This is a genomic window from Chitinimonas taiwanensis DSM 18899, from assembly GCF_900119825.1.
Taxonomy (GTDB): domain Bacteria; phylum Pseudomonadota; class Gammaproteobacteria; order Burkholderiales; family Chitinimonadaceae; genus Chitinimonas; species Chitinimonas taiwanensis.
Window position 1 is genome coordinate 57411 of the sequence record NZ_FPKR01000012.1, and the last position, 112546, is coordinate 169956.

At 65.0% G+C, this 112546-nt stretch carries 108 protein-coding genes and 2 other RNA genes (2 of these 110 only partly in view); 65 read left to right on the forward strand and 45 right to left on the reverse strand.

The window, feature by feature from the left end:
- Window positions 1-770, reverse strand: the 5' portion of a protein-coding gene (locus tag BT173_RS14855; RefSeq protein WP_072429453.1) for an ATP-binding protein. 448 nt of this gene lie to the left of the window's left edge; only the first 770 of its 1218 coding nucleotides appear in the window; it begins with the start codon at window positions 768-770; the stop codon falls past the left edge of the window.
- 91 nt (window positions 771-861) lie between these two features.
- Here BT173_RS14855 and rnpB point away from each other — a divergent pair.
- Window positions 862-1344: RNase P RNA component class A (gene rnpB / locus BT173_RS14860), an RNA gene on the forward strand.
- Between the two features lie 64 nt (window positions 1345-1408).
- On the opposite strand, the gene msrP is transcribed toward rnpB, so the two are convergent.
- The 3 genes from msrP to BT173_RS14875 all read right to left on the reverse strand — a co-directional run bounded on the left by msrP (window position 1409) and on the right by BT173_RS14875 (window position 2960).
- Window positions 1409-2347, reverse strand: coding sequence for a protein-methionine-sulfoxide reductase catalytic subunit MsrP (gene msrP / locus BT173_RS14865; protein WP_072429454.1), 939 nt, complete (start codon window positions 2345-2347; stop codon window positions 1409-1411).
- Window positions 2348-2422: 75 nt separating this feature from the next.
- A complete protein-coding gene (locus tag BT173_RS14870; RefSeq protein ID WP_072429455.1) occupies window positions 2423-2602 on the reverse strand; it encodes a protein MIGRI in 180 nt (59 codons plus the stop codon).
- Between the two features lie 22 nt (window positions 2603-2624).
- The gene (locus BT173_RS14875) at window positions 2625-2960 is read right to left on the reverse strand and encodes a hypothetical protein (protein ID WP_072429456.1); all 336 of its coding nucleotides are present in this window, start codon (window positions 2958-2960) and stop codon (window positions 2625-2627) included.
- Between the two features lie 298 nt (window positions 2961-3258).
- Here BT173_RS14875 and mraZ point away from each other — a divergent pair, with 298 nt between their 5' ends.
- The 17 genes from mraZ (at window position 3259) to BT173_RS14960 (ending at window position 21577) form a co-directional block, all read left to right on the forward strand.
- Window positions 3259-3705, forward strand: coding sequence for a division/cell wall cluster transcriptional repressor MraZ (gene mraZ, locus BT173_RS14880; RefSeq protein ID WP_072429457.1), 447 nt, complete (start codon window positions 3259-3261; stop codon window positions 3703-3705).
- Window positions 3706-3713: 8 nt separating this feature from the next.
- Entirely contained in the window at window positions 3714-4655 is a 942-nt protein-coding gene (gene rsmH, locus BT173_RS14885) for a 16S rRNA (cytosine(1402)-N(4))-methyltransferase RsmH (RefSeq protein WP_175545611.1), read from the forward strand.
- A 6-nt stretch (window positions 4656-4661) separates the two neighbouring features.
- A complete protein-coding gene (ftsL, locus tag BT173_RS14890) occupies window positions 4662-4937 on the forward strand; it encodes a cell division protein FtsL (protein WP_072429459.1) in 276 nt (91 codons plus the stop codon).
- A 3-nt stretch (window positions 4938-4940) separates the two neighbouring features.
- Window positions 4941-6677: a peptidoglycan D,D-transpeptidase FtsI family protein gene (locus BT173_RS14895; RefSeq protein WP_072429460.1), complete on the forward strand. Its 1737-nt coding sequence runs from the start codon at window positions 4941-4943 to the stop codon at window positions 6675-6677.
- Window positions 6674-8170, forward strand: coding sequence for a UDP-N-acetylmuramoyl-L-alanyl-D-glutamate--2,6-diaminopimelate ligase (locus tag BT173_RS14900; RefSeq protein ID WP_072429461.1), 1497 nt, complete (start codon window positions 6674-6676; stop codon window positions 8168-8170). The genes BT173_RS14895 and BT173_RS14900 overlap by 4 nt, the downstream gene beginning before the upstream one ends.
- Window positions 8167-9552 carry a UDP-N-acetylmuramoyl-tripeptide--D-alanyl-D-alanine ligase gene (locus tag BT173_RS14905; protein ID WP_245794190.1) on the forward strand — a complete coding sequence of 462 codons (1386 nt, stop codon included), beginning with the start codon at window positions 8167-8169 and terminating at the stop codon, window positions 9550-9552. Before BT173_RS14900 ends, BT173_RS14905 begins: the two co-directional genes overlap by 4 nt.
- The gene (mraY, locus tag BT173_RS14910) at window positions 9553-10638 is read left to right on the forward strand and encodes a phospho-N-acetylmuramoyl-pentapeptide-transferase (protein ID WP_072429463.1); all 1086 of its coding nucleotides are present in this window, start codon (window positions 9553-9555) and stop codon (window positions 10636-10638) included.
- Window positions 10639-10650: 12 nt separating this feature from the next.
- On the forward strand, window positions 10651-12024 hold the full coding sequence (gene murD, locus BT173_RS14915) for a UDP-N-acetylmuramoyl-L-alanine--D-glutamate ligase (RefSeq protein ID WP_072429464.1): 1374 nt from the start codon (window positions 10651-10653) through the stop codon (window positions 12022-12024).
- Between the two features lie 9 nt (window positions 12025-12033).
- Window positions 12034-13194: a putative lipid II flippase FtsW gene (gene ftsW, locus BT173_RS14920; RefSeq protein ID WP_373279673.1), complete on the forward strand. Its 1161-nt coding sequence runs from the start codon at window positions 12034-12036 to the stop codon at window positions 13192-13194.
- 179 nt (window positions 13195-13373) lie between these two features.
- Window positions 13374-14417 carry an undecaprenyldiphospho-muramoylpentapeptide beta-N-acetylglucosaminyltransferase gene (gene murG, locus BT173_RS14925; RefSeq protein WP_373279674.1) on the forward strand — a complete coding sequence of 348 codons (1044 nt, stop codon included), beginning with the start codon at window positions 13374-13376 and terminating at the stop codon, window positions 14415-14417.
- Entirely contained in the window at window positions 14414-15808 is a 1395-nt protein-coding gene (gene murC / locus BT173_RS14930; protein WP_072429465.1) for a UDP-N-acetylmuramate--L-alanine ligase, read from the forward strand. The genes murG and murC overlap by 4 nt, the downstream gene beginning before the upstream one ends.
- Complete coding sequence (locus tag BT173_RS14935) at window positions 15805-16737, forward strand: D-alanine--D-alanine ligase (RefSeq protein ID WP_072429466.1); 933 nt, start codon at window positions 15805-15807, stop codon at window positions 16735-16737. The genes murC and BT173_RS14935 overlap by 4 nt, the downstream gene beginning before the upstream one ends.
- 164 nt (window positions 16738-16901) lie before the next feature.
- Window positions 16902-17633 carry a cell division protein FtsQ/DivIB gene (locus BT173_RS14940; RefSeq protein WP_072429467.1) on the forward strand — a complete coding sequence of 244 codons (732 nt, stop codon included), beginning with the start codon at window positions 16902-16904 and terminating at the stop codon, window positions 17631-17633.
- Between the two features lie 39 nt (window positions 17634-17672).
- Window positions 17673-18911 carry a cell division protein FtsA gene (gene ftsA, locus BT173_RS14945; RefSeq protein WP_072429577.1) on the forward strand — a complete coding sequence of 413 codons (1239 nt, stop codon included), beginning with the start codon at window positions 17673-17675 and terminating at the stop codon, window positions 18909-18911.
- 73 nt (window positions 18912-18984) lie between these two features.
- Entirely contained in the window at window positions 18985-20166 is a 1182-nt protein-coding gene (gene ftsZ, locus BT173_RS14950) for a cell division protein FtsZ (RefSeq protein ID WP_072429468.1), read from the forward strand.
- Window positions 20167-20480: 314 nt separating this feature from the next.
- Window positions 20481-21392 (forward strand): UDP-3-O-acyl-N-acetylglucosamine deacetylase, encoded by a 912-nt coding sequence (gene lpxC, locus BT173_RS14955; RefSeq protein WP_373279675.1) that lies wholly within the window; start codon window positions 20481-20483, stop codon window positions 21390-21392.
- A gap of 2 nt (window positions 21393-21394) precedes the next feature.
- On the forward strand, window positions 21395-21577 hold the full coding sequence (locus tag BT173_RS14960; protein WP_072429470.1) for a hypothetical protein: 183 nt from the start codon (window positions 21395-21397) through the stop codon (window positions 21575-21577).
- 64 nt (window positions 21578-21641) lie between these two features.
- Here the strand turns inward: BT173_RS14960 and yiaA are convergent, their stop codons facing one another.
- The 4 genes from yiaA to BT173_RS14975 all read right to left on the reverse strand — a co-directional run bounded on the left by yiaA (window position 21642) and on the right by BT173_RS14975 (window position 25312).
- On the reverse strand, window positions 21642-22073 hold the full coding sequence (yiaA, locus tag BT173_RS14965) for an inner membrane protein YiaA (protein ID WP_072429471.1): 432 nt from the start codon (window positions 22071-22073) through the stop codon (window positions 21642-21644).
- Between the two features lie 143 nt (window positions 22074-22216).
- On the reverse strand, window positions 22217-22750 hold the full coding sequence (locus BT173_RS19675; protein WP_175545612.1) for a hypothetical protein: 534 nt from the start codon (window positions 22748-22750) through the stop codon (window positions 22217-22219).
- A gap of 801 nt (window positions 22751-23551) precedes the next feature.
- The gene (locus BT173_RS19415; protein WP_139256180.1) at window positions 23552-24370 is read right to left on the reverse strand and encodes a hypothetical protein; all 819 of its coding nucleotides are present in this window, start codon (window positions 24368-24370) and stop codon (window positions 23552-23554) included.
- Between the two features lie 33 nt (window positions 24371-24403).
- Window positions 24404-25312, reverse strand: coding sequence for a LysR substrate-binding domain-containing protein (locus BT173_RS14975; RefSeq protein WP_072429473.1), 909 nt, complete (start codon window positions 25310-25312; stop codon window positions 24404-24406).
- A gap of 124 nt (window positions 25313-25436) precedes the next feature.
- On the opposite strand from BT173_RS14975, the gene BT173_RS14980 reads away from it, so the two are divergent.
- Window positions 25437-28337, forward strand: a complete 2901-nt coding sequence (locus BT173_RS14980; RefSeq protein ID WP_072429474.1) for a sensor domain-containing protein — start codon at window positions 25437-25439, stop codon at window positions 28335-28337.
- Between the two features lie 187 nt (window positions 28338-28524).
- Here the strand turns inward: BT173_RS14980 and recD are convergent, their stop codons facing one another.
- The 4 genes from recD to BT173_RS15000 all read right to left on the reverse strand — a co-directional run bounded on the left by recD (window position 28525) and on the right by BT173_RS15000 (window position 37784).
- A complete protein-coding gene (gene recD, locus BT173_RS14985; RefSeq protein ID WP_072429475.1) occupies window positions 28525-30297 on the reverse strand; it encodes an exodeoxyribonuclease V subunit alpha in 1773 nt (590 codons plus the stop codon).
- Entirely contained in the window at window positions 30294-33797 is a 3504-nt protein-coding gene (gene recB, locus BT173_RS14990; protein ID WP_072429476.1) for an exodeoxyribonuclease V subunit beta, read from the reverse strand. The genes recD and recB overlap by 4 nt, the downstream gene beginning before the upstream one ends.
- Window positions 33794-36928, reverse strand: a complete 3135-nt coding sequence (recC, locus tag BT173_RS14995; protein WP_072429578.1) for an exodeoxyribonuclease V subunit gamma — start codon at window positions 36926-36928, stop codon at window positions 33794-33796. The genes recB and recC overlap by 4 nt, the downstream gene beginning before the upstream one ends.
- Before the next feature lie 70 nt (window positions 36929-36998).
- Window positions 36999-37784, reverse strand: a complete 786-nt coding sequence (locus tag BT173_RS15000) for a substrate-binding periplasmic protein (protein WP_084658682.1) — start codon at window positions 37782-37784, stop codon at window positions 36999-37001.
- Between the two features lie 150 nt (window positions 37785-37934).
- Between BT173_RS15000 and glyQ the strand changes: the two genes are divergently transcribed.
- Genes glyQ through BT173_RS15030 form a run of 6 tightly spaced genes read left to right on the forward strand, consistent with a single transcriptional unit; the run spans window position 37935 to window position 43512 of the window.
- On the forward strand, window positions 37935-38825 hold the full coding sequence (gene glyQ / locus BT173_RS15005) for a glycine--tRNA ligase subunit alpha (protein ID WP_072429478.1): 891 nt from the start codon (window positions 37935-37937) through the stop codon (window positions 38823-38825).
- 3 nt (window positions 38826-38828) lie between these two features.
- Window positions 38829-39329 (forward strand): surface-adhesin E family protein, encoded by a 501-nt coding sequence (locus tag BT173_RS15010; protein WP_072429479.1) that lies wholly within the window; start codon window positions 38829-38831, stop codon window positions 39327-39329.
- Between the two features lie 44 nt (window positions 39330-39373).
- Window positions 39374-41461 (forward strand): glycine--tRNA ligase subunit beta, encoded by a 2088-nt coding sequence (gene glyS, locus BT173_RS15015; RefSeq protein ID WP_072429480.1) that lies wholly within the window; start codon window positions 39374-39376, stop codon window positions 41459-41461.
- Window positions 41462-41506: 45 nt separating this feature from the next.
- Window positions 41507-42052, forward strand: a complete 546-nt coding sequence (gene gmhB / locus BT173_RS15020; RefSeq protein ID WP_072429481.1) for a D-glycero-beta-D-manno-heptose 1,7-bisphosphate 7-phosphatase — start codon at window positions 41507-41509, stop codon at window positions 42050-42052.
- Window position 42053: 1 nt separating this feature from the next.
- Window positions 42054-42830 carry a lysophospholipid acyltransferase family protein gene (locus BT173_RS15025; RefSeq protein WP_217651484.1) on the forward strand — a complete coding sequence of 259 codons (777 nt, stop codon included), beginning with the start codon at window positions 42054-42056 and terminating at the stop codon, window positions 42828-42830.
- Window positions 42814-43512, forward strand: coding sequence for a M48 family metallopeptidase (locus BT173_RS15030; protein ID WP_072429482.1), 699 nt, complete (start codon window positions 42814-42816; stop codon window positions 43510-43512). The genes BT173_RS15025 and BT173_RS15030 overlap by 17 nt, the downstream gene beginning before the upstream one ends.
- On the opposite strand, the gene BT173_RS15035 is transcribed toward BT173_RS15030, so the two are convergent.
- The 4 genes from BT173_RS15035 to BT173_RS15050 all read right to left on the reverse strand — a co-directional run bounded on the left by BT173_RS15035 (window position 43497) and on the right by BT173_RS15050 (window position 46652).
- Window positions 43497-44423: a LysR substrate-binding domain-containing protein gene (locus BT173_RS15035; RefSeq protein WP_072429580.1), complete on the reverse strand. Its 927-nt coding sequence runs from the start codon at window positions 44421-44423 to the stop codon at window positions 43497-43499. The two genes, BT173_RS15030 and BT173_RS15035, sit on opposite strands and share 16 nt — an antisense overlap.
- Window positions 44424-44892: 469 nt before the next feature.
- Window positions 44893-45930 (reverse strand): dihydroorotase, encoded by a 1038-nt coding sequence (gene pyrC / locus BT173_RS15040; RefSeq protein WP_072429483.1) that lies wholly within the window; start codon window positions 45928-45930, stop codon window positions 44893-44895.
- Between the two features lie 30 nt (window positions 45931-45960).
- Window positions 45961-46413, reverse strand: a complete 453-nt coding sequence (locus BT173_RS15045; RefSeq protein ID WP_072429484.1) for a GNAT family N-acetyltransferase — start codon at window positions 46411-46413, stop codon at window positions 45961-45963.
- Between the two features lie 2 nt (window positions 46414-46415).
- Window positions 46416-46652, reverse strand: a complete 237-nt coding sequence (locus BT173_RS15050; protein ID WP_072429485.1) for a sulfurtransferase TusA family protein — start codon at window positions 46650-46652, stop codon at window positions 46416-46418.
- A 127-nt stretch (window positions 46653-46779) separates the two neighbouring features.
- Here BT173_RS15050 and pip point away from each other — a divergent pair, with 127 nt between their 5' ends.
- A complete protein-coding gene (pip, locus tag BT173_RS15055; RefSeq protein WP_072429486.1) occupies window positions 46780-47736 on the forward strand; it encodes a prolyl aminopeptidase in 957 nt (318 codons plus the stop codon).
- Between the two features lie 62 nt (window positions 47737-47798).
- On the opposite strand, the gene BT173_RS15060 is transcribed toward pip, so the two are convergent.
- Window positions 47799-49250, reverse strand: coding sequence for a DUF1501 domain-containing protein (locus BT173_RS15060; RefSeq protein WP_072429487.1), 1452 nt, complete (start codon window positions 49248-49250; stop codon window positions 47799-47801).
- A 10-nt stretch (window positions 49251-49260) separates the two neighbouring features.
- On the reverse strand, window positions 49261-50994 hold the full coding sequence (locus BT173_RS15065) for a DUF1800 domain-containing protein (RefSeq protein ID WP_072429581.1): 1734 nt from the start codon (window positions 50992-50994) through the stop codon (window positions 49261-49263).
- Between the two features lie 220 nt (window positions 50995-51214).
- Here BT173_RS15065 and BT173_RS15070 point away from each other — a divergent pair, with 220 nt between their 5' ends.
- Window positions 51215-52444 carry an MFS transporter gene (locus tag BT173_RS15070; RefSeq protein WP_072429488.1) on the forward strand — a complete coding sequence of 410 codons (1230 nt, stop codon included), beginning with the start codon at window positions 51215-51217 and terminating at the stop codon, window positions 52442-52444.
- A gap of 143 nt (window positions 52445-52587) precedes the next feature.
- Here BT173_RS15070 and murU read toward each other — a convergent pair whose 3' ends face one another.
- The 5 genes from murU to BT173_RS15095 form a co-directional block, all read right to left on the reverse strand.
- On the reverse strand, window positions 52588-53283 hold the full coding sequence (gene murU, locus BT173_RS15075) for an N-acetylmuramate alpha-1-phosphate uridylyltransferase MurU (RefSeq protein ID WP_072429489.1): 696 nt from the start codon (window positions 53281-53283) through the stop codon (window positions 52588-52590).
- A 17-nt stretch (window positions 53284-53300) separates the two neighbouring features.
- Complete coding sequence (locus BT173_RS15080; protein WP_072429490.1) at window positions 53301-54215, reverse strand: bestrophin family protein; 915 nt, start codon at window positions 54213-54215, stop codon at window positions 53301-53303.
- 100 nt (window positions 54216-54315) lie between these two features.
- A complete protein-coding gene (ltaE, locus tag BT173_RS15085; protein WP_308417586.1) occupies window positions 54316-55350 on the reverse strand; it encodes a low-specificity L-threonine aldolase in 1035 nt (344 codons plus the stop codon).
- A gap of 33 nt (window positions 55351-55383) precedes the next feature.
- Window positions 55384-56244, reverse strand: a complete 861-nt coding sequence (locus tag BT173_RS15090) for an EamA family transporter (RefSeq protein WP_072429491.1) — start codon at window positions 56242-56244, stop codon at window positions 55384-55386.
- Window positions 56245-56373: 129 nt separating this feature from the next.
- Window positions 56374-57456, reverse strand: a complete 1083-nt coding sequence (locus BT173_RS15095; RefSeq protein ID WP_072429492.1) for an aminoglycoside phosphotransferase family protein — start codon at window positions 57454-57456, stop codon at window positions 56374-56376.
- Window positions 57457-57527: 71 nt separating this feature from the next.
- Here BT173_RS15095 and BT173_RS15100 point away from each other — a divergent pair, with 71 nt between their 5' ends.
- From BT173_RS15100 to BT173_RS15140, 9 genes are all read left to right on the forward strand, one after another.
- Window positions 57528-59681 carry an LPS-assembly protein LptD gene (locus BT173_RS15100; RefSeq protein WP_072429493.1) on the forward strand — a complete coding sequence of 718 codons (2154 nt, stop codon included), beginning with the start codon at window positions 57528-57530 and terminating at the stop codon, window positions 59679-59681.
- Window positions 59682-59683: 2 nt separating this feature from the next.
- On the forward strand, window positions 59684-60976 hold the full coding sequence (locus BT173_RS15105; RefSeq protein ID WP_072429494.1) for a peptidylprolyl isomerase: 1293 nt from the start codon (window positions 59684-59686) through the stop codon (window positions 60974-60976).
- 53 nt (window positions 60977-61029) lie between these two features.
- A complete protein-coding gene (gene pdxA / locus BT173_RS15110) occupies window positions 61030-62034 on the forward strand; it encodes a 4-hydroxythreonine-4-phosphate dehydrogenase PdxA (RefSeq protein ID WP_072429495.1) in 1005 nt (334 codons plus the stop codon).
- Window positions 62035-62083: 49 nt separating this feature from the next.
- Window positions 62084-62896: a 16S rRNA (adenine(1518)-N(6)/adenine(1519)-N(6))-dimethyltransferase RsmA gene (rsmA, locus tag BT173_RS15115; protein WP_072429496.1), complete on the forward strand. Its 813-nt coding sequence runs from the start codon at window positions 62084-62086 to the stop codon at window positions 62894-62896.
- A 352-nt stretch (window positions 62897-63248) separates the two neighbouring features.
- On the forward strand, window positions 63249-64139 hold the full coding sequence (locus tag BT173_RS15120) for a transporter substrate-binding domain-containing protein (RefSeq protein ID WP_072429497.1): 891 nt from the start codon (window positions 63249-63251) through the stop codon (window positions 64137-64139).
- Between the two features lie 114 nt (window positions 64140-64253).
- Window positions 64254-65003 (forward strand): amino acid ABC transporter permease, encoded by a 750-nt coding sequence (locus tag BT173_RS15125; protein WP_072429498.1) that lies wholly within the window; start codon window positions 64254-64256, stop codon window positions 65001-65003.
- A complete protein-coding gene (locus tag BT173_RS15130) occupies window positions 65003-65662 on the forward strand; it encodes an amino acid ABC transporter permease (RefSeq protein ID WP_175545613.1) in 660 nt (219 codons plus the stop codon). The genes BT173_RS15125 and BT173_RS15130 overlap by 1 nt, the downstream gene beginning before the upstream one ends.
- Window positions 65663-65680: 18 nt before the next feature.
- Entirely contained in the window at window positions 65681-66409 is a 729-nt protein-coding gene (locus tag BT173_RS15135) for an amino acid ABC transporter ATP-binding protein (RefSeq protein ID WP_072429500.1), read from the forward strand.
- A gap of 150 nt (window positions 66410-66559) precedes the next feature.
- Window positions 66560-67261, forward strand: a complete 702-nt coding sequence (locus tag BT173_RS15140) for a glutathione S-transferase C-terminal domain-containing protein (protein ID WP_072429501.1) — start codon at window positions 66560-66562, stop codon at window positions 67259-67261.
- A gap of 69 nt (window positions 67262-67330) precedes the next feature.
- On the opposite strand, the gene BT173_RS15145 is transcribed toward BT173_RS15140, so the two are convergent.
- From BT173_RS15145 to BT173_RS15165, 5 genes are all read right to left on the reverse strand, one after another.
- Window positions 67331-68152 (reverse strand): crotonase/enoyl-CoA hydratase family protein, encoded by an 822-nt coding sequence (locus tag BT173_RS15145; RefSeq protein ID WP_072429502.1) that lies wholly within the window; start codon window positions 68150-68152, stop codon window positions 67331-67333.
- A gap of 63 nt (window positions 68153-68215) precedes the next feature.
- On the reverse strand, window positions 68216-68713 hold the full coding sequence (locus BT173_RS15150; protein WP_072429503.1) for a DUF4442 domain-containing protein: 498 nt from the start codon (window positions 68711-68713) through the stop codon (window positions 68216-68218).
- Window positions 68714-68786: 73 nt separating this feature from the next.
- A complete protein-coding gene (locus BT173_RS15155; RefSeq protein ID WP_072429504.1) occupies window positions 68787-69350 on the reverse strand; it encodes a TetR/AcrR family transcriptional regulator in 564 nt (187 codons plus the stop codon).
- Between the two features lie 198 nt (window positions 69351-69548).
- Entirely contained in the window at window positions 69549-69893 is a 345-nt protein-coding gene (locus BT173_RS15160; protein ID WP_072429505.1) for a hypothetical protein, read from the reverse strand.
- 58 nt (window positions 69894-69951) lie between these two features.
- The gene (locus BT173_RS15165; RefSeq protein WP_072429506.1) at window positions 69952-70872 is read right to left on the reverse strand and encodes a LysR family transcriptional regulator; all 921 of its coding nucleotides are present in this window, start codon (window positions 70870-70872) and stop codon (window positions 69952-69954) included.
- Between the two features lie 107 nt (window positions 70873-70979).
- Here BT173_RS15165 and metE point away from each other — a divergent pair, with 107 nt between their 5' ends.
- From metE to BT173_RS15220, 11 genes are all read left to right on the forward strand, one after another.
- Window positions 70980-73322 carry a 5-methyltetrahydropteroyltriglutamate--homocysteine S-methyltransferase gene (gene metE / locus BT173_RS15170; protein ID WP_072429507.1) on the forward strand — a complete coding sequence of 781 codons (2343 nt, stop codon included), beginning with the start codon at window positions 70980-70982 and terminating at the stop codon, window positions 73320-73322.
- 135 nt (window positions 73323-73457) lie between these two features.
- Window positions 73458-73874 carry a hypothetical protein gene (locus BT173_RS15175; RefSeq protein WP_072429508.1) on the forward strand — a complete coding sequence of 139 codons (417 nt, stop codon included), beginning with the start codon at window positions 73458-73460 and terminating at the stop codon, window positions 73872-73874.
- A gap of 99 nt (window positions 73875-73973) precedes the next feature.
- Window positions 73974-75137, forward strand: coding sequence for a glycosyltransferase family 4 protein (locus tag BT173_RS15180; RefSeq protein WP_245794191.1), 1164 nt, complete (start codon window positions 73974-73976; stop codon window positions 75135-75137).
- A 14-nt stretch (window positions 75138-75151) separates the two neighbouring features.
- Entirely contained in the window at window positions 75152-75682 is a 531-nt protein-coding gene (locus tag BT173_RS15185; protein ID WP_072429510.1) for a phosphatase PAP2 family protein, read from the forward strand.
- Window positions 75683-75746: 64 nt separating this feature from the next.
- A complete protein-coding gene (locus BT173_RS15190) occupies window positions 75747-76157 on the forward strand; it encodes a CoA-binding protein (RefSeq protein ID WP_072429511.1) in 411 nt (136 codons plus the stop codon).
- 76 nt (window positions 76158-76233) lie between these two features.
- The gene (dapF, locus tag BT173_RS15195; RefSeq protein WP_072429512.1) at window positions 76234-77067 is read left to right on the forward strand and encodes a diaminopimelate epimerase; all 834 of its coding nucleotides are present in this window, start codon (window positions 76234-76236) and stop codon (window positions 77065-77067) included.
- Window positions 77064-77795 carry a DUF484 family protein gene (locus tag BT173_RS15200; protein ID WP_217651485.1) on the forward strand — a complete coding sequence of 244 codons (732 nt, stop codon included), beginning with the start codon at window positions 77064-77066 and terminating at the stop codon, window positions 77793-77795. The genes dapF and BT173_RS15200 overlap by 4 nt, the downstream gene beginning before the upstream one ends.
- Before the next feature lie 4 nt (window positions 77796-77799).
- A complete protein-coding gene (locus BT173_RS15205; RefSeq protein ID WP_072429514.1) occupies window positions 77800-78675 on the forward strand; it encodes a tyrosine recombinase XerC in 876 nt (291 codons plus the stop codon).
- A gap of 30 nt (window positions 78676-78705) precedes the next feature.
- Entirely contained in the window at window positions 78706-79053 is a 348-nt protein-coding gene (locus BT173_RS15210; protein ID WP_072429515.1) for a RidA family protein, read from the forward strand.
- 115 nt (window positions 79054-79168) lie between these two features.
- Window positions 79169-79930: a transporter substrate-binding domain-containing protein gene (locus tag BT173_RS15215; RefSeq protein WP_072429516.1), complete on the forward strand. Its 762-nt coding sequence runs from the start codon at window positions 79169-79171 to the stop codon at window positions 79928-79930.
- 111 nt (window positions 79931-80041) lie between these two features.
- Window positions 80042-81946, forward strand: a complete 1905-nt coding sequence (locus BT173_RS15220; protein WP_072429517.1) for a diguanylate cyclase domain-containing protein — start codon at window positions 80042-80044, stop codon at window positions 81944-81946.
- 9 nt (window positions 81947-81955) lie between these two features.
- On the opposite strand, the gene BT173_RS15225 is transcribed toward BT173_RS15220, so the two are convergent.
- Window positions 81956-82546, reverse strand: a complete 591-nt coding sequence (locus BT173_RS15225; RefSeq protein ID WP_072429518.1) for an IMPACT family protein — start codon at window positions 82544-82546, stop codon at window positions 81956-81958.
- 13 nt (window positions 82547-82559) lie between these two features.
- Window positions 82560-82757, reverse strand: coding sequence for a hypothetical protein (locus BT173_RS15230; RefSeq protein ID WP_072429583.1), 198 nt, complete (start codon window positions 82755-82757; stop codon window positions 82560-82562).
- Window positions 82758-82939: 182 nt separating this feature from the next.
- On the opposite strand from BT173_RS15230, the gene BT173_RS15235 reads away from it, so the two are divergent.
- From BT173_RS15235 to BT173_RS15260, 6 genes are all read left to right on the forward strand, one after another.
- Window positions 82940-83338, forward strand: a complete 399-nt coding sequence (locus BT173_RS15235; RefSeq protein ID WP_072429519.1) for a YidB family protein — start codon at window positions 82940-82942, stop codon at window positions 83336-83338.
- A 107-nt stretch (window positions 83339-83445) separates the two neighbouring features.
- Complete coding sequence (locus BT173_RS15240; protein WP_072429520.1) at window positions 83446-84462, forward strand: class I SAM-dependent rRNA methyltransferase; 1017 nt, start codon at window positions 83446-83448, stop codon at window positions 84460-84462.
- A 27-nt stretch (window positions 84463-84489) separates the two neighbouring features.
- Window positions 84490-84960 (forward strand): nuclear transport factor 2 family protein, encoded by a 471-nt coding sequence (locus tag BT173_RS15245; RefSeq protein WP_072429521.1) that lies wholly within the window; start codon window positions 84490-84492, stop codon window positions 84958-84960.
- 90 nt (window positions 84961-85050) lie between these two features.
- A complete protein-coding gene (locus tag BT173_RS15250) occupies window positions 85051-85416 on the forward strand; it encodes a VOC family protein (protein WP_072429522.1) in 366 nt (121 codons plus the stop codon).
- A 72-nt stretch (window positions 85417-85488) separates the two neighbouring features.
- Window positions 85489-86172 (forward strand): helix-turn-helix transcriptional regulator, encoded by a 684-nt coding sequence (locus BT173_RS15255; RefSeq protein ID WP_072429523.1) that lies wholly within the window; start codon window positions 85489-85491, stop codon window positions 86170-86172.
- Entirely contained in the window at window positions 86159-87115 is a 957-nt protein-coding gene (locus BT173_RS15260; RefSeq protein ID WP_217651486.1) for a hypothetical protein, read from the forward strand. Before BT173_RS15255 ends, BT173_RS15260 begins: the two co-directional genes overlap by 14 nt.
- 60 nt (window positions 87116-87175) lie before the next feature.
- Here BT173_RS15260 and BT173_RS15265 read toward each other — a convergent pair whose 3' ends face one another.
- The 7 genes from BT173_RS15265 to BT173_RS15295 all read right to left on the reverse strand — a co-directional run bounded on the left by BT173_RS15265 (window position 87176) and on the right by BT173_RS15295 (window position 94530).
- Window positions 87176-87730, reverse strand: coding sequence for a flavin reductase family protein (locus tag BT173_RS15265; RefSeq protein WP_072429525.1), 555 nt, complete (start codon window positions 87728-87730; stop codon window positions 87176-87178).
- 47 nt (window positions 87731-87777) lie between these two features.
- Complete coding sequence (locus BT173_RS15270; RefSeq protein WP_072429526.1) at window positions 87778-89016, reverse strand: TIGR03862 family flavoprotein; 1239 nt, start codon at window positions 89014-89016, stop codon at window positions 87778-87780.
- A 54-nt stretch (window positions 89017-89070) separates the two neighbouring features.
- Window positions 89071-89481, reverse strand: a complete 411-nt coding sequence (locus tag BT173_RS15275) for a GFA family protein (RefSeq protein WP_072429527.1) — start codon at window positions 89479-89481, stop codon at window positions 89071-89073.
- Window positions 89482-89561: 80 nt separating this feature from the next.
- Window positions 89562-91037, reverse strand: a complete 1476-nt coding sequence (pap, locus tag BT173_RS15280) for a polyphosphate:AMP phosphotransferase (RefSeq protein ID WP_072429528.1) — start codon at window positions 91035-91037, stop codon at window positions 89562-89564.
- 74 nt (window positions 91038-91111) lie between these two features.
- Window positions 91112-91444, reverse strand: a complete 333-nt coding sequence (locus tag BT173_RS15285) for a nuclear transport factor 2 family protein (protein WP_072429529.1) — start codon at window positions 91442-91444, stop codon at window positions 91112-91114.
- Complete coding sequence (locus BT173_RS15290; protein WP_139256182.1) at window positions 91441-93489, reverse strand: M3 family metallopeptidase; 2049 nt, start codon at window positions 93487-93489, stop codon at window positions 91441-91443. The genes BT173_RS15285 and BT173_RS15290 overlap by 4 nt, the downstream gene beginning before the upstream one ends.
- Window positions 93490-93627: 138 nt before the next feature.
- A complete protein-coding gene (locus BT173_RS15295; protein ID WP_072429530.1) occupies window positions 93628-94530 on the reverse strand; it encodes a DUF1853 family protein in 903 nt (300 codons plus the stop codon).
- A 231-nt stretch (window positions 94531-94761) separates the two neighbouring features.
- Between BT173_RS15295 and BT173_RS15300 the strand changes: the two genes are divergently transcribed.
- Window positions 94762-95295, forward strand: a complete 534-nt coding sequence (locus BT173_RS15300; protein WP_139256183.1) for a nucleotidyltransferase family protein — start codon at window positions 94762-94764, stop codon at window positions 95293-95295.
- A gap of 63 nt (window positions 95296-95358) precedes the next feature.
- Here BT173_RS15300 and BT173_RS15305 read toward each other — a convergent pair whose 3' ends face one another.
- The 3 genes from BT173_RS15305 to BT173_RS15315 all read right to left on the reverse strand — a co-directional run bounded on the left by BT173_RS15305 (window position 95359) and on the right by BT173_RS15315 (window position 99179).
- Complete coding sequence (locus BT173_RS15305) at window positions 95359-96426, reverse strand: phospholipase A (RefSeq protein WP_139256184.1); 1068 nt, start codon at window positions 96424-96426, stop codon at window positions 95359-95361.
- Window positions 96426-97052, reverse strand: coding sequence for a YbhB/YbcL family Raf kinase inhibitor-like protein (locus BT173_RS15310; protein WP_072429532.1), 627 nt, complete (start codon window positions 97050-97052; stop codon window positions 96426-96428). The genes BT173_RS15305 and BT173_RS15310 overlap by 1 nt, the downstream gene beginning before the upstream one ends.
- Window positions 97053-97151: 99 nt before the next feature.
- Window positions 97152-99179: an NADPH-dependent 2,4-dienoyl-CoA reductase gene (locus BT173_RS15315; RefSeq protein ID WP_072429533.1), complete on the reverse strand. Its 2028-nt coding sequence runs from the start codon at window positions 99177-99179 to the stop codon at window positions 97152-97154.
- Between the two features lie 346 nt (window positions 99180-99525).
- On the opposite strand from BT173_RS15315, the gene BT173_RS15320 reads away from it, so the two are divergent.
- A complete protein-coding gene (locus BT173_RS15320) occupies window positions 99526-103038 on the forward strand; it encodes an indolepyruvate ferredoxin oxidoreductase family protein (RefSeq protein WP_072429534.1) in 3513 nt (1170 codons plus the stop codon).
- A gap of 70 nt (window positions 103039-103108) precedes the next feature.
- Here the strand turns inward: BT173_RS15320 and BT173_RS15325 are convergent, their stop codons facing one another.
- Both BT173_RS15325 and BT173_RS15330 read right to left on the reverse strand, forming a co-directional pair.
- Window positions 103109-103645 (reverse strand): DinB family protein, encoded by a 537-nt coding sequence (locus BT173_RS15325; protein ID WP_072429535.1) that lies wholly within the window; start codon window positions 103643-103645, stop codon window positions 103109-103111.
- 116 nt (window positions 103646-103761) lie between these two features.
- The gene (locus tag BT173_RS15330; RefSeq protein ID WP_072429536.1) at window positions 103762-104265 is read right to left on the reverse strand and encodes a TlpA family protein disulfide reductase; all 504 of its coding nucleotides are present in this window, start codon (window positions 104263-104265) and stop codon (window positions 103762-103764) included.
- 168 nt (window positions 104266-104433) lie between these two features.
- Between BT173_RS15330 and ylqF the strand changes: the two genes are divergently transcribed.
- The 9 genes from ylqF to BT173_RS15375 all read left to right on the forward strand — a co-directional run bounded on the left by ylqF (window position 104434) and on the right by BT173_RS15375 (window position 109856).
- Window positions 104434-105339 (forward strand): ribosome biogenesis GTPase YlqF, encoded by a 906-nt coding sequence (ylqF, locus tag BT173_RS15335; protein ID WP_072429537.1) that lies wholly within the window; start codon window positions 104434-104436, stop codon window positions 105337-105339.
- Between the two features lie 61 nt (window positions 105340-105400).
- On the forward strand, window positions 105401-105610 hold the full coding sequence (locus BT173_RS15340; RefSeq protein ID WP_072429538.1) for a hypothetical protein: 210 nt from the start codon (window positions 105401-105403) through the stop codon (window positions 105608-105610).
- Window positions 105607-105915: a cell division protein ZapA gene (locus tag BT173_RS15345; RefSeq protein ID WP_072429539.1), complete on the forward strand. Its 309-nt coding sequence runs from the start codon at window positions 105607-105609 to the stop codon at window positions 105913-105915. Before BT173_RS15340 ends, BT173_RS15345 begins: the two co-directional genes overlap by 4 nt.
- Before the next feature lie 34 nt (window positions 105916-105949).
- Window positions 105950-106130: non-coding RNA, 6S RNA (gene ssrS / locus BT173_RS15350), on the forward strand.
- Window positions 106131-106156: 26 nt separating this feature from the next.
- Window positions 106157-106741, forward strand: coding sequence for a 5-formyltetrahydrofolate cyclo-ligase (locus BT173_RS15355; protein ID WP_072429540.1), 585 nt, complete (start codon window positions 106157-106159; stop codon window positions 106739-106741).
- Between the two features lie 76 nt (window positions 106742-106817).
- Window positions 106818-107285 carry an EVE domain-containing protein gene (locus BT173_RS15360; RefSeq protein ID WP_072429541.1) on the forward strand — a complete coding sequence of 156 codons (468 nt, stop codon included), beginning with the start codon at window positions 106818-106820 and terminating at the stop codon, window positions 107283-107285.
- The gene (locus BT173_RS15365; RefSeq protein ID WP_175545614.1) at window positions 107282-108085 is read left to right on the forward strand and encodes a sulfite exporter TauE/SafE family protein; all 804 of its coding nucleotides are present in this window, start codon (window positions 107282-107284) and stop codon (window positions 108083-108085) included. The genes BT173_RS15360 and BT173_RS15365 overlap by 4 nt, the downstream gene beginning before the upstream one ends.
- Before the next feature lies 1 nt (window position 108086).
- Window positions 108087-108839, forward strand: a complete 753-nt coding sequence (locus tag BT173_RS15370) for an NRDE family protein (protein ID WP_072429542.1) — start codon at window positions 108087-108089, stop codon at window positions 108837-108839.
- Between the two features lie 27 nt (window positions 108840-108866).
- Window positions 108867-109856 (forward strand): cation diffusion facilitator family transporter, encoded by a 990-nt coding sequence (locus BT173_RS15375; RefSeq protein WP_072429543.1) that lies wholly within the window; start codon window positions 108867-108869, stop codon window positions 109854-109856.
- 85 nt (window positions 109857-109941) lie between these two features.
- On the opposite strand, the gene BT173_RS15380 is transcribed toward BT173_RS15375, so the two are convergent.
- From BT173_RS15380 to BT173_RS15390, 3 genes are read right to left on the reverse strand one after another with little or no spacing between them, the layout of a single operon-like run.
- Window positions 109942-110871: a DHH family phosphoesterase gene (locus BT173_RS15380; protein ID WP_072429544.1), complete on the reverse strand. Its 930-nt coding sequence runs from the start codon at window positions 110869-110871 to the stop codon at window positions 109942-109944.
- Between the two features lie 55 nt (window positions 110872-110926).
- Window positions 110927-111871: an SPFH domain-containing protein gene (locus BT173_RS15385; protein WP_072429545.1), complete on the reverse strand. Its 945-nt coding sequence runs from the start codon at window positions 111869-111871 to the stop codon at window positions 110927-110929.
- A gap of 50 nt (window positions 111872-111921) precedes the next feature.
- Window positions 111922-112338 carry an NfeD family protein gene (locus tag BT173_RS15390; RefSeq protein ID WP_072429546.1) on the reverse strand — a complete coding sequence of 139 codons (417 nt, stop codon included), beginning with the start codon at window positions 112336-112338 and terminating at the stop codon, window positions 111922-111924.
- Window positions 112339-112504: 166 nt separating this feature from the next.
- Here BT173_RS15390 and mnmG point away from each other — a divergent pair, with 166 nt between their 5' ends.
- Window positions 112505-112546: the beginning of a tRNA uridine-5-carboxymethylaminomethyl(34) synthesis enzyme MnmG gene (mnmG, locus tag BT173_RS15395; RefSeq protein WP_072429547.1), read on the forward strand. It continues 1869 nt past the right edge of the window; 42 of the gene's 1911 nt are visible here — the first part of the coding sequence; it begins with the start codon at window positions 112505-112507; its stop codon lies off the right edge, out of view.

A 112546-nucleotide genomic window follows, 5' to 3' on the forward strand; every position in this document is an offset into this window, starting at 1 on the left:
GTACGACAGGCCTGCAGCTGCAGCTGCAGCAGCTCCAGATCGGCCGCCAGCTGCGCATCGTCCTGCCGCTCGGCGCGCAGCTCATCGACCAGCACCGTCATGGTGGCCAGCGGCGTGCCCAGCCTATGCGCGGCACCGGCCGCCTGCAGGGCGAGGCCCAGCACCTGTTGCTGGCGTAGGCCGGCTTCGCGGCTTTCGGCCAGCGCGCGTTCCTGGCTGCGTAGCTGTTGGCCGATGCGCGTGACGAGGCCAGCCACGATCAGCGCCGCGGCCACAAAGGCCAGCCACATGCCCAGGGTATGCAGGAAGAAGGCCTGCGCGAGCGATTCCTCAGACAGCGGCAGCGGCAGATACCAGACCAGCAGCGCGCTATAGGTGGCCAGCGTGAGCGCGGTGAGCGGCCAGACGAAGCGGGCCGGCAGGGTGGCGGCGGCAATGACCAGCGGCAGCAGGAAGAGCGCGGTGAACGGGTTGCTGGCCCCGCCGATGAAGAACAGCCACAGGCCGTGGCCGAGGATGTCCATGGCCAGCTGGCGGGCGATTTCCCCCGCGGTGATCGCATAACCATGGCGACGCGCCAGACGCAGGCGCAAGAGGCTGAACAGGTTGTAGGCCATCAGCAGCAGGCAGACCAGGCCAAGCGAGAGCAGCGGCAAGCCCCATTCGAACACGAAGACTGCGAATAGGATGGCGGCCACATAGGCCGTGATGGTCAGGGCGCGCAGCAGCACCAGACGGTGCAGGATGGAGACAAGGGCATTGGGCGGCATGGCCGCATTGTAGCGGGGCGACGGCCCCCTGCCCTGCGGCGCTTGGTCGCAGCGCAAGGGGGGCTTGACCACGGTGGTAGACTAGCTGGGCGAAGTTGGCCGGACAGTCGCCGCCCGCGCAAGCGGGGGGAGGAAAGTCCGGGCTTCATAGGGCAGGATGCTGGCTAACGGCCAGGCGCCGCGAGGCGACGGAAAGTGGAACAGAGAGCTGAACCGCCGATGGCTGGACTTGGCGGCCCGCAAGGGACGCAAAGTCTTTATCAAATGGGGTAACCCGTTTGGTGCATCAAATGGGGCAACCCATTTGACAGCACAGGTAAGGGTGAAAAGGTGGCTGCGCAAGCAGCCGTTTGGTGCAAACCAAACGCGGTAAGAGCGCACCGCTTGGCTGGTGACAGTCCAAGGCAGGCTAAACCCCATCCGAAGCAAGACCAAATAGGCAAGCGTTGACGGGGCCCCCTGAGCTTGCGGGTAGGTTGCTTGAGGCGGCCAGTAATGGCCGTCCTAGAGGAATGACTGTCGGTGGCGGGTAACCGCCATGTCACAGGACCCGGCTTATAGGCCGACTTCGCCTCGTATTCCGCAAAAAAAGACGCAGCCTGGGCTGCGTCTTTTTTCTTGCCTGCGACCCATGCTGCCTAGAAGTTGCGGCGCAGGTCCATGCCCTTATAGAGGCTAGCCACCTCATCGGCATAACCGTTGAACATCAAGGTCTTGCGCTTGAGAAATTCGCCGATGCGCCGCTCGCTGGCCTGGCTCCAGCGCGGGTGGTCGACCTCGGGGTTCACATTCGAATAGAAGCCATATTCGGTCGGGTTCGCGCGCATCCAACTGCTGATCGGCTGCTTGTCGACGAGGCGAATCTTGACGATGGACTTGATGCTCTTGAAGCCGTACTTCCAAGGCACCACCAGCCGAATCGGCGCACCGTTCTGCTTGGGCAGCGGCTTGCCATACAGGCCCACGGCCAGGATGCTGAGCGGGTGCATGGCTTCGTCGATACGCAGGCCCTCTACATAGGGCCAGTCGAGCGAGCCGGTGCGCTGACCCGGCATCTGCTCGGGCGCCAGCAGGGTGGTGAACTCCACATACTTGCCGGCCGAAGTCGGCTGCACTTCCTTGAGCAGCGCCGCAAGCGGTAGACCCACCCAGGGAATCACCATCGACCAGCCCTCCACGCAGCGCAGCCGGTAGATGCGCTCTTCCAACGGCGCGAGTTTGAGCAGGCTGTCGATATCGAAGCGGCGCGGCTTGGCCACATGACCGCTGACCTCGACCACCCAGGGGCGGGTTTTCAAGGTATGCGCGTACTCGGCCGGGTCGCGCTTGTCGGTGCCGAACTCATAGAAATTGTTGTAGCTGGTGATCTCGGTTTCGCTGTTCTTCGCCTCGCTGGTGCTGTAGCGGCTCTTGTAGAAGGTGGGCAAGGCCGAGGGCGCGGCGGCGGCCTCCACCGTGGGCAGCGCGCTGGCCGCCGCAAGCAGGGCCGCGCCTTTCATCCACTCGCGCCGATTCAGGTACACCGCCTCCGGGGTGATTTCACTCGCAGGGATGAGGGGGGCTTGGTAGACAGGCATGGGGGTCTCCGGAACACGCAGGCAGTTTGGACAGCCCCTTGGTCGCGCGGTTTCCGCCCTGCTGACGGCCGCCGTTCAAAAACCGTAGCGCCACCCGTGCCACAGCGCCATCACGGCCGAGGATGCCAGCAGCGCATAAGCGAGCGTCTCCACATAGCTACGGAAACGCCGACGAGTTTCAGGCTTCAGAAAGGCATTCCAGATCAACAGCGCCACGGCGGCAAACAGCGCCAGGCGCGCAAGCTTGGCCAGCATCAGCGCGCCCCAGGCCGAGCCATCACAGGCATTCGACCACCCCTTCGGCGTACTGGCGTGCACCGAGCAGCGTGTTCTCAGTGCCCGCGCGGTATTCATGCAGCTTCCAGCCCTTGCAGCCCATCGATTCCGTGTATTGCTCGGCACGGCGGCGGAACAGCTGCTCGGCCTGGCCATTGAAAACCACGGTCGACCCCTGCACGCGGATCTTGTATTTGCGCCCGCCCAGATGGCGTTCGCTGCTGTCTTGCAGCACGCCATTGCCGTCTGCCACGGCACGGCCGGTTTGCTGCAGTTGCGAGCATCCCGGCAGGCCCCAGAACAGGGCAAATAAAACCAGACAAGCTCGATAAGACATGGTGTTTTTCGCTCAGAGTTAAAGTTTTGCTTTCAGGTTTTTTTATAAACCCTTATTTGCAAAGGATTATTACATCAAGCTATCGCTTTGCAAATTAGCGCTAAGTGATTGTAGCAAAAACAGAAATTCCCCTTTACGCGCTTGACCCGTGTCGAATTGTTGCCCTATAGTGGGGCGCAGTGGGAAAAAGTGGTGAAAAGTGTTTTGCCATCCCAAGATTCAGCGAAATCGACCTGCGTAAAGCGAGAGCGGCGCAAGCGGTTTCAATCCCCCTCCAGCGGGACTATTGGCGGTAAACATGTTCGGCGGCGTAGCCACTCTCAACCTCGACAGCAAAGGGCGTCTGGCCATCCCGGCCAAGCATCGCGACGCCCTGCTGCAAGGCTGCGGCGGCAAGCTGACCGTGACCGTGGACCCGAGCCAATGCCTGCTGATCTATCCCCAGCCCGCCTGGGAACCCGTGCGCGAAAAGCTCAACAACTTGCCAGCCTTCAATCCGCAAGCCCGCGCGCTGCAACGCCTGATCCTCGGCCACGCCGAAGAAGTCGAACTCGACTCGGCCGGCCGCATCCTCGTTTCTCCCACCCTGCGCAACTTCGCCGGGCTTGATCGCGCGGTTGCGCTGGTTGGCCTCGGCTCCAAGTTCGAGCTGTGGGACGAAGGCCGCTGGCAGGCACAAACCGCCGCCGCCCTGGCCATGTCGCCGGCCGACATCGCCGCCCAGCTGGAAGGTTTCGTGCTGTGAGCGCCGCCATGTTTACCCACCGCACGGTGTTGCTGACCGAGGCGGTGGATGGCCTGAACCTGCAGCCGGCTGGCATCTATGTGGATTGCACCTATGGGCGTGGCGGTCACTCGCGCCTGATCCTGTCGCGCCTCGGCCCCACGGGCCGCCTGATCGCCTTCGACCGCGATCCGCAGGCGGTGGCCGACGCCAAAACAATTGACGACCCGCGTTTCCAGATCGTGCACGAAGGCTTTTCCAGCTTCGACAGCGCGCTGGATGCGCTGGGCATTGCGCAGGTCGATGGCGTGCTGATGGACCTTGGGGTGTCCTCGCCGCAGATCGACGAGGCTGAACGCGGCTTCAGCTTCCGCTTCAACGCGCCGCTGGACATGCGCATGGATACGACCCGGGGCCAAACGGCCGCGGAATGGTTGGCGACGGCTCAAGAGGCCGATATCGCGGAGGTGATTAGAGACTATGGCGAAGAACGGTTTGCTAAACAGGTTGCAAGCGCGATTGTTGCGGCTCGGGCGCTCGAGCCTGTCCTCACAACAGGCCAACTTGCCAAGATCGTGGCAACGGCCGTCCGCACCCGCGAGCCGGGCCAGGACCCGGCGACGCGCACCTTCCAGGCTGTACGGATTTACATCAATCGCGAGCTTGAAGAGCTCGCGCTGACCCTGCCGCAGGCCTTCAAGCGCCTGCGCCGCGGCGGACGGCTGTCGGTGATTGCCTTCCACTCGCTGGAAGACCGCATCGTGAAACGCTTCATGGCCGACGCCGCCACCGCCGACAAGCTGCCCAGCCGCCTGCCGGTGCGCGCCGCCGATATCGGCGAGGCACCGCTCAAACTGGTGGGCAAGCCGGTACGGGCCAGCAAGACCGAAGTGGATGAAAACCCGCGCGCGCGCAGTGCCATCTTGCGCATTGCCGAACGCAGCGCCGCACCGATGCCGGTGCAGAAGTAAAAGCAAGTGACGCGGTTGAATTTGCTATTGCTCTTTGTCCTTATCGCCTGTGCGCTGGGAGTGGTCACCTCGCAGCACAAAGCACGGCGAGCCTATATCGAGTTGCAGAAGGCGCAGAACGAGGCGGCCCGGCTGGAAGTCGAGTGGGGCCAGTTGCAGCTGGAGCAGAGCACCTGGGCCATGCATTCGCGCATCGAAACCGAGGCAGCGAACCGGCTCAATATGCGTGTGCCGGACGGCAACCATACCCAGGTTGTACCGCTCAAACAGGCGGGGGGCTGAGGCATGGCTTACCGCACCAACGCGAATCTCTCGCTCAAGCTGCAGATGTGGCGCGCCTGGCTGGTGCTGGGCGGCCTGGTGCTGCTCTTCCTGATCCTGATCGGCCGCTCGGCCTATCTGATGGGTTTCAAGGAAGAGTTCCTGCGCGAGCAGGGCGAGGCACGCTACTTCCGCAAGCTGACCCTGGCCGCCAACCGCGGCATGATCACCGACCGCAATGGCGAGCCGTTGGCCATCTCCACCCCGGTGCAATCGGTGTGGGCCAGCCCGGCCGATATGCCCGAGCTCACGAGCCAGCAGCTGAATTCGCTGGCCAAGGCGCTGGGCATGAAGCCGGAGGAAGTGAAGAAGAAGCTGGCCAACAAGAAGCGCGACTTCGTCTTCCTCAAGCGCCAGATGAGCCCGGAAGCGGCCACTCGCGTGATCGGCCTCGCCATTCCCGGTGTGTCCAAGCAGACCGAGTACCGGCGCTACTACCCGGCCGGCGAGGTGATGGCGCACGTGATCGGCTTCACCGACATCGACAACAAGGGCCAGGAAGGCTTCGAGTTGACGCGCGAAAGCATGCTGGCCGGCAAACCGGGCAGCCGCCATGTGATCCGCGACCGGCGTGGTTACATCGTCGAGGACGTGACCAGCATCGAGAAGCCGCGCGATGGCCAGACCCTGACCCTGTCAATCGACCGCAAGATCCAGTACTTGGCCTTCCGCGAGCTGAAGAACGCCGTAGACACCCATAAGGCTAAAGGCGGCGGCATCGTGGTGCTGGACGCGCGCACCGGCGAGGTGCTGGCTCTGGCCAACTATCCGAGCTTCAACCCGAACAACCGCGGCCGCTACGACCCGGCCGCGCGCCGCAACCGCGCGATCACCGATCTGTACGAGCCCGGCTCGACCATGAAGCCGATCAGCATTGCGGCGGCCCTGGAAAGCGGCAAATTCAAGTCCAGCACGGTGATCTCGACCAATAACGGCACGCTGACCATCGGCCCGGCCACGATACGCGACACGCATAGCTACGGCCCGCTCACGCTGGGCGGCATCGTGCAGAAATCGTCGAACGTGGGCACGGCCAAGGTCGCCCTCGACCTGCCACGGGAATATCTGTGGAACTTCTACGACTCGGTAGGCATAGGCGAAGCGCCACGCAGCGGCTTCCCCGGCGAAGCCAGCGGCCGCCTGCGGCCCTGGAAGACCTGGCGGCCGATCGAGCAGGCCACCATGTCCTATGGCTATGGCCTGTCGGTCAGCCTGTTGCAGATGGCCAAGACGTATCAGGTATTTGCCACCGATGGCGAAATTCGCCCGGTGACCTTTCAGAAACAAGTGGCCCCGTTGCCGGGCACGCACGTGATGAGTGCAGAAACGGCGCAGGAGGTAAGAGCGATGCTGGAAACGGTGACCCAACCAGGCGGAACGGCCCTGCGCGCGCAGGTGGTCGGCTATCGCGTGGGCGGCAAGACCGGTACCGCGAAGAAGCTGCAAGGTGGCGCCTACACCGACAAGACCTATGTGGCGTCCTTTGTCGGCATCGCGCCGATCTCCAACCCACGCCTGATCGTGGCGGTGATGATCGACGAGCCAAATGCCGGCTCCTATTACGGCGGCACGGTGGCAGCCCCCGCCTTCAGCAATGTGGTGGCCGGCAGCCTGCGCATGCTGGGTGTGCCGCCCGATGCGCCCTTGAACAATATCCTGCTGCCCGATCCGAACGAGCCGGAAGTGAAGGAGGAAACATGAAGCCAGTGAGCTGGACCCTGCCTCCACTGGATTGGGCGGCGATCGATGCGATTGCCGCAGGTCGCCGCATCGTTGCCGATAGCCGCCGGGTCAGCCCCGGCGATGCCTTTTTGGCCTTCCGCGGCGAATACAGCGATGGCCGCGCCCATATCGGCAATGCGATTGCCGCCGGCGCCGGCTGCGTGCTGTGGGAAAGCGACGACTTCAGCTGGCAGCCGGCATGGCAGGTACCCAATCTGGGCATCCCTGCCCTGCGCGCCCAGGCCGGCATCGTCAGTGCCCATCTGCTCGGCAACCCGAGCCAGGATCTGTGGTGCGTGGGCATTACCGGCACCAATGGCAAGACCAGCTGCGCACACTGGCTGAGCCAGGCCTTCACCCTGCTCGGCCAGCGCCCGGTCATGCTTGGCACGTTAGGCTACGGTTTTCTCGATGCACTGGAAGAAGCCAGCCACACCACGCCCGATGCGGTACGCGTGCAGAACCTGCTCGCCCAGTACCGCGCGGCCGGCGCCAGCCACCTGAGCATGGAAGTCAGCTCGCACGGACTCGAGCAAGCACGCGCGCATGGCGTGGCCTTCGATGTGGCGGTGCTGACCAATCTGACCCGCGACCACCTCGACTACCACGGCGATATGGCCAGCTATGGCGCAGCCAAGCGCAAGCTGTTCGACTGGGAAGGCCTGTCGGCCGCGGTGATCAATGCCGATGACGCCTATGGCGCCGAGCTGCTCAGCCAGCTGCCAGCGGAACTGGCGCTCGGTTACGGGCTCGAAAACGGCGCGCTGCGCGCCACCAGCCTGATCAGCGATCTGTCGGGCATGCAGCTGCAGATCAGCTCGCCCTGGGGCGAGGCGACGCTGCGCAGCCCGCTGCTCGGTCGCTTCAATGCCTACAACCTGCTCGCCTGCCTGGGCGTGCTGCTGAAAAGCGGCGTGGCGCTCGATACTGCCTGCGCCGTGCTCGGCCAGATCGAGTCGGCCAAGGGGCGCATGCAACGCCTGGGCGGCGGCGCCAAGCCGCTGGTGGTGGTCGACTACGCCCACACGCCGGATGCGCTCGAGAAGGCACTGGCCACGCTGCGCGAAGTGATGCCCAGCCGGCGTCGCCTCTACTGCGTATTCGGCTGCGGCGGCGACCGCGACCGCGGCAAGCGCCCGCTGATGGGCCGTATTGCCTGCCAGCTGGCCAATACCGTGATCATCACCAACGACAACCCGCGCACCGAAGATCCGCGCCAGATCATCCGCGACATCCTCGATGGCGTGGATGGCGCGGCGGCCGAGCAGGGTCAGCACGGTGATTACAGCGTGCAGAGCGACCGCGCCGCGGCGATCCGCTCGGCCATCGAACTGGCCGAGCCGGGCGATGTGGTGCTGATCGCCGGCAAGGGTCATGAGGAATATCAGGACGCGAATGGTGTGAAGGCGCCGTTCAGCGATGTTGCAACTGCCGAGGCCGCCCTGGCCCACTGGAAAGCCCTAAAAGCATGAATCAAGCAATGCTGCCCCTGTCAGTCACCGCCAGCGCCGTCAACGGCCAGCTGCTGGGTGAGGCCGCGGCCAGCTTTCTGCGCGTGAGCACCGACAGCCGCGATATCCGCGCCGGTGATCTCTTCGTCGCCCTGAAAGGCGAGCGCTTCGATGGCCACGACTATGCCGAGCAGGCGCTCGCACAGGGCGCAGCCTGCGTGCTGGTGGAAGCCGGCCGCCTGCCCGCGCTGGCCGGCAACCGCATTGAAGTGGCCGACACCCTGGCCGCACTCGGCCAGCTGGCCGCCTTCTGGCGCCGCCAGTTCAGCGCCCCGGTGGTCGGTGTTACCGGCACCAATGGCAAGACCAGCGTGAAGGAAATGCTCGCCGCCATCTTGCGCAGCAAGGTCGGTGACGCCGCCGTGCTGGCCACGGCCGGCAATCTGAACAACCACATCGGCGTACCGCTGATGCTGCTGCGCCTGCGCGCCGAGCACCAGTTCGCGGTGCTGGAAATGGGCATGAACCATTTCGGCGAGATCCGCTACCTGACCAAGATGGCCAAGCCCGATGTGGCCGTGGTCAATAACGCCGGCGCCGGCCATCTGGAATTCCTCGGCTCGGTCGAGGGTGTGGCCCAGGCCAAGGGCGAGATCTTCGAAGGTCTGGCGGCCGATGGGCGCGCGGTAGTCAATGGCGATGACGCCTATGCCGCGCTGTGGCGCGGTCTGGCCGGCCACCGGGCCGTGCTGGCTTTTGGCTTGAACGGCGGCGATGCCCATGCCGAGCAGCTGCAGATCGAGGCGCTGCAAAGCCGCTTCACGCTCTGCCTGCCCAGCGGGCGCGCCGACGTGCTGCTCAAGGTGCCTGGTGAACACAATGTGCGTAATGCGCTGGCCGCCGCCGCCGCCGCCCATGCACTGGGCCTGGCGCCGGTCGAGATCGCCGCTGGCCTGGCCAGCTATGCCGGCACCAAGGGTCGCCTGCAGCAGAAGCAAGCTGCCAATGGCGCGCTGGTCATCGACGACAGCTACAACGCCAACCCGAATTCCATGCGTGCCGCCGTGGATGTGCTGGCTGCACAGGCTGCGCCGCGCGTGCTGGTGCTCGGCGATATGGGCGAGATCGGCAGCGATATTGCCGAACACCATCGCGCCATCGGTGCCTATGCGCAGGCCGCCGGCATCGAGCGCCTGTTCGCCACCGGCGAGCAAATGCAGCAGGCCGTGGCCGCCTTTGGCGCTGGTGCCAACTGGTTTGCCAACCACACCGCCCTGCTGCGTGCCCTGAATACCGAACTGACCCCGACCAGCACCGTGCTGGTGAAGGGATCGCGCTTCATGCAGATGGAGCGCGTGGTGAATGAATTGACCCAGCCGGCTGCCGGCAAGGGGGAAAACTAAATGCTGCTCTTACTGGCTAACTGGCTCGGCGACTCGGTCCGCGCCTTCAATGTGTTCAACTACATCACGCTGCGTGCGGTGCTGGCCACCATGACCGCGCTGTTCATCAGCTTCCTGCTCGGCCCCTGGGTGATCCGCAAGCTGACCGAGCTGAAGGTCGGCCAGGCAGTGCGCAATGACGGCCCGCAGACCCATCTGGTCAAGGCCGGTACGCCCACCATGGGCGGCACACTGATCCTGCTGTCGATTGGCCTGACCACGCTCCTGTGGGCCGATCTGTACAACAAATATGTGTGGGTGGTGCTGCTGGTCACCCTGGGCACCGGCGTGATCGGCTTTGTGGACGATTACAAGAAAGTGGCGCTGAAGAACCCCAAGGGCCTGACCAGCCGCCAGAAGCTGTTCTGGCAATCGCTGATCGCCATCGGCGCCGGGCTCTACCTCGCCAATAGCGCCACCCTGCCGGCCAATACCGAATTCATCGTGCCCTTCTTCAAGCACATCGCCTACCCGTTCGGCACGGTCGGCTTCCTGGTACTCACCTATCTGGTCATCGTCGGCACCTCGAATGCGGTGAACCTGACTGACGGCCTAGATGGCCTGGCCATCCTGCCCACCGTGATGGTGGCGATGGCCCTGGCCATCTTTGCCTATGTGGCCGGTCACGCCAAGTTCGCCGCCTACCTGCTGCTGCCGCATATCCCCGGCGCGGGCGAGCTGGCGGTGTTCTGTGCGGCCATGGCCGGCGCCGGTCTCGGCTTTCTGTGGTTCAACGCTTACCCGGCCGAAGTGTTCATGGGCGATGTGGGCGCGCTGGCCCTGGGCGCCGCACTCGGCACCGTGGCCGTCATCGTGCGCCAGGAAATCGTGCTGGCGGTAATGGGCGGCGTGTTCGTCGTGGAAGCACTGAGCGTGATGATCCAGGTGGCCAGCTTCAAGCTGACCGGCAAGCGGGTATTCCGCATGGCGCCCCTGCACCATCACTACGAATTGAAGGGCTGGAAGGAAACCCAGGTGGTGGTGCGTTTCTGGATCATCACCATGCTGCTGGTCCTGGCCGGCCTTGCCACCCTGAAACTGCGTTAAGGAAGCCGATTCATGCACCTCGCGGGCAAACACATCACCGTCGTCGGTCTGGGCATCACCGGTCTGTCGGCCGCCAAATGGCTGGCACGGCATGGTGCGGTCGTCACCGTGGCCGATAGCCGCAGCACGCCGCCAGGGCTCGATGAGCTGCGCGCGCTGCTGCCGCAGGTGCCGGTCAAGCTCGGCGCATTCACCGAATCGACCTTTGCCGGCGCCGAGCTGCTGGTGGTAAGCCCGGGCGTGCCGCTGGCCGAGCCGCATATCGCCGCCGCAGTCGAACGCGGTATCGAGGCGATCGGCGATATCGAGCTGTTCGCGCGCGCGCGCCTGGCCGTGGATGCGAAGTCCAAGGTGATCGCCATCACCGGCTCGAACGGCAAGTCCACCGTGACCAGCATGGTGGGTGCCATGTGCGAGGCGGCCGGTCTGAACACCATCGTGGCCGGCAATATCGGCACCCCGGTGCTGGATGTGGTCACCGAGATCGAAACCGAAGCCCGCCCCAAGCCCGATGTGTGGGTGCTGGAGCTGTCGAGCTTCCAGCTGGAAACCACCTTCAGCCTGGCGCCCGATGCGGCCGCCGTGCTGAATGTGAGCGAAGACCATCTCGATCGCTACGACTCGATGCTCCACTACGCGATGGCCAAGGCGCGCGTGTTCGAAGGCCTGGGCGCCATGGTGCTGAACCGCGAGGACGGCTACTGCCGCGGCATGGCCCGTGCCGGCCGCCAGGTGTTCTGGTTCGGCCTCGATACCCCGCGCTCGCCCACCGAGTACGGCCTGCGCAAGATCGGCACCGATTTCGAGCTGGTCTGCGGCGACTTCGCCCTGATGCTGGCATCCGAGCTGCCGCTGGCCGGCTTGCACAATGCGGCCAATGCGCTGTCGGCCCTGGCGCTGACCCGTGCGATTGGCCTGCCCACGCTGCCGCTGGTGTCGGCACTCAAGCGCTTCAAGGGCTTGCCGCACCGTGTGGAGTTCGTGGCCGAGGTGGCGGGCGTGCGTTACTACGACGACTCCAAGGGCACCAATGTGGGCGCTACCGAAGCGGCGCTGAAAGGCATGACTCAGCCGGTGGTGCTGATCGCCGGTGGCGATGGCAAGGGCCAGGACTTCAGCCCGCTGGCCGCGGCCTGCCAGGGCAAGGTGCGCGCCGCCGTGCTGATCGGCCGCGATGGCCCGCAGGTGCGCGCCGCGCTGGCTGCGACCACGGTCAAGCTGATCGACGCCAAGAGTATGGAGGAGGCGGTGCAACTGGCTGCGGCCGAGGCCCAGGTGGGCGATGCCGTGCTGATGTCCCCGGCCTGCGCCAGCCTCGATATGTTCAAGAACTACGCTCATCGCGCGGAAGTGTTTATCGCCGCGGTGAAGGCATTGGAGCACTAAGCAGTGAAGCTGTTCTATCAGGCCCTCAAGCGGCGCCCCAGCATGCACGGCTATGACCAGTCCCTGGTCTGGTCGGTGCTGCTGCTGCTCGCCGTCGGCCTGGTCATGGTCTATTCGGCCTCCATCGCCGCGGCCGATGTGGACCGTGATACCGGTTTCCGCTCCGGCTACTACCTGGTGCGCCACAGCATCTTCCTGGTGGTGGCATTCTCGGCCGCCTTTATCGCCTTCCAGATCCCGATCCGGGTCTGGCAGCAGTACGCGCCCTATCTATTCCTGATCGGCACCGCGCTGTTGATCATGGTGCTGATTCCCGGCGTGGGGCGTGAGGTTAATGGCTCGAAGCGCTGGCTGTCGCTGTTCGTGATCAATCTGCAGCCCTCCGAGCTGATGAAGTTCTTCGTGGTGCTGTACGCGGCCGACTACACGGTACGTAAGGCCGCCTATATGCACAGCCTGGTGAAGGGCTTCTTCCCCATGTTCGTGGTCATGCTGGTCACTGGCGTGCTGCTCCTGGCCGAGCCGGACTTCGGCGCGCTGACCGTGATCACCGCCATCGCCATGGGCATCCTCTTCCTTGGCGGTTTCGACTGGCGCCTGTTCGGCGGCCTGATGGTGGCCCTCTTGGTCGGCTTCGTGCTGTTCATCGTGATCGAGCCGTACCGGATGGCGCGCGTGGTCGGCTTCATGGACCCGTGGAAAGACCCATACGGCAAGGGCTATCAGCTCTCGCATTCGCTGATCGCCTTCGGGCGCGGCGAATGGTTCGGCGTCGGCCTTGGCGGCTCGGTCGAGAAGCTCAGCTATCTGCCCGAGGCGCATACCGACTTCCTGATGGCCATCATCGCCGAGGAATTCGGCTTTGTCGGGGTCACGCTGGTGGTGCTGCTGTTCGCCTGGCTGGTGTTCCGCGCCTTCGCCATCGGCATCCAGGCCGCCAAGCTCGAACGCTATTACTCGGCCCTGGTCGCCCAGGGCATCGGCATCTGGCTCGGTGTGCAGTCGGTGATCAATATCGGCGTGAACGTTGGCCTCCTGCCCACCAAGGGCCTGACCCTGCCCCTGCTGTCCTTCGGCGGCTCCGGCATCCTGGCCAATCTGGTCGCGCTGGCGGTACTGCTGCGCGTGGATTGGGAGAATCGCCAGATGATGCGGGGGTACACAGTGTGAATGCGCGAGAACTACTGGGCGTGCGCTGCGAGGTATGGGCACCTTTTGGTGCACAACTGCCTGCCGGCATATCGACCCCGGCCATGATGACCAGCGTCGGTGGCGGTCGAGGCGCCGCAGCACGTACTGCAGCGCAGTCCTCGCGCGGCGAGGCCTTGCCGCGCCGTACCCTGCTGGTCATGGCCGGCGGTACCGGTGGGCATATCTTCCCGGCGCTGGCCGTGGCCAAGGAAATGCAGGCACGTGGCTGGCAGGTGGTGTGGCTCGGTGCGCGCGGCAAGATGGAAGCAGAGCTGGTGCCCAAGCACGGCATCCCCATCGAGCTGCTCAGCATCGGCGGCGTGCGCGGCCAGGGCCTGGTGCGCAAGCTGGTGCAGCCGCTGGAGCAGGCGATTGCCTTATGGAAGTCGGTCGCGGTGATCTTCCGTCACCGGCCCGATGCGGTGATCGGCTTTGGCGGCTTTACCGGCTTCCCGGGTGGCATTGCCGCCACGCTGTTGTGGAAGCCGCTGATCGTGCACGAGCAGAACTCGGTGGCCGGCCTGACCAATAAGCTGCTGTCCCATCTGGCCGAGCGCGTGCTGACCGCCTTCCCGAGCGCCTTTCCCAAGCAGGGACAGCTGGTCGGTAACCCGGTGCGCCCCGATATTGCCGCCCTGCCCGCGCCGGCCGAGCGCTTTGCGCACCGCACGGGTCCGCTGCGCGTGCTGGTGGTGGGTGGCAGCCTGGGCGCGGCCGCCCTCAATAGCGCGGTGCCCAAGGCGCTGGCCTTGCTGGCACCCGAGCAGCGCCCGCAGGTCATCCACCAGGCGGGCAGCAAGCAGATCGAACAACTGCGCGCCAACTACGCCGAAGCCGGCGTGGCCGGCGAGTGCGTGGCCTTTATCGACGATATGGCGCAGGCCTATGCCGAGGCCGATCTGGTGATCTGCCGTGCCGGCGCGCTGACCGTGGCCGAGCTCGCTGCCGCCGGGGTGGCATCGATTCTGGTGCCGTTTCCGCATGCCGTGGATGACCACCAGACCGGCAATGCCCAATACCTGAGCGAGGCCGGTGCCGGCCTGCTTATCCAGCAGCGCGAACTGACGCCCGAGTGGTTGGCCGCGCAGCTGGGCGAACTGAAACGCGAGCGCCTCGTGAGCATGGCCGAGGCGGCCAGAAACAAGGCCTTGCCCGCTGCCACCCAGGTGGTGGCGGACATCATTGAGGAAGTAACAGCATGAAACACAAGGTCAAACGCATCCATTTCGTCGGCATCGGTGGTGCCGGCATGTGCGGCATCGCCGAGGTGCTGCTGAATCTGGGTTTCGACGTGTCGGGCTCGGACCTGGGCGAAAGCGCGGTCACTGCGCGTCTGCGCGAAGCGGGCGCCATGGTCTTCATCGGCCATGACGCGGCCTACCAGCAGCATGCCGATGTGGTGGTCACCTCCACCGCGGTGAAGGCCGACAACCCGGAAGTGCTGGCCGCGCGTGCGCGCCAGGTGCCGGTCATTCCGCGCGCCATGATGCTGGCCGAGCTGCTGCGCTTCCGCCAGGGTATTGCGGTGGCCGGTACGCACGGCAAGACCACCACCACCAGCCTGATCGCCTCGATCCTGGCCGAAGCCGGTCTCGACCCCACCTATGTGATTGGCGGCAAGCTGACCGCGGCTGGCACCAATGCCAAGCTCGGCCGCGGTGACTTCATCGTGGTGGAAGCGGACGAATCGGACGCGTCTTTCCTGATGTTGCAGCCGGTGCTGGCCGTCATCACCAATATCGATGCCGACCATATGGACACCTATGGTCACGACTTCGTGAAGCTCAAGCAGGCCTTCCTCGATTTCATCAGCCACCTGCCTTTCTATGGCCGCGTGGCGCTGTGCATCGACGACCCGAATGTGCGCGCCATCCTGCCCATGGTGTCCAAGCCGGTCACCACCTATGGGGTGAGCGCGGATGCCACGCTGCGTGCGGAAAACATCCGTGCGCTGCCGGGCGGCAAGATGCAGTTCGACGCGGTGTGGAAGAACGGCATCGAGTACCGGATCGCCATCGAGCTGAACGCGGCCGGCCACCACAATGTGCTGAACAGCCTGGCCGCCATCGCTATCGGCCTCGAGGTCGGTGCCTCGGAAAGCGCCATCCAGAAGGCGCTGGCCGACTTCGGCGGCGTGGGTCGGCGCTTCCAGCACTACGGCGAGGTGGCCCTGCCCCACGGCGGCAGCGCCGTGGTCATCGACGACTACGGCCACCACCCGGTCGAAATGGCCGCCACCCTGTCCGCCGTGCGCGGCGCCTACCCGGACAAGCGTTTGCTGCTGGCTTTCCAGCCGCACCGCTACACGCGCACGCGCGACTGTTTCGAAGACTTCGCACGCGTGCTGTCCAGCACCGATGCCCTGGTGCTGACCGAGGTGTATGCCGCCGGCGAAACCCCCATCGTGGCGGCCGATGGCCGCGCGCTGACCCGCGCCGTGCGCGTGCACGGCAAGGTCGAGCCGCTATTCGTCGAAGACATCGCCGCCCTGCCGGCCGCTATTCTTGAACACGCCCGCGACGGCGATGTGATCGTCACCATGGGTGCCGGCTCCATCGGCGCCGTGCCGGGCAAACTGGTAGCAAAAGCATGAACAAGTACGGAAAAGTCGCCGTCGTGATGGGCGGTAGCTCTTCGGAGCGCGAAGTGTCGCTGATGAGCGGCGCTGGCGTCTTGGCCGCGCTGCAGTCGCGCGGCGTGGATGCACACCAATTCGACCCGAGCGAAAAGCCGCTCTCAGCACTCAAGGATGAGGGCTTTGAGCGCGCCTTCCTGATCCTGCACGGCCCGGGTGGCGAGGACGGCACGATTCAGGGTGCGCTTGATTTCATGGGCCTGCCTTATACCGGCTGCGGCGTGATGGCCTCGGCCATCGGCATGGACAAGCTGCGCACCAAATTGCTGTGGCGCGCGCTCGGCCTGCCGATTCCGGCCTTCGAGCTGCTGGACGAGCACAGCGACTTCGCCGCGGTGGAGGCGCAGCTCGGCCTGCCGCTGTTCGTAAAGCCGGCCACCGAGGGTTCCAGCATCGGCGTGATCAAGGTCAAGGAGGCCGGTGAGCTGAAGGCCGCCTTTGAAGAAGCGCGCAAATACGACCGCCTGGTGCTGGCCGAGCAGTTCATCGGCGGCGGCGAGTACACGGCGCCCATCATGGGCGACGCGGTGAACGGTTACACCGTGTTGCCGATGATCAAGATCGAGCCGGCCACCGAGTTCTACGACTACCAGGCCAAGTACTTCCGCGACGACACCGTCTACCGCTGCCCCTGCGGCATCGCCCCGGCCCAGGAGGCCGAGATCGCCGAGCTGGTCAAGCAGGCGTTCTGGGCCATCGGCGGGCAGAGCTGGGCGCGCGTGGACTTCCTGATGGACGAGCTGGGCAACCCTTACCTGCTGGAGGTGAACACCGCCCCGGGCATGACCAGCCACAGCCTGTTCCCCATGGGTGCCAAGGCCGCCGGCCTCAGCTACGAGGACATCGTGCTGCGCATCCTCGATACGACTTTGTCGGGTAAGGCGTGAGGTGTTAGGGCTGAGGTGCAGTGCCGTGAAAAGGATAAGCAGATGAGCGCTTGGCAGGCAGTGAGCAGGTTTGACGCGAGCAGCGCCGGTGGCATGGCCACGGCGGCAGGCACGCGCACGCCTCACGCCTCACGCCTCTCTCCTGACTGCGGGGGCATCGGCTGATGTGGGACAAACCACAGGCATTGAACTGGCTGGCCAATCTCTTAATCGGCCTTGCCGTGCTGCTGTTCCTGTATGCCGCGCTGCTGGTGATCATCCACTCGCCGCTGTTCCCGGTGCGGCAGATCAAGGTCGAGGGCAGCCTCGCCCATGTCACGCGCGAGCAGTTGCAATACATCGTGAAGAACGAGCTCAAGGGCACCTTCTTCACCCTGGACCTGAACAAGACACGCTCGGCTTTCGAGAAACTGCCCTGGGTGCGCCAGGTCAATCTGCGCCGGCGCTGGCCCGACCGGCTCGATGTGACCATCGAGGAGCATGTGGCGCTGGCGCGCTGGGGCACGGTGGGGCTGTTGAATACCCATGGCGAGCGTTTCGACGCCGCCAGCAATGAAGTACTGCCGGTGCTGGAAGGCCCGGAGGGCAGCGAGCAGGAAATGGCCTTTGGCTATATCGGCTTTCGCAACCAGCTGGCCGTCATCGGCCGCAAGCCCAACCATCTATGGCTGTCGCCGCGCCGCGCCTGGCGCCTGCAGCTAGATGGCAAGTTATTGGTGGAAATCGGTCGGGACAACCCCGAGCAACGCCTGGCGAAGTTCGTGGATGCCTATCCGCGCACGCTGGCGGTGATCACCCAGCCGATTTCCTATGTGGATTTGCGTTACCCGAACGGGTTCGCAGTCCGGCTACCCGGCGGCTTGCCCGCCGCCAGGCCGGCGCCCAAGGCGACCTGAGCGCGGGGCGGTAATGAATAGTGCTTTTGGAGAATGACGGTGAATAAACCGAACACAACGAAGAACCTGCTGGTCGGCCTCGACATCGGTACCTCGAAGATCGTGGCACTGGTGGCGGAAGTGCTGCCCGATGGCCGCATGGACATCATCGGCCTGGGGCAGGCTCCGTCCAAGGGCCTGAAAAAAGGCGTGGTGGTCAATATCGAGTCCACGGTCGGTGCCATCCAGCGCGCGCTGGAAGAGGCCGAGCTGATGGCCGACTGCAAGATCCGCGAAGTGCTGACCGGCATCGCCGGCAGCCATATCCGCAGCTTCAACTCGCACGGCATGGTGGCGATCAAGGACAAGGAAGTCACCCAGGCCGATGTGGACCGGGTGATCGAAACCGCCCGCGCGGTGAACATCCCCACCGAACACCAGATCCTGCACATCCTGACCCAGGAATTCATCATCGACGGTCAGGAAGATGTGAAGGAGCCGCTGGGCATGAGCGGCGTGCGCCTGGAAGTGAAGGTGCATATCGTCACCGGTGCCATCTCCGCCGCGCAGAACATTACCAAGTGCGTGCGTCGCTGCGGCCTGGAGATGAATGACCTGATCCTGCAGCCGCTGGCCAGCGCGATGAGCGTGCTAAGCGAGGACGAGAAGGAGCTGGGCGTCTGCCTGATCGATATCGGCGGCGGCACCACCGATATCGCGGTGTTCTGCGATGGCGCGATCCGTCATACCGCGGTGATTCCGATTGCCGGCGACCAGATCACCAACGATATCGCCATGGCCCTGCGCACCCCGACCAAGGAAGCCGAGGACATCAAGCGCGCGCACGGCATTGCCCTGCGCCAGCTGGCCGACCCGCAACAGATGATTGAAGTACCGGGCGTGGGCGAGCGCGGACCGCGCCAGCTCAACCGCCAGACCCTGGCCGAGGTGATCGAGCCGCGCGTGGAAGAGCTGTACAGCCTCGTGCAGGCCGAATTGCGCCGCTCGGGCTTCGAGGAACGCCTGTCCAGCGGCATCGTGATTACCGGTGGCTCGGCCCAGATGCAGGGCATGGTCGAACTCGGCGAGGAAGTATTCCACCTGCCGGTGCGCCTAGGCGTGCCCAAGTACGTGGGCGGCCTGGCCGAAGTGGTGAAGAACCCGCGCTTTTCCACCGCCGTGGGCCTCTTGGTACTCGGCAAGCAGCAAGCACAGCGCAATGGTTTCAAGGCGATGCAGGGCGCCAGCTTCGGCGGCCTGATCGAACGCATGAAGACGTGGTTTCAGGGCAATTTTTGAGTTGAAAGCCGGCGGCAGCCTGCTGCCGGCACTTTCTTATTAAGTAGTTAGTTCGGGCAAAGAGGAGAGAGCAATGCCTATTTCGTTTCTGGAAGCAGCGCAGGACATTGCACCAGTCGCCAGAATCAAGGTGATCGGTGTCGGTGGTTGCGGCGGTAATGCCGTCGATCACATGATTGATTCGGGTGTCACCGGCGTGGAATTCATCTGCGCCAACACCGATGCACAGGCTTTGAAGCGCAACCGCGCCGATAACGTGGTGCAACTGGGTGGCAACCTGACCAAGGGCCTGGGCGCTGGCGCCAACCCGGACATCGGCCGCGCCGCGGCAGAAGAAGACCGTGAACGTATCGGCGAACTGCTCGATGGCGCCGATATGGTGTTCATCACCGCCGGCATGGGCGGCGGCACCGGCACCGGTGCAGCCCCCATCGTGGCGCAGATCGCGCGTGAACGCGGCATCCTGACCGTGGGCGTGGTCACCCGTCCGTTCGCCTTCGAAGGCAAGCGCCAGAAGGCCGCGCAAGCCGGTATCGAAGAGCTGAACAAGTACGTCGATTCGCTGATCATCATCCCGAACGACAAGCTGATGCAGGTGCTCGGCGATGATGTGTCCTTCAAGGATGCCTTCAAGGCCGCCGACGATGTGCTGCGCGGCGCCGTGGCCGGCATCGCTGAAATCATCAATGTGCCGGGCCTCGTGAACGTGGACTTCGCTGACGTGAAGGCCGTGATGACCGAGATGGGCATGGCGATGATGGGTTCAGCCCATGCCGAAGGCGTGGACCGCGCGCGCATTGCCGCCGAAGCGGCCGTGGCCAGCCCGCTGCTGGAGGATGTGAGCCTGAACGGCGCGCGTGGCGTGCTGGTCAATATCACTGCCGACTACAGCCTGAAGATGCGCGAAGTGCACGAGGTGATGGATGCGATCAAGGCCTACACGGCCGAGGACGCACGCATCATCTTCGGTACCGCCTTCGACGAGAATATGGGCGACAAGATCCGCGTGACCCTGGTGGCCACCGGTCTGGGCGGCCGTGAGGCGAAGAAGAGCCCGAATCTGCACATCGTGCAGCGCACGGGTACCGACGATATGCCGGCCCAGATGGACTACGAGCAATACGACCAGCCAGCCGTATTCCGCACCGGCCGCCGCGCCGGCAGCGTGAATGCCGCGGTCGAATCGCCGCGTGGCACCGTGTTTGCCGGTGGCGACATGGACATTCCGGCCTTCCTGCGCAAGCAAGCTGACTGATACGGATGGGAGAGCGTCTACTGCGCACCCCGATTTCGCACCTGCGATGCTCGCCGTACATAGCGTACGGCTGCGCTTCTCGGCGCGAACTCGGGGCGCTCGCTACGACGCCTTCCCATCCTTGCCGTGTGGCATAAGGTGATGAGGGAGCGGATTCGTGCAGTGAGATCATTCACTGCCGTCTCCGTCATGGGTTTTACGCCTCACCCCTAGCAACCTCACGCCTAACGGCCTGATAGCAAGGTTCAATCAGTATCGAATTTGCCATACGGTAAAATCGAGGCATTGTTACCGGTATAAAGCGCCCGTCCATGATCTATCAACGCACTCTGAAATCGCCGATTCACGCTGTTGGCGTTGGCCTGCACTCGGGCGAGAAGGTGGAACTCACCCTCTCGCCGGCGCCGGCCGATACCGGCATTGTGTTCCGGCGCGCCGATCTGCCCGAACGGCCGTCTTTCAGGGTGGGTCCCGACCTCGTCAACGACACCCGACTCTCTTCCACGCTCGTCAAAGACGGCGTGCGGGTGGCCACCATCGAGCACCTGATGTCGGCCTTCGCCGGCCTCGGCATCGACAATGTGCTGGTGGATGTGACCGCGTCGGAAATGCCGATCATGGACGGCAGCGCGGCCCCCTTCCTCTACCTGATCCAGCAGGCTGGCGTGGTCGACCAGAAGGCCAAGAAGCGCTTCGTGCGGGTCAAGAAATCGGTCGAGGCGGTCGAGGGCGACAAATGGGTGCGCCTGCATCCGCATGAGGGTTACAAGGTCAAGCTGACCATCGAATTCAAGCATCCAGCGTTTCAGAAATCGGCCCAGACCGTGGAGCTGGATTTCGCCCAGACCTCCTACATCAAGGAAGTCGCGCGCGCGCGCACCTTCGGCTTCATGCACGAGGTCGAATACATGCGCACCAATAATCTCGGCCAGGGCGGCAGCATGGAAAACGCCATCGTGCTGGACGAGTACAAGGTGCTGAACCAGGAAGGCCTACGCTTCGAGGACGAATTCGTGCGCCACAAGGTGCTCGACGCGATTGGCGATCTGTACATCCTGGGCCACCCGCTGATCGCCAGCTTCGAAGGCTTCAAGTCCGGCCACGCAATGAACAACAAGCTGCTGCGCGTGCTCTTGGCCGACCCGGATGCCTGGGAATACGCGAGCTTTGATAGCCCGGAAGACGCACCGTCTTCCTTCCACCGCTATCTACCCAACCAGATCTGACCATGTTCCTGCTGCTGCGCATCCTGTTCGTGGTCCTGCTGGTGTTGTGGGCCTTCTTCCGCTGGAAGGAGAAAAGCACCGCCGAGCTGCGCTGGCAGCGGCGCCGCCATGCTGTGCAATGGGTGGCAGCCGGTGTTGCCGTCATCATAGTCATCGGCCTGTTTATCGAACGGCTGCTCAGCTAGTGGCACAGGCAATAAAAAACGTCGGCAAGGGGCCGACGTTTTTTATTGGGTGCCGCGCTAGCGATTACTGCGCTTCCTGCTGCACGCCCTCTTCCTTGAACAGAGCCAGATCGCGCACATTCTTCTGTGCGGCCACGGCGGCAAACAGACTCAGCACAAAGGCCATCGCATAAAAGCCCTTCTCGCTCGACGCCAGCGTGGCATTCCACAACCCCACCGCCAGCAGCAAAATCGACAATCCCAGCGACAGCCAGCACAGGCCAAAGTAGATGCCGGTGACCGGCACACCTTCGAGCTTGTCGCGTACGGTCTTTTGCAGCGATACGGCCGAGAAGAGGCCGTACATGAGCAGGGTGAAGTAGTAGCCCTTCTCGTTCAGCTGCAGGGTCGAATTCCACAGGCCCAGGCAGTAAGTCGCCATGCCCGCCACCAAGGCCGCCCAGGACGCGCCCACAAAGGCACTGGTCGGCCGATTCAATCTGCTCTTGCTATCCATCATTCCTCCCTATTGTTCATGCGCTATGCCGCCTGCATCACGGCAGCGCGACTGTAACCCGTCCCGGCACGCACCGCGATAGTCGGCCATGGGTAATCTGGCATAGCGCACAGCGCCATAAGCTCAGCCGGCCGTGGCCGACGCTAGGCGCGGGCGCGCCGCAACAGGCTCACACAGGCCGGGTACAGCAGCCGATGCAAGAAGCCCGACAGGACAGCGGCCACGGTAGCGACGATGGCCGGGAGCACCGCGCCGAAAACAAAGGTCATGCCCAGCACGAAGCCAAACAGATACTCGAGCCGATAAGTAGGCAGAACCAGCCCGGCCGCCAGCACGGTAAAGAACAGGCCGGTGGTCAGCGCGGTATAGCCGGCCAGGAAGGCGCCGGACAAGGCAAGACCCAGCAGCAAGGCCCCAAGCCAGGCATAACGGACAGCAGACCAGCCCTGCGCCTGGGACGCCAGCCGACGCGCAACCGTGTAAGCCGCCGCCCAACCGAGCAAGGGCAGCGCCAGCAGCCCCCACCAGTTGGAAATGGCCGGCAGATCGGGGCTATTGAGCAAATGGTGACTGCGCACGCCACCGTGGCTGAACTCCCAGGCCAGGTGAGCCAGCACCACACCAAGCCCCAAGCTAAACCCCAGCCAGCTGCGCTGAAGCGCGTTTTGCTGCGTCATGTGTTGCTCCATCAACAGGCTTCCTCTTGTTTATTCATCGGTTTAGCGGCTTCGCCGCGAATGCCACGCTAGGCGTGGTTTGGAGCGGGAGTGCGTCCCGCAGCCGCCTTACTTTTCTTGTCTTGCCAAGAAAAGTAAGCAAAAGAAGGCGCGCCCGCTAAGCCGGTCGCTACGCGACTGCCCTGCGCTTGGGCACTTTAGCGGGCGGCGGCAGAACTCGCCCGCTATGCGGGCTCAAACAGCTGCCGCCGACGGCCCCCGCCAAAGCACCCAAGCTCCGGCGACTTAGAGGGCATCAGGGCGCAGCTCCACCTGCCTAGATTTGTTGTGACCGTGGACGAGTTTCTGTGATTTGCTTGCGGTCTGTCTCCAGCGCATCGCAACTCACGGCACCCTCACCCCAACCCCTCTCCCGGAGGGAGAGGGGCAAAACAGCGCGCCGTTTTTTCGGCGCCGATGCTCAAGCACTGCCAGTTCCACGGAGCACCCCATGCCCTCGGTACTCGCCGAGCAGCACAGAAGCTCGCGGGGCTTTCCGGGGCAAGCTGTTTGAGCCGGCCGGAACGGACGGCGAGTTCTTGCCCCGGCCGCGAGCTTCGCGCAGCGCAGGGAACCCGGCGCAGCCGGGCGAGACCGCGGGCGCGCCTTCTTTTGCTTACTTTTCTTGGCAAGACAAGAAAAGTAAGGCGGCTGCGGGACGCACTCCCGCCCTAAACCACGCCTAGCGTGGGTATCGCGGCGCAGCCGCTAAAAAATCGACGCTGCGGGAAACACGTTCTCCACCCTACTTGGCTAATTGGCTTATCTCTTTTTAGTGAGAAGAATATCCTCTTCATATTCAGCACACCACTTCCCCAAATCGATCTCTCGCCATTTATCAAGCGGAGGAAACAACTTCTCATCCTCTGGATTTATCATCCATACGCGAATTTCTTCATTATTAAGCGTCTGCACAACTAGTTGCCAAAGATTTACAATTAAGTTCAAGGCACTCAATTCATCATTTGATCTATTCATGCTCACAGGGGCACCGCGTAAGGCTTCAATAGCAACATGTGAAGTACCATGAACCTCTGGAGTTCTGTAATTTCTATCAAAGCGCTTCAACGGAAGCACATAAAAAACAACCCATCCAAAACTATTATTAGGACCTTGTAGCCATTTTATAAATCCACCCAGCTTCGAGTCACGAGACTTTTTCTTAAATAAAATCCCGCTCTCCACCAAACTTAAGAATTCCATAAAGCACTCAAAAGCAATTCGCGCCGATACCAGTTGCGCCTGACGAAGAGCCCCAGAGATAGACTGATCTCTTGGGCTAAAAGTCTCTTGACCTAGCCCTGATTTGGCACCTGAACTTCCACCTAAAACCAAATATCGCACACAAGCCTCAGACTGGAATACTGATCGAAAGAACATTTCCAGCGCACGTTTCCTTAACCCCTCCTCTAAATTCTGAAACCGCTCACTATTCAGTATTGATTTTGCGCTAGCACTTGCAAATGGGACAGAATCAATTTTTATTGGAATCGGCAATTCCGCTTGAAGAAAATCATCTATCCGCTCAGCAAGACTCTTAGAATCAAGCTGCCGGTACTCCTCAACGCTTAGCTTTCTCACAGCGTCCTCACAAAGTTTGCTTGAAACGGTTACCTACCGAGCATGCGCCCGACTATGCTCCCTCGCCACCACCAGGAAATTCTGCGTCGCCTCTGAAATCCCCGAACCCCGCCGCCAGGCAATGCCAATTTCCAAACGCGGCATTTCCTCCAGGATATTGCGCACCTCCAACCGGTCGCCATCCAGCGACCAGGGGCGGTAGAGCAGATCGGGCAGGATAGAGAGGCCGGCCCCGGTGGCCACCAGCGAGCGCACGGCTTCCACCGATTCGGTGCGCAAGGCCATCTTCGGTTTGAGGCCAGCCGCGCGCCAGAACGCGCGCGTGTTCTCTTCCAGCTCGTCCACCTTCAGCATGATCAGCGCCTCGTCGGCGATTTCCTTGATCGAGATGCTGCCCAGCTCGCGCAGCGAATGATTGGCCGGCAGCCACAGGCGCCACGGCGCCTCGATCAGGGTTTCCGCTTCCAGCGCCTGCTTGTTTTCCACATTCGAGACGATCATCAACGCCACATCGAGCTCGCCGTTCACCAGCAGGTGCTCGAGATAGTCGCGCCGATCCTCCACCACCTGGATTTCCACCTTGGGAAACACGCGCCGGTAGCGGTCGAGCAGATAGGGCAGGAAGTAGCCGGTCATCAGCGGGGTCACGCCCACATTCAGCTTGCCCACCATGGTGTCGGGCCGCGCCGACAGTGCCTGTTGCGCATTTCGCACCGCCGACAGGATCTGGTGCGCATGGCGCAGGAACTGGTGGCCAGCATGGGTCAGCACCATGCCGCGCGCGTGGCGCTGGAACAGGATGGCGCCGAGTTCGGCTTCCAGCGACTTGATCGCCTCGGTGACCACCGATTGGGAGATATTGAGCGACTGGGTGGCGCCGGTGATCGATTCGGCCTCGGCCACGGCGATGAAGTAGCGGATATTTTTGAGCGAGAGGCTCATGACTGGACAATCGCGACGGTGACGCGGCACTCTAGCACAGGCCCCGGGCATGCTTGCCGCACGGCGAAATGCCGGCTGGCACCCTATATATTCAGTGGTTCGCCCTACAACGATCTGGGAAACGATGCCGTCCAGCCCGCCCCGCCCCAGCGAAGCTTTCTTCCAGCGCATCGTCGAAGATGCCGAGGAAGGCGTGTGGCTGATCGACCGCGAACAGCGCACCATTTACCTGAACCCGCGCATGGCCAGCATGCTGGGCGGTACGGTGGATGCGCTGCTGGGCCGCCAGCTGTGGGACTTCATGGACGAGAGCGAAGTCGCCCAGGCGCAGGCCAATCTGCACAAGCGCCAGGCCGGTGTGCGTGAGACACACGAATTCCGCCTGCGCCGGCTAGATGGCAGCCCGCTGTGGGCGCAGCTGAGCACGGCACCGCTGCTCGATCGTGCCGGCCAGTACGAAGGCGCGATGGCCTTCGTGTCCGATATCGGCTGGCGTCACGAGGCCGAGCAGCGCCTGGCCGAGTCGGAACGCACCTATCAGGAATTCTTCGAGCGCAGCCCGAATATCAAGCTGGTGGTCGACCCGGCCGATGGCCGCATCGTCAACACCAACCAGGCCGCGCGCACCTACTACGGCTACACGGCCGAGGAATTCCAGCAGCTGCATATCAGCGATATCAATACCCTGAGCGCGCAGGAAGTGGCCGAAGAGATGCAGCGCGCCACGCGCGAGGAACGCAATGCCTTCCTATTCCGTCACCGCCTGAAAAATGGCGAAGTGCGCGATGTCGAGGTGCGCACGATTCCCATCATCCATGCCGGCAAGCCCTTGCTGCATTCCATCGTGCACGACATCAGCCGCCAGAAGGCGGCCGAACACACGCTGCGGCTGACCCAGTTCTCGGTCGAGCAGGCGGGGCTGGCCGTGCTGTGGGTCGATCAGGCCGGCATCATCCGCTATGCGAATACCTATGCGGGCGAGCTGGCGAACTGCACGCATGCGCAGCTGCTGAACCAGCCGATCTGGGAGTTCAATCTGGGCAGCAGCGAGGCGCGCTGGCCCGAGCTATGGGCGATGGTGAAGAAAGCTGGCGCCAAGAGCATGCGCTCGCTGGCGCGCCGCCTGCCCGATGGCCGCGTGCCGGTCGAGGTGCGCGCCTCCCATCTCCTGTTCGAGGGCGAGGAATTCATGGTCACCTACTCGCTCGATATCAGCGAGCAGGTACAGGCCGAGGGCATGCTGGCCATGCAGCATGCGGCGCTGGAAGCGCTCGCGGCCGGGCACAGCCTGCAGCATCTGCTGCACCTGATTGCCAAGCGGGTGGAGGAGCTGGCGCCCGACACGCTCTGCTCCATCCTGCTGCTGGATGGCGAGCAGCTGAAGACCGGCGCGGCACCCAGTCTGCCCGATGCCTATAGCGAGGCCATCCATGGCGTGCATATCGGCCCGAATGTGGGCTCCTGCGGCACGGCCGCCTATTTCGACCGCAGCGTGGAAGTCAGCGATATCGCCAGCGATCCGCTCTGGGCCGACTACAAGCACCTGGCCCTGCAGCACGGTCTGCACGCCTGCTGGTCCATGCCCATTCATGCCAGCGATGGACGCGTGCTCGGCACCTTCGCGCTCTACTTCCGTGAAAAACGCAGCCCGAATGCCTTCCACCGCAAGATCGTGGCCGCCTGCAGCCATCTGGCCGGCATTGCCATCGAACACCGCGCGGCCGAGGCGCGTGTACATACGCTGGCCTTTTACGATGTGCTGACCGGCCTGCCCAACCGTTCGTTATTTGCCGACCGGGTGGAGCTGGCGCTGGCGCGCGCGCAGCGCGAAGCGAGCCAGGTCGCGCTGATGTTCATCGACCTCGACCGTTTCAAGACCATCAACGATTCGCTCGGCCATGCCACCGGCGACCGCCTCTTGAAGACGGTGGCCAAGCGCCTGGAGGGCCTGGTGCGCGAGTCGGACACCGTCTGCCGCCTGGGCGGCGACGAGTTCGTACTGCTGCTGCCCGACTGCGATATGAATGGCGCAGCACTATTGGCCGAGAAACTGATCGCGGCGGCGGGCGAGCGGGTGGAAGTCGACGGTCTGGTGCTCAGCCCCTCGGCCAGTATGGGCATCAGCCTCTACCCGAGCGATGGCGAAGACTACGACGCGCTGCTCAAGCATGCCGATACCGCCATGTACCGGGCCAAGGAGGGCGGGCGCAACACCTACTGCTTCTACCGTCACGATATGAACGAGGACGCGGCGGCGCGCCTGGAGATGGAAGCCGCGCTACGCTTGGCCTTGGTGCGCGGCGAGTTGCTGCTGTATTACCAACCGCAGCTCGATATCGCCAGTGGCGAGCTGTATGGGCTGGAAGCGCTGCTGCGCTGGCAGCATCCGCAATGGGGCATGGTGTCGCCGGCCAAATTCGTGCCGGTGGCCGAGGAATGCGGGCTGATCGATGTGATTGGCGCCTGGGTGCTGGACGAAGCCTGCCGGCAGATGGCCGAGTGGCAGCGCATAGGGGTGGCTGTGCCGCGCGTGGCGGTCAATCTCTCGGTGCGCCAGTTCCGTCACGACAATCTGCCCCAGCGCGTGGAAGAGACCCTGGCGCGCCATCAGCTGCGCGCCGATCAGCTCACGCTGGAGATTACCGAGAGCCTGATGATGCTGCGCGACGACGACACGCTGAATGCGCTGCGCCGCCTCGACGGCATGGGCATCACGCTGGCAGTGGATGACTTCGGCACCGGCTATTCCAGCCTGGGTTATCTGAAGCGTTTTCCGGTGCGCGAACTGAAGCTCGATCAGAGCTTTGTGCGCGATCTGAGCGACGACCCGGACGACCGCGCGCTGGCCAGCGCCGTGGTACGCATTGGCCAGAGCCTGCGCCTGAAGGTGGTGGCCGAGGGCGTGGAGACGGCCGAGCAGCTGGAGTTCCTGCGCGGCGAAGGCTGCGATATCGCCCAGGGCTATCACTTCGCCCGCCCCATGGGCGCCGATAGGCTGGCCGGCTGGGTGCGCGAACGGCGCTAGCCTAGGCCTAGGGACGCTGACTTACTCGTTTACTCAATGATCAGCTCACCACCCGGCGAAGCCGGGTGCGAATCGACAACGCCAACGCAACGCTTCCCCTTGTTTTATTCCACCCCCTCCGCCCCCGCCGCTGCGGGGGAACCGCGCTAAGGCGCGACAAGGGAATGAATCAGCACCGCCCTGGCGACTACGCCACCCCGGCCAGTGCACGCAAGCGCTCGGCCAGCCCGCTGGCGCGGCGCGTTTCCCGCCCCAGGCCCACCGCCAGCGTGGTGCCTGAACCCCACAGCTTGACGCTACGCCGCGCGCGGGTCAGCGCTGTGTACACGAGGCTGCGGCTGAGCACGGCCACCTCCTCATCCGGCAGCAAGAGCCATACGGCCTGGAATTCCGAACCTTGCGACTGGTGCACGGTCAGCGCGAATGCGCTGTCGTGGCTGGGCAGGCGCGCGGGCGCCCAGGCGCGGCTACCTTCGCCATCGGCGAAATGCACGCGCAGGCCATCTGGCCCCGCCAGGGTCAGGCCCACATCGCCATTGGCGAGGCCCAGCGCCGCATCGTTGGCACGCACGATGACGGCGCGCCCCGCATACCAGGGGTTACGGCGCACATCCTGCTGCATGAGGCGGGTTTCGATCAGGCGGTTGATGGCAGCCACGCCCACCGGCCCCTCGCGCACCGCGCACAGGAGGCGCAGGCGGTTGAAGGCGGCCAGCGCGGCCGGGAAATCATGCCGGGCAATCGCGGCGCGGTAGTCGGCCAGCTGCGGCGCCAGCGCATCGAGCAGCTGCGGCAGCCAGTCGATCACCCTACCCGGCTGCCAGTCCACATCGGCGCGCCCAGCCTGCAAAAGCGCCAGCGTGGCCGGCACATCGCCGGCATTCACGCTGCGCGCCAAAGCGCCGATGCCGCTATCGGCACCGAAGCGATGACTGTGTTGCAGGCGGGCAATGCCGTCCTGCAGGGCCGGGCCCGCGCACAGCGGCGCGGCGGGTGGCTGGCCTTCGGTGCCGGTGGCCGCCTGCAGGCGCGCCCAGGCCGGCGCGCTATGCCCGGCCAGATCGACCAGCTCGGCAAAGGCCGAACCAGCTTCCACCGAGGCCAGTTGGTCGCGGTCGCCGAGCAGGATCAGCCGCGCCTGGACCGGCAGGGCGGCCAGCAGGCGGCGGAACAGCGCCAGATCGATCATCGAGGCTTCATCCACCACCAGCGCGTCCAGCGCCAGCGGGTTGTCCGGCCCGTGGCGCGGCGTGGCCGAATCGGGCCGATAGCCGAGCAGGCGATGCAGGGTCTGCGCGCGGTGCGGCAGCGCGGCCTGGGCCACCAGGTCGAGACCGAGCTGCTGCTTGGCACCGTTCAGGGCCTCTACCATGCGGGCGGCCGCGCGCCCAGTGGGGGCGGCCAGCACGATGCGGCAGCGCGGTTCCAGCTGCAGCAGGGCAGCCAGCACCTTGGCCACCGTGGTGGTCTTGCCGGTGCCCGGCCCGCCGGAAATCAGCGCGATGCGATTGAGCAGCGCGGTGGCGGCCGCCAGGCGCTGACCGTCCTGGGGCGCGCTGCCGGCAAACAGCGGCGTGAGCGCGGCCTTCACCTGCTCGGGCGCCAGCGCGCTCGGCCCGGCGCGTTCGTGCAGCATGCGCGCGAGCTCAGTCTCATCCGCCCACAGCCTGGCCAGATAGAGCCGCTCGCCATCGCGCACAAACGGTGCATAGTCACCCGGCGCGCCGACAAAGCCGCTCGCATCCAGCGCCGCCAAGCAGTCGGCCAAGGCGGGCAGCCGTTCGCCCTGCCAGCTTTGCCCGGCCACTTGCGCGAGTGCAATGCACACATGGCCTTCACTTGCGCCTCGCAAGGTCAGCGCGGCTAGCTGCAGGGCGGTCTCGGGCGCGGCCGGGAAGGCCTGCCCCAGCCATTCGAGCAATTCGGCGGCAAACGGCGGCAACAAGGCGGTATTGATCATGCGCGCGCTCCGCACAGCAGATCTTCCAGGCCCTGGATCAGGCTCAGCGTGGGCCGGTAGCGCCACAGCCCGCCGCCGGGTAGGCCGCGCAAAAACAGATAGAGCGCGCCGCCGAAGTCGCGCGCGTAGTCGTAGCTGCGCAGACGCCAACGCAGATAGCGGTGCAGGGCCACGCAGTAGATGAGCGCCTGCAGATAGTAGTGTTCCTCGGCCATCGCGTTTTCCAGCTCGGCCGCGCCATAGCTGGCTAGGCGGTTGGACTTCCAGTCCAGCACGTAATGGCGGCCATCCAGCACGCAGGTCAAATCGATAAAACCTTTCAGATAACCGGCGCCGACCTCGGCGCTCAGGCTCTCGGCCGCCGCGGCAAAGCGCGCGGGCAGGCCATGACGCGGGTCGGCCAGCAGGGCAGCCAAGGCGCGCCAGGCAAACGGCTGTAAACGGTAGGTGAATTCCAGCTCCACCATGCGCTGCGCGGCCGGCACCTGTTGCAGGCTGGCGCCGTGCTCGCCCAGCGGGGTGGCCAGCGCCACCTCGACCAGATCGGCCGCCATCTCGGTCCAGCTTGGTTCAAAGCCATGCGCGAGCAGCTGCTTGCGCGCCATCGCCTCCAGGCCAAGGCGGTCCTGGCGGCAGAAATCCCAGTTCTCGAACAGCGCATGCAGGCAGACACCGGCGCGCGCACCGGCCGGGAAGGTATCGAAGCGACCAGCCTCGGGCAGCGGCAGCAGCGGCTCGGCCAGCCGCCCATCATGATCGGGCGCCTCGGCATGCACGCCAGCGGTCAGCGCCGAGAAGCTGCTCATGCGCCACTGCCAGCCCAGGCGGCGGGTAAGGCTGGCCAGCTGCGGCACGGGCGCGGCCTCGGCCGGCGCCGGGGTCGCCGCCACTTCACTGCTCAGCGCCGCCGCCCAGTCCATCTGGGCAGCCGGGCCGGCTGCGCACAGCGCGGCAATCTCGCCCTGCAGCTCGGCCGCCGCACGCTGGCGTTCGGCGCCGCCGGCCAATAGCCAGCCCAGGGCCGAGCTCGCCATATCCTTGACCTCGCCCCAGGCAATGAAGCAGGCGCTCTTCGGCCGGGTCAGCGCCACATACAAGAGGCGCAGCTTCTCGGCCAGGCGCTCCTCGCGCGCCTTGGCGCGGCGGGCCTCGAAATCGGGCGAGCCGAGATCAAGCACATTGCCCTCGCCCTCGTGGCACAGCGCCCATTGCTCGCCCGGCTTGAACAGCGCGCCGTCCCACAGGAACGGGCAGAACACGACCGGGTACTCGAGGCCCTTGGACGCATGGATGGTCACCAGGCGCACGCGGCTGGCATCGCTTTCCAGGCGCATCAGCCGACCTTCGTCCTCGCCGCTCGAATCGGCCAGCGCCTGGCGATACCAGGCCAGCAGCGGAGCGAGGCCCGCGCGTTCGCGGCGCGCGAGTTCGATCAGCTCGAATAGATGCAGCAGATTGGTCAGGCGCCGCTCGCCATCGCGCCAGCCGGCCAGGCGCTCGGCCGCCCCGCTGTCGATCAGCCAGGCGCTGAGCGCGGCCATGGCGCCACGGCTGGCCAGCAGCTGCTGCCAGCGGCGGAAGTCGGCCAGGCAGTGCTCCCAAGTCGCTTCATCATGCAGGCGCTGGTAGAGCGTGGCGCCGTCCAGCCCCATGCTGACCGTGGCCACCGCCGCGCGCACTGCGCGCTCGCTCGGCTCGATCAACGCGGTCAGCACCTGCAGGAGGTCATGCGCTTCCTCGGTATCGAACACGCTTTGCTGGCTGATGCGCACACTGGGCACACCGGCCTCGGCCAGCGCCGCCTGCAGCGCGGCGAGGTCGGCATGCGCGCTGGCCAGCACGGCAATATCGCCGCCGCGCAGCGCCCGCCCGCCGAGCTGAGCCGCGCCCGGTGCAAGCAGGGCGGCGATGCGCGCTGTCGTCTGCGCCACCGCCAGCGCGCGCGCCTCGCCCTTGCCCAGGCTGGCGTCACCGAGCCAATCCCACTGCAAGGCCGCCTGCGGCACACCCTGCCAGCTCAGGCGCGGCTTGTCGTCGATCGCATCCACGGGCGGGTAGCGCAGCGCGGGCAGCAAGAAAGGATCGGGCGCGCAGGCAAACAGCTGGTTGACCGCGCCAACCAGCTCGGGCGTGCTGCGCCGGTTGGTGGCAAGGCTGTAGCGGCGCGCTTCGGCCACCCGTTCACGCGCAGCCAGATAGGCATGCAGCTCGGCCCCGCGGAAGGCGTAGATGGCCTGCTTGGGGTCGCCGACCAGGATGGCCGGCTGGCCGCCCTGGCCGAATAGCCGGTCGAAGATGCGGAACTGCAGCGGGTCGGTATCCTGAAATTCGTCGATCAGCGCGGCGCGATAACGCGTGCGTAAAGCCTGGGCCAAAGTATCGCCGTCCGGGCCGGCCAGCGCGGCATCGAGCTCGACCAAGAGGTCGTGAAAGCTCATCACCCCAAGCGCGGTCTTGCGCGCCTGCAGGCGCTCGGCCAGCTCGACTATCAGCCGGCCGTGCAGCGCAGCCAGGCGCGCGGCATAGGCGGCCTGCAGCGGCAGTGCAGCCTCGACCAGTGTTTCGAATAGCGCGAAGGGCGCAGGCACCGGCTGTGGTGTCTTCAAGGCCTCGGCCAGCTCGCGCGCATACAGTCGGCGCACCTTGCTCTCGGCCTGGCCGGGCGATTTCTCGTCCAGCTTGATCTCAGGCAGGCCGCTGCCCGAGAGCCAGCCCTGCCACAGCGCCACCGAGCCCTTCAGCCAGTCGGCGCGATGGCTGCCCTTGAACAGGCCGTCGTCCGACATGCGCCACAGCCAGGCCAGCGCCTGCTCGCCTTCCGCCTGCCAGGCGGCACGCAGCGCGCTGTGCGCCGCGGCAAAGCGTGCTTCGGCCTGCGCCACATCGGCGCCCTGCGGCAGCGCAATGCGCAGGCCGGGCTGGCCCAGATAGCTGCGCAGCTGCTGCAGCCAGGCATCGGGTGACTGGCCCTGGGCAATCAGCCAGGCCAGCCAGCTCGGGCTGGCCTTGGCCAGCTCATCCTTCCAGGCTGCGTCGGCCACGTTCTGCAGCAGCTCGGCCTCCTCGGCCAGGAATTCGCGCTCAAGCTCGAGGCCCGCCAAGAGCGCATGCTCGCCGAGCGCACGCTGGCAGAAGCCGTGAATGGTGAACACGGCCGCAGCATCGAAGCCGGACACCGCGGCGCGCAGGCGGCGCGCGGCCTCGCTGCGCTCAGTCTCCGGCCAGGCGGCCAGCAGGCTCGCGCAGAGGGGATCGGTGCTCTTGGCGCTTTCAAATGCCTGCGCCAGCTCGGCCAGCCGGGCGCGGATACGCGCGCGCAGCTCGGCGGTGGCGGCCTTGGTATAGGTGACCACCAGGATCTGCTCGGGCCCCAGGCCCTGCTCAAGCACCAGACGCGCATACAGCGCGGCAATGGTCCAGGTCTTGCCGGTACCGGCGCTGGCCTCGATCAGGCTCAGGCCATCCAGCGGCGCGCTCAGGGCGTGGAAATGCGCGCTCATGCCAGCTTGCTCCGGCTTTCCGCCTGCAAGAGCGGCAGCAGCAACTGCTCGGCCAGCGCGGCAAAATCCTCATCGAACGGGGCCTGGCCACGCCATAGCGCACGCACGCTGGCATAGCTGCCCTCGCCCGCCTGTTGCTGCACGCCTTCCCAGGCCTTGACGGCATTGGCCAGCGCCTTGGCCGGCCCGCCATCCTTCTTGGCCTGCAGGCCCTCGGCATAGGCGAGGCTGCTGCGCGGCAGCAGGGCCAAGGGGCGGCGGCAGGCGGCGCGATAGGCGTCGATCCAGTCGACCAGCTGCGCACAGGCCACACTCGGCGGCAGGCTCGCATAGCGGGCGATTTCCTCCAGACCGATCAGGCGCGTCTGCGTGGCCACGCCCGCGGGCGCCACTGCACACAGCGCCAGGTGCTGCAACCAGGCCACCAGGCGGTCGCCCTCGCGCAACTTGCCCGGCTGGCGCAGGCCGAGGCCTTGCTCGTCCAGGCCATGCAGGCGGCCATGCAGGCGCAGGCCGGCCAGTTCCAGATCAAGCGCGCATTCCGCGCTGCCCAGCGCGCGCCACTGCGCCACGGCCGGGGCGAAGACTTGCGCGGCGCGTTCAGCCCACACGGCGGACGCCGCACCCACAGGCAGCAGGGCCGCGCCCTGGCCGAGCGCCTGCAGGCTGGTGGCCTGGTCGGCTTTCACATCAGCCAGTGCCAGCAGCGCACGCTGGCTGGCGCGGTCGAGTTCAAACGGTTCGCGGTGCGCGAGGCCCTCCTCGCTGCGTGCAAAGCGCACGCCCAGGCGTTGCAGGAACCAGGCACTGCTATCGCGCGCGAAGGCCAGCAGCTCGCCGAGCGCGAGCGCGTCCAGGGCCTCGTCCCTGGGCAGCTCGGCATCGGCCAGGCGGGGTGGCTGGGCGCTGCCGCGACCGGCCAGCTGGGCAATCGGAGCCCAGCGCGCATCGAAACTGGGCAGGGCGGCGGCAAAGCGCGTGCTGGCAAACGGTTGCAGCGCATGCTGCGCCACCAGGCAATCGGTCAGTTCGCGGCCATCCCCGCTGTAGAAGCCGCTGGCCAGCGCATCGAGCAAGTCGGCAATCACGGTCGAGGGTGGCAACGCCGTATCGCTGCGCGCATCACGGCCGGTGTAGAACAGCAGCAGGCTGTCGCGCGCGGCCAGCACGGTTTCCAGGAATAACCAGCGCTCGTCCAGCGCGCGCGCGCGGTCACCGCGACGCGGGTGGCGGGCAATCAGGTCAAAGCCATCGGGCGGGCTTTCGCGTGGGAAGGCCCCGTCGTCGAGGCCCAGCACCGCTACCACGCGGAAAGGTAGGTTGCGCATCGGCATCAGCTGGGCAAAGGTCACCCCGCCGGTCAGAAAACCGCCCGCGCCCGAGCCCGCCGCCAGCTGCTTGTGCAGCCATTCCAGCACTGCGACACGGCCTACTGGCTCGCTCACGCCGCTGCGTTCGGCCAGTTCACCCAGCTCGCTCAAGGCGGCGCGCAGGGTTTCCAGCGCCGGCAGCTCGGCCTCGCCCTCCTCGAACCAGCGCCCCAGCCAGTCGGCCAGCTGGCGCGCCCATTCCTGCAGTGGGCGCGGGCGCTGCAGCATGTCCTGCCAGCGCGCCAGCTGACGGCTGAAGCGGCTGAGCCCGGCCGCGGCACCAGCAAAGCGCAGATCGAGATCGGCCAGCGGCACGAGCTCGGCAAAGAGTGGCAGCTGTGCATCGCTCAGCGTGTCGGCATCCGGCAGCGCCACGCCCAGGAGCACGCGACCTATGCCGGCCTGCCAGCTATAGGCGTCGCCCGCACGACCACGCCGTATGCCAGCCGCAGCAATCCATTCGCGCAGGCGCGGTAGCTCGGCCTCGGCCAGTTCGAAACGCTGGGCCAGGGCGGGAATCTCCAATAGGGCCATCAACCGGTCGGCTTCCCAGTCGCCATCGGGCACGCGCAGCAAATCCACAAAGCCCTCCAGCAGCGGCGAGGCGCCCAGGCCGCCCTTGTCAGCCACCGCATAGGGAATATTCGGCTCGCCCTGGCCGAACACCGCCTCGATATAGGGCGCATAGGCTTCGATATTCGGGCACAGCACCACCACCTCGGCCGGCTGCAGGCTGGCGTCACCGGCAAACTGCTGCAGCAGCGCATCACGCAGGGTTTCCACCTGGCGCAGGGGGCTGTGGCAGGCGTGGATGCGCAGGCTGTGATCGTGGGCATGTACGGGCAACGGCGTGCGCGGCGCCAGGGTCAGCACATCGTATTGCAGCTGGGCAAGCAGGCGCTCGGGCGGAGCCTTCTCGTCGAACAGGCTGCTTAGCTCATCCACGCCGGCCAGCTCATCGAAGAACACGCGCCCCTGCGCGCCCCAGGCGGCCAGCAGGCGCTCGCCCACGCCCTGGGCCTCGGCGCGCTGGGCGATATCGCCCCAGGGCTGGGCACAGGGGTTGAGCGCAAACAGCGCCACATCAATGCGCTCGGCCAGCGCCTGCAAAATCTGCAACAGCAAGGGCGGCAGGCTGGAGCTGCCGAACAGCACCACCCGTTCGGGCAGATCCAGCGGAGCCGGGTCGTGCAGGCGGGTTATCAGCGCGGCCATCAGGTCGGCGCGGTGGGCATGGCTGCGGTCCTGGGCGAGCGCGCGCCACAGGGCCATCTGCCAGGCTTCGTCCTCACCCAGATCAAGCAGACGGCCAGCTTCCCAGGCCGACAGCCAGTCGGGGCGGTAGACTAGGTATTGGTCGAACACATCGGCAATGCGCACCGCGAGGCGCCAGCGCTTGCGCTCGGACAGCACCCCGCCCGCTTCGCCCACACGCAGATAGGGTGCCAGCGCAGCCGGCGGCGTGGCCAGCAGCGCATGCAGGCGCCAGGCCAGCGCATCGTTGCCGAATGGGCCGCTGCGCGGCTGCGGGCCAAGCACGGTTTCGATCAGCTGCCAGAGAAAGCCGGCCGGCAGCGGGAAATCCACATTCGCGCAGATGCCGAAACGCTCGGCGATATTCAGGCTCAGCCAGCGCCCCATGCCGCGCGCCTGCACGATGACCGTTTCGCGCGCGTACACATCCTGCTGCGGCACGCTGAGCACGCCGTGCAGCAGGATGGCGAGGGTATCGAGGCGGTTGGACTGGTAGAGATGAAGCACGCTGCGGCCCGGAAACAGTGGAACGGGGGCGATGGTACGCGCTTGGCTGCCGACGGTGTGGGCAGGCCGGTTATGGTTGCGGGGAAAGCAGGTATTGGCGGTGAAACTGTTGCTGCAGATGCGCAAGTTCGGCCGGGTAGGCACTGCGACGCAGATAGGCCTCCACCTTGGGCAGATAGGGCAGCAGCCAGCGCGCCTGGCGCGATACGGAGATATACAACTCGCCGCGCACCAGGGCCGGCGATTGCACCGCCAGCTGCGCCCCCAGGCCAAGCCGTTCGATCAGCAACTGGCCGGCCTCGCGCCCATACAGCACGGCATCGACACGATCAGCCGGCAGCTTTCTGAAGGTGCTTTGCGCATCGTTGGCGAAGTCGCGCTCGGTCTGGCTGGCCAGCAGCTGATCGAAAGCCTCGCCCATCGACACGCCGTTGACGAGGCCGACGCGCAGGCCGCGCAGGTCCGCGGGTGCGGCAACGCGTAAGGGCTGCGCCTTGCGGCCGAAGGCGACGATGTCGTTGTATCCCATCGGTATTGCCAGGAAGACCGAGTAGGCTTCGCGCTCCGGGTTGCGGAACGCACACACATTGATCTCCACCTCGCCCGACTCGACCAGGTTCTGGCAGCGTCGCCAGGGGCCCACGTACTGGAAGTTCACGCGCAAGCCTGCCGCCGCAAAAGCACGCCGCACCACCTCGATGCAGCTGCCGATATGTTCGCGCCCATCGCTCCAGTTCCAGGGTGGATAGTCATGGTGGCCGCAGGCTCTGGCCTCGCGCGCCACGGCCGGCACAACAGCCAGCCCCGCCGCGCACAGCCCGACCAAGACCACCCGCCACCGCCGAATTTGCCCCATGTCCACCCTCCACCTGCGCCGCAGTTCGGTATAGCAGCCGTAAACCGGCTTGGGCAGGCGGGACGAGCATGCCGCCCGCGCATTGGTCAGGCGCCGGAATGCCAGTAGAATCAGCGCCTCGAATTCATTTCCCTGCGGATCGCGCCACCCATGCTGACCTTCCAGCAAATCATCCTTACCTTGCAGAAATACTGGGGCGACTACGGTTGCGTACTGTTGCAGCCCTACGATGTGGAAGTCGGTGCCGGCACCTTCCACACCGCCACCTTCCTGCGTGCCCTGGGCCCGGAACCGTGGAATGCCGCCTATGTGCAGCCGAGCCGCCGCCCCAAGGACGGCCGCTACGGCGAGAACCCGAACCGCCTATTCCAGCACCACCAGTTCCAGGTGGCGCTCAAGCCCTCGCCCGACAACATCCAAGACCTCTACCTCGGTTCCCTGAAGGCACTCGGTCTCGACCCGACCGTGCACGATATCCGCTTCGTGGAAGACGACTGGGAAAGCCCCACCCTGGGCGCCTGGGGTCTGGGTTGGGAAGTGTGGCTGAACGGCATGGAAGTGACCCAGTTCACCTACTTCCAGCAAGTGGGCGGCCTCGACTGCAAGCCGGTGCTGGGCGAGATCACCTATGGCCTCGAGCGTCTGGCCATGTATCTGCAGAACACCGAGAACGTGTACGACTTGGTGTGGACCCATCTGCCCGATGGCACGCCGGTCAGCTATGGCAATGTGTTCTATCAGAACGAAGTCGAGCAATCGAAGTACGCGTTCGAGCACTCGAATGTCGAGCTCTTGTTCCAGCAGTTCAACGACTACGAAAGCGAAGCGCGCCGCCTCTTGGAAGCCCAGGTGCCGCTGGCCGGCTACGAGATGATCATGAAGGCCAGCCACACCTTCAATCTGCTGGATGCACGCGGGGCGATCTCGGTGACCGAGCGGGCGGCCTATATTGGCCGTATCCGTACCCTGTCGCGCGGTGTGGCGCAGGCCTACTACGATGCCCGCGAAGCACTGGGCTTCCCGATGCTGAAAAAGGACTGATTCATGAAACTGGCCGCTGCACTGCTCCTGACCCTGGGTCTTGCCGCATGTGGCGGCAGTTATATGAATACCGAGGATGCCGAGCCACCGGTGGCGGTGCCCGAGGCGGAAGAAGCCGACTGGCGCCTGTACGGCCAGCTGCCCGAGTTCGACACCAAGGTCGACTTCAACAGCATCGAGACTGTGCAGGCCGATGGCTATAGCGAAGCGCTGGTGTATGTGTGGCTGCTGCGCGAATTCAAGGCCGACCAGAAGTCCGACTTCGCCGACGAGTACGACTATCGCAAGGAATACACGCGCTTCGTGCTCAACTGCGCGCAGGCCGAGATGGCTGGCATCGCGGTCGAACGCCAGGACAAGGACGGCGAGCAAACCAGCCGGCGCGATGTGCCCGGCTTCCAATGGCAGTTCGAACCGGCCGGCAGCGATACCTATAAGGCCGACTTCCTACGTCAGGTCTGTGCGCTGGCCAAGCAAAAGGCGGCCGCCGAGGCCAAGGAATAAACCCATCCCCACCAGGCTGTGTGCCTGGGGCTAAAGACAATCTTATGAACCCGACCCTACTGATCGAACTGTTCACCGAAGAGCTGCCCCCCAAGGCCCTGCCCAAGCTGGCCGCCTCGTTTGCCAACACCCTCGTCGCCGAGCTGAGCCAGCGTCATCTGATCCATGGCACGCCGCGTTTTCAGACCTTTGCCTCGCCGCGCCGCCTGGGTGTGGCCATCGAGGGCGTGGCCAGCCAGGCCAGCGCCCGTGAAGTGGAAGAAAAGGTGATGTCGGTGGCGGTGGCCTTCGATGCTGCAGGCCAGCCCAGCATGGCGCTGCAGAAGAAACTGGAAAAGATGGGCCTAGGCCTCGACGCTGTGGCGCGCCTGGAGCGCAAGCCGGACGGCAAGGCCGAGGCGCTCTATCTGAGCCAGAGCGTGGCCGGCGAGGCACTGGCTGGCGTGCTGGAAGGCATTCTGCTGGAAGCCTTGAAGAAGCTGCCCGCCCCTAAGCTGATGCGTTGGGGCGCCCGCGAGGTGCAGTTCGTGCGCCCCGTGCATGGCCTCTTGGCCCTGCATGGCAGCGAGGTGGTGCCGGCTTCGGTGCTCGGCTTGCAAGCTGGTCGCCATACCGGCGGACACCGCTTTCTCAGCCAGGGCCCGGTCGAGATCCGGCATGCGGATGAATACGCCGCCACGTTGGCCGCCAATGGCAAGGTGGTCGCCAGCTTCGAAGCGCGCCGCGAGGCCATCAAGGCCAAGCTCGATGAAATGGCCGCCGCGCTGGGTTGCAGCTATGCCGGCGGCGACGCGCTGATCGATGAAGTGACCGCCCTGGTCGAATGGCCGGTGGTGCTGCAGGGCAGCTTCGAGGCCGACTTCCTCAAGGTGCCGCAGGAATGCCTGATCCTGACCATGCAGCAGAATCAGAAGTATTTCCCGCTGCTGGATGCGCAGGGCAAGCTGGTCAATCACTACCTGATCGTCTCGAATCTGGAGACGGCCGACCCCAGCCACATCATTCACGGCAACGCGCGCGTGCTGCGTGCACGCCTGTCGGACGCCAAGTTCTTCTACGAGCAGGACCAGAAGCAGCGCCTGGACAGCCGCGTGGCACGCCTGGCGAACGTGGTGTACCACAACAAGATCGGCAGCCAGCTGGAGCGGGTAACCCGCCTGGAAAGCATCTCGGGCGCGATTGCCGGCCTGTTGGGCGCCGACAGCGCGCTGGCCGCACGGGCCGGCTTCCTGGCCAAGGCCGACCTGATGAGCGATATGGTCGGTGAGTTCCCCGAGCTGCAAGGCATCATGGGCACCTATTACGCGCGCCTGGATGACGAACACGAAGCGGTAGCCGCCGCCATCGAAGGCCATTACCACCCACGCTTTGCCGGCGACAGCCTGCCTGAGGGCCCGATTGCCCAGGCCGTATCCCTGGCCGACAAGCTGGAAACCCTGGTCGGCATCTGGGGCATCGGCCTGATCCCGACTGGCGACAAGGACCCGTTCGCACTGCGCCGTGCCGCGCTGGGCGTGCTGCGCATGTTGGTGGAAGCGCGCCTGCCGCTCGATCTGAAGGCCCTGCTCGCACAGAGCGCCGCCGCCTTCCCCGCCGGCGTGATTGCCGAGGGCACGGTGGATGGCGTGTTCGGCTTTATGCTCGAACGCCTGAAGAACCTGCTGGCCGCCGAGTTCCCCGCCGCCGATATCGAAGCCGTGCTGGCCGATGCACCGAGCCGCTTTGATGAGCTGAACCTCAAGCTGGCTGCCGTGGCCGAGTTCAAGGCCCTGCCGGAAGCCACCGCGCTGGCCGCCGCCAATAAGCGTATCCGCAATATCCTGAAGAAGAATGTGGCCGAGGGCAGCAGCCTGCCCGCGGTCAGCGCCGCCCTGCTGCAGGAAGCTGCCGAGCGCGAGCTGCATGGCGCACTGAGCCAGCTGCAAGCGCCGGTACAAGCCGCCTTGGCCGCGCACGACTACACGGCCGCGCTCAAGCAGCTGGCCGGCCTGCGTGCGCCGGTGGATGCCTTCTTCGACAGCGTGATGGTGATGGCCGACGACCTGGACGTACGTCATAACCGCCTGGCCCTACTGGCCGAGCTGAGCGCGCTGATGAACCAGGTGGCGGATATCTCGCTGCTGGCCGAGTAAGCGGCAGCCAGGACTCGCCACGCACACAGAAAGGCGGGAACCCGCATGAAACTAGTCATTCTCGACCGCGATGGCGTGATCAACCACGATCGCGACGATTTCGTGAAGTCGGCTGCCGAGTGGATTCCCATCAACGGCAGCCTGGAGGCGATTGCCCTGCTCAACCATGTGGGCTGGCGGGTGGTCATCGCATCCAATCAGAGCGGCATCGGGCGCGGCTTTTTTGGCATGGCCGAGCTGAATGCCATGCACGACAAGCTGCACCGGCTGCTGGCCGGCGTGGGCGGACGGGTCGACGCGATCTTCTTCTGCCCGCACACGGCCGATATGCAGTGCAACTGCCGCAAGCCCAAGCCCGGCATGTATAAGGACATCGCCCAGCGCTTCGATGTGCGGCTGGAGAAGGCCATCGTGGTAGGCGACAGCCTACGCGATCTGGAAGCCGCCGCCGCCGTGGGTGCCCAACCGATTCTGGTGCGTACCGGCAAGGGCGAGAAGACGCTGGCCAAAGGCGGCCTGCCGGAAAATACCAAGGTGTTCTATGACCTGATGGAGGCCGTGCTCGACCTGATCGGCCAGGAGGAAAGCTGACGTGTTGCTGTGGTTACGTTCTGCGCTGTATATGACTGGCTGGGCACTGAACACCGTGCTGTGCGCGATTGGCTGCATGCTGGCCCTGCCCCTGCCCTATAAGGCCCGCTATGCGGTGGTCAGCTATTGGAGCCGCTTTGCCATCTGGTGGCTGGCCCTGACCTGTGGCTTGAGGGGCCACATCATCGGCCAGGAAAACCTGCCGGCGCAGGCCGCGGTGGTGATGAGCAAGCACCAGTCCGCATTCGAGACCATGGCCCTGCAGGCGATGCTGCCGCTGACCGCCTGGGTGGTGAAGCGCGAGCTGCTGCGCATCCCCTTCTTTGGCTGGGGCATGTGGAGCTTGCGCCCGATTGCCATCGACCGTGCCAACCCGCGCGAAGCCAGCCGCCAGCTGATCCAGCAGGGCGGTGCCAAGCTGCGCAGCGGGGCCTGGATCGTCATCTTCCCCGAGGGCACGCGGGTGGCGGCCGGCCAGCGCGGCCGCTACAAACAGGGCGGAGCGCGCGTTGCCTGTGGCGCCGGCGTGCCGGTGGTGCCGGTAGCGGTCAATTCGGGCGAGTTCTGGCCGCGTAACAGCTTCCTCAAGTATCCGGGCGAGATCACCATCTCGATCGGCCCGGCCATCCCCACCCAGGGCAAAACGCCCGAGCAGGTCAGCGAAGCGGTGGAAGCATGGATAGAGGCCGAGATGGTGCGCATCAGTGGCGTGGGCCCGTGCTGGCCGAAGTCGCGCAAGCCAGCGGAAATCCACGGTAGCAATGCGCTCGCAGGCTGAAATCCGCCGCGCCCTGCAGCTGAACGGGCGCACCGTGGACTTCACGCTCAAGCGCGCCAGCCGGCGCAGCGTGGGGCTGAAGATCGGGCCGGACGGCCTGACCGTCAGCGTGCCGCAGCGCTTTCCACTGGCCGAGCTCGACGCCATCCTGCACCAGAAGGCGAACTGGATCGCCAGCAAACTCGACGCCATGGCCGCCCGCCCCGAGCCGACCGCCTTGGTGGCCGGTGCGCGCATAGACTGGCTGGGCGAGCCGCATGCGCTGCAAATCGGCTTCAGCCGCGCGCGCGTGGAGGCCGATAGCCTTCAGCTGGTGGCGCACAGCACGGCCGATATTCCCGCCGCGCTGGAAAAACTGATGCGGCGCGAGGCGCGCGTGTTCCTGGCCGAGCGCCTGGCGCTCTGGGCCGGCCGGCTGAATCTGCGCTATCACGACTTCAAGCTATCGAGCGCCGGCACGCGCTGGGGCAGCTGCACCAGCGGCGCGGTCATCCGCCTGAACTGGCGACTGATGCAGGCGCCGCTGCCAGTCATCGACTATGTGGTCATCCATGAGCTTTGCCATCTAGTCGAGCTTAACCATTCCGAGCGCTTCTGGACCCTGGTGGCCAGCGCCTGCCCCGACTGGCGGCACAAGCGCGCTTGGCTCAAGCAGCACGGCAGCCGCTATTTTTCCTGGTAGGCCGGCGTACCGCCGACCAGCTTGAGCGACTTGGCCACCTTGCGCACCGTATCGCAGAACTCAGCCAGCAGCGGGGTGCTTGCCCCGGCACTCGGGTAGGCCAGCATGTACTGGTAGCGGATATTCGATTCGAACGGCCGCAACACCACGCCATTCGCCTGCCAGATCTGCGCCGCGAACGGCTCCACAATCGACACCCCGAAACCATTCGCCACCATCGCATAGCGCGTATGCGCGGTATGGGTGCGCACCAGGTAGTGCGGGCGCACGCCGGCCTTGTCCAGAATCATCTGTTCCTCGCGGTAGGCCGCACTGCCATCGGGCAGCCAGCCCACCATGGCCAGGCCATCGAGGTCCTTGGGGCGCACCAGGTCGAGCCGGCTCAGCGGGTGACCAACCGGCATCGCGCACAGCACCGGGGTTTCCAGCAAGGCTTCGGTCTCAATACCCGCCACCGGCGGCAGCGCGAGGCCCAGCGCCACATCGGCCTTGCGGTCCTGCAGGCGGGCCAGAATCTCGGGCGTGTTCTGCGCATAGATATCGACCGGCACCGTGGGCCGGTAGCGATAGAACTCGCGCAGCACGGCTGGCAGCAGCACGGTGGACAGCACCGGCAGGCAGGCCACCACCAGGCTCTCCGGCGTGTCCTGGCGTATGGTGTCGGCCACCTGCTTGAGGCGGGCCAGGCCAAGGAAGTTCTCCTCCACCGCGCGATAGAAACGGATGGCGGCCGGCGTGGGCAGCAGGCGGCCCTTATTGCGGTCAAACAGTGCAAAGCCGACATCCGACTCCAGATCAGCAATCAGGCGACTGATGGCCGGCTGGGTCACATGCATCTGACGTGCGGCACCCACGCTGCTGCCGGTCTGCATCAGGTAGCGGAAAGCTTCGATCTGGCGAAAACGCAGCATATAGGCCCCAAGGTGGCGCATCAGCCCAAGCGGGCAAGGCAGGCATGGTAAGCCTGTAGTGGACTACATAACAAATACGCATACCTGATATACAAATATGAGTAGATACAATGAAGCGGCTTTGGAATACTGCGCCCCAATGCTGCACCGGGCCCTCAACCCATGATCGTGCCGGCATGGAATGCTGACTGCATAGACCCCGTCATCCACTGGGTCGCATGGCGCAAACCATCCCGCACAGGGTGAACACTCCCAGCAACATTGCATTCCGTTCCTGCCTCCCACAAGGCGACCGGCACGGATACGGCCTCCCACAAGGCGGCCGTAGCCCCTCCCCGCGCACTACCACTTCCACCTCCCCCATTCCGTTCCGCAGGGCCGCAAGCCAGGCGCGCATACGCACGTCCAGCTCATCCTGGCAAAGAAAAAGCCGCGCTAAGCGCGGCTTGTTGAGCGAGATAGCGCGTGCTCAGTCCTGCAGGCGCCAGGCCACCGTTTCGCCCGCGCGCAAGGGCACAAGCGTGTCGCTGCCCACATAGGGCAGCTCGACCGCCACCGGCGTGCTTTCCTTGATCAGCGTGATCGTGTCCGGATTGGCCGGCAGGCCATAGAACAGCGGGCCGAAACGGCTGGCAAAGCCTTCCAGCTTGTCCAGCGCCCCCACGCTATCGAAGGCCTCGGCATACAGCTCGATGCCGTTATTCGCCGTGTACATGCCGGCGCAGCCACAGGCCGCTTCCTTGGTGGACTTGCCATGTGGCGCGCTATCGGTGCCGAGAAAGAATTTCGGGCTGCCGCTGACCGCCATCTCCAGCAGGGCCTGGCGGTGTACCTCGCGCTTGAGCACCGGCAGGCAGTAGTGGTGCGGGCGGATACCGCCCTGGAACAGCGCATTGCGGTTCATCAGCAGATGGTGGGCGGTCAGGGTGGCCGCCACATTGGCGCCGGCGCTCCACACAAACTGCGCGGCCTGCTGGGTGGTGATGTGTTCGAACACCACTTTCAAATCGGGCAGCTGCTCAAGCAGCGGCTTCATCACCTGCTCGATGAACACCGCCTCGCGGTCGAACACGTCCACATTCGGGTCGGTCACTTCGCCATGCACGAGCAGCGGCACACCGAGCTCGGCCATAGCGGCCAGCGTGGGCATGGCCTTCTTGATATCGGTGAGGCCGGCATCGGAATTGGTGGTGGCGCCGGCCGGGTAGAGCTTGACCGCCTTCACGAAGCCGCTGTCCTTGATACGGGCAATCTCCTCGGGCGGGGTCACGTCGGTCAGGTAGAGCGTCATCAGCGGCTCGAAGCGCATGCCGGCTGGAATGGCCGCCAGGATGCGCTCGCGGTAAGCCGCGGCATCGGCCACCGTACGTACCGGCGGCTTCAGATTCGGCATCACGATGGCGCGGCCGAAGCGGCGTGCGGTATCGGGCAGTACTGCCTTCAGCGCCTCGCCATCGCGCAGGTGCAGATGCCAGTCGTCGGGGCGGATCAGGGTGATTTGGGTCATGGGAAGCGTCCGGGGCTAGGGGAAGTGAGGTTAAAGACCGGTCAGCAGCGCGTGCTCGCGCAGGCGGGCGACCGGCAGTATCAGTTCCACGCCGCGCGCATTCTGCCGGCCCGGCACAAAGCCGAGCTTGCGGTGAAAGGCGAGCGAGCGGGTATTGCTGTGATAGACGTGGCTGCGCAGCTCCTGGATGCCGTGCGCCTGCACACGCAGCCACAGCTGCTGCAAGAGGGCGCGCAGCACGCCGCCATTGCGGTGGGCGGGATGGGTGTTGAAGGCGGTGACCAGCCAGTAACCATCCTGCGGGCGCAGCATGCTATAGGCCTGCAGCAAGGCGCCCTGACGCACCTCGACCACCTCACCGAGCGCCAGTGCCTCGCGCAGGCGCGCGGCCTGCTCAGCCGGGTCGAGCTGATCGCCAGCCGCCTCGGTATGCGCACGCAAGGTCAGCAGGTCGAGCGCCAGGTAGTCGTCCAAGGCGGCCATGCTCAGCGCCGGGTAATCCAGAACAGGAACTTGCCGTCCTGCACCGCATAGTGGCTGAGCGCATGGCCGGTCTGGCGGCAGAAGGCCTCGAAATCGCTGGGCGTGCCGGGGTCGGTACAGATCAGCTGCAGCACGGTGCCGCTGGGCAGATCGGCCAACGCCTTCTTGGCGCGCAGAATCGGCAAGGGGCAGTTCAGGCCGGACAGGTCAACGGTCAGGTTCGCGTCGGGTGCGCTCATGGTGGACTCGCAAGCTGGGAATGGCGGCATTTTACCCGCCGGCCGGCGCGCGGTCGCGCACCGTGCGTTGGCCGTGTGCACCAGCCAGCCGTATCATGCCGGCTTAGCCAAGACGGAAACCACGTCCATGACCGAACGCAGCGAACTCTATCCCGCCATCGAACCGCACCGCAGCGGCATGCTGCCCATCGATGCGATCCACACCCTGTACTGGGAAGAATCGGGCAACCCGCAGGGCGTGCCAGTGCTCTTCCTGCATGGCGGCCCAGGCGCCGGTGCCAGCCCCAAGCACCGCCAGTTCTTCGACCCCGCCTACTACCGCATCATCATCTTCGATCAGCGTGGCGCCGGCCGCTCCACCCCGCTGGGCGAGCTGCGCGACAACAGCACCCAGCACCTGATCGCCGATATCGAATACCTGCGCGAGCTGCTCGGCGTGGAGCGCTGGCTGGTTTTCGGCGGCTCCTGGGGCTCCACGCTGGCACTCGCTTATGGTGAGGCCCATCCCGAGCGCTGCCTCGGCTTCGTGCTGCGCGGCATCTTCTTGTGCCGGCTGTGGGAAATCGACTGGTTCATGCGCGGCATGCGCCAGTTCTTCCCGGAAGCCTGGCAGCGCTTCGCCGGCTATCTGCCCGAAGCCGAGCGCGACAATCTGCTCGGTCACTTCCACACCCGCTTGAATGACCCCGACCCGGCCGTGCATATGCCGGCCGCCAAGGTGTGGAGCGTGTACGAGGGCGAGTGCGCGACCCTGCAACCCGACCCGGCCGTGCAGGCCAATTACGGCGCCGATGGCGTGGCGCTGGGCGTGGGGCGCATCGAGGCGCATTACTTCGTCAACCGCATCTTCCTGCCCGAAAACGATCTGCTCGCCAATGTGGGCAAGATCGCCCATCTGCCGATGATCACCATCCAGGGCCGCTACGATGTGCTGTGCCCGCCGGTGTCGGCCTGGGAGTTACACCAGGCTTGGCCCGGTTCCAGCCTGGAAATCGTGCCGGACGCTGGCCACTCGGCCTGGGAGCCGGGCATCACGCGCGGCCTGGTGCGCGCCTGCGAGCGCATGAAGACCCTGCTGGCCTGAGCGGAGCCCCAGCAAACAAAAGGCCGGCAATCGCCGGCCTTTTGTTTTGCGGTAGCGTGCAATCAGACGCGCATAAAGCCCAGATCGCGTTCCGAGCCAAAGTTGACCAGGCGCGGGAAGACATCGTTGATCTGGCTCTCGCTCAGCCCGAACCAGCGCGCCAGCGTGGCCGCGTACTGCTCGACCGACAGGGCCGGTAAGAGACGGCCCGAGCCGACATCGTCGCTGGTGTTCACGCCGATGGTCGGGAAGCGGCCGTACACATCGCCGCCATTCACCGCGCCGCCGAATACGAAGTGGTGTGCGCCCCAGCCGTGGTCGCTGCCATCGCCATTGCTGGACAGCGTGCGCCCGAAGTCCGAGGCGGTGAAGGTGGTGACCATATTGCGCATGCCCAGGCTTTCCAGCACGCCATCGAAGTAATTGATCGCATGGTCAATGCGCGCATACAGATCGTTCAGGGTGTTGTTCAGATTATCGTGGGTATCGAAGCCGCCGATATTCACGAAGAACACCTGCCGGCGCATGCCGAGTGCGCTGGCACCACCCATCATGCGCGCCACGGTCTGGAACTGGTTAGCCAGGCCATTATCGATATTGTTGCCGGTGGCGGGATTGACCACCACGGCCGGGTCGGGAATGCCGTTCGGCGCGCTGGTGGCGTTGTAGCGTGGCAGCATATTGGTGCTGAGCACCGCCTGCAGATCAATGGCACGGTTGGTGATGGCCGCTTGTTCGGCTTCGAACATGTGGCTGCGCCCACCGGTCAGGATGCGGCGCAAGGCAGCGGAACCGGCCGCCGAACCGTATAGATTGCTGTTCAAGCCATTGATAGCCACCGCGCCGCTGCTGGTGACCTGGTACTGGATGGCGGAATTCGCATTCAGCAAGGTGGCTTTGCCGCTGGTCGATACCGCGGTCAGCAATGGCGTGCCATTCATGCTCATCAAGAGATCGGCCATGCGTCCACCCCAGCCGGTCAGCGCGCCCTCGGGGGCAAAGGCTTGCCAGGTCGACTGCTGGTCATTGTGCGAGAACAGATTGGGCGGGGTGGGCACCGAGCGTGCCGTCCATTGCGCCTTGTTCAAGGGTGCGAGCAAGGGGCCCACATTGGCGATCACCGCGGCGCGCTGTGCCGCGAACAGGTTCTGGATATTGACCATGCGCGGGTGCAGGGCAAAGCTGCGCCCGGCGTTCTTGGCCTGGGCATCGCGCGCGCTGATCGGCAGCAGGATGTTCTGCGCCATGGCGATGGAGCCGGCGTCGGCCGTCGAACGCACCTGGGTATAGCTGGCAAAGGAAGTCGGGTCCGTGGCCAGCACCATATTGTGGGTATCGTTGCCGCCCGACATGAACAAGCAGACCAGGGCCTTGTAATCGGCCGGTGCATTGGCGGCCGCTGCGGCCGACATGGTGGCCAGATTCATCAGGAAAGGCGCACCACCGACACCGGCCAGCGAGAGGGCGGAGCTGGCGCGCAGGAATTCGCGACGTGAGGCATTGAACGGTTTCATGCGGGGCTCCTTACTTCTGCACCAGGTATTCGGGCGAAGCCATGGTCAGGAAAATGGCGGTATACACGCGGTTCTTGCGCGCATTGTCCACATTGGTCGTGCTGCCATCGGCAGCCGGTTTGGGAATGCTGATCGCGGCAATCGCATTGATGATTTCGTCACGCGTAGCCGCGCTGAGCTGACCATGCGTGAGCAGCAGATCAACCCGCGCCTGCAGCTTGGCAGCGTCATCGGCCAGGGCGATCTCGGCCGCGTAATTGGGCAGAACATCGCGACCGCTACCGGTGCCATTGCGTATCGCGTCATTCATGAAGTTCAGATAGCCGACCACCGAGGCTTCATTGGTGATCTGCAACTCGGGCGCCACCAGGCCAGCGTTGCCGATGGCCGTACCGCCCGGCACATAGCCGGGGCGGAAGAAATTGAACACCGAGGGCGAGAACAGCGGCGTTTGCGCAAGCTGCGAAATCGGGTTGTTCAGATTCTGAATCATGAAAGTGCCCGACTTGGAGGTCGCGTTGAACGCGCGTGCCCAGTGGGCAAGACGGATCACCGGCTCACGTAGCTTGCCGAACTGCGTGCTGCTGGCGAGGTTGGCATCGCGCGCCTCGTTATCCAGCAACACCGCGCGGATCACCGCCTTCATATCGCCGCGCACGCCACTGCCGTTATTGGCAAAGGCCGCCGCCACGCGCTGCACATAGGCGGGGGACGGGTTGCTGGTCACCAGGCGCTGAATCAGCTGGCGGCCGACAAAGGGTCCGACATTCGGATGATTGAACAGCGTGTCCAGCGCCAGCTTCAGATCGGCCTGCATATCGGCCACCGTTGCCGTGCTGCGCGCCGCAATCGTCACGCCCAGGAATTTCTTTTCCGATACCGAGGCATAGTTCGGGTAGGCCTGCAGGGGCAGGATGTCGCGATTCGGGTCGGGCGTGCCGCCACCAAAACGGCTATTGCTATTGTCCGGTCCACCCCAGCTCCAACCGGTAAACACCTTGGCCAGGCCGGTCACATCCTCATTGGTGTAGGTCGGAATCGGATTGCCACTGCCATCGCGCTTGAGCGTGCCATCCGGGTTGAGCTGGTGCAGGCCGATGGTGAACAGCTGCATGATCTCGCGCGCATAGTTTTCATCCGGCACGCGGGTGGCCGATTCCTTGCGGTTGGCCATATAGGTCAGGTACAGCGCCATGCCCGGATGCAGGGTCACATCATTGAGCAGTTGGCGGAAGTTGCCGAAGCTATGCGTCTGCAGCACATCGTAGTAGCCGGCCACGGTGCGCGGGCGCCCGCCCAGCGAATCGCCGGCGGCGGAAATCACCAGAATCTGCGACAGGGCGAATGCCACCCGGGCACGCAGCTGGTCCTCACCGGCAATCGCCTGCTTCCAATAGGCCTCCCAGACATCGTTGGTATTGACCGAACCGGTGCCGGCTGCCGCGTAATCGGCAATCGTCCTGTCGATATGGGCCTTGAAGGGGCTCAGTGGCTTACTGAACTGCTCGTCCAGCCAACGCGCATAGCCGACGCTGGCCAGATGGTTGATGCTGGCCTCATTGGCACCATAGGTCGATTGGCTCAGAAAGCGGGCGGCTTCGGTCTTGCTAACCGGCGCCGCCGGCTGCTGCGGACCGGCATCGTTCTCGCTTCCGCCACCTCCACCGCCGCAGGCAGCCAGGGTCAATGCCAGGGCCAGCAGCGAGGCCAGCTTGCGCGCCGGGCGCAGAAATGCGGGATTCATCACACAGCTCCAGGAATAGAAGTTCGCCGCGAGCACAGCAGCTTTCATGCCATAGGCATTTCTGGCTACCCTGCCCGCGCACTGCGCCGCGAGGTGACGCTCAGGGGCAGTTTCTGGCCCTAGAGCGGCAGCACTAGCCGGTCGGTACGGGTGGACAGTTGCGGGCCGGGCCGTGAAGCCGTACCGCAAGTGCGGCGTGCAGTTCAGGCAGAATCCCCCCATGCCTGCCCAATCTGTCTCCGCCTTGCGCCTGCTCGCCCCGTTTGCCCTTGGCTATTTCTTTTCCTATGGCCTACGCACCGTGAACGCGGCTATCGCGCCACGCCTGAGCAGTGAACTGGGTATTTCCGAAGCCACGCTGGGCCTGCTGACCGCCGTCTACTTCCTGACCTTTGCCGCGGCTCAGCTGCCGATCGGCATTGCCATCGACCGCTTCGGCCCGCGCCGGGTCAATGCCTGGCTGCTGCTGGTGGCGGTGGCCGGTTGCGGCTTGTTCGCGCTGGGCAAGAGTGAGGCCAGCCTGCTGCTGGCCCGTGGGCTGATTGGCCTCGGCGTGTCCGGCTGCCTGATGACGGCCATCAAGTCGAATGCGCAATGGTTTGGCCTGCACGAGCTGCCGGCCATGAATGCCTGGGTGCATGTCTGGGGTTTGATTGGCGCGGTAGCGTCCACACTACCGATTGCCTGGCTGGTGGGGGTGGCCGGCATACCGGGCGCCTTCCTGGCCGCCGGCAGCGTGGGTCTGCTGGCCAGCCTGCTGCTGTGGACTACGGTGCCCGATGCGCCACACAGTGCGCGGCCGGAAAGCCTGGCCGACAATCTGCGCGGCACCTGGTCGGTGTTCCGTGCGCGCGCATTCTGGAGCCTGGCCCTGGTGGCCGCCCTGGCCCTGGGCGCCCACATGGCCATGCAGGGCCTGTGGGTCGGGCAGTGGCTGCGTCATGTGCGCCTGCTGGACGAGGCGGCGGTTGGCCATGCCTTGTTCTGGATGATGGTAGCGGGTGCGGTGGGGGCGCTGGGCTGGGGCCAGCTGGCGACCCGGTTGGCCAGGCAGGGCATGAGCGCGCTATCGGTATATGGCCTGGCCTGCGGCCTGCATGTGCTGGCCACCCTGCTATTGGCCTTCAATGTCGGCCTGCCGCCGCTCGTGCTGACCATGTTCTATGCACTGACCGGCATGGGTGGCAGCCTGTGTTACGCGGTGCTCACCGCGCGTTTCCCGGTGGCGCTAGCCGGGCGGGCGAATACCTCGGTCAATCTGCTGATCTTCATCGTGGCCTTCAGCGTGCAGGCCGGCGCGGGCTTTGCACTGCATAGCCTCGAACAACAGGGCCTGAGTACCGAACTCGCCTATCGGGTGCTGCTGGTGGCCACCGCGATCGCGATTGCGCTAAGCCTGGCGTGGGCCCTGCTCGACCGCCCACGCGCCACACGGGCCGAGCCGACCTGAAACGGATCAGCCCGGCGAGGCAGCGGTGCTAGCCACCACTAGGCGGCCAACACGATGGCGATCAGGGCAAAAATCAGCGTACGCATGATGCGCTCCTCGGCGCCGGGCTGACGGCGCCTATCTGGCACGCTATGCCTTTGGCTTCAACCTGCGTGGGTTTGGCGACTAGCGGCCGCGCGCGCCTCGGCCAGATCGGCCGGGCTGCCCACATTCAGCCATGGCCCAGCATAGGCCTCGCCGCTGATGCGGCCTGCGGCGGCAAACTGGTGCAGCAAGGGGCCAAGCTTGGCCGCCTGACCGGCCACCACGCTGGCCACCAGCTCGGGCCGCAGCACGCCAAGATTGGCATAGGTGTACTGCGGTGCCGCATCGCCACGCACCCAGCCCGCCTCGTCCAGGCTGAAGTCGAGCTGGTAGCGCGTGGTGGGTGCCAGCACCAGATGCGCGAGCCGCTGCGGCTCGGCCGCCAGCGCCTGCGCGGCCGCCACCAGGCGGGCATAGGGGTAGTCGGTATAGATATCGGCCGAGAGCAGGATGAAGGGCGCCGTGCCTAGCAGGGGTAAGGCCTTGGCCACCCCGCCAGCGGTTTCCAGCGCCTTACCCTCGGCCGAATACTGGATCTGCACACCATAGGCACTGCCGTCACCCAGGCAGGCCTCGATCTGCTCGCCCAGCCAGGCATGGTTGATCACCACCTCGCGCACCCCGGCGGCGGCCAGTTTCTTCAGATGCCAGCCTATCAGCGGCGTGCCGCCCACATCGAGCAGCGGCTTGGGGGTGGTGTCAGTAAGCGGACGCATCCGCTCGCCGCGGCCGGCGGCAAGAATCATGGCGCGCATGGCGGGGCCTTTCGGGTTCAACGCAGGATGAAGTCTATTGGCTGGGGCGGCAGCGGCAGATCGGTCTCACCGCGCAGCTCGCGCAAATTCAGCTCGATGCCACGGCTCAACGCATCCAGGGGCAGGTCATTGGCACTGGTGCCGAACGGCTCCTCGATCTCCTCGCCTATCGCCTCCAGGGCGAAGAAGGTATAGGCCACGAAGCCGACCATCAAGGGGGTCATCGCACCGATGCTGTCGACCAGACCGAAGGGCAAGAGCGCGCAGAACATATATACAGTGCGGTGCAGGATGACCGAATAGGCAAAGGGCAAGGGCGTGCCGGCGATGCGTTCGCAACCGCCGATGGCGGCACTCAGCGCATCGATATGCGCTTCCAGCGGCGGCAGCAGCCAGTCGGACAGCGCACCGGCCTCGCGCAGCGCGCGCAGCCTTTCGCCCAGCAAGAGCAGGATAAAGCTCGGCTTGGCACGCGCCGCCTGCAGGCGCGCGAACTCCGCCGCACTCATCCAGCCCGCCAGCTCGGCCGGCTTGTTCTCTTCGCGCAGCTGCTGGCGCAGCGCCACCACGCTGGCAATGATCAGATCGATGGCCGCATGCGTGTGCTCGGGCGCCTGCTTGGGCAGAGTCAGCAGCTGGCGTGCCAGCGCGCGCGATTCAATCAGCAGCACGCCCCACAGCTTGCGTGCCTCCCAGTAGCGGTCGTAACTGGCGTTATTGCGAAAGGCCAGGAAGATGGCCAGCGCAATGCCGATCAGGGTGAAGGGGGTGGCGGTCAGGGTGATCTTGCGATCGGCCAGCTCGCCGTGGCTAAGCGTGACCGCACTGGCCAACAGCACCACCAACGCCAGCTGGGGCAGGATGCGCAAGAGCAGCGAACCGCGCCAGACGAAAAGCAGGCGCAACCAATGTGGGCGGGGACGGACGATCATGGCATGCAGGCGGGGCAAGGAAGGCGGCCCGATGATACGCCGCCCGGCGGCCGGCAGGTGGTGCCGGCCTGGATATACACCGTGCTAGAGCCGACTCACTCTAGCCAAAGAAGCGCTGCGCCACCGCCAAAGCGGCATCCACCGCTGCCGCATCCACATCGAGATGGGTGACCCAGCGCTGCTCGGTGCTGCCGCTGATCAGAATGCCCTGCCCGGCCAGATGGGCGGCGAAGCGCTCGGCAATCGCGGCATCCACGCTCACGAAGACGATATTGGTCTGCGGTGCGAGCACGCTCAGGCCGGGCAGCGCGGCCAGACCCTGGGCCAGCCGTGCGGCGTTCTCGTGGTCCTCAGCCAGACGTTCGAGATGGTGGTCGAGCGCATACAGGCCGGCCGCGGCCAGGATGCCGGCCTGGCGCATGCCGCCACCGAGCATCTTGCGCCAGCGCTTGGCCTCGTCGATGAAAGCGCGGCTGCCCAGCAGGAGCGAGCCGACCGGCGCGCCCAGGCCCTTGGACAGACAGAGCGACACCGAGTCAAAACCCGCGCTCATCTCGCGCAAGCTGCGTGCACTGGCCACCGCCGCATTGGCGAGCCGTGCGCCGTCCAGATGGGTGGCCAGGCCGATGCCCTTGGCCCAGGCGGTCGCCTCGGCCACATAGGCGGCTGGTAACAGCTTGCCGCCGATAGTGTTTTCCAGCGCCAACAGGCGGGTGCGCGCGAAGTGGGCATCGCGCGGCTTGACCGCCTTCTGCAGCTTGGCGAGTGGAATGCTGCCGTCAGCGGCGTTCTCGAGCGGCTGCGGCTGGATGGAACCGAGCACCGCGGCGCCACCGCCTTCGTACTTGTACGTGTGCGCATCCTGGCCAACCAGGTATTCATCGCCGCGCTGGCAGTGGGTCAATAGGCCAATCAGATTGCTCTGGGTGCCCGAAGGGGCGAACAGGCCGGCCTCGAAACCGAGCCGCTCGGCCGCCACCGCCTGCAGGCGGTTCACCGTCGGGTCATCGCCCCAGACATCGTCACCCACTTCGGCTGCGGCCATGGCCGCCAGCATGGCCGGCGTGGGCTTGGTCACCGTGTCGGAACGGAAGTCGTACAGGCGGGGGCCGTGGTGGGCTTGCGGATAGCTCATGGGAGGTCCTGACAGATAGCAATGAAGGGAAGTTCAGCCCAGCGCAAGGCAGAGCACGCCAGCCACGATGATGGCCGCCGCCAGCAGGCGACGCGACAGCTCGCCCTCATCCAGCAGCTTGGCACCATACCAGGCGCCCACCATCATCGATAACTCGCGCGCCGGCGCCACATGGCTGACCGGGGCCTGCTGCATGGCAAACAGCACCAGCGTGTAACCCAAGGGCCCCAGCACGCTCACGCCCAGGGCCGGCTTCCAGTAACGCAGCCATTCCGGCCACAGCGCGGCGCGGTCGGCCAGCGCACGCGGCAGCAGCAACATGAAGCGCAGCAGATTGCCCACATAGTCGACCAGGAAGGGCGACAGCAGCAAGACCTTGACCGAGTAGCCGTCCCAGACCGTGTAGGCAGCGATGAAAGCACCGGTCAGCACGCCCCACAGCAGGCCGCGCTTATCGGTGCCGGGGCGCAACAGTTGCGGGCCACCGGCCAGCCAGAACACCCCGGCCACCACCAGCAGGGCTCCCAGGGCGGCCAGCCAGCCCGGCCGTTCGCCCAGCACCAGTATCGCGCCGAAGAAGGCAATCAAGGGGCCGGTGCCGCGCGCCATCGGATAGACGACTGATAGATCGGCCACCTTGTAGCCACGCTGCAGGGCCAGCGAGTAAGCGGTATGCAGCAGCGCGCTGACCAGCAGGGCCAGGCCGTCGCGCCAGTCCAGCTGCGGCGCATCATGCCAGAACAGCAGGCCGATGACCGGCGCCCACAGCAGCACCGTGCCGGCCGAGTACAGCCAGACGAAATGCCGGCTGTCCGCCGCGCGCTTGGCCAGTAGATTCCACGAGGCGTGGGTGAAGGCCGCGATGATGACGAGAGCGAGTGCGCTAAGAGGCAAGGCGTTGGCCGCGGCAGGTTAAGCGTCGGGTGCATGCGGCCGGCGCGCGCACCCGACTGGGGCTTAGGGAGACGCTGATGGATGCCACCTTCGCGCGTGAGCGAGGCGCCAAATCAATCAGCACCTCCCTTAGAAGGTGTAGCCGACGCCGGGTACGAAATCGGTCAGCTTATTGATCAGCTTGTAGAGCGGATGCAGCTCGGTATAGCGCGCGCAGGTTTCGCGCAGATAGCTGATCGCCACCGGCATATCGTCCAGGTACTGAGTCTTGCCATCACGGTGCGCAAGGCGGGCAAAAGTACCCAGGGTACGGATCTGGCGGAACACGCCCATGATCTCGAACTCGGCATAGAAAGCATCGAAGCTGGCCGGTACCGGCAGGCCGGCCTGGCGCGCACCCTCCCAGTAGCGTATCACCAGCTCAAGGCGCAGCGACTCGGGCCACTGCACATACATATCCTTGAGCAGCGAGGCGAGGTCGTAGCAGATCGGCCCGAGGCGCGCGTCCTGGAAGTCGATGATGCCGACGCGCTCGGCCAGCCCGCGCTGTGGGCCGGTGGCGTGGCCAACCAGGAGATTGCGGCAATGGAAGTCGAAATGGATCAGCACCTTGCCCTGGGCCTGGGCACGCGCCACCAGCAGCGCGCGCGCACGCTCCCACAGCGCCAGGTCCTCGCCGGCCAGCGGGCGGCCCAGGTGGCGGTCGGCATACCATTCGGCGAAGCGGTTCAGGTCATCAACCATGGTTTGCGCATCGTAGACAGGCAAACCCTCGGTTGGCGCCTGCTGCTGCAGGGCCAGCAGATCGCTAATCACCCAGCGGTACAGCACCTCGGCCTGGGCACACAGCGCACGCTCCTGCTCTTCCTGCTCGCGCTGGCTGAGCGCGGGGTCGGCCAAGGGCCGCAGCGCGGCCAGTGCGCGCTGCAGATCGATATCACCGAGATCATCCAGCAGCAGAAAGCCCTGGGTGAGTTCCTGCGCCAGCACGCGCGGTACGCGCACCGCGCCCTGCAGGCGTTCGGCCATCTGGATAAACGGTGCCAGCGCATTCCGCTCGGGCGGCGCATCCATGACCATGCGCGTCTCGCCATTGGCCAGGGTCAGGCGGAAATAGCGCCGGCTGCTGGCATCGCCAATCGGCTCGGATAGGCTAAAGGGCTGAGTCAGCTGGCTTTGCAGCCACTGCTGCAGGGTTTGGATGCGTTCCATGGGCGGGTTTGTGCGAAGCGGGAAAGTGTGCGATTTTAGCGCACTTCACGTATTCCCCCTGCCCCGCGCCCATGCCGCGTTTTTCCCCGCTCCCACTTGCCCTGGCCCTGTGTGCCGCCTTCTCCGCCCAGGCCGAGGAGATAGCCGGCACGACCACCTTGCAGGCTGAACAGATTGAAGGGGTGGGCAAGGGCGAGCTGCAGGCGCGCGGCAATGTGCAGATCGACAGCGATGGCCGACGTATCGAGGCCGACTGGGTCAAGCTGTTCCAGGACAGCGGCGAGCTGCAGGCCGGCGACAACACTCGCCTGAGCGAGCAGCAGAATGTATTGAGCGGCGGCGCCCTGCGCCTGAACGAGACCAGCCGCACCGGCGAGCTGGCCACACCCAGCTTCCGCCTCGGCAGCGGCCCGCGCCAGGGCCGTGGCGATGCGGTGAAGCTGCTGTTCGACGGTCCGGGCAAGTACAAGCTGCAGCAGGCGCGCTTCACCACCTGCTCGGTGGGCGAGGACGACTGGTTCGTGCGCGCCGGTCAGCTCGAGCTCGACTACAGCCGCAATCTGGGCATCGCGCGCAATGGCAGCATCGAGTTCAAGGGCGTGCCCTTCCTCTACTCGCCCTATATCGATTTCTCGCTTGATGGTTCGCGCAAGTCCGGCTTTCTCGCGCCCTCCTTCAATCTGACCGGCTCGGGCGGCGTGGATGTCACCCTGCCCTATTACTGGAATATCGCGCCGGATATGGACGCGACCATCGCGCCGCGCCTGATCGCCCAGCGCGGCCTGCTGCTGAACAATGAGTTTCGCTATCTGGGTGAACGCTTCGGCGGCGAGCTGCGTGCCGAGGCCATCCACCGCGACCGCGACTTTGGTGCCAGCCGCTCGGCCTTCAGCTGGCAGCACAAGCAGCAGCTATTTGAAGGACTGAGCGGCGAGGTCGATCTGCAGAAGGCCTCGGACGACCGCTACTTCGTCGATTTCGGCGACCGGATCGCCGTCGCCTCGCAAACCTTTCTGCCGCGCCAGGCCGCGCTCAATTACACGATTCCCGGCCTGAGCATGAGCTTGCTGGTACAGCGCTACCAGACCTTGCAGGACAGCGCCAACCCGGTGACCGAGCCCTATGCGCGCCTGCCGCAGCTGAGCTTCAACTACAACGCACCGCTGCCCGCACCCTATCGTTTTGAAATGAGCGGCGAGGGCAGCGTGTTCAAGCACGGCAGCCAAGCGGTGGCCAATAGCATGGCGCGCACCCAGCTGGATGGGCGACGCAGCATCCTCTACCCGAGCGTGAGCCTGCCGCTTGAACGTAGCTGGGGCTTTATCACCCCACGCATCGGCGCCCACCTGAGCCGCTATGCGCTCAGCGACGGCCGCGAGCTGAAGCGCGAGCTGCCGGTATTCAGCCTCGATTCGGGCCTGTACTTCGACAAGGACACCGAGTGGTTCGGTAACACCCTGGTCCAGTCGCTCGAGCCGCGCGCCTACTATGTGCGCATCCCTTATAAGGACCAGTCGGCCTTCCCCAACTTCGACTCGGGCGTGGCCGATTTCAATTTCGCGCAGATGTTCAGCGAGAACCAGTACACGGGCGGCGACCGCGTCAACGATGCCAACCAGCTGACCCTGGCGCTGACCTCGCGCCTGTTCACCCAGGACAGCGGCGAGGAGCGCGCGCGCTTTGCGCTCGGCCAACGCTTCTACTTCGACCCGCAAAGGGTGACGCTGACCGAGACCGCGCGCAGCGAGGATGTGACCGCTTCCGACCTGATCGCCAGCGTGGGTGGCCGGCCGCACGATGACTGGTGGCTGGATGCCAGCTGGCAGTACGACCAGCAGGCGCACAGCTCGCGCAAGACCGCCTTCAATCTGCGCTACCAGCCGCTGCCGGGCAGCTCGCTCAACCTTGGCTACCGCTTCGACAAGCGCAATGACATCAAGCAGGCCGATATCTCGGCGCAGTGGCCGCTTACGCGCAAGATCAATGCCGTGGCGCGCTACAACTGGTCGATTCCAGACCGGCGCGCTTTGGAGACACTGGCCGGGCTCGAATACAATGGCGGCTGCTGGGTGTTCCGCGCCGTCAACCAGCGTTTCGTCACCACGGCCAATGAAACCAGCCGCACCTTTTTCCTGCAGTTGGAGCTGAACGATCTGGGTAAGATCGGTTCCAATCCGCTGCAAACCCTCAAAGACAGCATTCCCGGCTACAGCAAACTGAATTGATCATGCGCCCCACACCCCGTTTTGCCGCGGCCCTTGCCGTTGCCGCCCTGCTCCTGCCGGCCTATGCCGAGCCGCAGCCGCTTGATCGCATTGTCGCGGTCGTGAACAAGTCGGTGATTACCGAGAACGAGCTCAATGCCCGTATCCAGACCGTGGTGCAGAACTTTGCGCGCCAGAAGGTCAGCCCGCCGCCGGCCGACGTGCTGCGCCGCCAGGTGCTCGACCGCATGGTGAACGAACGCGCGCAGACCGATTTCGCCGCCGATACCGGCGTGCGCGTGGATGAGCGCCAGCTCGACCAGACCATCGAGCGAATTGCCGAACAGAACAAGATGAATCTGGCCCAGTTCCGCGCCGCGCTGGAAAAGGAAGGCACCAATTACAAGTTCTTCCGCGAACAGATCCGCCAGGACCTGCTGCTGCAGCGCCTGCGCGAACGCGAGGTGGATAGCCGCGTGTTCGTGACCGATGCCGAGGTCGACCAGTATCTGGCCGCCAATAAGGACGCGGTCAGCGCCGAGCAGGAATTCAAGCTCGCGCATATCCTGGTCGCCATTCCGGAAGGCGCTGCGCCCGAAGTAATCAGGCAGCGCGCCCAGCGCGCCGAAGCTGCCATGCGCACCCTGGCCAGCGGCAAGGCCTTTGCCGAAGTCGCAGCCGGTTTCTCGGACGCTGGCGATGCGCTGCAGGGCGGCGACCTGGGCTGGCGTTCGTCCGGCCGCCTGCCCCCGCTGTTCCTGGAAGCGGTGGACAAGCTGCAGCCCGGCCAGTACACGCCCATCCTGCGCAGCCCGGCCGGTTTTCACATCATCCAGCTCGGCGACAAGCGCCAGCGCGATGCCAAGGAAATCATCCGCCAGACCCATGCGCGCCACATCCTGATCAAGGTCAATGAGCTGACCTCGGACACCGATGCCAAGCAACGCATCACTGAAATCCGCGAGCGCATCCAGAATGGCGTGGACTTCGCCGAGCAGGCCAAGCTGCATTCGGAAGACGGCTCGGCGCAAAAGGGCGGCGATCTGGACTGGATCTCGCCTGGCGACACCGTGCCTGATTTCGAGCAGGCCATGAATGCCCTGAACCCTGGCGATCTGTCCGCTCCGGTACGCTCGCCGTTTGGCTGGCACCTGATCCAGGTGGTGGAACGGCGTGACCAGGACGTGACGCGCGACCGCGAACGGGTGCGCGTGCGCACCGCGCTGCGGGAACGCAAGGCCGACGAGCAGTACGAAGACTGGTCGCGCCAGATGCGCGATCAGGCCTTCGTCGAATTGCGCTTGGACGAAAAATAAACCCCCGCTCATCCCCGCCCCGGCGGGGATGAGCGTTTCTAGCGAGTCCCCCTATGTCACGCCCTCCCCTGATTGCCATCAGCTGCGGTGAACCGGCCGGCATCGGCCCTGAGCTGGCTGCCGCCCTGCAGCCAAGTGATTTCGCGGCCCGCCTGGTGCTACTGGGCGACCGCGGACTGCTGGCAGCGCGCGCCGGCTTGTATGGCGCGGGTGTGCAGCTGGTCGACTACGCCCCTGAGCACAGCCCGGCGCCAGGCTCACTGGAAGTACTGGATATCCCGCTCGCTGCGCCCTGCGTGCCTGGGCAGCTCGACACCCGCAATGCCGGCCATGTGCTGGCCCTGCTCGACCGGGCGATAGCCGGCTGCCAGTCGGGCGAGTTCGCCGCCATGGTCACCGCCCCGCTGCACAAGGGGGTGATCTGCGAGGCCGGCCACCCCGGCTTTACCGGCCACACCGAATACCTGGCCGAACAGACGGGCACGCCGCAGGTGGTGATGATGCTGGCCGGGCGTTGCGACGCGGTCGCGCCCGGCTATGCCTTGCGCGTGGCACTGGCCACCACCCATCTGCCCTTGCGCGCGGTAGCCGATGCGATCACGCCGGACACACTGACGCGCACGCTGCGCATCCTGCATGCCGATCTGCGCAGCAAGTTCGGGCTGGCCCAGCCGCGCATCCTGGTGGCCGGCCTCAACCCGCATGCGGGCGAAGGCGGTCATCTGGGCCGCGAGGAGCTGGACATCATGATCCCGGTACTCGACACCCTGCGCGCCGAGGGTATGCAGCTGATCGGCCCCCTGCCGGCCGACACCCTATTCAACCCGCCGGTACTCGCGCAGGGCGATGCGGTGCTGGCCATGTATCACGACCAGGGCCTGCCGGTGCTCAAGCACGCCACCTTCGGCCAGGGCATCAACCTGACCCTGGGCCTGCCGCTGATCCGCACCTCGGTCGATCACGGCACGGCGCTGGATCTAGCCGGTACGGGTCGGGCCGATGGCGGCTCGCTGGCAGCGGCCGTACAGCTGGCCATTGAACTGGCCCAGACCCGCTAATCGCACGGCTGGCTTTGGCCGGCCGTGCCTAGGCCCTACAATGGCGGCTATGAAACAACATATCCCCCGCAAGCGCTTCGGCCAGAACTTCCTGCAAGACCAGGGCGTCATCAACGATATCGTCAGCTGCATCCACCCGCAGCAGGACGACGCCATGGTCGAGATCGGCCCCGGCCTGGCCGCGCTGACAGAGCCGCTGCTGAAGAAGCTACGCATGCTGCACGCGGTGGAAATCGACCGCGATATCGTGGCCAATCTGAGCGGGCGTTTCCCGGCCGAGCGGCTGGTCATCCACAATGCCGATGCGCTCAAGTACGACTTCGGCGCGCTGGCGCAGGAGATCGCCCCGGGCGGGCAGATCCGCCTGGTCGGCAATCTGCCCTACAACATTTCCACCCCGCTGCTGTTTCACCTGGCCAGCTTCGCGCCCCAGGTGAACGACTGCCACTTCATGCTGCAGAACGAGGTCGTGCTGCGCATGGTGGCCGAGCCGAGCAATGCCGATTACGGCCGGCTGAGCGTGATGCTGCAATACCACTTCCATATGGAAAAGCTACTGGATGTGCCGCCGGATGCCTTCTTCCCGCCGCCCAAGGTCGATTCCGCCATTGTGCGGATGATTCCGCGCCCCTTTGAACTCCGCGCTACCGACCCGGCCGGGTTGGAGAAGCTGGTGGCCCAGGCCTTTGCGCAACGGCGCAAGACCCTGCGCAATAATCTGAAAGGCATTGCCAGCGACGCCGACTTTGCCGCGCTGGACATCGACGCCACCATGCGGCCGGAGAACCTGGCGGTACGCGATTACGTGCGCCTGGCCAACCATTTGCACGCCCTTGTTGGCACCACACCACAAAGTGACTGAAAAAGCAGGGGAAAACTTGGTGTTTTCCCTGCCATGGTACGGTTTATTAGGGAATCCCCGCTTGTAGCGTGGTTAAGCGTCGATACACTTTGCGCACACAATAAGGAAGCGCAAGCGTGGTTTCGCAAGCGCTCACAGCGAGCCGGTGCCGGCTTTCGCCCGCGGCGACAGCCCGAGCATGCTGAGGCGGGGGAAGAGACGCAGTCGATGGCCCCAGGACACACGTCCTGCGCCGTATCTGACCCAGTCGTTCCCGCTGCAGGTTTTATCGCCCAAGTACTGATCGTGGCTATAGTCATGTGAAGCATGAACGCCGCACTCTTGCACAACCCATAGAAGGAGATACTGAGCAATGCGCAAATCCCTGATCCTGTCGGCTGCCTTGGCTGCTGCATTTGTTGGTAGCGTTCAAGCCGAGGAACTGACTGGTACGCTGAAGAAGATTAACGACAGCGGCATCATCACCGTTGGTCATCGCGAATCGTCGATCCCCTTCTCCTATCTGGACGACAAGCAAAAGCCGGTTGGCTACGCCATGGACCTGTGCAACCAGGTGGTCGCCGCGGTGAAGAAGAAGCTAAACAAGCCTTCCCTGGTGGTCAAGCTGGTGCCGGTCACCTCGCAGACCCGTATCCCGCTGATGGTGAATGGCACCATCGACATGGAATGCGGCTCCACCACCAATTCCAAGGAACGTCAGAAGCAGGTGGCCTTCAGCCACTCCTACTTCGTGACCGCCGTGCGCATGGGCACCCGCGTGGATTCGGGCGTGAAGACGCTGGATGATCTGAACGGCAAGCCCGTGGTCACCACCACCGGCACTACTTCCGACCGTTACATCAAGCAGAACGAGCAAGGTAAGGCCATCGACGTGAAGAACGTCTACGGCAAGGACCATGCCGAGAGCTTCCTGATGGTGGAAACCGGCCGTGCCGCCGCCTTCGTGATGGATGACATCCTGATCGCCAGCCTGATCGCCAATACCAAGAATCCGAAGGATTTCGCGATCGTCGGCCCCGCCCTGTCGGTGGAACCGTACGGCATCATGCTGCGCAAGGATGATCCGCAGTTCAAGAAAGTGGCTGACGACACGCTGGCCGCGATCTACAAATCGGGCGAGATCAACAAGATCTACGACAAGTGGTTCCTGAAGCCGATTCCGCCGAAGAACATCACCATCAACCTGCCAATGAGCGACAAGCTCAAGGAAGCGATCAAGAACCCGAACGACACGGGTATCTGATTGCTGACTGAGTAAGAAACGGTGCTTTGACAGCCGCTGTCACGAGCCGTGACAGCGGTGTGTACGAGGTGCCCATGAGGGGGCTGCGGCCCCCTTTCGTTTAAGGAGTTCTCCATGGGTCAATACCAATGGAACTGGGCCGTCATCTTTGAAGAGGTGTACGGCACCGGCGAATACTATTACCAGTGGCTGATCACTGGCCTGGGCTGGACCGTGGCAACCGCGCTGTGCGCTTGGGTGCTGGCACTGGCGCTGGGCTCCCTGATCGGTACGCTGCGCACCGTGCCGAACAAATGGCTGTCCGGCCTTGCCACCGCCTATGTCGAGCTGTTCCGCAATATCCCGCTGATCGTGCAGCTCTTCCTGTGGTTCTTCGTGCTGCCCGAACTGCTGCCCAAGGCGGCCGGCAACTGGATGAAGCAGGATATGCCGATGCCGGAATTCATCACCGCGGCGATTGGCCTGGGCCTGTTTACCAGCGCACGGGTGGCCGAGCAGGTGCGTACCGGCATCATGACCCTGTCCACCGGGCAGAAGAACGCCGGTCTCGCCATGGGTTTCACCCTGCCGCAGACCTACCGCTATGTGCTGCTGCCCATGGCCTTCCGCATCATCATCCCGCCGCTCACTTCCGAGTTCATGAATGTGTTCAAAAACTCGGCCGTGGCGCTGGCCATCGGCCTGACCGAGCTGACCTTCCAGATGCGCCAGATCACCGGTGAATACGCGCCGGCCAACCCGATCGAGGTGATGACCATCGTGTCGGTCATCTATCTGATCCTGGCTTTCTCGGTGAATCGCCTGATGGCGCTGATCGAGCGTCGTACCCAGGTACCCGGCTATATCAGCGGAGGGGGCAAATAATGAATTTCGATTTCGCCGCCGTTGCCAATTCGGCTGATTTCCTCTGGCAGGGCTTCCAGTACTCGCTGTCGCTGACCGCCTTTGCCACCTGCTTCGGCATTCTGTTCGGCACCCTGCTGGCCATGGCGCGCCTGTCCAGCATCAAGCCGCTCAATATGCTGGCCAGCACCTATGTGAACCTGTTCCGCTCGGTGCCGCTGCTGCTGGTGATCTTCTGGTTCTACATCCTGGTACCGCTGATCTCGGGCGTACAGGTAGGCGCCGAGAAGTCGGCCTACATCACCTTCGCGATCTTCGAGGCGGCCTATTTCTGCGAAATCATCCGCGCCGGCATCCAGTCGATTCCCAAGGGCCAGGTGGCCGCCGGTTATGCGATGGGCTTCACCTACGGGCAGAACATGCGCTTCGTGATCCTGCCGCAGGCCTTTCGCAATGTGGTGCCGCTTTTGCTGACCCAGACCATCATCCTGTTCCAGGATACCTCGCTGGTCTATGTGGTCGGCGCGACCGACCTCTTGGGCGCCGCCAGCAAGGTGGCCAGCCGCGACTACATCCCGGTCGAGATGTATGTGAGCGTGGCCGTCATCTATTTCATCGTCAGCTTCACCCTGTCGCGTCTGGTCAAGCGCCTGCACGCCAAGATTGCCGTGATCCGCTAAGGCTTCGAGGACATAACCATGATTTCCATCAAGAACGTTTCCAAGTGGTACGGCAACTTCCAGGTGCTGACCGATTGCACCACCGAGGTGAAGAAGGGCGAAGTGGTCGTCGTGTGCGGCCCGTCCGGCTCGGGTAAATCCACACTGATCAAGACCGTGAATGCGCTGGAGCCATTCCAGAAGGGCGATATCATCGTGGACGGCATCTCGATTGCTGACCCGAAGACCAATCTGCCCAAGCTGCGCTCGCGCGTTGGCATGGTGTTCCAGCACTTCGAGCTGTTCCCGCACCTGACCATTACCGACAATCTGGCCATTGCCCAGCAGAAGGTACTCGGTCGTACGCGGGAAGAAGCGCTCGACAAGGGCCTCAAGCTGCTGGATCGCGTCGGCCTGAAAGCCCATGCAGCCAAGTTCCCCGGTCAGCTGTCGGGCGGCCAGCAGCAGCGCGTGGCGATTGCCCGTGCGCTGGCCATGGACCCCATCGTCATGCTGTTCGATGAGCCGACCTCGGCACTGGATCCGGAAATGGTCAACGAGGTGCTCGATGTGATGGTGCAACTGGCCCAGGAAGGCATGACCATGATGTGCGTGACCCACGAAATGGGCTTCGCACGCAAGGTGGCCAGCCGCGTCATCTTCATGGACAAGGGCAAGATCGAGGAAGACTGCAGCAAGGAAGAATTCTTCGGCCAGCCGCGCGGCGAGCGCGCGCAGCAGTTCCTGTCCAAGATCCTCCAGCACTGATCGTCCGCACCGCCGTGCCCAAAAAAGCCCGAATCGCCTGATTCGGGCTTTTTATTTGCGCCAATGGCCGCAGATAGGCTGTTAACCGCGCCTGCGAGCGCGTTCACCCCCACTGGCCGGCCTGCACGCCGGCCCCAGCCAGGAACTGCGATGACTGATCTTGCCGCCTTCCCCATCACCGAGAAATGGCCTGCCCAACACCCGGAACGCCTGCAGCTGTATTCGCTGGCCACGCCCAACGGCGTGAAGGTCTCCATCCTGCTCGAGGAGATCGACCTGGCCTACGAGGCCCATCTGGTCAGCTTCGAGCGCAACGATCAGTTCTCGCCGGCCTTCCTGTCGCTGAACCCGAACAACAAGATTCCCGCCATCCTCGACCCGCATGGTCCGGGCGGCCAGCCGCTGGCGCTGTTTGAATCGGGCGCCATCCTGCTCTACCTGGCCGAGAAAAGCGGCCAGCTGTTGCCCAGCGACCCGGCCCAGCGTTACGAGACGCTGCAGTGGCTGATGTTCCAGATGGGCGGCGTGGGGCCGATGTTCGGCCAGCTCGGCTTCTTTCATAAATTCGCCGGCAAGGACTACGAGGACAAGCGCCCGCGTGACCGCTATGTGGCCGAATCCAAGCGCCTCCTCGGCGTGCTCGAGCAACGCTTGCGCGGCCGCAGCTGGATCATGGGCGAGCAGTACACGATCGCCGATATCGCCATCTTCCCCTGGGTGCGCAATCTGGTCGGCTACTACGGCGCGGGCGAGCTGGTCGGCTTTGCCGACTTCCCGAATGTGCAGCGCGTGCTGGACGCCTTCCTGGCCCGCCCGGCCGTGCAGCGCGGCCTGAGCGTACCGGCCGCCTGATCGACACGGCCACGCCAGACGTCAAAAAGCCCGAACGATGTTCGGGCTTTTTCTTGGTTAGCGCGCAGCTCAATCGCGGAACTTCGGCGCCTGCTTGGTGATATGGGCCATGGCCGCCGCTTCCAAGTCCTTGGAGACCAGCATGGCGGCATTCCAGGTCGCCACATAGCGCAGCCCTTCGGCCACCGTGTGGTCGCGCGCGAAGTTCAGATTGTCCTTGATGCCGCGCACAGTCAGCGGCGGCTTGGCGGCGATATCGTCGGCAATGCTCATCACCTCCATCAGCAGCGAATCGCGGTCGGGCAGGCACTGGCTGACCAGGCCATAGCGCGCCGCATCCCTGCCGCCCACCTCGCGCGCGGTAAAGGCCAGCTCGCGCGTGCGACCGTCGCCGATGATCTTGGGCAGCCGCTGCAGCACGCCCACATCGGCCACGATGCCGAGGTCGACTTCCTTCAGGCAGAACACCGCGTCCTCGCTGCAATAGCGCAGATCGCAGGCCGCCACCAAGTCCAGTCCGCCGCCCACGCAGCTGCCATGAATCGCGGCAATCACCGGTTTGCGGCAGTGCTCGATCGCGCTCAGGCTGTCCTGCAGCTCGATGATCAGCGCGCGCAGCTTCTCGGCCTGGCGGCCCTGGCAATCGTCCTGGATACGCCCCTGCACCGCCATCAGCATGCCCAGATCAATGCCCGCACAGAAATGCGCGCCATTGCCACTGATCACCGCCACCCGCGCGGCCGGTTCGCCATCCAGCCAGCGCATCGCCTCGTGCAACTCGCGCCACATCGCCTCGTTCATGGCATTGGCGCGCTCGGGCCGGTTCAGGGTGATCTGGGCAACATGGTTTTCCAGGGTAAGGCTGAGGGTGCTGAAACTGGGCAGGCTCATGGTGGTTTCCGGCTATCGGTTTGGCTTACAGCTTAGAAGGCGCAGGCGCGCTCCGCTCGGCGTTTAGCCGCGCTTCTTGGGAATCCAGGCCCAGATCATTTCGCACTGGATCGGCTCATTGCCGCTCTCGTCGGTCACCGTCACCGGCACGGTCACATCGCCCTTTTCCAGCGTGCGCACCTGGGCAATCTGCTCGGCGGTCAGCGCAGCCACTGCCTTCAGATCGCCCACCGCGCGCTTCTTGTATTCGACCTTCATGCTCTTGAGCAGCGGCAGCTTGTCGTCGGGCAGGTTCATGCCCACCGCAAAGCCAGTGGCGGTTTCGGCCAGCAGGGCCATGGCGGCCGCATGCACGCCCTTGATATGGTTCTGGTTCTTGGCCACGTTGCGGATATGGCAGACCACCTGCGCGGTGCTGATGTCCTCGAAGTCGATACCGGCCGTGCCGGCAAACTTCACATAACTGCCCAGCGCCTTGGAGCGCGCCCAGCGCCGGATCGGGCCTGGCACTTTTTCGAATTTGGCCACGATGCGGCTGAAGGCATTGCTGAATTTTTCCATCTGGCTTTCCTTGTGCCCTGCGGGCTGCTGACGCCCCAAGGGGCAGATTGATTCGGTTTGTGTCCTCGGGCGCTCAACGCGCGCCCAGGTCAAGGCGCAGCTGTTTCTTGATCGCGTCGAGCCAACTGGGCTCGAAACGCGCCACCTGCAAGCCGCCCTGCAAGGTGGCCAGCAGCAAGGCCGCCTTGTCCTCGCAGCTACCGGCAAAGCGGAAATGCCCGCCGGCCACGCCTTCGTGCAGCACGCCCGCACACCACTGGTACAGCTCGCGCATGAAGCCGCGCGCCTCTTCACGCACCGGCTCGGGCAGCGTCGCCCATTCGGCCGCCAGCATGCCGGTCGGGCACAAGCGCTCGCTATCGGCATAGTTGACCGTCAACAGGTCCACATAGGCTTCCAGCTTGTCCCAAGGGTCGTGGCTGGTGGCCGCGTAATGCTCGACGGAACGCTGAAAGCGGCGCCGAAAGCGTGCCACCAAGGCCACACCGAGATCGGTCTTGCTCGGGTAGTGGTAATGGATGGCGGCATTCTTCATCCCCAAGGGCCCGGCCAGATGCTGGTAGCTGAAGCCATTGAAGCCACGCTCCAGCCACAGGGCCTCGGCCAGATCGAGAATGCGTTTGGCGGTATCGTTCATGCGGACCTCACTTTAACCAAGCAAGTGCTTGAAAGGCAATCGAGTTGTGAGGGGTAAGGCGGGAGGGGTGAGGTGGCGCGCCACACACTGTTGCCTGCTTGAACAGCATAGCCCGCGAAACAGGCTGGCAACGGTAGGGTGGATTCGGAGCGAAGCGACAATCCACCAAGTAATTGCGGATTGCTGCGCGAATTCGCCCTATTGAGTGAGTCGTGCTTGTGCATGCAATAGCGCACGCCGAAACAGACTGGAATCATCCTCACCCGAGGTTTGGTGCAAATAATATTCAAGAATAGGGATCGAAAGATCCCTATATTCCGGGAAGTTCGTCAGCTCATAAACCGCCATTGCTTGTACTGTGTCTACAAGCACTTGCCCCGTCATCGTCCGCCCCGAAACTTGCTCGAAGGCACGATGAAACTGCTCAAACCGCTTCTGCTCGATATCTCTCTTTCGTGTGTCTATCCACTGAAACAGTCCTACGAGAAAGGCAATTGCAGCACCTAGTGGAGCTAGCCAACTTATCAAAATGTTTAGTTCCATCACTCCCCCTTAACTCATTGCAATTGATGTCTAGGTCATGCGCCTCAAGCGCCACATCTCACAACAACGCAATCCCCGGCAGACTCGCCGCGCAGGTGGCGCGCACCGTGTCGACGAAGTCTTCCACATAGGCAAGACTGGCGCGGGCCTTGGGGACGGCCGCATACAGCTCACCAAACAGATGGTTGGCGGTAATCGGCAGCGCGGTCACATAGCGGCGTTCCAGATAGGGCGCCACCGCCCATTCGGGCAAGGCGGCCACACCGCGCCGGCTGGCCACCAGCTGCAAAATCGCAATGGTCAGCTCGCTGCTGCGCCGCTTGGGGGCGATGCCGGCGGGCTTGAGTACCTGGCGCATCACATCGAGCATCTCGTCCGGAATCGGGTAGCTGATCAAGGTCTCGTCGGCGAAGTCGGCCGCTTCCAGCAGCGCCTTGCCGGCCAGTGCATGGTCGTTGGCGACCAGACCAACGATCTCGTAGCGGAACAGCGGGAAGTAATGCATGGGCTCGTTCGCATCGCGCTCGGACACGATGGCCACATCGGCCTCGTCCTGGTGCACCAGGCCAACCGGGTCGGCATGAAAGCCCGACACGATGTCGAGCTCGACCTCAGGCCAGCGCGGGCGGAATTCGTCCATGGCCGGCATCAGCCAATCAAAACAGGTATGGCATTCCACTGCTACGCGCAGGCTGCCGGCTGCGCCGTCGCGGATGCGCGCGATATCACGGCAGGTCTCGGCCACCGCCGGTAACACGCTCTGCGCCAGCGCATGCAGGCGCTGGCCGGCCGGGCTGAGCTTGAGCGGCTGCGATTTGCGCTCGAACAGCGAGAGGCCGAAATGATCTTCCAGCTGCTTGAGCTGGTGCGAGAGCGCCGACTGGGTCAGGTTCAGCCGCTCGGCGGCCTTGGCCACCCCGCCCGCATCGAACAGGGCGGCGATGGTGCGCAGATGGCGTAGTTCGAGTTGATGGTTCATGAGCAATATCGATAAGAAACCGGAAAAAGATGCGTTTGAATCATAGACAGCCGCGTCTCATGATGCAAACCGTTCATCCATTCCCACTTATCGCTAAAGGAATTCTCATGTTAACCACCCATATCCTCGGCTTTCCGCGCATAGGCAGCCAACGTGAGCTGAAGTTTGCCGTGGAGCAGTTCTGGCGCGGCGAACTCGACCAGGCCGGCCTCGAGGCCAAGGGCCGTGAGCTGCGCCTGCGCCACTGGCAATGGCAGCAGGCGGCCGGCCTGCGCTTTGTGTCGGTAGGTGATTTTTCCTATTACGACCAGATGCTCGACACCACCGCCCTATTGGGCGCCCTACCCGCGCGCTTCGGCTTTGATGCCCGCACGCTGAGCCGCAGCCAGTACTTCGAGCTGGCGCGCGGCAATGCTGCCCAGCCGGCCTGTGAAATGACCAAGTGGTTCGACACCAATTACCACTTCCTGAAGCCCGAATTCGACCACGCCAGCCGTTTCGACGGCGGCCCGCAATGGCTGCTGGATGAGCTGCGCGAGGCACGCTTGGCCGGCTTCTCGGCCAAGGTGCAGCTGTGTGGGCCGCTCACCCTGCTGAAGCTCGCACGCGTGCAGGGCATCGCGCCGCTGGCCCTGCTGCCGCGACTGCTCCCCGCCTATGTGCGCCTGCTCAAGCAGCTGCTGGCCGAAGGCAGCGAATGGGTGCAGCTGGATGAGCCGATTCTGGGACTGGACCTGGATGCCCAGTGGCTGGCCGCCTTCGCACCGGTCTACCGCGAGCTGGCCGAAGCGCATCCGCGCATCCTGCTGGCCAGTTATTTCAGCGGCGTGGCCGAACGGGCCGAGCTGCTGAAGACCCTGCCCGTGGCCGGTCTGCACCTGGATGCCGTGCGCGCGCCGCAGCAGCTCGATGCCTTTATCGACTGGCCCGTAGGCAAGGTGCTGTCGGTCGGCATCGTGGATGGGCGCAATGTATGGAAAACCGATCTGGATGCCGCGCTGGACGTGCTGGCCCCACTGCATGCACGACTGGGCGATAACCTGTGGCTGGGCAGCAGCAGCTCGCTGCTGCATGTGCCGACCGATCTCGACCAGGAAACCAAGCTGGGTGACGAGATTCGCGACGGTCTGAGCTTTGCCAAGCAGAAGCTGGGCGAGCTGAGCACGCTGGCGCGCGCACTATGCCTGGGGCGCAGCGTGTGTTTCCAGACCCTGGAAGCGAATCGCACCGCGCTGGCGCGCTTTCGCGCACTGCCCAAGCGCCACAATGCCGAAGTGGCTGCGCGCCTGGCCGCCCTGCCCGAGTTCGAGCGCGGCCTCAGCTATGCCGAACGCGCACTGCTGCAGCGCGAACGCCTGCATTTGCCGCTGCTGCCCACCACCACCATCGGCTCCTTCCCGCAAACCGCCACCATCCGCGCCCAGCGCGCGGCCTTCAAGCGCGGTGAGCTAAGCGCCACCGACTACACCGCCGCCATGCAGGCCGAGATCGCCCAGGCGGTGGCCAAGCAGGAAGCACTCGGTATTGATGTGCTCGTGCATGGCGAGGCCGAGCGCAGCGATATGGTCGACTACTTTGCCGAGCAACTGGCCGGCGTGGCGGTGTGCCAGCACGGCTGGGTGCAAAGCTATGGCTCGCGCTGCGTGAAGCCACCGCTGATTTGGGGCGATGTGAGCCGCCCGACGGCAATGACGGTGGACTGGACCCGCTATGCACAAAGCCTGACCCAGCTGCCGATGAAGGGCATGCTGACCGGCCCGGTAACCCTGGTGCAATGGGCGTTTGTACGCGACGACAAGCCGCGCGCCGAAGTGGCCTACCAGATGGCGCTGGCGCTGCGCGACGAGGTGGCCGAGCTCGACGCGGCCGGCATCGCGGTGATCCAGATCGACGAGCCGGCCTTCCGCGAAGGCCTGCCCCTGCAGCGCGCCGACTGGCCGGCCTACCTCGATTGGGCGGTCACCACCTTCAAGCTGGCCGCCGCCGGCGCCCGCCCCGAGACGCAGATCCATACCCATATGTGTTACTCGGAGTTCGAGGACATCCTGCCCGCCATTGCCGCCATGGATGCGGATGTGATCACCATCGAAACCTCGCGCTCGGCAATGACGCTGCTCGATGCATTCGGTGAATTCGCCTACCCGAACGAGATCGGCCCCGGCGTGTACGACATCCACTCGCCGCGCGTGCCGCCGGTGGCGGAAATGACCGCGCTGCTGGAAAAAGCCCTGCAGGTGATTCCGGCCGAGCGTCTGTGGGTGAACCCCGACTGCGGACTGAAAACGCGCGCCTGGCCGGAAACCGAGGCCGCACTGCAGAATATGCTGGCCGCCACCCGGCAGATCCGCGCCCGCCTCGCGCGCGGTGAAGCCGCCCCCGCAACGGCCGCAAGCAGCCTGGCCGGCCATGCCCACGGTGGCTGCGGCTGCGCGCACGGCGAGGCGGAATAAGCCGCGCCTGCGGCGGTGCGCGGGATAGATCGCGCACCGCCCGGCTTGGCCGCAGCGGTAGCAATCGCGATAATGGCAGCCACATTCCGCAGCGGCGTGCGCTAGCGCACCGCCCCTTGGATCAGCCCAGTCACCATGCTCACCGCCCTGCTTGTCTTCGTCGCCCTAGTCGTGGCGCTCTATCTGGCCAATCAGCTGGCTGAGCGCCATCTGCGCAAACGTGCAATGCAGCTGGATAGCTCAGCGCAGGACGAAGCCACAGCGGAGGTCGCCGAAGCCTATTTCCGCGCCCAGCCCGATATTGGCGCGCTCAGGCGCGCGAATGTCTTCGCGCAGCTGGGCCGCCCCGCGCAGTGCGATGACTGGGACCGTGGCCGCCTCATTTGCACCTGGCGCGGCCAGGATCGTTGCCTGTGCATCGACACGCGCGACGAGGACATCGATGCCGTCTATCTGCTCGACCCAGCGCATAGCGCGTACTCGGACCCCGCACTGGAAGTGATCTGGGAACGCCCGGCGGCAGCGCGTCCAGGCGAACGCGGCGCCGACTAAGCCAGGAAGACGTAAGCGCGCGCCACCGCCCAGCCGGCGTCATCAAAGCTTCATTCCGGCGTCACGCGCCAGACATGCATGGCCAGCAGTCTGCGGCGCATGACAGCCCACCGCCTGCACCTAGCCCTGGTTACCGAAACCTTTCCCCCCGAAGTGAACGGCGTTGCCATGACGGTAGGCCGTATGGCACATGGCCTGCGCGAACGTGGCCATCGGGTCGAGCTGATCCGCCCACGCCAACGCGGTGATGGCGCGCCGCTGCGTGATGAAATGCTGGTGCGCGGCCTGGGCATACCCAACTACCCGGAGCTGCGCTTTGGCCTGCCGGCCACCGGCCGCCTGCTGCAGCGCTGGCGCCAGCAGCGCCCCGATCTGGTGGTGGCGGTGACCGAAGGCCCCTTGGGCTGGAGCGCGCTGCGCGCCGCGCGCAAGCTCGGCATTCCGGCCATCTCGGAATTCCATACCAATTTCCACAGCTATAGCGAGCACTACGGCATGGGCTGGCTGGAGCGGCCGCTGCGGGGTTATCTGCGCAGCTTTCACAACCGCAATCTGGCCACGCTGATTCCCAGCGAGGACGTGAAGACCGAGCTCGAGGGCCAGGGCTTTGGCAAGCTGGAGGTGGTGGCGCGTGGCGTGGACACCAGCCTGTTCGATCCAGCCAAGCGCGATGCCGGTCTGCGCGCCAGCTGGGGGGTGAACGACTGCACCCAGGTGGTCGCCTATGTGGGGCGCATGGCGGCGGAGAAGAACCTGCCCCTGGTGCTGGCCGCCTTCAAGCAGATGCAGGCCATCCGCCCGAACAGCCAGCTGCTGTGGGTGGGCGATGGCCCGGAGCGCGCTGCCCTGCAGGCCAGCCACCCCGAGCAACTGTTTGCCGGCATGCAGCGCAACGAGGCGCTGGCGCGCCACTATGCCTCGGCCGATGTGTTTCTGTTCGCCAGCACCACCGAGACCTACGGCAATGTGACCGTGGAGGCGATGGCCAGCGGCCTGGGTGTGCTGGCCTATGACTACGCGGCCGCGCGCGCGCATATCCGCCACCATGAGAACGGCCTGAAAGCCGCCTTCGACGATGACGCCGATTTCATCGAACAGGCGCGCTACGCAGCCAGCTACCCGAGCGTGATGCGTGAACTGGGCCTGGCCGCACGCCAGACCACTGCCCAGCTTGGTTGGGAGCGCATCGTGCAGCGTTTCGAGGAAGTGGTACACCAGGCGCTGCAGCGCGCGCCGCAGTCGCTGGCGCTTGGCGCCAGTTAGCCAAGGAGATAGCAATGCGCCTACCCCATAGTCGTGCCGACTGGCTGGCCTTGGACCAGCACTGGACCGTGCAGTGCAACCGCGCCAGCCGCACGCAGTTCTGGCGCGGTTTCTTCTGCCGCATCAGCCGGCTTGGCGATGGCGTGTTCTGGTATGCGCTGATGGGTGGGCTGCTGCTCGTGCAGGGGCAAGCCGCGCTGCCGGCCGTGCTGCATATGGCCGCGGTCGGGGCGATTGGCCTGCTGCTGTACAAATGGCTGAAGCGCGCCACCTCGCGCCCACGCCCGTTCATGCGCTCGGCCGCCATCTTCCGCGCCTACGAGGTGCTGGACGAGTACAGCTTCCCATCCGGCCACACGCTGCATGCGGTCAGCCTCAGCGTGGTGGCACTCAGCTACTACCCAGCCCTGGCCGGTCTGCTGCTGCCCTTCACCGTGCTGGTCGCGCTATCGCGCCCGGTGCTCGGCCTGCATTACCCAAGCGATGTGCTGGCCGGCGCCGCCCTGGGTGCCAGCCTGGCCGGCCTTTCCCTGCTGCTGATCTAAACGCCTCAACAGGCGCTGACGCACGCCGGTCGCCTGGCCGCGCCGGGCGTGGCATCATCGGTCCATGTTCGCCAACCCGCCTGATTCGCTGCTGCGCAGCCTGTTCACCGATAGCCGCCGCATCGCCGTGGTCGGTCTCTCGCCCCAGCCCAGCCGGCCCAGCTACCGGGTCTCGCGCCAGATGCAGGCCTGGGGCTTTCAGATCGTGCCGGTGCGCCCGCTGGTGGCCGAGGTACTCGGCCAGCCCGCCTATGGGCGGCTGGAAGACGTGCCCGGCCAGGTCGATATCGTCAATGTGTTCCGCAATGCCAGTGAAGTGGATGCCATCGTGGACAGCGCGATTGCCATCGGCGCGCCAGCGATCTGGATCCAGCAGGGCATAGTGAATGAGCCGGCCGCACTGCGTGCCCAGGCCGCCGGCCTGACCGTGGTGATGGACCGCTGCATCATGGTCGAATACGCACGCTTGTTGTGAATCCGGCCCATGCCGGTTGACGCCGCGCGCGCCGGGCGGTAAATCCTCTCCATTCTCCGCCCCACGGTTCCCACCCATGAAATTGCGCTTTACCAAGATGCACGGCCTCGGCAATGACTTCGTCGTGCTGGACGGGGTCAGCCAGTCGCTGCGCCTAAGCACCGAGCAGCTGCGCCAGATCGGCGACCGCCACTTCGGCATCGGCTGCGACCAGATTCTGCTGGTGGAGAACCCGCACCACCCGGATGCCGACTTCCGATACCGCATCTTCAATGGCGCCGACGGCGGCGAGGTCGAGCAATGCGGCAATGGCTCGCGCTGCTTTGTGCGCTTCGTGCACGACAAGGGCCTGACGCGCAAACGCGCGATCCGCGTGGAAACCGCCAAGGGCCTGATCACCCCGCAGCTGGAAGACAATGGCCTCATCACCGTGGACATGGGCGCACCGCGCTTTGCGCCGGCCGAGATTCCCTTTGTGGCCGAAGCCGAAGCGATCAGCCACCCTATCGTGGTGAACGGTCGCACGCTGGCGATCACGGTCGTGTCGATGGGTAATCCCCATGCGGTGCAGGTGGTCGAGGATGTCGAAAACGCCCCGGTGGCCACAGACGGCCCGGCCATCGAAGCCCACCCGCTTTTCCCGCAGAAAGTGAATGCCGGCTTCATGCAAATCCTTAGCCGCGGCGAAATCCGCCTGCGCGTGTTCGAACGCAGCGCGGGCGAAACGCTGGCCTGCGGCACCGGCGCCTGCGCGGCCGTGGTGGCCGGCATCCGGCGCGGCCTGCTTGATGCCAGCGTGCTCGTGCATACCCGCGGCGGTGATCTGCGCGTCAGCTGGGCTGGCCCCGGCCAGCCGGTGCTGATGACCGGCCCGGCCGTAACCGTGTTTGAAGGCGAGATCGAGCTGTGAGCGCCCTGCACCAGCCCTTCCAAGCCGACCACTTCCGTATTGCCCGCCTACAACCCCGAGCAGAGGACTACCACGATATGCAAAGCGCCGAAGTCGCCGCCTGGCTGCAGGCCAACCCGCAGTTCTTCGAAGACTATGCCGACCTGGTGGCCGAGATCTTCATTCCCCACCCGCACGGTGGCCGCGCGATTCCGCTCGCCGAGCGGCAGATTCTGACCCTGCGCGAGAAGAACAAACTGATCGAGAGCAAGCTGGCCGAGCTCTTGCAGTTCGGCGAGGAAAACGACCAGATCGGCGACAAGATCCAGCGCCTGACCGTGGCACTGCTGCAGGCGCGCGACCTGGCCGGCGTGCTGGGCACGCTTAGCTACCATCTGCAGGAAAGCTTCCGCGTGCCGCATGTGGCGGTGCGACTATGGGGCGGCGAGGCAGACGAGACGCTGAGCGAGTTCAGCCCGGTCAGCGACGATGTGCGCGTGCTGGCGCAAAGCCTGGGCACGCCTTACTGCGGCCCCTATGTGACCGATGAGGCGCTGGCCTGGCTGGGCGAGGCGGCACCGCATCTGAAGTCCTTCGCCCAGGTGGCGTTGAAGACCGAGGGCGCGCCGTTTGGCCTCTTGATCCTGGCCAGCGAGGATGCGCAGCGCTTCTACCCGGAAATGGGCACCCTCTACCTCGCCCGCATCGGCGAGCTGATCTCGGCCGCGCTGGCACGCTGCCTGGACTGAGCGTATGGACGCGCTGGCGCGCTTTGAACGCTATATGACCGGCGAGCGCGCCAAATCGCCGGCCACGCGCACCGCCTATCTGGCCGATGCCCGCCTGCTGCTCGAGCTGCTCGGCGCCACGCCGCTGGAACAAGCCAGCGTGCGCGATATCCGCGCCTGTGTGCGCCAGCTGCGTCAGCGCGGTCATGATGCACGCAGCATCGCGCGGCGGCTGTCGGCCTGGCGCGCCTGGTTCAAGCTCCTGGTGCGCGACGCCGGTTTCAGCGCCAATCCGGTCGACACCGTGCGCGCGCCGCGCGCCGAGAAGAAGCTGCCGCGCCCGGTCAGCGTGGATGCGGCGGCCGGTTTTCTCGATAACCTCGATGCGAACGAACCGCTCGCCCTGCGCGACCGTGCCATGTACGAGCTCGCTTATTCCTCCGGCCTGCGTGTGTCCGAGCTGGTAGGGGCGAATCTTGGCGATCTGCAACCTGACGGCACGCTGCGCGTATTGGGCAAGGGCAGCAAGCTGCGCGTGGTGCCGGTCGGCCAGGCCGCCCATGCGGCGATTGCCAACTGGCTGCCCTGCCGCACCGTGCTGCTGCAGGCCGGCGAGCAGGCGCTGTTCCTGAACCGCTATGGCCGGCGCATGACCACGCGCGCGGTGCAGCAGCGCATCGCGCACTGGTCCGATCAGCTTGGCCTGGGCGACAAGCTGCACCCGCATCGGCTGCGCCATGCCTGTGCCAGCCACTTCCTGCAGGGCAGCGGCGATTTGCGCGCCACCCAGGAACTGCTTGGCCACGCCAGCATCGCCAGCACCCAGATCTACACCCATCTCGATTTCGAACGCCTGTCCGCCGTCTATGACCAGGCCCATCCGCGCGCCAAGGGCAAATAGCCTGGCCGCGCCCTACACCGCGAGTACCGTATGGATATCCAACGCATCAATCCCGAAACCCGCTGGTCGGACGCCACCGTCTACCAGGGCCTCGTGCATTTCGTGGAAGTGCCGGCCGACCTCAGCGCCGATATGCGCGGCCAGACCGAGCAGGTGTTGGCCCAGGCCGACAAGACCCTGGCCCTGGCCGGCAGCAATAAGTCACGCCTGTTGATGGCCACGCTGTATGTGACTGATCTGCTCAATGTGCCGGCCATGAACGCGGTCTGGGATGCCTGGCTGCCACCGGGCTGCGCGCCGGTGCGCGCCTGTCTGAAGGTGGAGCTGGTCAGCCCCGGCATGCTGGTGGAAATCGCCTTCGTGGCGGCACCCGCCTGAACAAGGCAGGCGAGCTGGCACTCGCCGCCCTGGCCGACTAGGATGCAGTCACTGCAGTACGAGCAGACACAAGCATTCGAAACAAGGCTGGGGAGAGGACGTAGTGCGGCTGCGCATGATCATCGCTTCGCTGTTGGCGGCCCTGCCCGCCTTGGCCGAGCAGCATGCCAAGAACCTGACCCTCTGCGTCGAGGATCAGGAAAATCACCCGTGGATATTGCTCGACCGGCCCGGCTATGTGGCCATCATGCTCGAGATGGTCAGCCAGCGTACCGGCCTGCGCTTTCAGTACGTGCACAAGCCGTGGAAGCGCTGCCTGCTGGAGATGCAGCAGAACGCCGTGGACGGCATCGTGAACGCCAGCTTCGTGCCCGAACGCCTGGCCATGGGTGTCTACCCGATGCGCGGCGAGCAGCCCGACACCAGCCGGCGCATGCTCGACATCACTTATTCGCTCTACCGCCCGCACAACAGCCCACTGAATTGGGATGGCAAGCAGTTCAGCGGCCTGCGCAAGGCTATCGGCGCGCAAACCAAGTTCTCGGTCATCGGCCCGCTGCAGGCGGCCGGCGCCAAGGTCGACGATAGCCGCAAGGATGCCAAGGATGTGCTGCGCTACACGCTGATGGGCGTGGTCGATGGTGCCGCACTGCTCACCTATAACGGCGACCGCTTGCTGGCGGAAAACCCGGAATTCGGCAGCACGCTGGAAAAGGTCGGCCCCCCGCTGGCACAGACCGCCAACTACCTGGTGTTCTCACACCAATGGGCCAGGCAGAACGCCCAAGCCGCCCAGGCAGCCTGGGATGCGGTGGCCGCGGTACGCGATTCGGCCGAGTTCCGGACCAAGGTCGCCCCGCTACTTGGGCGTAACTAGCCGCCCTCACAGCCCCACGCTATCTGGTATCTTCGAGCCAACGCCTACCCTGCCCCGCAGCAGCGGTAGGTGCATGGGTCATAGAACCTGAATCCACCCCGGAGTGACAGATTGCGCCATCCCCACCCCGTCCTGTGGCGAGCCTGGCTGCTTTGCCTGCTGCTGATCGGCCTGTGCCTGCCCAGCCAGGCCAGCAGCCTGCCGCCCGATACCGTCCGCATCCATTTCCACCGCGATAACGCCGACTACTCGGGCTGGGGCCTGCACCTATGGGGCAATGATCTGCAGCCCAGCGCCCAAGTCAGCTGGACCGCCCCATTTGCCGCCAGCGGTCAGGATGCCTTCGGTGTGTATTTCGACGTGCCCATCGTGCCGGGCGGCAAGACCTTCGGCTTCGTGCTGCACCGGGGCGAGCTGAAGAATGTGCCGAATGACCAGTACTGGTTCCTCGACCAGCATGGGCGCGAATTCTGGGTGCTGGAAAACAGCGCTACCCTGTTCAGCCAGCCACCAGCCGTGGCGCCGCAGCCCGCATCCGGCAACGGTCAGGGCAGCTTCCTGCCGCTCTGGTTCTGGTTTGGCCTGGCTTCCAGCAGCCTGGTCGGCCTGATCTGGTGGCGCTTGCAGCGCCGCACCCTGCTGGCTGAGCAACGCCTGCAGGAGCAGATGACCCTGCTGACCGAGGCGCGCAGCGAGCTGGGGCGCCAGATGGATGCCTTCCACCAGAGCGAGCAGCGCCTGCGCCAGCTGAGCGGCAGCGACGATCTGACTGGCCTGCCCACCCGTGCCGGCCTGCAGCAGGCGCTAGCCAAGGTGCAGTCGCGCGCGCGCCGCCACGAGGCCAAGGTCGCGCTGATCTTCATCGACCTCGACAATTTCAAGACCATCAATGACAGCGAGGGCCATGCCGCCGGCGATGCGGTGCTGAAGACCATTGCCAGCCGCTTTACCGAGCTGCTGCGCGAGAGCGATATCGTGGCGCGCATCGGCGGTGACGAGTTCGTGGTGCTGGCCGAGGATGTGGCCGACGAGCGCGCTGTGGCCGGCATCGCGCGTAAGCTGATCGCGGCCGCCTGCACGCCGGTGCCCTTCGATGGCCGCGAGCATCAGGTAGGTGCCAGTGTCGGTATCGCCATCTATCCGAGTGACAGCAATGATGCGGCCACCCTGCTCAAGCAGGCCGATAGCGCGATGTATGTGGCCAAGCATGCCGGCAAGGGCCAGTTCCGCTTCTATGCCGAGGCGGCGAACCAGCTGTGCAGCAAGGAAATGGCGCTGGACCGGCGCATGCCAGGCTTGGCTGAACGTGCCGAGCTGGCTATCCAGCTACTACCCGTCCAGCAGTTGGATAACGGCCAGGTCGTGCTGCAGGAAGCGTTTCTGCGCTGGCGTCAGCCCGAGGGCGACTACCTGCCGGCACGTGACTTCATCCATATCGCCGAGAGCAATGGCCAGATCATCGCGCTCGGGCAGTGGATCATTGCCCAGGCCTGCCAGCTAGCCGCCGCCTGGTCGGCCACTGACGCCCAAATGGCGCCGGCCGTGGCGATCAATCTCTCGCTGGCCCAGCTGCAGCACCGCCAGCTGACCACCCAGGTTAGCCAGGCCCTGCAGCAAAGCGGTTTGCCAGCCGGGCGGCTGGTGCTGGAAATCCCCGCCGCCGCGCTGCGCGAAGACGGCCAGCTGCAGATCAATCTGTATGGGCTGCAGGCCATGGGCGTGCAGCTTGCGCTGGACAAGGTGGATGCGCGCACGCTGACCTTTGCCCAGCTGGCCGGCCTGCCCTGGCGCTGGATCAAGCTCAATGCGCAAGGCCTGCGCGGCAGCGAGGCCGCGCTGCACGAACAGCTGTGGAAAAGTCTGCTGGCCAGCACGGCAGCCAGCGATGCGCAGCTGATTGCCACCCATATCGATAGCCCGGCGCTGCGCGCGCAAGTGCAGCAACTGGCTTGCCGCTATGGGGAAGGTTATGCAATCGATACGGGTACGCTGCTCGACCCGCAGCTGCGCGGCTAGCGCGCCGGCTTAGTCCACTGCCAGCCAGGCGAGCTGGCCGTGGCAGGCCTCATTCAGCTCAGCCACGAGGCGGCTGCGTTCGCTTTCCAACAGACTGAAGGCAAAGTCGACCAGGCCAGCATGCGCGACCACCAGATCGCTGGCACCGGCCGCGGCCAGCTGGCGGCGCAGCAGGCCTTCCAACGCATAGGGCACGCGGCAGCGCAGCGCGACGCGCTTTTGTAGCGCTACCTTGTCGGCCTGCAGCAGGGCCTGGGCCACCGCATCGGTGTAGGCGCGCACCAGGCCGCCCGCGCCCAGCTTCACCCCGCCGAAATAACGCACCACGGTGGCTAGCACGCCGTCCAGTTCCTGGTGACGCAAGACATTCAACATCGGCATGCCGGCCGTTCCGGACGGCTCGCCGTCATCCACCGCGGCCGATTGCCCGCCGGCCAGCAGCGCCCAGCACACATGCACGGCGCCCGGGTGCGCGGCCTTCAGCGCCGCCACGCGCAGCTGGGCCGCCGAGCGGTCGCGCACCGGCTCCACGCAGCAGATGAAGCGGCTTTTCTTGATCTCCAGCGTGCTATGCGCGGGCTGAGCCAGGGTGAAGGGCATGCGGGCAATGCGCCTACTTCGCGCAGTGGGCGTTCCAGTCCTGGATGGCCGCCTTGCGGCTGCCCACGGCGGCGCTGATCACATTGCAATTGCCGTTGCGGCCAAACTTGGCGCATTCGACCCAGTGGCGGTTCGAACCGGCCTTCATCACCTGGCCAGGTGCGCCGCATTTCTTGCAGGGCTTGGGGGTCAGCGGGGCATTGTCGGTCATGGGGGCATCCTGGCGGCGAAAAAGCATGGGGCGCGATAGTACGCCATCTTGCCACTATCCTGCCCATGGCGGCCGTACCGACAGCCTGCGGCGGGACGGCCGCCATTGCGGTCGGGCGGCGCGCGGTCTAGGCTAGCCTGATTCTTTCCCTGCCCCGACGGGGCAATAGACTGGAGCAATATATGAGCCTCTTCGATCAGATCGGTGGTTTGCTGGGCGGTAATGAACAAGCGGGCGGCGCGCTGCAGGCAGTCAGCAGCCTGCTTGAGCAGCAGGGCGGCGTGGCGGGCCTGGTGCAGCAGTTCCAGCAAGGTGGGCTGAGCGAGGTGGTCAGCTCCTGGGTCGGCACTGGCCAGAACCTGAATATCTCGCCCGAGCAGATTCAGGCCGTACTGGGCAGCGGGCCAGTGGCCGATATTGCTGCCAAGCTGGGCATTTCGCCGGCCGAGGCGGCCAGCACGGTATCGCAATGGCTGCCGCAGATCGTGGACAAGCTGACCCCGAATGGCCAAGTGCCGGCCGAGGGCGGCGATGTGCTCGGCCAGGCCGCCTCGCTGCTGGGCGGCAAGCTGTTCGGCTGATTCACGCTGGCGCGGCAAAGTCGGCGCGGGAAAAACCCGCCAGCCCGGTACAATCGCGCATCAATCATTAGCAACGGCCGCCTGTGGGCGGCCGCGGAGTTTTCTGTATGTCCACCGATCTGCGCAGCCTGCTGGCCACCGCCTTTGCCCAACGTAGCGCGCTGCTTGCACAGCTGCACGCCGAAGACACCAATGCCTACCGCCTGTTCCACGGCAGCGTGGAAGGCGTGTCCGGCCTGACCGTGGACCGCTACGGCGACCTCTTGCTGGTGCAGACCTTCCACACCCCGCTCAGCGACACCGAGCTGGCCAGCATCAGCACCTATTACGCCGAGGTGCTGCCTGGCCTGGCCACCGTTTACAACGACCGCAGCGAGGCCAACTCGCGCATCCGCAATCCGCTGAGCGGACCCGAGCTGGAAGCCGCCATGCTGCCGCGCGAGGCGCGCGAGCTGGGCGTCAGCTACCGTATCCAGGGCCGGCACAGCGGTCAGGACCCCTGGCTCTTCCTCGACCTGCGCGCCGGCCGCCGCCGCGTGATGCAGGAAGCCGCCGGCAAGGAAGTGCTCAATCTATTCGCCTATACCTCGGGCGTGGGCATTGCCGCCGCCAAGGCCGGCGCACGCTTCGTGATGAATGTGGATTTCGCCGAATCGAGCATCATAGTCGGCAAGGAAAACGCCCGCCTGAACACGCTGGCCACCCGGCCGCGCTTCGTGCACAGCGATGTATTCCCGGCCGTGCGCCAGCTGGCCGGCATTGGCCAGCCCAAGATGGTGCGCGGCAAGCGCATGCCGCCGTTCCCGGTACTGGAAGCGCGCCAGTTCGACCTGGTCTTCCTCGACCCGCCGCGTTACGCCAAGAGCCTGTTCGGGGTGGTCGATCTGGTCAATGACTACGCCTCGGTCTTCAAGCCGGCCCTCTTGGCCACCAAGGAAGGCGGCAGCATCTTCTGCTGCAATAATGTGGCCCAGGTGGAGGCCGAAGCCTGGCTCGACCAGCTGCAGCGCAGCGCGGCCAAGGCCGGCCGCCCGGTGCGCGAATTCGAATGGATCACCCCGGACAGCGACTTCCCGAGCCCCGATGGCAAGCACCCACTGAAGATGGTGCTGCTGCACGTCTAAACCGCGCTTGACGCAGAGGAAGCCCCGATGTCGCTCGCACGCACCCTGCTGCTGACTGGTCTATTCATTGGCCTGCACAGCGCCCATGCCAATCCGGTCGAGGAAGTCAGCACGGTGCTCGACCACTTCCACCGCGCCGCGGCCGAAGCGCGTTTCGACGACTACTTCGGCCTGTTCGCGCCGGACGCGGTGTTTATTGGCACCGATGCCAGCGAACGCTGGACGGTGGCCGAGTTCCAGGCCTACGCCAAGCCGCATTTCGACCGTGGACGCGGCTGGACCTATACCAAGACCGCGCGCCAGGTGAATGTGTCCGCCGACGGCCAGCATGCGTCCTTCGATGAACTGCTCGATAACGCCAGCCTGGGCGTCTGCCGCGGCACCGGCGTGCTGCGCCGCGTGGCAGGCAACTGGAAGATCGAGCAATACCACCTAACCATCCCGGTGCCGAACGCGCTGGCGGATGAGGTGGTCAAGCGGATACGCAGCGCGCCCTGAACCCGCCCCTGCTGACAACACGCTGTCAGCACCCCCGGCCTAGCATGCATGGCACGGTCTCAGCCCGAGACCGCATCAGGAGGAAAACCCATGCATGCCGTGAACTGGTTCGAACTACCCACCCATGACCTTGACCGCGCTCAGCGCTTCTATCAGACCGTGCTGGGCGTTGCGCTGCAGCGCGATGACAGCTTTGGCGAGATGCATATGGCCATACTGCCGCATGGCGAACACGGCATCGGCGGTGCGCTGGTGAAGAGCCCGCACCAGCAGCCGCAGGCCAATGGCACGCTCGTCTACCTGAATGCGCCTGATCTGGACGCTGTGCTGAGCCGGGTTGAGGCGGCTGGCGGGGCGATCCTGATGCCGAAGACCTTCCTGCGCGCCGATATCGGCTCGATTGCCATCCTGCGCGATAGCGAGGGCAATAGCGTCGGTCTGCACAGCCCACACTAAGCGCGCTTCGGCATTGAAGCCCAGGGGGCGACAGGGCAGACTGCCGCCCCATCCGTCCGAAGAAAGCCCGCCATGCGCCGTGCCGACCGCCTGTTCCAGATTGTGCAGTTCCTGCGCGGCCGACGCCTGACCACGGCACGCTGGCTGGCCGAGCGGCTCGAGGTATCCGAGCGCACCATTTATCGCGATGTGCGCGATCTGTGCCTCTCTGGGGTGCCGATCGAAGGGGAAGCCGGGGTCGGTTATGTGCTGCGCCACAAGCTCGATTTACCGCCGCTGATGTTCGACCGCGAAGAACTGGCCGCCCTGCGCCTGGGTGCAGAGATGGTGGCAGCCTGGAGTGACCCGCAGCTGGCGCGCGCGGCCGAATCGGCACTGGCCAAGATACGCAGCGTGCTGCCAGCCGAGATACAGCGTGGCATGACCCCGCTGCACGCGCCGGCCTTCCCCGGCCAGCACGAGGCGGCATTCGCGCCATTGCGCGGCGCCATCGACAAACGCCAGGTGGTGCGGCTCTACTACCGCAAGCCCGATGGCCAGGCCGACCAGCGCGATGTGTGGCCGCTGGGCCTGTTCTTCTGGGGCAAGGTGTGGACGCTGATCGCCTGGTGCGAGCTGCGCAATGCACACCGCCAGTTCCGCCTCGACCGCATCGAAACCATAGACGTGCTCCTCCAGACCTTCACCCCCAGCCGCGAGCAGACGCTGCAGGCCGCGCTACGCGCCTATGGCGCGCCGCGCGATGCGCTGGATTGAAGCCATACCGCAGCTTGGCGTCGGTGCACGGCGCGAGCCACTCACCCATCATCCAAGCGCTTTCATTCAAGGAGACAACACGATGCACCGCGCAGCTTGGCGCTTATGGGCCTGCTTGCTTGGGGCCTTGCCCGCCCTGGCGGCGACGCCGAATGCCACCGTACAGGCTGCGAAGCCATCGGCCTTGCGCCCGGTCGTTCTCGTTTATGCGGGCGCGCCGGTTTGCTCAGGGTGCGAACAACCGGTGCTCGACCTGATCCGCAAGCCAAAGACACCTGCGCTGCAAGCATTGGCGCCCGAGTCACGGGTCATCCGGCGGTGGGCGGATATCCCCAAAGCACTGAAGTCTTTGCCGCCGCGCTCGGTATTTCTGATACCGGGTACCGAGGATGATCTGCGCGCCTGGGCCCAAGGTGGCAGCCAGGCCATGAGCGCGCAGTCCATACGCGCCATTCAACAGTGGGTACATGCCGGTGGCCGCTATGCCGGGATTTGCGGCGGGGCCATCATTGCCCAGGCAAGGTACGAGGACGAACAGTTTGCCTTTGATGCCCTGAATCTTGCCAAGATGGAGGCCGACAACTTCGCGGGCGAAGATGCCATTGAGCGGATTGAGCCCGTACATTGGTTGCCCAAGCAGATGACGTTTGGCGCTTACTTTCAGGCTGGTTCAGTCATGACCTTGTTGCCCAGCAAGGAACGCAGCGAAGTGTGGGCGACCTATCTGGCCACCAAGGGCAGGGTGCAGCATCCTGCGGGCATTGCGGCAGCGATGTTCTCCTACGGCCAGGGCAAGGTATTTGTCAGCGGTGTGCATCTCGAGGCCACGCACGACTTCTGGGACCAAGCACCGCCCGACTTTGTCCCGCATACCGAGCTACTGGAGGCGGTGTTGGCCGATTTGATGCAAGACCGACCGATTGGTCGCGTCAGTAAGCACTAAACCGTGGCCTCGCGACCAGCGCGTCGCACACCCTGGCACCTTTGCAGCGCGAAGTGCCCCCTATTTGACGCTGAACTCGGCGCCGGTTTCGAAGAAAGTGCCGCCGGCCACATAGTGGATCGAGCGCTCACGCCCGGCTTCGAAATGCCAGTGGCCTTCGCTGAAGTCGCGCGGATCGGCCCAGGCGGCCACCACTTCGGCGATAAACAGGTCATAGGCATCCTGGTTATGCCGCTCCACGATCACCTTGCATTCCAGCCAGGCCAGGCAGCCGTCCAGCAGTGGCGCGCCCACCAGGCTGGCCGGGCTGTGGCCCAGGCCGAACTCGGCGAACTTATCGCCATCGCGCCCGCTGTGCGTGCCCACGGCCTCGGTAGCAGCAGCCAGGCTGCGCGCGGGGATATTCAGCACCAGCTCGCCGCTGGCCTCCACCAGTTCGCGCGTCAGCGTGTTTTTGTCGATGACCACGCAGACCTTGGGCGGCGAAAAATCGAGCGGCATGCTCCAGGCAGCGGCCATTACATTCTGCCGCCCGCCATGCGCGCTGGACACCAGCACGGTGGGGCCATGGTTGAGCAGACGGTAGGCTTTGTTCAGATCGACGGCTTGGCGCATACGGGACACTTTCGGGGCAGGAAGACAGCGCAGTAGATGGGGGCGGATCAGGCCGTAGCAAGCCAGCGCAGCACACCCTGCCCAGCGGCGCGGCCGCTGGCGAAGCAGGCGGTGAGCAGATAGCCGCCGGTCGGCGCTTCCCAGTCGAGCATTTCGCCCGCGCAGAACACGCCGGGCAGCGCGCGCAGCATCAGGCCGGCATCCAGCGCTTCAAAGCGCACGCCGCCGGCCGTGCTGATCGCCTCGGCCAGCGGGCGTGGGCGCTGCAGGCGGATGGGCAGGGCCTTGATGGCCGCAGCCAGCTGGGCCGGGTCCTGCAGGGCCGGCTTGCTCAGGCATTCGTAGAGCAGCGCGGTTTTCACGCCACTGAGGCCAAGGCGGCTTTGCAGGTGGCTGGACAGCGAACGCGCACCGCGCGGATGGCTGACCTCGGCCAGGACACGCTCGGCGCTGTGCTGAGGCAAGAGATCGACTTCGATACAGGCACTGCCGACCTCGGCAATCTGCTCGCGCAGGCGGGCCGCGAACGCATAGATCAGGCTGCCTTCCACGCCCTGCTCGCTGATCACGAACTCGCCAGCCTTGTACTCGCTCTGGCCGTCTGCGGCACAAAAACGCAGCGCCACCGTCTTCAGCGGCGCGCCGGCAAACTTCTCGCGCAGATGCGGGCTCCAATCCACCTCGAAGCCGCAGTTGGCCGGCTTGAGCGGCGCGATATCCACACCCCGCTCGGCCAGCAGCGGCTGCCACTGGCCATCCGAACCGAGCCGTGGCCAGCTGGCGCCACCCAGGGCCAGCACCGTGGCGTCGGCGCGCACGGCGACTTCGCCCTCGGGCGTGGCGAAGCGCAATTCGCCCTCGGTAGTCCAGCCCAGCCAGCGGTGGCGCACCTGCAGCTGCACACCGGCCGTACGCAGCCGGTGCAGCCAGGCACGCAGCAGCGGCGCGGCCTTCATATCGGTGGGGAACACCCGCCCCGAGCTACCAACGAAGGTGGCAATACCCAGGCCATGTATCCACTCGCGCAATGCCTCGGGGCTGAAGTCGGCCAGTAGCGCCGCGATATCGGCCTCGCGCTCGGCATAGCGGCCCAGGAAGGGCGCCAGCGCTTCCGAGTGGGTGATATTCATGCCCCCTACCCCGGCGAGCAGGAACTTGCGTCCCACCGAGGGCATCGCGTCGTACACGCTGACCGCGTGGCCGGCCTGGGCCAGTACCTCGGCCGCCATCAGCCCGGCCGGGCCGGCGCCGATGATGGCAATGCGGGGGGAAGAGGGAGATGACATGCGTGGCTCAACAGGCGGGAAAGGCGCCATTTTAGGCCAGCATGGCGGGCGCACCTATTCTTGCGGCGGAAACTCGGCATAGCGCGGCAGGCCGTCGTGCAGTTGCAGCCAGGGCAGGCGGCGCGATTCCCAGTAGTGCAGGCTGGGCGCCATCACCTCGGGCGTATCGAGGCTGCCGATGGCGATATCGATCAGGCCGGGCAGATAGTCGGCCGTGAAGGCGAGCTGACTACCGCAGCGCGCGCAGAAATGACGGCAGGCCTCGGCGGAGGACGCATAGCGCGCCGCTTCGCCCTGCACGAAGCGCACAGCACCCTGGGCAAACATGGCCCAGGCCACGGCCGGCGCGGCATGCGCGCGCCGACACATGCTGCAATGACATAGCGCGGTCAGCAGCGGCGCGGCCTCGATCTGGTAACGGACGGCGCCGCACTGGCAGCCGCCCTGCAAGGGGCTGAAGGACATGGATTTTGCTCCGGCGAAGACCCGGCGGGTCGGACAGCCCCAGCTTGCGCGCCACCTGCTGACAGGGTGCTGTCAGCGGCTCAGCCTAGCTGCGCCTCCATGGCGCTGCAGATGCTGCGCAGCACCTTGATGCGCGCGTAGTACTTATTGTTCGCCTCGACCAGAATCCACGGCGCATGCGGCGTACTGGTGCGTTCGACCATATCGTGCACCGCCTCTGCGTATTGCGGCCATTTCTCGCGGTTGCGCCAGTCGTCCGGGGTGATCTTGAAGCGCTTGAAGCCGGTCTGCTCGCGCGCCTGAAAACGTTTGAGCTGCTCGTCCGCATCGATGGCCAGCCAGAACTTCAGCACCAGGGTGCCGGCCTCGTGCAGCTGCTGCTCGAAGTCGTTGATCTCGGCATAGGCACGCAGCCAGTCGGCTTCGGCCGCATAGCCCTCGACCCGCTCGACCAGCACCCGGCCATACCAGGAGCGATCGAACAGCGCGAACTTGCCGCGCTTGGGCAGGCGGCGCCAGAAGCGCCACAGATAGGGCTGGGCCAGCTCGTCTTCGCTGGGCGCGGCAATTGGGTGCACACGGTAGTGGCGTGCATCGAGCGCCGCGGTGACCCGGCGGATCGCCCCACCCTTACCGGCCGCGTCATTGCCTTCGAACACCAGCACCACCGCACGCTCGCGCAGCTTGGGGTGGCGGCTGAGCGCATTCAGCCGCCCCTGCAGGGTTTCCAGCTCATGGCCATAGTCGGCCTTGCTCATGGGCTGCAGCAGTTGCAGGCGGTCCAGCACGCGCACGCCATCTAGCGGCGGGCGCAAGGGCGCGCACAGGGCATGGCTGGGCAATGCCTGGGCCAGGCGCTGGCGCAGTGCATCGAGCAGCAGCTGGCCCACGGTCAGGCTGCGGTAGCGTTCGTCCTCGCCATCCACCACCACCCAGGGCGCGGCACCGGTGCTGGTGCGCATCAGCACCTGCTCGGCCACCGCACGGAAACGCCCGTACTGCTTGAGATTGGCCCAGTCGCGCTCACCCACCCGCCAGCGGGTACGCGGGTCCTGTTCGAGCTCGCTCAGGCGCTGCTTCTGCGCCTGCTTGCTCAGATGAAACCAGCACTTGAGCAGCAGCACGCCCTCCTCGGCCAGCATGGTCTCGAAACGCACCAGCGCATCGAGTTGGCTGTTTAGGCGTGCCGCATCGCCCTTGCCGGCCACCTGACGATGGATCGGATCGGTGTACCAGGAACCGAACAGGATGCCGATGCGCCCCTTGGCCGGCAGCGCGCGCCAGTAGCGCCACATGGGCGGATGCAGCGCCTCCTCGGCCCCCGCTTCGGCAAAGGCATGGGTGTCGATCAGGCGCGGGTCCATCCATTCATTGAGCAGATTAACCGTCTCGCCCTTACCCGCGCCATCCACGCCATTGATCAGGATCACCACCGGAAAGCGCGCCTGCTCCTTCAGCTCGTACTGGGCTTCCAGCAGCGCTTCGCGCAGCAAGGGCGCACGGGTCTTGTACTCGGCCTTGCTGATCTTGTGGCCGAGTTCGGCGGCTTCAAACATGCGGGTCTTCCTTTGCCCGGATGGAGGTGGACGACGCTCCGACTATAGCAAGCCAGGGCGGCCGCCCGGCCCGGCTAGCGCAGCATCCACAGCTTGCGGATCAGCCCGTCCTCAGCCTCGTAGATGACGGTGACGCGGCTTTCGCCGAATAGCGGGTGGCCTGTTACCGTTTCATGGTCGATGACCCGCTTGCCCTGCACGATGCGCTGCGGCACGGCCGCGTGCACCGTGCTGCCGGGAAAGACGATCTGCGCATAGCGTGCGCGCATGGCCGCCTTGCCCTCAAACAGCGGCTGGTCGGGAAACACATAACCGACCACGTCCTCGGCGTAGAAGCCGAGGAAGCGTTCCAGATTGTGGGCGTTGTAGGCGTCAAGCTGGCCTTGGGCGAGTTCGGCCGGGCTCATGCGGCAATCAGCCCGCGCTTCTTCAGCATCGGCGCCACCTCGGGGTCGCGGCCGCGGAAGGCACGGTAGGCCTCAACCGGGTCCTGCTTATTGCCGGCGCTGTAGATATGGGTGAACAGGCGCTCGGCGGTGGCCGCGTCAAACGGGTCGCCCGCCTCGACAAAGGCCTCGTAGCCGTCGGCGTCCAGCACCTCGGCCCACATATACACATAGTAGCCCGCCGCATACCACGGCCCGGCGAACAGGTGGCCGAAGTGGCTCAGGTAGTGGCGCTGGCCAATATCCGAGGGCACACCGAGGCGCGCGCACTGCTCGGCTTCGAAGGCGGCGATATCGACCGGCGTGCCATTGGGCAGCGCATGCAGGGCCATATCGATCAAGGCCGGGCCTACGTACTGGATGGTGGCCCAGGCCTGGTCGAACTGGCGCGCGGCACGCAGCTTGGCCAGCAGCGCGGCGGGGATAGCTTCACCGCTCTGGTAATGGCGCGCATGCTTTTGCAGCACCTGCTCTTCCTCGGCCCAGTTCTCGAAGATCTGCGAGGGCAGCTCGACGAAATCGCGCAGCACTTGGGTGCCGGCCAGGCGCTCGTAACGCACTTGCGACAGCAGCCCATGCAGACCATGGCCGAATTCGTGGAACAGCGTGCGCACATCGTCAAAGCTGAGCAGCGTGGTATCGGCCTTGGCGAAGTTATTGTTATTGATGACGATGGGCAGGGTGCCGCCAGCGAGGCCGGACTGGCTGCGGAAGATGCTCATCCAGGCGCCGCTGCGCTTGCTCGGGCGGGCGAAGTTGTCGCCGATGAACACGCCGATCAGCTGGCCTTGACGACGTACTTCCCACAGGCGTGCATCAGGGTGATAGAGCGGGATGCCGTGCTGCTCGACGAACTCCAGGCCGAATAGGCGACCCGCGCAGTCGAACATGGCGGCCAGCATGTTTTCCAGCGTGAAGTAAGGTTTGAGCTCGGCATCGTCGAGCTGGTATTGCTCCTGGCGTACCAGCTCGGCCAGATAGCGCCAGTCCCAGGCGGCAATCGGCGTGGGCAGGCCCAGCGCGCGCGCCTTGGCCTCCAGCACCAGTCTGTCCTCGGCCGCCTTGTCCAGCGCTGGCTGCCAGGCTTGCTCGAGCAGACCCAGCACCGCGGCCGGCGTGCCCGCCATGCGGTCGGCCAGCTCGTAATTGGCATAGTTGGCATAGCCATGAATGGCGGCCTGCTGCTGACGCAGCGCCACGATGCGCGCCGCCACCGGGCGGTTGTCGCGCTCGCCGGCATGGGCGCCGCGCGCCACCCGCTCACGCCAGATGGTTTCGCGCAGATCGCGACGCGCCGAGAAGGTCAGGAAGGGTTCAGCAATGGAAGGCGACAGCGTGATCACATGGCTGCCTTCAGGCAGGCCACACTGACTGGCCGCATTGCGTGCGGCGGCGCGCACGAACTCGGGCAGGCCGGCCAGATCGGCTTCCGACTGCAGTTCGAGCGCAAAGGCCGCCTCGTCGGCCAGCACATGCTGGCTGAACTGCGTGCACAGCTCGGCCAGCTCGCTCATCACCGCCGCATAGCGGGTCTTGGCCGCCGCATCGAGCTTGGCGCCGGCGCGCACGAAATCGAGATGCACGCGCTCCAAGAGGCGCAGCTGCTCGGCATCCAGGCCAAGGCCGGCACGGTCGCGGTACAGCGCATCGATGCGGGCGAACAGGCCGGCATGCATATAGATGGCGCTATCGTGCGCGGCTTGGCGCGGCGCCATGTCGCGTTCGATGGCCTGCAGGGCGGGCGAGGTTTCGCTGCTGCACAGATTGCTGAATAGCAGCTCGACCTGCTTGAGCAGGCGGCCCGTGCCATCGAAGGCGGCCACGGTATTGGCGAAGCTCGGCGGCTCGGTCTGCGCAGCAATCGCATCGAGCTCGGCCAGATGAGCGGGCATGGCCACATCGAAGGCGGGCAGGAAATGTTCGGCCGCCACGCGGTCGAAAGGGGGCAGGCCGTAGGGGGTGCCCCAGGTCTGCAGCAACGGGTTGGGGTGCAGTTCGTCGCGCATGGCGTGTGGTCCGGAGGTCATCGGGGCGAACATTGTACTCAGCTTGCCAGGGAAGGCCGCGCGCGCTGCGACGGGCTGCAGCCGGGCGGCATGAATGGTAGCCGCAGCCCTCAACCAGGCCGGGAAGTGATGCGCAACTTACTGATCAGGCAAGGCGGCAATGCGCGCCAGCAGGCTGCTCAGCATGGCCGGGCTGGGCCAGCCCGCCGGCAGCAGCATGCCGCGCGCCAGCTCGGCGCCACCCTCAGCGGGCGGCGCGTACTCGGCCACCTGCAGCGGCCAGTGCTGGTGCTGAAAATGCAGGGCGGCCTGCGCCTGCCAGTCGGCTAGCGGCAGTGCCTGATCGTCTGGTGCGCGCAGGCCCAGCCAATCGGGCTTGTTCAGCGCGCGCCACAGGCTGTCGGCCCGTTGCTGTGGCAAGGCTTCGCCCCAGCAGCGCCACCAACCGCGCAAATGGTCGGCCGCCAGCAGGGCTGGGGCAGCTTCATCCAGCTCGCGGTAGAACAACCTACCGCGCAGCCAGGCCATGGGCTGGATAGGGGCATCGGTGGCCAGGGCCTGGCGCCCGGCCGGCCACTGGGCCAGCTGCAGCTGGTGGGCGAACAGGCGCGCGAGCTTGAGTTCCAGCGCATCGCGCAGGCCAGGGCCCACATACACGAGGCCGCGCTCGGTGGGCAGGGCAATGAAGAACTTCACCGCCAGCTCGATATGCAGCAGCGGCCCGTCGGGTGGACGCAACAGATAGTCGATTTCACCCAGGCTGAGGCCCTCGCTACGCACCGGCAGCTGGCTGGCCAGCAGCTGATGCCCAGGCAGCTGCTGCAGGGCGAGCTGCAGCAGGGATTCGGCATAGCGCCCGAGGCGAAAGCCGTCGGTGCCGGGCAAGGCCAAACTGGCCAGCTCCGCCTGCGGCAGGGCCTGCCACCAGCGCTCGCCCAGGCTGGCACTGCCCTGCAGCACACCCTCGGGCAAGGCAGCGTCGGCCAGCAGCGCGGGGGCGCTTAGCAGCCAGTGCAGGTCAGCAAGTTGCTCGGCGGTCACGGTGTGCGCTTTACGCTAGGAAGACGAGAAGGCGCAGTGTAATGCGCGCATGCCAAGCTGCCAGCGGTACATGGCTGCAACACGCGCCACACGGGCATGAAATCGGCCCGCGTATGCGGTACGCTAAACAGGCCGGCCACTGCCTGCCGGCCCGATCCCTGCGCTAGCCCCACCCAAGGAGACAGCATGCATAACCGGGACCGATCCCCTCGCGGGGCAAGAGAGCAAATCGTGCACCTGGCCGCCAGGCTGATGGCCGAGGAGCATATCGACGACTTCGGCACGGCCAAGCGCAAGGCAGCACGCAGGCTCGGTCTGCCTGAGGGCAAGAACCTGCCCGGCAACGACGAGATCGAGGCCGCGCTGCGCGAGTACCGCAATCTGTTTTCCCCCCGTCATGGTCAGGTCGTCAGCGCGCTGCGTCAGAAAGCGCTGAGCGCAATGCGCCTGTTCGCCGAGTTCAAGCCCTATCTGGTCGGCTCGGTGCTGTCTGGCCTGGCCGGCCCGCATTCGGACATCAATCTGGTCATCTACTCGGACGACGCCAAGGCAGTCGAGATCCGCTGCCTGAATCTGGGCATCGATTACCGGGTTGAATCACCCCCCTCCGGCCACACCACGCTGGCCTTCTACGAGGAGGGCAGCCTGGTGCGGCTGAGCTTGCGCCCCGAGCACGATGAACGCCTGGGCGCCCGTGCCGCCGCCGAGCCCTTGGAACGCGCGCGGCTGAGCCAGCTGGAAAACCTGCTGCTCGAACACGCCTAGGCCAGGCATCAGCCGCCTGGCGTGATGCGGCCGCTCGGCGGCTCGCACCGCCACGGCCGGTGCTTAATTGCCGTCGATCAGCGAGAAACCCAGGCCCAGATAGGTGGCGCGGTGGTTGTAGTCGACCAGGCTTTCGCCATAGCCATGGAAGAGCTGCAGATAGCCCTTCAGATTGCCCTTGATCGGAAAGCCCCAGTCGAACTGCAGCGCGCCGCGCGATTCCGCGCCCGTGCGCAAGGAATGGCGCGCCATCAGGCTGAACCATTGCGCATCGTGCAGCTTGCTGATGGTGAGGCTGCCGCGGCCCAGGTAGTTCTCGATATCGGGGTTATCGTCGTCGCGCGCCGATTCACGCACTCGCCACCAGGGGCGCAGCAGCACGCTCCAGCCATCCTTTTCCAAGCCTACACCCGCCGTGACGCGGTTCCAGCTGCGTGATAGCTGCTGGCTTTGCCCATTCGACTGATGGTTGAGCCCGAGCGAAAGCAGACGGCCATGCCAGCCGAGCACGTGGTAGTTGCTGCGCAGCACCAGCGCGGCCTCCGGCTCGTAGTTGGTCTCGCGGAAAGGGCGCGAGCTGTCGCGGTTGTAGACCTGCCAGCGCGAGGTCTGGGTAAAGCCGAGCCAGATATCGCCATTGTCCTCGAACAGATTCTGCGCGAGCTTGGTCTTCAGGCTGAGCTGGAACTTGGCCTCGGTGCGCTGCTGCTGGCTGATCGCCGTCGGCAGCGGCGCATTGTCGCGGCTGCTGGGGCTGCCATTGGGCTGGGCGGTATGAAAGAAGGGCAGCACATAGGTGGGCCGGTAGGAACGCAGCACGAAGGTGCCGAGCTTGCTGCTCGGTTCCAGCTCCCAGGCGCTATCGAGCAGGGACTGCTTGGCCGGCGTGTCGCTGGGCCGCGCGCTGAGCTGGCTGGCCATATCGGGCTTGGGGACGGGGGCGGGCACTGCGGCCTCGCTCACCGCAGGCTCGGCCGGCAACGCGCGCCCCATGGCCTGGTCGTAGCAACGCAGGCGCGTACTGTCCTCGGCGATTTCCAGGCACTGGGTCGGCCCGAGCGGCGCGGCCTGGGCTGGCGCAGCCAGCAGCAGCGCGCCCCAAGCCCACGACGGCAGCCGGCCCAGCCCCATCAGGCCAGCCTCGGGTTCAGCGTATAGGTGCCAACCAAGCTGGCCTGGTCGAGCACATGGCCCTGGATGGCCGCGCGCACGGCCGGCCCGGTCACTGGACCATCCAGCTTCAACTGGTCCACATCAAGCGCATACAGGGTGAACACATAGTGGTGGACGATGGCGTCGTTCCACGGTGGACAGGGGCCGTCGTAACCGTAGTAGTCGCCACCCATGTCCGCGTCGCCCGCGAACCAGCCGGTGTAGTCGTTCAGGCCGTGCCGCAGGCCATCGGCGCACGTGGGGCCGGGCTTACCGCGCGGCGTGACGGCGCGGCTATGGCTGCCAGCGGCGATCTCGCGCTGGCTGGCGGGCAGATCGATCAAGGTCCAGTGGAAGAAATCCACGCGTGGCAAGGTGGCCGGCACTTCGCGCCCGGTCTGGTTCACATCCTGGCCGCTGCTTGGCACATCGGGGTCGTGACAGATCAGCGCAAACGAGCGCGTGCCGGCCGGTACATCCTGCCAACTCAGCTGCGGATTGCGGTTGCTGGACAGACGCACATGGCTGGCCGGGTCGATCACGGCAAAGGCGAACTCGCCAGGAATAGGCTGGCCGGCCTGAAAACTTTGGCTGCTGAGCTGCATGGGAGGCTCCTCCAAGGGGGATGGGCAGTATCGCCGTGCGGCCGTCAAACGCGCAACGGGCCCGCAGGCCCGTTGTGCTTACCTCGACATCAAGGAGGATCAGATCACGGCGGCGAGGCGCGAGCCCTGATTGATCGCGCGCTTGGCGTCGAGTTCCGCCGCCACATCAGCGCCACCGATCAGGTGCACGGTCTTGCCCTTGGCCTTCAGCGCTTCTTCCAGCTCCCGCAAGGGTTCCTGGCCTGCGCAGATGATCACATTATCCACCGGCAGGACCTGGGCCTTGTCCTTGATGCGGATATGCAGGCCGGCATCGTCGATCTTCTCGTAGCTCACGCTGGAGAGCATTTCCACCTGCTTCATCTTCAGGCTCTGGCGGTGAATCCAGCCGGTGGTCTTGCCCAGCCCGTCGCCCACCTTGGAGGCCTTGCGCTGCAGCAGCCACACCTGACGCGGCGAAGCATGCGGCTGTGCGCCTTGCGGGGCCAGGCCACCCCTCTGGGTCAGGGTCTTGTCGATGCCCCATTCACGCAGGAAGGCATCGGTATCAAGGCTGGTCGGCACACCTTCGTGGGTCAGGTACTCGGCGGTATCGAAGCCGATGCCGCCCGCGCCGATGATGGCCACGGCCTTGCCCACCGGCTTCTCGTGGCGCAGCACATCGAGGTAACTGAGGACCTTGGGGTGGTCGATGCCGGGGATGTCGAGCTGGCGCGGACGGATACCGGTGGCCAACACCACCTCGTCGAAGCCTTCCAGCTCGGCCGGTACAGCGCGGTGGTTGAGGCGGATCTTCACCCCGGTCTGGTCGAGCTTGCGCTTGAAGTAGCGCAGCGTCTCGTGGAACTCCTCCTTGCCCGGCACCTTCTTGGCCACATTGAATTGGCCACCCAGCTCATGGCTGGCTTCGAACAGGGTCACTTCATGGCCACGTTCGGCGGCTACCGACGCGAAGGCCATGCCGGCCGGGCCGGCGCCAACCACGGCCAGCTTCTTCTTCTGCGCGGTCGGGGTGTAGTTGAGCTCGGTCTCGTGGCAGGCGCGCGGGTTGACCAGGCAAGAGGTCATCTTGGCCTGGAAGATATGGTCGAGGCAGGCCTGGTTGCAGCCAATGCAGGTATTGATATCGAGCGCACGGTCTTCCTCGGCCTTCTTCACCCATTCGCTATCGGCGAGGAAAGGGCGTGCCATCGACACCATATCGGCGTCGCCACGGGCCAGCACCTCTTCAGCCGTGTCCGGCATATTGATGCGGTTGGTGGTGATAAGCGGAATGCCCACATGGCCCTTGAGCTTCTTGGTCACCCAGGTGAAGCCGGCGCGCGGCACCATGGTGGCGATGGTGGGGATGCGTGCCTCATGCCAGCCGATGCCGGTATTGATGATGGTGGCGCCGACCGCTTCCACGGCCTTGGCCAGCTGGATGGTTTCCTCCAGCACCGAGCCATTGTCGACCAGGTCGAGCATGGACAGGCGGTAGATGATGATGAAGTCGGTACCGACCTTCTCGCGCACCGCGCGCACGGTCTCGACCGGGAAGCGCATGCGGTTCTCGAAGCTGCCGCCCCAGCGGTCGGTGCGCTTATTGGTCTTTTCGGCGATGAACTGGTTGATCAGATAACCCTCGCTGCCCATCACTTCCACGCCGTCGTAACCGGCCTCCTTGGCCAGTGCCGCGCAGCGCGCGAACTCCTCGATGGTTTCCAGGATCTGCGCCTCGGTCAGTTCCAGCGGCTCGTAGAAGGCGATCGGCGAGGTGATCGGCGAGGGCGCGACCGGCTTGGGTTGGAAGCTGTAGCGACCGGTATGCAGGATCTGCAGGGCGATCTTGCCGCCCGCTGCGTGCACCGCATCGGTGACGATCTTGTGGTGGGCGACTTCCTCGGCGTTATGCAGCATGGCGCCACCCTCGTACACACGGCCCGCCTCATTTGGCGCCACGCCACCGGTCACGATCAGCCCCACACCGCCAGCCGCGCGCTCGGCATAGAAGGCGGCCATGCGCTCAAAGCCATTCGGCGACTCTTCCAGGCCGGTGTGCATCGAACCCATTAGCACGCGGTTCTTCAGCGTGGTGAAGCCGAGGTCAAGCGGGGCAAGCAGATGCGGGTAGCGGGCGTGTGCCATGTGTATCTCCAGACGGTAACGGTAGCTATTTGGATAAGGCGATCTGTGTCGCCTGGGGGAATTTCGCGGCTGGCGGCGTTTCCAAACACAGTATGGCAGCCAGCTAACTGTTTGATAGGCAAGATACTTACTAATCAGTAAGTAGTCAATCGAGCACTTGCTTGAATGACATGCAAACCACAATTGACGTTAACGTCAAATAAGCCGAGCATTTGCTCAAAAATGCGCATAGAATGCGCGCGAATTTGGGCGTCTGCCCACCCTTCACGCAGCCACAAGCTACAAAGAAGGCAAGCCACGACCGCCGCCTACAGAGCAGCGGCCTTCAGCCAAAGAAGGAGACATCATGGGAAACACCATTTCCCTGAACGATAAGTACGCGCTGGCCCAAGGCCGCGCCTTCATGACCGGCACCCAGGCACTCGTGCGCCTGCCCATGCTGCAGCACCAGCGCGACCAGGCCGCCGGCCTGAATACCGCCGGCTTTGTCTCCGGCTACCGTGGCTCGCCCCTGGGTGGCCTCGACCAGGAACTGGCGCGCGCCAAGAAATACCTCGACCCGCACGGTGTGGTCTTCCTGCCCGGCGTAAACGAAGACCTAGGCGCCACCGCGGTGTGGGGCTCGCAACAGGTCGGCCTATTCCCGGGCGCCAAATACGATGGCGTGTTCGCCATGTGGTACGGCAAGGGTCCGGGCGTGGACCGCTCGGGCGATGTGATCCGCCACGGCAATGCGGCCGGCTCCTCGGCTCACGGTGGCGTGCTGCTGATCGCCGGCGATGACCACGCCGCCAAGTCCTCCACCCTGCCCCACCAGACCGACCACGCGTTTGATGCCTTCATGGTGCCGGTGCTCAATCCGGCCGGCGTGCAGGAATTCCTCGACTTCGGCATCCATGGCTGGGCAATGAGCCGCTACTCGGGCTGCTGGGTCACGCTGAAGGCGATTTCCGACACGGTCGAGTCGTCGGCCATCGTCGACATCGACCCCGAGCGCGTGCAGGTCAAGCTACCCACCGATTTCAAGATGCCGGAAGGCGGCCTGAACATCCGCTGGCCCGATCCGCCCCTGGTGCAGGAAGAACGTCTGCTGCACCACAAGCTGTACGCCGTGCTCGCCTATGTGCGCGCCAACGGCCTGAACAAGATCGTGGTCGATTCGCCCAAGCCGCGCCTGGGCATCATGACCGCCGGCAAGAGCTATCTGGATGTGATGCAGGCGCTGGACGACCTGGGCATCGATGAGCAGCTGGCTGCCGATATCGGCCTGCGCATCTTCAAGGTTGGCCTTACCTGGCCGCTGGAGAGCGAGGGCACGCATGCATTTGCCTCGGGCCTCGATGAAATCCTGGTGGTGGAGGAAAAGCGCCAGGTGCTCGAATACCAGCTCAAGGAGCAGCTGTACAACTGGCAGGAGTCGGTGCGCCCACGTGTGATCGGCAAGTTCGATGAGAAGGGCGAGTGGACGCTGCCGGAAGGCAACTGGCTGCTGCCAGCCGCCGGCGAGCTGACCCCGGCCATGATCGCGCGCGTGATCGCCAGCCGTATCGCCCGCTTCTACACCAGCCCGGTCATCGAAGAACGGCTGCGCTTCCTCGACGAGAAGGAACACGCGCTGAAGAAGCCGCGCGACATCATCCTGCGCCAGCCCTACTTCTGCTCGGGCTGCCCGCATAACACCAGCACCAAGCTGCCCGAGGGCTCGCTGGCCCTGGCCGGCATCGGCTGCCACTACATGGCGATGTGGGTGACCCCTGGCACCAAGATGTTCAGCCAGATGGGCGGCGAAGGCGTGACCTGGGCCGGTATCCAGCCGTTTACCGATACCAAGCATGTGTTCGTCAACCTGGGCGATGGCACCTACTTCCATAGCGGCATCCTGGCCATCCGCCAATCGATCGCCGCCAAGTCGAATATCACCTACAAGCTGCTGTACAACGATGCGGTGGCGATGACCGGCGGCCAGACCGTGGACGGCACGCTGACCGTACCCATGCTGACCCGTCAGCTGGAAGCCGAGGGCGTGCAGAAGATCATCATCACCTCGGATGAGCCAGAGAAATACCAGGGCGTGCAGGGCCTGGCGGCCGGCATCACCGTGCATCACCGCGATGAGCTCGACCGGATCCAGCGCGAGCTGCGCGAGATTCCCGGCACCACGGTGCTGATCCACGATCAGACCTGCGCGGCCGAGAAGCGCCGCCGTCGCAAGCGCGGCAAGATGATCGACCCGCCGCGCCGCGTGGTGATCAATGAGCGCGTGTGCGAAGGCTGCGGCGATTGCTCGAAGCAGTCGAACTGCCTGAGCGTGATCCCGCTGGAAACCGAGTACGGCCGTAAGCGCAAGATCGACCAAAGCTCCTGCAATAAGGACTTCAGCTGCCTGAAGGGCTATTGCCCGAGCTTCGTGACCCTGGAGGGCGAGGTCAAACCCAAGCGCAGCAAGCTGGGGGCGGAAGCCTATGCCAGCCTGCCTGCCCTGCCCGAGCCCAAGCTGCCAATACTCGACACGCCGTGGAGCGTGCTGGTAACTGGCGTGGGCGGCACCGGCGTGGTCACCATCGGCGGTGTGCTCGGCATGGCCGCACGCATCGACGAGATCGGCGCCACCGTGCTCGACCAGACCGGCCTGGCCCAGAAGGGCGGCGCCGTCACCACCCATCTGCGCTTTGCGCGCGAACAGGCCAAGCTGCACGCGGTACGCATTGCGGCCGGCGATGCGAATGCCGTGCTCGGTTGCGATATGGTGGTCACCGCCACCAATGACTGCCTAGCCAAGATGCGCCGCGAGCACACCCATGCGGTGCTGAACGGTTTCGAGGCTGCCACCGGCGACTTCACCAAGAACCCGGATATGCAGTTCCCGGCCCGCTCGATGCTGGACACCGTCAAGCAAGCGGTCGGCGACAGCCATTTCGACGTGGTCGACGCGACCCAGATCGCCACCGCGCTGATGGGCGACAGCATTGCCACCAATATGTTCATGCTCGGCTACGCCTGGCAGAAGGGCCTGATCCCGGTCTCGGGCGCGGCCATCATGCAGGCGATCGAGCTGAACGGCGCCGCCGTGCAGATGAACCAGCAGGCCTTTGTCTGGGGCCGCCATGCCGCCGTCGACCGCATCCGGGTGGAGAAGATCGCCTTCCCACAGGTGCAGGCCGCCATCAAGCTGGCCAACCAGACCCTGGACGAGTTCATTGCGCGCCGGGTGGCCGACCTGACCCAGTACCAGGATGCCGGCTATGCTGCCCGCTACAGCGCCCTGATCGAGAAAGTACGCCTGGCCGAACGCCGCGTGGCGCCCGAATCAGAGCTGCTGAGCTGGGCCGCCGCCCGCGCCTACTTCAAGGTGCTGGCCTATAAGGATGAGTATGAGGTGGCGCGCCTGTTCAGCGATGGCGAGTTCCAGCGCCAGCTGGCTGAGCAGTTCGATGGCAAGTACACGCTGAACTTCAGCCTCGGCCCGACCTGGCTGCAGTGGCTGGCCAAGCAGGGCCAGACCAAGAAGTTCAAGCTCGGTAGCTGGGTGATGGGCGCCTTTGGCGTGCTGGCCCGTTTGAAGGGCCTGCGTGGCGGTGCGCTCGATGTGTTCGGCTATGCCGAGGACCGCAAGATGGAACGCCGTCTGATCGTCGAGTTCGAGCAGGGCTTGGATACATTGCTGGCCGGGCTCAGCGCCGAGAAGCTGCCCCTGGCGGCCGATATCGTAAGCCTGATCCAGCAGATCCGCGGCTATGGCCATATCAAGCTGGCCGCCTATGCTGCGATCAAGCGCGATTGGGACGGCAAGCTCAAGCAGTACCAGAGCAATGCCGCACCGGCCGCCGTTTCCGCCAAGCCGGCACCGATTCGCCTCTAAGCGCGTCCTTCCGCACCAATAAAAACGCCACCGTTCGCGGTGGCGTTTTTCATTGGGCGATGCCTAAACATCAGCCATTGGCGGCGATACCCGCCTTGGCCACGCTGTCCTGCATATCGCGCCGGTAGTAGATGAAATCCATCTCGGGTGCTGGCGCGCCCAGCTGGGTGGCGATGCCGGAAATCTGCCCGCGATGGTGCGCGTAATGGGTGACAAAATGGGTGAGCACATCGTGTATCCAGTCACGTTGCTCTAGCCCGGCCACGGTGCGGTAAGCGAGCTCGCCTTCGAAATACTCGGGTGGCTGGGCCTGCAGCCAGTGCTGGGTCTGGCGCACCGTCTGTTTCAGCGCGGTCTTCAGCTCACGCCAGTCCTCGAAGATCTGCTGATTAAGCCGGTAGTCTTTCGGTTCGCCCTGCAGGCGCCCCAGCCAGAGCAGATTGACCACCAGCAGATGATTGGCCGTGCCGTGAATGCTCTTGAAGAACAGGCCGGCATCGCGCTTGCGTGCCTCGTCGGACAGCTTGTCGCAGCTCTCGAACAGCTTGTCGTTGGCCCAGTGCTGATAGTCGACCTGATAGAGAAAATGGTTTTTCCAGGAAATCATTGCGCGCTCCCTCCTCGAAGCTGCTTTCAGCTTAGTCGGCCCCTGCTGCGCTGCAAAAACCAAACGGCCGCAAAAAGCGGCCGTCCGTCAGAACATTGGCATAAAAATACGCGTGGTCACGCTTCCTTGAGCTTTTCCTCGATCAGGGCATGCAGCTGGCCAAAATCCGGCTCGCCCAGATAGCGCTGGACGATATTGCCCTGCTTGTCGATCAGCAAGGTGGTCGGGGTCAGTTTCACGTCGCCGAACTGGCGGGCCAGGCTGCCATCTACATCCAGTGCCACGAAGAAGGGCAGCTGGGCCTTCTCGGTATAGGCAGCCACATAATTGGGTGGGTCATAGCTCATGGCCACCGCCACGGTTTCGAAACCCTGGCTGGCGTATTTCTTATGCGTCTCGATCAGCTTGGGCATCTCGGCCATGCAGCCGGTGCAGCTGGTGGCCCAGAAATTGACCAGCACCACTTTGCCCTTCAGGGCGGCCTGGCTGGTCTGCTGGCCCTTGATCGAGGTGTATTGCACAGCCGGCGCCTGCGCCTGCGCGGTATTGCCCACATACAGGATGGTGCCGAGCGCCGCGGCAATGCCGGCGGCGATGAAGACTTTGATCAGAGGTTTCATGCTGGGTCTACCCGGTGTGATACGCCTATGGAGCGCGTGCCGGGTGAAAAGTTGCGCGAGGCGCTATTGTATTGATTTTCCGGCCCTTTCGCTGTGCGGGTATAATCCGCGCCCTTCCGGCCTACGCGCTTTCAGCCGTGGCCCTATCTTTTCAAGCGAGTACTGACGATGGCAATCCAATGGTTCCCCGGCCATATGAACAAGGCGAAGAAGCAGATCGCCGACACCATGGCCAAGGTGGATATGGTCATCGAGGTACTCGATGCGCGCCTGCCGCAGATCACCACCAACCCGCTGATCCATGAGCTGCGCGTGCATCGCCAGCGTCCCAGCCTGAAGGTGCTAAACAAGGCCGATCTGGCCGACCCCAAGGTAACGGCCGCCTGGGTGCAGTTTTTCAAGCAGGAAGCGAATACCGCGGTCATCACCCTGGAAGAAGCGACCAAGGCACGCGATATGGGCAAATTGCTCAAGCTGTGCCGTGAGCTGGTGCCGCATCGCACTGGCGGTGAAAAACCGGTGCGCGCGATGATTCTGGGCGTGCCGAATGTCGGCAAGTCCACGCTGATCAACCACTTGGCCAAGCGCAAGCTGGCCAAGGTGGCCGACACCCCGGGCGTGACCCAGAGCCAGCAGCGCATCGAGCTGCCGGACAGCACCATCCTGGTCGACACCCCCGGCATGATGTGGCCGAAGATCGCCTCGAACAATCATGGCTACAAGCTCGCCCTGTCCGGCACCATAGGCCGCAATGCCTTCGATGCAGTGGATGTGGCCTGGTATGCGATGGGCTGGCTGGCCCTGCATGCCCCCAGCACGATTGCCACCCGCTACAAGCTCAAGGATCTGAGCCAGCCGGGCGATGTGCTGTTCGAACAGGCCGGGCGCGCGATGGGCTATATCCTGCCCGGCAATCGCCTCGACGAGCAGAAGACCGCCGAGCGCATCCTGACCGACTTCCGCGCCGCCACGCTGGGGCGCATCTCGCTGGAGCGGCCGAACGACCCGCTCGATATGGACCTGGGCGAGGAGGAAGACGCAACCGTGCAGGACGAGGCAGACCAGCCGGACTGAACGCGCGGCCAGCAAAATCGACTAGAATCGGCCCATTCCTTCATTGCCCACGACGCCCGCCATGGAAGCTGAACTCCAGAGTCTGGAAGACCGCATCAACGCACTGGCCAAGCTGTGCCAGCAGCTGCGGGCCGAGAACCTCGACCTGCGCCAGGAGGTGCTGGTGCTGAAGAACGACAATAAGCGCCTGAACGAGAAGGTGGAAGGCGCCAAAGCGCGTGTCGACGCCCTGCTCGCGCAACTGCCGCAAGCCGAGGAGGCAGCCCAATGAGCGAGATCAAGCAGCTGGATGTGACTATCATGGGACGCGAGTTCCGTGTCGCCTGCCCGCCGGCCGAAGAAGCCGCGCTGCTGGAAGCGGTCAACTACCTCGATGCCAAGATGCGCGAGCTGCGCGATAGCGGCAATGTGATGGGCATCGACAAGATTGCCATCATGGCCGCACTCAATATCACGCATGAGTTCATGAATACCCGCGTGGCCGGTGGTTTGGACATGGCCGACTTTAAGCGTAGAATCGGCCGCATGCAGCAGACCATCGACGAGTCGCTGAAGGAACAGCAGCAGCTGTTCTGACCCCCCCGGCAGTCTCACTGCCCGCTCTTTCAAAGTTTCCCTGCGGCGTTCGTTCCGGTTCGATATTCTTTGAACCAATATATTGACCTCGGCTGCGTAGCTGGCCGCGCCTGTTGTGCCCATCGTTTATCCGATGAGCCTGATGGCGTGCCGCGCGTGACCACTTGAACCGTTAGGTTCAAGATGTGAGCCGGAACGGCGCCCGCGGGGATCCCCTCCCCGCTTACTACCTCCCCCATCCATGACCGATAAAGCCAGCCTGCGCCGTGAACTACGCCGTCGCCGCCTGGCCGTGCCGCGCGCTGCGCGCCAGCAGGCTGCCCGCCGCGTAGCAGGGCGCGCCTTGCGCTGGCTACAACCCGGACGACGCATCGGTGCTTACCAGGCGGTGGGCTCGGAACTGTCGCTGGCCGTGTTGATCACCCTGGCGCAGCAGCGCGGCTGCTCGGTCTGGCTGCCGGTGGTGCCGCGGCGCGGACGCCGGCTAAGCTTTGCCGACCTGGCCGACCCGCGTGGCAGCTGGCGGCGCAACCGGCATGGCATCGCCGAATACCATGCACCACGACGCTGCGCTGCGCGCGCGCTGGACGTGGTCTTTCTGCCCTTGGTCGGTTTCGATGCCCAGGGTGGTCGTCTTGGTCAGGGCGGTGGCTATTACGACAGCAGCTTTGCGCGCCGCATTGGCCGCCGGCCCAAGCTGATTGGTGCGGCCTTCGACTGCCAGCGCGTGCCCACACTGACACTGGACGCGCACGATGTGCGCCTTGACGCCGTGCTGACCGAGCGCTGCCACTACCGCTGCCGCGCCGGACAGTTGCCGGGCTAGCATCCACACCGTCATTTGGCGCCGCTGCCCGGCTGGGCTAGGCTTGCTTTTTTTGCAGCTGAAGGCAGGAGACGCCATGCGCTACTGGCTGATGAAGGCCGAACCGGAGGAGCTGGGCATTGCCGATCTGGCCGCCCTGCCAAGCCAGACCGTGGGTTGGTATGGGGTGCGCAATTACCAGGCACGCAACTTCATGCGTGACCAGATGCAGATCGGCGACCGCGTGCTGTTCTATCACGCTGGCGGCAAGCAGCCGGGCGTAGCCGGCATTGTCGAGGTCTGTTCCGGCGCCTATCCCGACCCGACCCAGTTTGACCCCAGCAGTCCGTATTACGACCCGAAATCCAAGCCCGAAGCACCGCGCTGGCAGCAGGTCGATGTGCGCTTTCTCAAGCAGACACGCTATCTGAGCCTGAACGCGATGCGCGAAGCGCCTGAACTCGAGGGCATGCTCTTGCTCGCGCGCGGCAATCGCCTGTCCATCACGCCAGTCGAGCCGTCACACTGGCGCGCGGTGATGGCCTTGCTGGGAGAGACGGCATGATCAGCCTGAGCCTGCTCGCCTTCCTGCTCATCGGCGCTGCAGCCGGCTTTCTGGCCGGCCTGCTGGGCGTGGGTGGTGGCTTGATCATCGTACCGGCCTTGATCGCCGTGTTCGAGCGCGGCGGCTTTCCCGAGCAACATATCCTGCATATCGCGCTCGGTACCTCGCTGGCCAGCATCATCTTCACCGCCATCTCCAGCCTGCGCGCCCACCATGCGCGCGGTGCCGTGCAGTGGCCGGTGGTCAGGCGCATGGCATTCGGCCTCGCCTTCGGCACCTTTGCCGGCGCCTGGCTGGCCGCGCGCCTGCCCTCGCTGGGCCTGAAATGGTTTTTCATCCTGTTCGCCTATCTGGTCGCCGCGCAGATGCTGTCCGGCTTCAAGCCCAAACCGAGCCGCCAGCTACCGGGCAGCGCCGGCCTGCTGGGCACTGGCGGGGTGATCGGCGGCATCTCGGCCTTTGTCGGCATTGGCGGCGGCTCGCTCTCGGTGCCTTTCCTGACCCTGTGCAATGTAAACATGCAGCAGGCGGTCGGTACCTCGGCCGCGCTGGGTCTGCCCATCGCACTTGGCGGCCTGGCCGGCTATGCCTTGAATGGTGCCGGCCTCGACCATCTGCCGCCCTATAGCCTGGGCTTTGTTTACCTGCCGGCGCTGGCTGGCATCGTGCTGGCCAGCTTCCTGACTGCGCCACTGGGTGCGGCGCTCGCCCACCGCCTGCCGGTGGCGCGGCTCAAGCAGTGCTTTGCCGCGCTGCTGATTCTGATCGCCAGCCGCATGCTGTACAGCCTGGTGGCCTGAGATGTGCCTGATCGGCTTTGACTGGCAGCCGCGTAGCGCCAGACCCCTGCGCGTGCTGGCCAATCGCGATGAGTTCTACGCGCGCCCGACTGCGCCGCTAGCCTGGTGGGCAGAGGGCGATATCCTGGCCGGACGCGATCTGCAGGCCGGCGGCAGTTGGATGGGCATCAGCCGCAGCGGGCGCTTTGCCGCGCTGACCAATGTGCGCGACCCGAGCCGGCAGCAAGCCGGCGCCCCCTCGCGCGGCCAGCTGGTGGTCGACGCGCTGCGCAGCACACTGAGCGCCAGCGCCACGCTGGATGCGCTGCGCGAGCAGGCTGCCGCCTGCAATCCCTTCAATCTGCTGATCTACGATGGGCGCCATCTGCTCGGCTACGAAAGCACAGGCGAGCGCGTGCTGCGCTTCGGGCGCGGCATCCACGCGGTGTCGAATGCCGGCTTCGATACCGCCTGGCCCAAGCTGCAGCGGCTGAAAGCCGGTATGCGCGCCGTCGGCGAGGATGAGGCCGCGCTGTTCGCCCTGCTGGCCGACACAAGCCTGGCGCCCGATGCGCAACTGCCGCATACCGGCGTGCCACCCGAATGGGAGCGCCTGCTGTCGGCGATCTTCATCCGCAGCGAGCACTACGGTACGCGCAGCACCAGCCTGCTGACCCTGGGGCGCGAGGAGGCGGAATTCATCGAACGCAGCTTCGAAGATGGCCAGGCCAGCGGCGAGCGCCGTTATGCGCTGCGCTTTACCGGGTTGACCTAGCGCGGCTTCTGACCGAACCTGAAGACCATGTCCCACGATCACCACGCCCATCACCACCATCACGATGCCAGCCGCAAGCGCATGCTGATCGCGCTATTGCTGACCGCCGGCTACGCGGTGGTGGAAGCCATGGGTGGCTTGTACACCGGCTCGCTGGCGCTGCTGTCGGATGCCGGGCATATGCTGACCGATGCTGCCGCGCTGGGCCTGGCCCTATTCGCCCAGCTGGTGGCACGCCGACCCGCTTCGGCCCGTAATTCCTATGGTTATGCACGCGCCGAGGTACTCGGCGCACTGATCAATAGCCTGTTCATGCTGGCCATGGTGGGCTGGATCGCGTTTGAAGCACTGGGCCGACTCTTCAACCCCAAGGAGGTGGACGGCCTGGGGGTGATGGCGATTGCCGCGCTGGGACTGGGCGTGAACCTGGTGGCCGCCTGGCTGCTGGCCGGCGACAGCCACAATATGAATTCGCGCGCAGCGCTGCTGCATGTGCTCGGCGATCTGCTCGGCTCGGTGGCCGCCATCCTGGCCGGTCTGGTGATCTGGGCCACCGGCTGGAAGCCGATCGACCCGATTCTGTCCCTGCTGGTGGTGGTGCTGATCCTGCGCTCGACCTGGGCGCTGGTGCTGCAGTCCAGCCATATGCTGATGGAAGGGGTGCCCGCCCATCTGGACCTGCGCGCGATCGGCCACACGCTGGCCGAACAGAAGGGCGTGCAGTCAGTGCACGATCTGCATGTCTGGCACCTGGGCCCGACGCGCGTCGCGCTCTCCGCCCATCTGGTCATCGAATCGGCCGACAGCTGGCCGCGCCTGCTGGCGGCCATACAGGGCCTATTGGCCAAGGATTACGGTATCGATCACGTGACCTTGCAGCCCTCCTGGCTGGGCATGCCACCGCGCGGTAAGGTCGTGGCGCTGGCCGCCCTGGTCGGTGGCAAGCCCGAGCACAGGCAGCACGAGCATGACCCGGCGCATGGCGAACACGCCGGGCCGCATGACCATCATCACTAGCCGCGCGCCTTATTGCTGCAAGTAGCGCACGCAAACAACAACGCCGGCCACTAGGCCGGCGTTGTTGTTTGCGGACTAGCGCGTCTCAGCCATCGCTATTGATGCGCTGGGTCAGCTCGGCCAGTACCTCGGCCGCGCGTTCGTTCTCGACCTGGCAGGTGCCAGCTGCCTCGTGCCCGCCGCCGCCATAGGCAAGGCAGAGCTCGCCCACATTGGTCTTGCTGGAACGATCGAGTATCGACTTGCCGATGGCGAACACGGTGTTCTGTTTGTCGCGCCCCCACATGACATGGATGGAGATATTGGTCTCCGGATAAAGCGCATAAATCATGAAGCGATTGGCCGCAAAGATGGTGTCCTCATTGCGCAGGTCGAGCACAGCCAGGTTCTGACTGACTGTCGTACAGCGCATGATCTGATCCTTGGCGCGTGGCTCATGTTCAAAGTACAGCTCCACCCGCTCGCGCACATCGGGCAGGCTGAGGATGTCTTCGATGCCATGGCTGCGGCAGTATTCGATCAGGTCCATCATCAGCTGGTAATTGCTGACGCGGAAGTCGCGGAAGCGGCCCAGGCCGGTACGCGCATCCATTAGGTAGTTGAGCAGCACCCAGCCTTCGGGGGCGAGGATCTCATCGGCAGTGAAATCGGCCGAGTCGGCCTTGTCCACCGCCAGCATCATGTCCTCGGTCACACGCGGAAAGGCCTGCTTGCCGCCGTAGTACTCATACACCACGCGCGCCGCCGATGGCGCGCTGGGGATGATGATGTGATTGTCCTGCTTGCCATTGCGCAGGGTTTCCGAGAAGTGATGATCAAACGCCAGATAGATGCCCGGCACATAGGGCAGATTGGTGCTGATATCGCGCTCGGTCACTGCGACCTTGCCATCCTGCATGTCCTTGGGGTGGACAAACAGGATGTCATCGATCATGTCGCGCTCCTTCAGCAGCACGGCGCACACCAGGCCATCAAAGTCGCTACGGGTAATCAGGCGATACTTGGAATCGGACATGCTCACACTCCCTGCGTAAGAAGGCTCGGGCAGCCGGCGCAGGCCGGCCACCCACTCAGCTTGCTTGCTGCTGTTTGACCACACTCATGGCCGTCGCCACCAGGCTGCCCACATCGGCCGCATTGGCCGGCAGGATCATGGTATTGCCTTCCTTGGCGATATTGCCGAAGGCCTCGATATAGCGCTCAGCCACCTTCAGATTGACCGCCTCGTAGCCGCCCGGCTGGCGGATGGTCTGTGCGACCAGGTGAATCGCTTCCGCCGTGGCACGCGCCACCAGGCGGATCGATTCAGCCTCGCCCTCGGCGCGGTTGATGGCCGCCGCCTTGTCGCCTTCGGACTGGTTGATGGCAGCCTGGCGCTCACCTTCAGAATTCTGGATCGCGGCTTCACGCTGACCGGTGGCGATATTGATCTGCTCCTGCTTGCGACCTTCCGAGGCGGCGATCAACGCGCGCTTCTCGCGCTCGGCAGTGATCTGCGCCTGCATCGCATGCAGGATCTCCTTGGGCGGGGTCAGGTCCTTGATCTCATAGCGCAACACCTTCACCCCCCAGTTGGACGCGGCCTCATCCAGGGCCGCCACCACGGTGCGGTTGATGTCGTCGCGCTCCTCGAAGGTCTTGTCCAGCTCCATACGGCCGACCACCGAACGCAGCGTGGTCTGCGCCAGCTGGGTGATGGCCAGCTCGAAATTGCTCGAACCATAGGAAGCCTGCTGCGGATCGGTCACCTGGAAATACAAGATGCCATCGACCTGCAGCTGGGTATTGTCCTTGGTGATACAGATCTGGCTAGGCACATCGAGCGGCACTTCTCGCAGATCGTGCTTATAGGCAATACGGTCAACAAAGGGCACCACTACATTCAGGCCAGGCTGCAGCGTGCCGTGATAGCGGCCCAGGCGCTCCACCACCCAGGCGTGCTGCTGCGGCACCACCTTGAGCGACTTGACCGCGAAAATCAGCGCGACAACAAAAAGAACCAAGGCAATCGACATCTATTTCTCCTGAAAAACTGCTTTTGTAATAAGTAGGGGTAAAGCTTGTATCAGACTGCCGGCGGCGTGCTGGCCAGCAGCAGCGTATTGCCACGCTGGCCGACGATATACAGGGCAACCGCCTGGTCTGGCAGCGCCTCAGCCACTTCCGCATCCCAGCCCGCGCCACGATAGCGTACGCGCAGGGCGGTGGCCGATTTCCACTGTTCAACCTCGACGCGCTGCCCCAGGTCGAGCGAGGGCACGGCCTTGCCACGGCTGATCGGATGCTTGCGCAGCCAGAGCGTACCGGCAATCGCGCAAGCTGCCGCGGCCAGCAACTGCGGCACCAGGCCCAGGCCTATCAGCGCCACCAGACCGCCCACTGCGGCGGCCAGACCAAACACCAGCAGGTAGAAAGTACCCACCAGCATTTCCGCACCGGCCAGGGCCAGGCCCAAGACAAACCAGACAATATAGTTATCCATACCCATGAATTCGTGTTGGTTCCGAGAGTGAAAACGCTCCCGTTATAGCTTGAGCGCAGCCGGCGAACCAGCCCCCACACCGCCAGGCTGGCCGCCACAGCGGCTTTTGCAGTACAATGCAGCCCCTTTGCCTTTACTATTCAGGCACTTAACGACAGGTTGGATCATGCTGTACCCGGAACGTTTCGATGTCATCGTAATCGGCGGC

Excerpts from the sequence above, each read along its gene's own strand:
- msrP (WP_072429454.1), bottom strand. The coding sequence starts at position 2,347 with ATGCCTGTCTACCAAGCCCCCCTCATCCCTGCGAGTGAAATCACCCCG.
- BT173_RS14870 (WP_072429455.1), bottom strand. The coding sequence starts at position 2,602 with ATGCTGGCCAAGCTTGCGCGCCTGGCGCTGTTTGCCGCCGTGGCGCTG.
- BT173_RS14875 (WP_072429456.1), bottom strand. The coding sequence starts at position 2,960 with ATGTCTTATCGAGCTTGTCTGGTTTTATTTGCCCTGTTCTGGGGCCTG.
- mraZ (WP_072429457.1), top strand. The coding sequence starts at position 3,259 with ATGTTCGGCGGCGTAGCCACTCTCAACCTCGACAGCAAAGGGCGTCTG.
- rsmH (WP_175545611.1), top strand. The coding sequence starts at position 3,714 with ATGTTTACCCACCGCACGGTGTTGCTGACCGAGGCGGTGGATGGCCTG.
- BT173_RS14895 (WP_072429460.1), top strand. The coding sequence starts at position 4,941 with ATGGCTTACCGCACCAACGCGAATCTCTCGCTCAAGCTGCAGATGTGG.
- BT173_RS14900 (WP_072429461.1), top strand. The coding sequence starts at position 6,674 with ATGAAGCCAGTGAGCTGGACCCTGCCTCCACTGGATTGGGCGGCGATC.
- BT173_RS14905 (WP_245794190.1), top strand. The coding sequence starts at position 8,167 with ATGAATCAAGCAATGCTGCCCCTGTCAGTCACCGCCAGCGCCGTCAAC.
- mraY (WP_072429463.1), top strand. The coding sequence starts at position 9,553 with ATGCTGCTCTTACTGGCTAACTGGCTCGGCGACTCGGTCCGCGCCTTC.
- murD (WP_072429464.1), top strand. The coding sequence starts at position 10,651 with ATGCACCTCGCGGGCAAACACATCACCGTCGTCGGTCTGGGCATCACC.
- murG (WP_373279674.1), top strand. The coding sequence starts at position 13,374 with ATGGCCGGCGGTACCGGTGGGCATATCTTCCCGGCGCTGGCCGTGGCC.
- murC (WP_072429465.1), top strand. The coding sequence starts at position 14,414 with ATGAAACACAAGGTCAAACGCATCCATTTCGTCGGCATCGGTGGTGCC.
- BT173_RS14935 (WP_072429466.1), top strand. The coding sequence starts at position 15,805 with ATGAACAAGTACGGAAAAGTCGCCGTCGTGATGGGCGGTAGCTCTTCG.
- BT173_RS14940 (WP_072429467.1), top strand. The coding sequence starts at position 16,902 with ATGTGGGACAAACCACAGGCATTGAACTGGCTGGCCAATCTCTTAATC.
- ftsZ (WP_072429468.1), top strand. The coding sequence starts at position 18,985 with ATGCCTATTTCGTTTCTGGAAGCAGCGCAGGACATTGCACCAGTCGCC.
- BT173_RS14960 (WP_072429470.1), top strand. The coding sequence starts at position 21,395 with ATGTTCCTGCTGCTGCGCATCCTGTTCGTGGTCCTGCTGGTGTTGTGG.
- yiaA (WP_072429471.1), bottom strand. The coding sequence starts at position 22,073 with ATGGATAGCAAGAGCAGATTGAATCGGCCGACCAGTGCCTTTGTGGGC.
- BT173_RS19675 (WP_175545612.1), bottom strand. The coding sequence starts at position 22,750 with ATGACGCAGCAAAACGCGCTTCAGCGCAGCTGGCTGGGGTTTAGCTTG.
- BT173_RS14975 (WP_072429473.1), bottom strand. The coding sequence starts at position 25,312 with ATGAGCCTCTCGCTCAAAAATATCCGCTACTTCATCGCCGTGGCCGAG.
- BT173_RS14980 (WP_072429474.1), top strand. The coding sequence starts at position 25,437 with ATGCCGTCCAGCCCGCCCCGCCCCAGCGAAGCTTTCTTCCAGCGCATC.
- recD (WP_072429475.1), bottom strand. The coding sequence starts at position 30,297 with ATGATCAATACCGCCTTGTTGCCGCCGTTTGCCGCCGAATTGCTCGAA.
- recB (WP_072429476.1), bottom strand. The coding sequence starts at position 33,797 with ATGAGCGCGCATTTCCACGCCCTGAGCGCGCCGCTGGATGGCCTGAGC.
- BT173_RS15000 (WP_084658682.1), bottom strand. The coding sequence starts at position 37,784 with ATGGGGCAAATTCGGCGGTGGCGGGTGGTCTTGGTCGGGCTGTGCGCG.
- glyQ (WP_072429478.1), top strand. The coding sequence starts at position 37,935 with ATGCTGACCTTCCAGCAAATCATCCTTACCTTGCAGAAATACTGGGGC.
- BT173_RS15010 (WP_072429479.1), top strand. The coding sequence starts at position 38,829 with ATGAAACTGGCCGCTGCACTGCTCCTGACCCTGGGTCTTGCCGCATGT.
- glyS (WP_072429480.1), top strand. The coding sequence starts at position 39,374 with ATGAACCCGACCCTACTGATCGAACTGTTCACCGAAGAGCTGCCCCCC.
- gmhB (WP_072429481.1), top strand. The coding sequence starts at position 41,507 with ATGAAACTAGTCATTCTCGACCGCGATGGCGTGATCAACCACGATCGC.
- BT173_RS15030 (WP_072429482.1), top strand. The coding sequence starts at position 42,814 with ATGCGCTCGCAGGCTGAAATCCGCCGCGCCCTGCAGCTGAACGGGCGC.
- BT173_RS15035 (WP_072429580.1), bottom strand. The coding sequence starts at position 44,423 with ATGCTGCGTTTTCGCCAGATCGAAGCTTTCCGCTACCTGATGCAGACC.
- pyrC (WP_072429483.1), bottom strand. The coding sequence starts at position 45,930 with ATGACCCAAATCACCCTGATCCGCCCCGACGACTGGCATCTGCACCTG.
- BT173_RS15045 (WP_072429484.1), bottom strand. The coding sequence starts at position 46,413 with ATGGCCGCCTTGGACGACTACCTGGCGCTCGACCTGCTGACCTTGCGT.
- BT173_RS15050 (WP_072429485.1), bottom strand. The coding sequence starts at position 46,652 with ATGAGCGCACCCGACGCGAACCTGACCGTTGACCTGTCCGGCCTGAAC.
- pip (WP_072429486.1), top strand. The coding sequence starts at position 46,780 with ATGACCGAACGCAGCGAACTCTATCCCGCCATCGAACCGCACCGCAGC.
- BT173_RS15060 (WP_072429487.1), bottom strand. The coding sequence starts at position 49,250 with ATGAAACCGTTCAATGCCTCACGTCGCGAATTCCTGCGCGCCAGCTCC.
- BT173_RS15065 (WP_072429581.1), bottom strand. The coding sequence starts at position 50,994 with ATGAATCCCGCATTTCTGCGCCCGGCGCGCAAGCTGGCCTCGCTGCTG.
- BT173_RS15070 (WP_072429488.1), top strand. The coding sequence starts at position 51,215 with ATGCCTGCCCAATCTGTCTCCGCCTTGCGCCTGCTCGCCCCGTTTGCC.
- murU (WP_072429489.1), bottom strand. The coding sequence starts at position 53,283 with ATGCGCGCCATGATTCTTGCCGCCGGCCGCGGCGAGCGGATGCGTCCG.
- BT173_RS15080 (WP_072429490.1), bottom strand. The coding sequence starts at position 54,215 with ATGATCGTCCGTCCCCGCCCACATTGGTTGCGCCTGCTTTTCGTCTGG.
- ltaE (WP_308417586.1), bottom strand. The coding sequence starts at position 55,350 with ATGAGCTATCCGCAAGCCCACCACGGCCCCCGCCTGTACGACTTCCGT.
- BT173_RS15095 (WP_072429492.1), bottom strand. The coding sequence starts at position 57,456 with ATGGAACGCATCCAAACCCTGCAGCAGTGGCTGCAAAGCCAGCTGACT.
- BT173_RS15100 (WP_072429493.1), top strand. The coding sequence starts at position 57,528 with ATGCCGCGTTTTTCCCCGCTCCCACTTGCCCTGGCCCTGTGTGCCGCC.
- BT173_RS15105 (WP_072429494.1), top strand. The coding sequence starts at position 59,684 with ATGCGCCCCACACCCCGTTTTGCCGCGGCCCTTGCCGTTGCCGCCCTG.
- pdxA (WP_072429495.1), top strand. The coding sequence starts at position 61,030 with ATGTCACGCCCTCCCCTGATTGCCATCAGCTGCGGTGAACCGGCCGGC.
- rsmA (WP_072429496.1), top strand. The coding sequence starts at position 62,084 with ATGAAACAACATATCCCCCGCAAGCGCTTCGGCCAGAACTTCCTGCAA.
- BT173_RS15120 (WP_072429497.1), top strand. The coding sequence starts at position 63,249 with ATGCGCAAATCCCTGATCCTGTCGGCTGCCTTGGCTGCTGCATTTGTT.
- BT173_RS15125 (WP_072429498.1), top strand. The coding sequence starts at position 64,254 with ATGGGTCAATACCAATGGAACTGGGCCGTCATCTTTGAAGAGGTGTAC.
- BT173_RS15130 (WP_175545613.1), top strand. The coding sequence starts at position 65,003 with ATGAATTTCGATTTCGCCGCCGTTGCCAATTCGGCTGATTTCCTCTGG.
- BT173_RS15135 (WP_072429500.1), top strand. The coding sequence starts at position 65,681 with ATGATTTCCATCAAGAACGTTTCCAAGTGGTACGGCAACTTCCAGGTG.
- BT173_RS15140 (WP_072429501.1), top strand. The coding sequence starts at position 66,560 with ATGACTGATCTTGCCGCCTTCCCCATCACCGAGAAATGGCCTGCCCAA.
- BT173_RS15145 (WP_072429502.1), bottom strand. The coding sequence starts at position 68,152 with ATGAGCCTGCCCAGTTTCAGCACCCTCAGCCTTACCCTGGAAAACCAT.
- BT173_RS15150 (WP_072429503.1), bottom strand. The coding sequence starts at position 68,713 with ATGGAAAAATTCAGCAATGCCTTCAGCCGCATCGTGGCCAAATTCGAA.
- BT173_RS15155 (WP_072429504.1), bottom strand. The coding sequence starts at position 69,350 with ATGAACGATACCGCCAAACGCATTCTCGATCTGGCCGAGGCCCTGTGG.
- BT173_RS15160 (WP_072429505.1), bottom strand. The coding sequence starts at position 69,893 with ATGGAACTAAACATTTTGATAAGTTGGCTAGCTCCACTAGGTGCTGCA.
- BT173_RS15165 (WP_072429506.1), bottom strand. The coding sequence starts at position 70,872 with ATGAACCATCAACTCGAACTACGCCATCTGCGCACCATCGCCGCCCTG.
- metE (WP_072429507.1), top strand. The coding sequence starts at position 70,980 with ATGTTAACCACCCATATCCTCGGCTTTCCGCGCATAGGCAGCCAACGT.
- BT173_RS15175 (WP_072429508.1), top strand. The coding sequence starts at position 73,458 with ATGCTCACCGCCCTGCTTGTCTTCGTCGCCCTAGTCGTGGCGCTCTAT.
- BT173_RS15180 (WP_245794191.1), top strand. The coding sequence starts at position 73,974 with ATGACAGCCCACCGCCTGCACCTAGCCCTGGTTACCGAAACCTTTCCC.
- BT173_RS15185 (WP_072429510.1), top strand. The coding sequence starts at position 75,152 with ATGCGCCTACCCCATAGTCGTGCCGACTGGCTGGCCTTGGACCAGCAC.
- BT173_RS15190 (WP_072429511.1), top strand. The coding sequence starts at position 75,747 with ATGTTCGCCAACCCGCCTGATTCGCTGCTGCGCAGCCTGTTCACCGAT.
- dapF (WP_072429512.1), top strand. The coding sequence starts at position 76,234 with ATGAAATTGCGCTTTACCAAGATGCACGGCCTCGGCAATGACTTCGTC.
- BT173_RS15205 (WP_072429514.1), top strand. The coding sequence starts at position 77,800 with ATGGACGCGCTGGCGCGCTTTGAACGCTATATGACCGGCGAGCGCGCC.
- BT173_RS15210 (WP_072429515.1), top strand. The coding sequence starts at position 78,706 with ATGGATATCCAACGCATCAATCCCGAAACCCGCTGGTCGGACGCCACC.
- BT173_RS15215 (WP_072429516.1), top strand. The coding sequence starts at position 79,169 with ATGATCATCGCTTCGCTGTTGGCGGCCCTGCCCGCCTTGGCCGAGCAG.
- BT173_RS15225 (WP_072429518.1), bottom strand. The coding sequence starts at position 82,546 with ATGCCCTTCACCCTGGCTCAGCCCGCGCATAGCACGCTGGAGATCAAG.
- BT173_RS15230 (WP_072429583.1), bottom strand. The coding sequence starts at position 82,757 with ATGACCGACAATGCCCCGCTGACCCCCAAGCCCTGCAAGAAATGCGGC.
- BT173_RS15235 (WP_072429519.1), top strand. The coding sequence starts at position 82,940 with ATGAGCCTCTTCGATCAGATCGGTGGTTTGCTGGGCGGTAATGAACAA.
- BT173_RS15240 (WP_072429520.1), top strand. The coding sequence starts at position 83,446 with ATGTCCACCGATCTGCGCAGCCTGCTGGCCACCGCCTTTGCCCAACGT.
- BT173_RS15245 (WP_072429521.1), top strand. The coding sequence starts at position 84,490 with ATGTCGCTCGCACGCACCCTGCTGCTGACTGGTCTATTCATTGGCCTG.
- BT173_RS15250 (WP_072429522.1), top strand. The coding sequence starts at position 85,051 with ATGCATGCCGTGAACTGGTTCGAACTACCCACCCATGACCTTGACCGC.
- BT173_RS15255 (WP_072429523.1), top strand. The coding sequence starts at position 85,489 with ATGCGCCGTGCCGACCGCCTGTTCCAGATTGTGCAGTTCCTGCGCGGC.
- BT173_RS15260 (WP_217651486.1), top strand. The coding sequence starts at position 86,159 with ATGCGCTGGATTGAAGCCATACCGCAGCTTGGCGTCGGTGCACGGCGC.
- BT173_RS15265 (WP_072429525.1), bottom strand. The coding sequence starts at position 87,730 with ATGCGCCAAGCCGTCGATCTGAACAAAGCCTACCGTCTGCTCAACCAT.
- BT173_RS15270 (WP_072429526.1), bottom strand. The coding sequence starts at position 89,016 with ATGTCATCTCCCTCTTCCCCCCGCATTGCCATCATCGGCGCCGGCCCG.
- BT173_RS15275 (WP_072429527.1), bottom strand. The coding sequence starts at position 89,481 with ATGTCCTTCAGCCCCTTGCAGGGCGGCTGCCAGTGCGGCGCCGTCCGT.
- pap (WP_072429528.1), bottom strand. The coding sequence starts at position 91,037 with ATGTTTGAAGCCGCCGAACTCGGCCACAAGATCAGCAAGGCCGAGTAC.
- BT173_RS15285 (WP_072429529.1), bottom strand. The coding sequence starts at position 91,444 with ATGAGCCCGGCCGAACTCGCCCAAGGCCAGCTTGACGCCTACAACGCC.
- BT173_RS15290 (WP_139256182.1), bottom strand. The coding sequence starts at position 93,489 with ATGCGCGACGAACTGCACCCCAACCCGTTGCTGCAGACCTGGGGCACC.
- BT173_RS15305 (WP_139256184.1), bottom strand. The coding sequence starts at position 96,426 with ATGGGGCTGGGCCGGCTGCCGTCGTGGGCTTGGGGCGCGCTGCTGCTG.
- BT173_RS15310 (WP_072429532.1), bottom strand. The coding sequence starts at position 97,052 with ATGCAGCTCAGCAGCCAAAGTTTTCAGGCCGGCCAGCCTATTCCTGGC.
- BT173_RS15315 (WP_072429533.1), bottom strand. The coding sequence starts at position 99,179 with ATGGCACACGCCCGCTACCCGCATCTGCTTGCCCCGCTTGACCTCGGC.
- BT173_RS15320 (WP_072429534.1), top strand. The coding sequence starts at position 99,526 with ATGGGAAACACCATTTCCCTGAACGATAAGTACGCGCTGGCCCAAGGC.
- BT173_RS15325 (WP_072429535.1), bottom strand. The coding sequence starts at position 103,645 with ATGATTTCCTGGAAAAACCATTTTCTCTATCAGGTCGACTATCAGCAC.
- BT173_RS15330 (WP_072429536.1), bottom strand. The coding sequence starts at position 104,265 with ATGAAACCTCTGATCAAAGTCTTCATCGCCGCCGGCATTGCCGCGGCG.
- ylqF (WP_072429537.1), top strand. The coding sequence starts at position 104,434 with ATGGCAATCCAATGGTTCCCCGGCCATATGAACAAGGCGAAGAAGCAG.
- BT173_RS15340 (WP_072429538.1), top strand. The coding sequence starts at position 105,401 with ATGGAAGCTGAACTCCAGAGTCTGGAAGACCGCATCAACGCACTGGCC.
- BT173_RS15345 (WP_072429539.1), top strand. The coding sequence starts at position 105,607 with ATGAGCGAGATCAAGCAGCTGGATGTGACTATCATGGGACGCGAGTTC.
- BT173_RS15355 (WP_072429540.1), top strand. The coding sequence starts at position 106,157 with ATGACCGATAAAGCCAGCCTGCGCCGTGAACTACGCCGTCGCCGCCTG.
- BT173_RS15360 (WP_072429541.1), top strand. The coding sequence starts at position 106,818 with ATGCGCTACTGGCTGATGAAGGCCGAACCGGAGGAGCTGGGCATTGCC.
- BT173_RS15365 (WP_175545614.1), top strand. The coding sequence starts at position 107,282 with ATGATCAGCCTGAGCCTGCTCGCCTTCCTGCTCATCGGCGCTGCAGCC.
- BT173_RS15370 (WP_072429542.1), top strand. The coding sequence starts at position 108,087 with ATGTGCCTGATCGGCTTTGACTGGCAGCCGCGTAGCGCCAGACCCCTG.
- BT173_RS15375 (WP_072429543.1), top strand. The coding sequence starts at position 108,867 with ATGTCCCACGATCACCACGCCCATCACCACCATCACGATGCCAGCCGC.
- BT173_RS15380 (WP_072429544.1), bottom strand. The coding sequence starts at position 110,871 with ATGTCCGATTCCAAGTATCGCCTGATTACCCGTAGCGACTTTGATGGC.
- BT173_RS15385 (WP_072429545.1), bottom strand. The coding sequence starts at position 111,871 with ATGTCGATTGCCTTGGTTCTTTTTGTTGTCGCGCTGATTTTCGCGGTC.
- BT173_RS15390 (WP_072429546.1), bottom strand. The coding sequence starts at position 112,338 with ATGGATAACTATATTGTCTGGTTTGTCTTGGGCCTGGCCCTGGCCGGT.